At 66.1% G+C, this 110,579-nt stretch carries 103 protein-coding genes (1 of these 103 running past the window's edge); 49 read left to right on the top strand and 54 right to left on the bottom strand.

All coding sequences use genetic code 11. The features are described 5' to 3' along the window. The 6 genes in view from fliI to AC0ZJQ_RS00490 are tightly spaced (at most 20 nt apart) and all read right to left on the bottom strand, a layout consistent with a single transcriptional unit that may run on beyond the window. Positions 1-1,204, bottom strand: partial view of a flagellar protein export ATPase FliI gene (fliI, locus tag AC0ZJQ_RS00515; RefSeq protein ID WP_264591935.1) — the 5' portion only. It extends 131 nt beyond the left edge of the window; 1,204 of the gene's 1,335 nt are visible here — the first part of the coding sequence; its start codon is at positions 1,202-1,204; its stop codon lies beyond the left edge, outside the window. 1 nt (position 1,205) lies between these two features. Beyond that, the gene (fliH, locus tag AC0ZJQ_RS00510; RefSeq protein WP_008567503.1) at positions 1,206-1,904 is read right to left on the bottom strand and encodes a flagellar assembly protein FliH; all 699 of its coding nucleotides are present in this window, start codon (positions 1,902-1,904) and stop codon (positions 1,206-1,208) included. Between the two features lies 1 nt (position 1,905). Next, positions 1,906-2,973, bottom strand: coding sequence for a FliG C-terminal domain-containing protein (locus AC0ZJQ_RS00505; RefSeq protein WP_008567502.1), 1,068 nt, complete (start codon positions 2,971-2,973; stop codon positions 1,906-1,908). Next, the gene (fliF, locus tag AC0ZJQ_RS00500) at positions 2,945-4,624 is read right to left on the bottom strand and encodes a flagellar basal-body MS-ring/collar protein FliF (RefSeq protein ID WP_178091688.1); all 1,680 of its coding nucleotides are present in this window, start codon (positions 4,622-4,624) and stop codon (positions 2,945-2,947) included. Before fliF ends, AC0ZJQ_RS00505 begins: the two co-directional genes overlap by 29 nt. A 20-nt stretch (positions 4,625-4,644) precedes the next feature. After that, complete coding sequence (gene fliE / locus AC0ZJQ_RS00495) at positions 4,645-4,965, bottom strand: flagellar hook-basal body complex protein FliE (RefSeq protein ID WP_008567499.1); 321 nt, start codon at positions 4,963-4,965, stop codon at positions 4,645-4,647. Positions 4,966-4,984: 19 nt separating this feature from the next. After that, positions 4,985-6,370: a sigma 54-interacting transcriptional regulator gene (locus AC0ZJQ_RS00490; RefSeq protein WP_476477788.1), complete on the bottom strand. Its 1,386-nt coding sequence runs from the start codon at positions 6,368-6,370 to the stop codon at positions 4,985-4,987. A 433-nt stretch (positions 6,371-6,803) separates the two neighbouring features. Between AC0ZJQ_RS00490 and AC0ZJQ_RS00485 the strand changes: the two genes are divergently transcribed. From AC0ZJQ_RS00485 to AC0ZJQ_RS00455, 7 genes are all read left to right on the top strand, one after another. Further along, positions 6,804-7,643 (top strand): FliM/FliN family flagellar motor C-terminal domain-containing protein, encoded by an 840-nt coding sequence (locus AC0ZJQ_RS00485; protein ID WP_155551323.1) that lies wholly within the window; start codon positions 6,804-6,806, stop codon positions 7,641-7,643. Beyond that, positions 7,640-8,011 carry a flagellar motor switch protein FliN gene (fliN, locus tag AC0ZJQ_RS00480; RefSeq protein WP_476477180.1) on the top strand — a complete coding sequence of 124 codons (372 nt, stop codon included), beginning with the start codon at positions 7,640-7,642 and terminating at the stop codon, positions 8,009-8,011. The genes AC0ZJQ_RS00485 and fliN overlap by 4 nt, the downstream gene beginning before the upstream one ends. Continuing rightward, the gene (gene fliP, locus AC0ZJQ_RS00475) at positions 8,008-8,763 is read left to right on the top strand and encodes a flagellar type III secretion system pore protein FliP (protein WP_155551325.1); all 756 of its coding nucleotides are present in this window, start codon (positions 8,008-8,010) and stop codon (positions 8,761-8,763) included. Before fliN ends, fliP begins: the two co-directional genes overlap by 4 nt. 887 nt (positions 8,764-9,650) lie before the next feature. Further along, a complete protein-coding gene (locus AC0ZJQ_RS00470; protein ID WP_008567494.1) occupies positions 9,651-9,923 on the top strand; it encodes a flagellar biosynthetic protein FliQ in 273 nt (90 codons plus the stop codon). A gap of 2 nt (positions 9,924-9,925) precedes the next feature. Then, complete coding sequence (fliR, locus tag AC0ZJQ_RS00465) at positions 9,926-10,723, top strand: flagellar biosynthetic protein FliR (protein WP_476477179.1); 798 nt, start codon at positions 9,926-9,928, stop codon at positions 10,721-10,723. After that, the gene (gene flhB / locus AC0ZJQ_RS00460) at positions 10,716-11,858 is read left to right on the top strand and encodes a flagellar type III secretion system protein FlhB (RefSeq protein ID WP_476477178.1); all 1,143 of its coding nucleotides are present in this window, start codon (positions 10,716-10,718) and stop codon (positions 11,856-11,858) included. Before fliR ends, flhB begins: the two co-directional genes overlap by 8 nt. Then, a complete protein-coding gene (locus AC0ZJQ_RS00455; RefSeq protein WP_476477177.1) occupies positions 11,855-13,951 on the top strand; it encodes a flagellar biosynthesis protein FlhA in 2,097 nt (698 codons plus the stop codon). The genes flhB and AC0ZJQ_RS00455 overlap by 4 nt, the downstream gene beginning before the upstream one ends. A 12-nt stretch (positions 13,952-13,963) precedes the next feature. On the opposite strand, the gene AC0ZJQ_RS00450 is transcribed toward AC0ZJQ_RS00455, so the two are convergent. Both AC0ZJQ_RS00450 and AC0ZJQ_RS00445 read right to left on the bottom strand, forming a co-directional pair. Next, positions 13,964-14,296, bottom strand: coding sequence for a PilZ domain-containing protein (locus tag AC0ZJQ_RS00450; protein ID WP_476477176.1), 333 nt, complete (start codon positions 14,294-14,296; stop codon positions 13,964-13,966). 148 nt (positions 14,297-14,444) lie between these two features. Then, a complete protein-coding gene (locus AC0ZJQ_RS00445; protein WP_476477175.1) occupies positions 14,445-14,666 on the bottom strand; it encodes a hypothetical protein in 222 nt (73 codons plus the stop codon). Between the two features lie 170 nt (positions 14,667-14,836). Here AC0ZJQ_RS00445 and AC0ZJQ_RS00440 point away from each other — a divergent pair, with 170 nt between their 5' ends. Further along, on the top strand, positions 14,837-16,243 hold the full coding sequence (locus AC0ZJQ_RS00440) for an iron-containing redox enzyme family protein (protein ID WP_476477174.1): 1,407 nt from the start codon (positions 14,837-14,839) through the stop codon (positions 16,241-16,243). Between the two features lie 19 nt (positions 16,244-16,262). Beyond that, the gene (locus AC0ZJQ_RS00435) at positions 16,263-17,210 is read left to right on the top strand and encodes a methyltransferase (protein WP_476477173.1); all 948 of its coding nucleotides are present in this window, start codon (positions 16,263-16,265) and stop codon (positions 17,208-17,210) included. 131 nt (positions 17,211-17,341) lie between these two features. Here AC0ZJQ_RS00435 and AC0ZJQ_RS00430 read toward each other — a convergent pair whose 3' ends face one another. The 6 genes from AC0ZJQ_RS00430 to AC0ZJQ_RS00405 form a co-directional block, all read right to left on the bottom strand. Further along, complete coding sequence (locus AC0ZJQ_RS00430; protein ID WP_476477172.1) at positions 17,342-18,274, bottom strand: AEC family transporter; 933 nt, start codon at positions 18,272-18,274, stop codon at positions 17,342-17,344. Between the two features lie 192 nt (positions 18,275-18,466). Further along, a complete protein-coding gene (locus AC0ZJQ_RS00425) occupies positions 18,467-18,988 on the bottom strand; it encodes a transcriptional regulator (RefSeq protein ID WP_476477171.1) in 522 nt (173 codons plus the stop codon). Between the two features lie 58 nt (positions 18,989-19,046). Further along, positions 19,047-20,219, bottom strand: a complete 1,173-nt coding sequence (locus AC0ZJQ_RS00420) for a zinc-dependent alcohol dehydrogenase (RefSeq protein ID WP_165594191.1) — start codon at positions 20,217-20,219, stop codon at positions 19,047-19,049. A gap of 166 nt (positions 20,220-20,385) precedes the next feature. After that, positions 20,386-21,009: a LysE family translocator gene (locus tag AC0ZJQ_RS00415; protein WP_476477170.1), complete on the bottom strand. Its 624-nt coding sequence runs from the start codon at positions 21,007-21,009 to the stop codon at positions 20,386-20,388. Between the two features lie 65 nt (positions 21,010-21,074). Continuing rightward, positions 21,075-21,905, bottom strand: coding sequence for an AraC family transcriptional regulator (locus AC0ZJQ_RS00410; protein ID WP_476477169.1), 831 nt, complete (start codon positions 21,903-21,905; stop codon positions 21,075-21,077). After that, positions 21,871-22,731 (bottom strand): SDR family oxidoreductase, encoded by an 861-nt coding sequence (locus AC0ZJQ_RS00405; protein WP_476477168.1) that lies wholly within the window; start codon positions 22,729-22,731, stop codon positions 21,871-21,873. The genes AC0ZJQ_RS00410 and AC0ZJQ_RS00405 overlap by 35 nt, the downstream gene beginning before the upstream one ends. A 181-nt stretch (positions 22,732-22,912) precedes the next feature. Here AC0ZJQ_RS00405 and AC0ZJQ_RS00400 point away from each other — a divergent pair, with 181 nt between their 5' ends. From AC0ZJQ_RS00400 to AC0ZJQ_RS00390, 3 genes are all read left to right on the top strand, one after another. Next, on the top strand, positions 22,913-23,833 hold the full coding sequence (locus AC0ZJQ_RS00400) for a hydrogen peroxide-inducible genes activator (RefSeq protein WP_165594195.1): 921 nt from the start codon (positions 22,913-22,915) through the stop codon (positions 23,831-23,833). A gap of 4 nt (positions 23,834-23,837) precedes the next feature. Continuing rightward, entirely contained in the window at positions 23,838-25,910 is a 2,073-nt protein-coding gene (gene recG / locus AC0ZJQ_RS00395; protein ID WP_476477167.1) for an ATP-dependent DNA helicase RecG, read from the top strand. A 75-nt stretch (positions 25,911-25,985) separates the two neighbouring features. Then, complete coding sequence (locus AC0ZJQ_RS00390) at positions 25,986-27,386, top strand: HDOD domain-containing protein (protein ID WP_476477166.1); 1,401 nt, start codon at positions 25,986-25,988, stop codon at positions 27,384-27,386. 21 nt (positions 27,387-27,407) lie between these two features. Here AC0ZJQ_RS00390 and AC0ZJQ_RS00385 read toward each other — a convergent pair whose 3' ends face one another. Genes AC0ZJQ_RS00385 through gspE form a run of 9 tightly spaced genes read right to left on the bottom strand, consistent with a single transcriptional unit; the run spans position 27,408 to position 34,962 of the window. Continuing rightward, on the bottom strand, positions 27,408-27,920 hold the full coding sequence (locus AC0ZJQ_RS00385; RefSeq protein ID WP_476477165.1) for a type II secretion system protein M: 513 nt from the start codon (positions 27,918-27,920) through the stop codon (positions 27,408-27,410). 2 nt (positions 27,921-27,922) lie between these two features. Further along, entirely contained in the window at positions 27,923-29,059 is a 1,137-nt protein-coding gene (gspL, locus tag AC0ZJQ_RS00380; protein WP_476477164.1) for a type II secretion system protein GspL, read from the bottom strand. A 3-nt stretch (positions 29,060-29,062) separates the two neighbouring features. After that, the gene (gene gspK, locus AC0ZJQ_RS00375) at positions 29,063-30,028 is read right to left on the bottom strand and encodes a type II secretion system minor pseudopilin GspK (RefSeq protein ID WP_301619509.1); all 966 of its coding nucleotides are present in this window, start codon (positions 30,026-30,028) and stop codon (positions 29,063-29,065) included. Continuing rightward, complete coding sequence (gspJ, locus tag AC0ZJQ_RS00370; RefSeq protein ID WP_476477163.1) at positions 30,025-30,741, bottom strand: type II secretion system minor pseudopilin GspJ; 717 nt, start codon at positions 30,739-30,741, stop codon at positions 30,025-30,027. The genes gspK and gspJ overlap by 4 nt, the downstream gene beginning before the upstream one ends. Further along, complete coding sequence (gene gspI, locus AC0ZJQ_RS00365) at positions 30,738-31,172, bottom strand: type II secretion system minor pseudopilin GspI (RefSeq protein WP_155551342.1); 435 nt, start codon at positions 31,170-31,172, stop codon at positions 30,738-30,740. The genes gspJ and gspI overlap by 4 nt, the downstream gene beginning before the upstream one ends. Continuing rightward, a complete protein-coding gene (gene gspH, locus AC0ZJQ_RS00360; RefSeq protein ID WP_476477162.1) occupies positions 31,169-31,750 on the bottom strand; it encodes a type II secretion system minor pseudopilin GspH in 582 nt (193 codons plus the stop codon). The genes gspI and gspH overlap by 4 nt, the downstream gene beginning before the upstream one ends. A 3-nt stretch (positions 31,751-31,753) precedes the next feature. Further along, positions 31,754-32,188 carry a type II secretion system major pseudopilin GspG gene (gene gspG / locus AC0ZJQ_RS00355; RefSeq protein ID WP_008567466.1) on the bottom strand — a complete coding sequence of 145 codons (435 nt, stop codon included), beginning with the start codon at positions 32,186-32,188 and terminating at the stop codon, positions 31,754-31,756. Between the two features lie 5 nt (positions 32,189-32,193). After that, the gene (gene xcpS, locus AC0ZJQ_RS00350) at positions 32,194-33,408 is read right to left on the bottom strand and encodes a GspF family T2SS innner membrane protein variant XcpS (RefSeq protein ID WP_314019934.1); all 1,215 of its coding nucleotides are present in this window, start codon (positions 33,406-33,408) and stop codon (positions 32,194-32,196) included. 39 nt (positions 33,409-33,447) lie between these two features. Further along, positions 33,448-34,962, bottom strand: coding sequence for a type II secretion system ATPase GspE (gene gspE / locus AC0ZJQ_RS00345; RefSeq protein ID WP_476477161.1), 1,515 nt, complete (start codon positions 34,960-34,962; stop codon positions 33,448-33,450). Positions 34,963-35,480: 518 nt separating this feature from the next. Between gspE and AC0ZJQ_RS00340 the strand changes: the two genes are divergently transcribed. The 3 genes from AC0ZJQ_RS00340 to AC0ZJQ_RS00330 are packed head-to-tail and all read left to right on the top strand — an operon-like array spanning position 35,481 to position 38,373. Then, positions 35,481-36,602, top strand: a complete 1,122-nt coding sequence (locus tag AC0ZJQ_RS00340; protein WP_476477160.1) for a Re/Si-specific NAD(P)(+) transhydrogenase subunit alpha — start codon at positions 35,481-35,483, stop codon at positions 36,600-36,602. Positions 36,603-36,615: 13 nt separating this feature from the next. Next, positions 36,616-36,933 carry an NAD(P) transhydrogenase subunit alpha part 2 gene (locus tag AC0ZJQ_RS00335; RefSeq protein WP_003284152.1) on the top strand — a complete coding sequence of 106 codons (318 nt, stop codon included), beginning with the start codon at positions 36,616-36,618 and terminating at the stop codon, positions 36,931-36,933. Positions 36,934-36,936: 3 nt separating this feature from the next. Next, positions 36,937-38,373: an NAD(P)(+) transhydrogenase (Re/Si-specific) subunit beta gene (locus tag AC0ZJQ_RS00330; protein WP_476477159.1), complete on the top strand. Its 1,437-nt coding sequence runs from the start codon at positions 36,937-36,939 to the stop codon at positions 38,371-38,373. A 72-nt stretch (positions 38,374-38,445) separates the two neighbouring features. Here AC0ZJQ_RS00330 and mdaB read toward each other — a convergent pair whose 3' ends face one another. Together mdaB and AC0ZJQ_RS00320 are read right to left on the bottom strand one after the other, a co-directional pair. After that, positions 38,446-39,036 (bottom strand): NADPH:quinone oxidoreductase MdaB, encoded by a 591-nt coding sequence (gene mdaB / locus AC0ZJQ_RS00325; protein WP_476477158.1) that lies wholly within the window; start codon positions 39,034-39,036, stop codon positions 38,446-38,448. Positions 39,037-39,156: 120 nt separating this feature from the next. Further along, positions 39,157-40,146: a bile acid:sodium symporter family protein gene (locus tag AC0ZJQ_RS00320; RefSeq protein WP_476477157.1), complete on the bottom strand. Its 990-nt coding sequence runs from the start codon at positions 40,144-40,146 to the stop codon at positions 39,157-39,159. Between the two features lie 88 nt (positions 40,147-40,234). Here AC0ZJQ_RS00320 and AC0ZJQ_RS00315 point away from each other — a divergent pair, with 88 nt between their 5' ends. From AC0ZJQ_RS00315 to AC0ZJQ_RS00290, 6 genes are all read left to right on the top strand, one after another. Next, positions 40,235-41,035 carry an AraC family transcriptional regulator gene (locus AC0ZJQ_RS00315; protein ID WP_476477156.1) on the top strand — a complete coding sequence of 267 codons (801 nt, stop codon included), beginning with the start codon at positions 40,235-40,237 and terminating at the stop codon, positions 41,033-41,035. A 160-nt stretch (positions 41,036-41,195) separates the two neighbouring features. Further along, positions 41,196-41,396, top strand: coding sequence for a DUF1127 domain-containing protein (locus tag AC0ZJQ_RS00310; protein WP_138300766.1), 201 nt, complete (start codon positions 41,196-41,198; stop codon positions 41,394-41,396). Positions 41,397-41,524: 128 nt separating this feature from the next. Further along, complete coding sequence (locus tag AC0ZJQ_RS00305; RefSeq protein WP_008569038.1) at positions 41,525-41,842, top strand: DUF2388 domain-containing protein; 318 nt, start codon at positions 41,525-41,527, stop codon at positions 41,840-41,842. Positions 41,843-41,919: 77 nt separating this feature from the next. Further along, a complete protein-coding gene (locus AC0ZJQ_RS00300; RefSeq protein ID WP_008569039.1) occupies positions 41,920-42,216 on the top strand; it encodes a DUF2388 domain-containing protein in 297 nt (98 codons plus the stop codon). Positions 42,217-42,272: 56 nt separating this feature from the next. Next, a complete protein-coding gene (locus tag AC0ZJQ_RS00295) occupies positions 42,273-42,593 on the top strand; it encodes a DUF2388 domain-containing protein (RefSeq protein ID WP_008569041.1) in 321 nt (106 codons plus the stop codon). Further along, positions 42,590-44,536, top strand: coding sequence for a DUF7844 domain-containing protein (locus AC0ZJQ_RS00290; RefSeq protein ID WP_476477155.1), 1,947 nt, complete (start codon positions 42,590-42,592; stop codon positions 44,534-44,536). The genes AC0ZJQ_RS00295 and AC0ZJQ_RS00290 overlap by 4 nt, the downstream gene beginning before the upstream one ends. A gap of 51 nt (positions 44,537-44,587) precedes the next feature. Here the strand turns inward: AC0ZJQ_RS00290 and AC0ZJQ_RS00285 are convergent, their stop codons facing one another. The 6 genes from AC0ZJQ_RS00285 to polA all read right to left on the bottom strand — a co-directional run bounded on the left by AC0ZJQ_RS00285 (position 44,588) and on the right by polA (position 56,328). Then, entirely contained in the window at positions 44,588-45,220 is a 633-nt protein-coding gene (locus AC0ZJQ_RS00285; RefSeq protein ID WP_314020095.1) for a hypothetical protein, read from the bottom strand. Between the two features lie 582 nt (positions 45,221-45,802). Next, entirely contained in the window at positions 45,803-46,459 is a 657-nt protein-coding gene (locus AC0ZJQ_RS00280; RefSeq protein WP_314020094.1) for a hypothetical protein, read from the bottom strand. Positions 46,460-47,001: 542 nt separating this feature from the next. Further along, complete coding sequence (locus tag AC0ZJQ_RS00275; RefSeq protein ID WP_476477154.1) at positions 47,002-50,304, bottom strand: hypothetical protein; 3,303 nt, start codon at positions 50,302-50,304, stop codon at positions 47,002-47,004. Next, the gene (locus tag AC0ZJQ_RS00270; RefSeq protein ID WP_476477153.1) at positions 50,301-52,394 is read right to left on the bottom strand and encodes a type VI secretion system Vgr family protein; all 2,094 of its coding nucleotides are present in this window, start codon (positions 52,392-52,394) and stop codon (positions 50,301-50,303) included. The genes AC0ZJQ_RS00275 and AC0ZJQ_RS00270 overlap by 4 nt, the downstream gene beginning before the upstream one ends. A gap of 184 nt (positions 52,395-52,578) precedes the next feature. Beyond that, positions 52,579-53,097, bottom strand: coding sequence for an Hcp family type VI secretion system effector (locus AC0ZJQ_RS00265; protein ID WP_003286458.1), 519 nt, complete (start codon positions 53,095-53,097; stop codon positions 52,579-52,581). A gap of 486 nt (positions 53,098-53,583) precedes the next feature. Continuing rightward, positions 53,584-56,328, bottom strand: a complete 2,745-nt coding sequence (gene polA / locus AC0ZJQ_RS00260; protein ID WP_476477152.1) for a DNA polymerase I — start codon at positions 56,326-56,328, stop codon at positions 53,584-53,586. A gap of 75 nt (positions 56,329-56,403) precedes the next feature. Here polA and AC0ZJQ_RS00255 point away from each other — a divergent pair, with 75 nt between their 5' ends. The 3 genes from AC0ZJQ_RS00255 (at position 56,404) to ppnN (ending at position 59,230) form a co-directional block, all read left to right on the top strand. Continuing rightward, the gene (locus AC0ZJQ_RS00255; protein WP_476477151.1) at positions 56,404-56,688 is read left to right on the top strand and encodes a DUF2782 domain-containing protein; all 285 of its coding nucleotides are present in this window, start codon (positions 56,404-56,406) and stop codon (positions 56,686-56,688) included. Positions 56,689-56,706: 18 nt separating this feature from the next. Then, positions 56,707-57,660 carry a homoserine kinase gene (locus AC0ZJQ_RS00250; RefSeq protein WP_008567974.1) on the top strand — a complete coding sequence of 318 codons (954 nt, stop codon included), beginning with the start codon at positions 56,707-56,709 and terminating at the stop codon, positions 57,658-57,660. 196 nt (positions 57,661-57,856) lie between these two features. Further along, positions 57,857-59,230, top strand: a complete 1,374-nt coding sequence (ppnN, locus tag AC0ZJQ_RS00245; RefSeq protein WP_008567975.1) for a nucleotide 5'-monophosphate nucleosidase PpnN — start codon at positions 57,857-57,859, stop codon at positions 59,228-59,230. A gap of 74 nt (positions 59,231-59,304) precedes the next feature. Here ppnN and AC0ZJQ_RS00240 read toward each other — a convergent pair whose 3' ends face one another. The 3 genes from AC0ZJQ_RS00240 to AC0ZJQ_RS00230 form a co-directional block, all read right to left on the bottom strand. Continuing rightward, positions 59,305-60,012, bottom strand: a complete 708-nt coding sequence (locus AC0ZJQ_RS00240) for a TSCPD domain-containing protein (protein ID WP_008567976.1) — start codon at positions 60,010-60,012, stop codon at positions 59,305-59,307. Between the two features lie 63 nt (positions 60,013-60,075). Further along, a complete protein-coding gene (locus tag AC0ZJQ_RS00235; protein WP_476477150.1) occupies positions 60,076-62,226 on the bottom strand; it encodes an adenosylcobalamin-dependent ribonucleoside-diphosphate reductase in 2,151 nt (716 codons plus the stop codon). Between the two features lie 177 nt (positions 62,227-62,403). Then, positions 62,404-63,387, bottom strand: a complete 984-nt coding sequence (locus AC0ZJQ_RS00230; protein WP_008569047.1) for a zinc ABC transporter substrate-binding protein — start codon at positions 63,385-63,387, stop codon at positions 62,404-62,406. Between the two features lie 65 nt (positions 63,388-63,452). On the opposite strand from AC0ZJQ_RS00230, the gene zur reads away from it, so the two are divergent. The 4 genes from zur to AC0ZJQ_RS00210 are packed head-to-tail and all read left to right on the top strand — an operon-like array spanning position 63,453 to position 66,000. Next, on the top strand, positions 63,453-63,938 hold the full coding sequence (gene zur, locus AC0ZJQ_RS00225) for a zinc uptake transcriptional repressor Zur (RefSeq protein WP_008569048.1): 486 nt from the start codon (positions 63,453-63,455) through the stop codon (positions 63,936-63,938). After that, the gene (znuC, locus tag AC0ZJQ_RS00220) at positions 63,935-64,705 is read left to right on the top strand and encodes a zinc ABC transporter ATP-binding protein ZnuC (protein WP_008569049.1); all 771 of its coding nucleotides are present in this window, start codon (positions 63,935-63,937) and stop codon (positions 64,703-64,705) included. Before zur ends, znuC begins: the two co-directional genes overlap by 4 nt. A gap of 12 nt (positions 64,706-64,717) precedes the next feature. Continuing rightward, positions 64,718-65,503: a zinc ABC transporter permease subunit ZnuB gene (gene znuB, locus AC0ZJQ_RS00215; protein ID WP_102828193.1), complete on the top strand. Its 786-nt coding sequence runs from the start codon at positions 64,718-64,720 to the stop codon at positions 65,501-65,503. Then, a complete protein-coding gene (locus AC0ZJQ_RS00210) occupies positions 65,503-66,000 on the top strand; it encodes a YgjP-like metallopeptidase domain-containing protein (RefSeq protein WP_237265146.1) in 498 nt (165 codons plus the stop codon). Before znuB ends, AC0ZJQ_RS00210 begins: the two co-directional genes overlap by 1 nt. Before the next feature lie 180 nt (positions 66,001-66,180). On the opposite strand, the gene katE is transcribed toward AC0ZJQ_RS00210, so the two are convergent. Beyond that, on the bottom strand, positions 66,181-68,316 hold the full coding sequence (katE, locus tag AC0ZJQ_RS00205; RefSeq protein ID WP_476477149.1) for a catalase HPII: 2,136 nt from the start codon (positions 68,314-68,316) through the stop codon (positions 66,181-66,183). Between the two features lie 258 nt (positions 68,317-68,574). Between katE and AC0ZJQ_RS00200 the strand changes: the two genes are divergently transcribed. Genes AC0ZJQ_RS00200 through AC0ZJQ_RS00190 form a run of 3 tightly spaced genes read left to right on the top strand, consistent with a single transcriptional unit; the run spans position 68,575 to position 71,093 of the window. After that, positions 68,575-69,597: a methionine ABC transporter ATP-binding protein gene (locus AC0ZJQ_RS00200; protein WP_102828190.1), complete on the top strand. Its 1,023-nt coding sequence runs from the start codon at positions 68,575-68,577 to the stop codon at positions 69,595-69,597. Next, positions 69,597-70,262, top strand: a complete 666-nt coding sequence (locus tag AC0ZJQ_RS00195) for a methionine ABC transporter permease (RefSeq protein ID WP_476477148.1) — start codon at positions 69,597-69,599, stop codon at positions 70,260-70,262. Before AC0ZJQ_RS00200 ends, AC0ZJQ_RS00195 begins: the two co-directional genes overlap by 1 nt. A 57-nt stretch (positions 70,263-70,319) precedes the next feature. Beyond that, on the top strand, positions 70,320-71,093 hold the full coding sequence (locus tag AC0ZJQ_RS00190) for a MetQ/NlpA family ABC transporter substrate-binding protein (RefSeq protein WP_476477147.1): 774 nt from the start codon (positions 70,320-70,322) through the stop codon (positions 71,091-71,093). Positions 71,094-71,148: 55 nt separating this feature from the next. Here the strand turns inward: AC0ZJQ_RS00190 and AC0ZJQ_RS00185 are convergent, their stop codons facing one another. The 5 genes from AC0ZJQ_RS00185 to AC0ZJQ_RS00165 all read right to left on the bottom strand — a co-directional run bounded on the left by AC0ZJQ_RS00185 (position 71,149) and on the right by AC0ZJQ_RS00165 (position 78,073). Further along, a complete protein-coding gene (locus AC0ZJQ_RS00185; RefSeq protein ID WP_213662255.1) occupies positions 71,149-71,763 on the bottom strand; it encodes an eCIS core domain-containing protein in 615 nt (204 codons plus the stop codon). Positions 71,764-71,836: 73 nt separating this feature from the next. Then, positions 71,837-73,906, bottom strand: a complete 2,070-nt coding sequence (gene treS, locus AC0ZJQ_RS00180) for a maltose alpha-D-glucosyltransferase (RefSeq protein WP_476477146.1) — start codon at positions 73,904-73,906, stop codon at positions 71,837-71,839. Between the two features lie 78 nt (positions 73,907-73,984). After that, positions 73,985-75,505: a PepSY domain-containing protein gene (locus AC0ZJQ_RS00175; RefSeq protein ID WP_476477145.1), complete on the bottom strand. Its 1,521-nt coding sequence runs from the start codon at positions 75,503-75,505 to the stop codon at positions 73,985-73,987. 5 nt (positions 75,506-75,510) lie between these two features. Then, positions 75,511-77,556 (bottom strand): TonB-dependent receptor, encoded by a 2,046-nt coding sequence (locus tag AC0ZJQ_RS00170; protein WP_155551365.1) that lies wholly within the window; start codon positions 77,554-77,556, stop codon positions 75,511-75,513. A gap of 124 nt (positions 77,557-77,680) precedes the next feature. Continuing rightward, positions 77,681-78,073, bottom strand: a complete 393-nt coding sequence (locus AC0ZJQ_RS00165) for a DUF2946 domain-containing protein (protein ID WP_155551366.1) — start codon at positions 78,071-78,073, stop codon at positions 77,681-77,683. 230 nt (positions 78,074-78,303) lie between these two features. On the opposite strand from AC0ZJQ_RS00165, the gene AC0ZJQ_RS00160 reads away from it, so the two are divergent. Beyond that, entirely contained in the window at positions 78,304-78,630 is a 327-nt protein-coding gene (locus tag AC0ZJQ_RS00160; protein WP_077682391.1) for a hypothetical protein, read from the top strand. Positions 78,631-78,685: 55 nt separating this feature from the next. Here the strand turns inward: AC0ZJQ_RS00160 and pbpG are convergent, their stop codons facing one another. Continuing rightward, positions 78,686-79,597 (bottom strand): D-alanyl-D-alanine endopeptidase, encoded by a 912-nt coding sequence (gene pbpG, locus AC0ZJQ_RS00155; RefSeq protein ID WP_213662250.1) that lies wholly within the window; start codon positions 79,595-79,597, stop codon positions 78,686-78,688. A 255-nt stretch (positions 79,598-79,852) separates the two neighbouring features. Between pbpG and AC0ZJQ_RS00150 the strand changes: the two genes are divergently transcribed. Both AC0ZJQ_RS00150 and AC0ZJQ_RS00145 read left to right on the top strand, forming a co-directional pair. Further along, positions 79,853-80,164 (top strand): ElaB/YgaM/YqjD family protein, encoded by a 312-nt coding sequence (locus tag AC0ZJQ_RS00150; protein WP_043294896.1) that lies wholly within the window; start codon positions 79,853-79,855, stop codon positions 80,162-80,164. A 12-nt stretch (positions 80,165-80,176) separates the two neighbouring features. Beyond that, positions 80,177-80,788 (top strand): NAD(P)-dependent oxidoreductase, encoded by a 612-nt coding sequence (locus AC0ZJQ_RS00145; RefSeq protein WP_008569066.1) that lies wholly within the window; start codon positions 80,177-80,179, stop codon positions 80,786-80,788. A 7-nt stretch (positions 80,789-80,795) separates the two neighbouring features. Here AC0ZJQ_RS00145 and aroE read toward each other — a convergent pair whose 3' ends face one another. Both aroE and hemF read right to left on the bottom strand, forming a co-directional pair. Beyond that, the gene (aroE, locus tag AC0ZJQ_RS00140) at positions 80,796-81,611 is read right to left on the bottom strand and encodes a shikimate dehydrogenase (protein ID WP_476477144.1); all 816 of its coding nucleotides are present in this window, start codon (positions 81,609-81,611) and stop codon (positions 80,796-80,798) included. A gap of 58 nt (positions 81,612-81,669) precedes the next feature. Beyond that, entirely contained in the window at positions 81,670-82,587 is a 918-nt protein-coding gene (gene hemF / locus AC0ZJQ_RS00135) for an oxygen-dependent coproporphyrinogen oxidase (RefSeq protein WP_476477143.1), read from the bottom strand. Positions 82,588-82,742: 155 nt separating this feature from the next. Here hemF and AC0ZJQ_RS00130 point away from each other — a divergent pair, with 155 nt between their 5' ends. After that, the gene (locus tag AC0ZJQ_RS00130; RefSeq protein ID WP_476477142.1) at positions 82,743-83,720 is read left to right on the top strand and encodes a quinone oxidoreductase family protein; all 978 of its coding nucleotides are present in this window, start codon (positions 82,743-82,745) and stop codon (positions 83,718-83,720) included. A 47-nt stretch (positions 83,721-83,767) separates the two neighbouring features. Here AC0ZJQ_RS00130 and tsaC read toward each other — a convergent pair whose 3' ends face one another. The 3 genes from tsaC to AC0ZJQ_RS00115 form a co-directional block, all read right to left on the bottom strand. After that, positions 83,768-84,325: an L-threonylcarbamoyladenylate synthase type 1 TsaC gene (gene tsaC / locus AC0ZJQ_RS00125; protein ID WP_008569069.1), complete on the bottom strand. Its 558-nt coding sequence runs from the start codon at positions 84,323-84,325 to the stop codon at positions 83,768-83,770. 62 nt (positions 84,326-84,387) lie between these two features. After that, complete coding sequence (gene dprA / locus AC0ZJQ_RS00120; protein WP_213662244.1) at positions 84,388-85,479, bottom strand: DNA-processing protein DprA; 1,092 nt, start codon at positions 85,477-85,479, stop codon at positions 84,388-84,390. An 89-nt stretch (positions 85,480-85,568) separates the two neighbouring features. Beyond that, entirely contained in the window at positions 85,569-86,594 is a 1,026-nt protein-coding gene (locus tag AC0ZJQ_RS00115; RefSeq protein WP_008569071.1) for a LysM peptidoglycan-binding domain-containing protein, read from the bottom strand. Positions 86,595-86,742: 148 nt separating this feature from the next. On the opposite strand from AC0ZJQ_RS00115, the gene def reads away from it, so the two are divergent. The 9 genes from def (at position 86,743) to AC0ZJQ_RS00070 (ending at position 94,949) form a co-directional block, all read left to right on the top strand. Then, positions 86,743-87,249, top strand: coding sequence for a peptide deformylase (gene def, locus AC0ZJQ_RS00110; RefSeq protein WP_008569072.1), 507 nt, complete (start codon positions 86,743-86,745; stop codon positions 87,247-87,249). A 55-nt stretch (positions 87,250-87,304) separates the two neighbouring features. Continuing rightward, complete coding sequence (fmt, locus tag AC0ZJQ_RS00105) at positions 87,305-88,249, top strand: methionyl-tRNA formyltransferase (protein WP_476477141.1); 945 nt, start codon at positions 87,305-87,307, stop codon at positions 88,247-88,249. Then, positions 88,246-89,595 carry a 16S rRNA (cytosine(967)-C(5))-methyltransferase RsmB gene (gene rsmB / locus AC0ZJQ_RS00100; RefSeq protein ID WP_167133719.1) on the top strand — a complete coding sequence of 450 codons (1,350 nt, stop codon included), beginning with the start codon at positions 88,246-88,248 and terminating at the stop codon, positions 89,593-89,595. The genes fmt and rsmB overlap by 4 nt, the downstream gene beginning before the upstream one ends. Continuing rightward, complete coding sequence (gene trkA, locus AC0ZJQ_RS00095; protein ID WP_008569076.1) at positions 89,592-90,965, top strand: Trk system potassium transporter TrkA; 1,374 nt, start codon at positions 89,592-89,594, stop codon at positions 90,963-90,965. The genes rsmB and trkA overlap by 4 nt, the downstream gene beginning before the upstream one ends. Positions 90,966-91,348: 383 nt before the next feature. Continuing rightward, positions 91,349-92,206, top strand: a complete 858-nt coding sequence (gene ehuB, locus AC0ZJQ_RS00090; RefSeq protein ID WP_008569077.1) for an ectoine/hydroxyectoine ABC transporter substrate-binding protein EhuB — start codon at positions 91,349-91,351, stop codon at positions 92,204-92,206. 120 nt (positions 92,207-92,326) lie between these two features. Next, positions 92,327-92,986 carry an ectoine/hydroxyectoine ABC transporter permease subunit EhuC gene (gene ehuC, locus AC0ZJQ_RS00085; RefSeq protein ID WP_167133721.1) on the top strand — a complete coding sequence of 220 codons (660 nt, stop codon included), beginning with the start codon at positions 92,327-92,329 and terminating at the stop codon, positions 92,984-92,986. Further along, on the top strand, positions 92,983-93,642 hold the full coding sequence (ehuD, locus tag AC0ZJQ_RS00080) for an ectoine/hydroxyectoine ABC transporter permease subunit EhuD (protein ID WP_314019917.1): 660 nt from the start codon (positions 92,983-92,985) through the stop codon (positions 93,640-93,642). Before ehuC ends, ehuD begins: the two co-directional genes overlap by 4 nt. Next, positions 93,639-94,475, top strand: a complete 837-nt coding sequence (gene ehuA / locus AC0ZJQ_RS00075; RefSeq protein ID WP_302473969.1) for an ectoine/hydroxyectoine ABC transporter ATP-binding protein EhuA — start codon at positions 93,639-93,641, stop codon at positions 94,473-94,475. The genes ehuD and ehuA overlap by 4 nt, the downstream gene beginning before the upstream one ends. A gap of 156 nt (positions 94,476-94,631) precedes the next feature. Beyond that, positions 94,632-94,949 carry a tetratricopeptide repeat protein gene (locus AC0ZJQ_RS00070; RefSeq protein ID WP_155551375.1) on the top strand — a complete coding sequence of 106 codons (318 nt, stop codon included), beginning with the start codon at positions 94,632-94,634 and terminating at the stop codon, positions 94,947-94,949. Between the two features lie 9 nt (positions 94,950-94,958). Here the strand turns inward: AC0ZJQ_RS00070 and AC0ZJQ_RS00065 are convergent, their stop codons facing one another. The 3 genes from AC0ZJQ_RS00065 to AC0ZJQ_RS00055 form a co-directional block, all read right to left on the bottom strand. Further along, on the bottom strand, positions 94,959-95,225 hold the full coding sequence (locus AC0ZJQ_RS00065) for a PilZ domain-containing protein (protein ID WP_155551376.1): 267 nt from the start codon (positions 95,223-95,225) through the stop codon (positions 94,959-94,961). 37 nt (positions 95,226-95,262) lie between these two features. Further along, entirely contained in the window at positions 95,263-96,150 is an 888-nt protein-coding gene (locus tag AC0ZJQ_RS00060) for a lysophospholipid acyltransferase (RefSeq protein ID WP_237265133.1), read from the bottom strand. A gap of 84 nt (positions 96,151-96,234) precedes the next feature. Beyond that, positions 96,235-96,822: a DNA-3-methyladenine glycosylase I gene (locus tag AC0ZJQ_RS00055; RefSeq protein WP_237265132.1), complete on the bottom strand. Its 588-nt coding sequence runs from the start codon at positions 96,820-96,822 to the stop codon at positions 96,235-96,237. A 104-nt stretch (positions 96,823-96,926) separates the two neighbouring features. On the opposite strand from AC0ZJQ_RS00055, the gene glyQ reads away from it, so the two are divergent. The 5 genes from glyQ to AC0ZJQ_RS00030 are packed head-to-tail and all read left to right on the top strand — an operon-like array spanning position 96,927 to position 102,633. After that, positions 96,927-97,874, top strand: a complete 948-nt coding sequence (glyQ, locus tag AC0ZJQ_RS00050) for a glycine--tRNA ligase subunit alpha (RefSeq protein WP_155551378.1) — start codon at positions 96,927-96,929, stop codon at positions 97,872-97,874. Next, entirely contained in the window at positions 97,871-99,925 is a 2,055-nt protein-coding gene (gene glyS, locus AC0ZJQ_RS00045) for a glycine--tRNA ligase subunit beta (RefSeq protein WP_458989049.1), read from the top strand. The genes glyQ and glyS overlap by 4 nt, the downstream gene beginning before the upstream one ends. Positions 99,926-99,929: 4 nt before the next feature. After that, positions 99,930-100,472, top strand: coding sequence for a D-glycero-beta-D-manno-heptose 1,7-bisphosphate 7-phosphatase (gene gmhB / locus AC0ZJQ_RS00040; protein WP_008569088.1), 543 nt, complete (start codon positions 99,930-99,932; stop codon positions 100,470-100,472). Further along, a complete protein-coding gene (locus tag AC0ZJQ_RS00035) occupies positions 100,469-101,215 on the top strand; it encodes a lysophospholipid acyltransferase family protein (RefSeq protein ID WP_155551381.1) in 747 nt (248 codons plus the stop codon). The genes gmhB and AC0ZJQ_RS00035 overlap by 4 nt, the downstream gene beginning before the upstream one ends. 47 nt (positions 101,216-101,262) lie before the next feature. Then, complete coding sequence (locus AC0ZJQ_RS00030; protein WP_476477140.1) at positions 101,263-102,633, top strand: diguanylate cyclase; 1,371 nt, start codon at positions 101,263-101,265, stop codon at positions 102,631-102,633. Between the two features lie 71 nt (positions 102,634-102,704). Here AC0ZJQ_RS00030 and ahpF read toward each other — a convergent pair whose 3' ends face one another. The 5 genes from ahpF to dnaA form a co-directional block, all read right to left on the bottom strand. Further along, complete coding sequence (ahpF, locus tag AC0ZJQ_RS00025) at positions 102,705-104,267, bottom strand: alkyl hydroperoxide reductase subunit F (protein WP_476477139.1); 1,563 nt, start codon at positions 104,265-104,267, stop codon at positions 102,705-102,707. A gap of 188 nt (positions 104,268-104,455) precedes the next feature. Beyond that, positions 104,456-106,873 carry a DNA topoisomerase (ATP-hydrolyzing) subunit B gene (gyrB, locus tag AC0ZJQ_RS00020; protein WP_008569094.1) on the bottom strand — a complete coding sequence of 806 codons (2,418 nt, stop codon included), beginning with the start codon at positions 106,871-106,873 and terminating at the stop codon, positions 104,456-104,458. 4 nt (positions 106,874-106,877) lie between these two features. Next, positions 106,878-107,981, bottom strand: a complete 1,104-nt coding sequence (recF, locus tag AC0ZJQ_RS00015) for a DNA replication/repair protein RecF (protein WP_102828169.1) — start codon at positions 107,979-107,981, stop codon at positions 106,878-106,880. A gap of 11 nt (positions 107,982-107,992) precedes the next feature. Next, positions 107,993-109,096, bottom strand: a complete 1,104-nt coding sequence (dnaN, locus tag AC0ZJQ_RS00010; protein WP_102828168.1) for a DNA polymerase III subunit beta — start codon at positions 109,094-109,096, stop codon at positions 107,993-107,995. 34 nt (positions 109,097-109,130) lie between these two features. Further along, positions 109,131-110,579: a chromosomal replication initiator protein DnaA gene (gene dnaA, locus AC0ZJQ_RS00005; protein WP_167133735.1), complete on the bottom strand. Its 1,449-nt coding sequence runs from the start codon at positions 110,577-110,579 to the stop codon at positions 109,131-109,133.

Here is a 110,579-nt window from a genome sequence, read left to right as displayed (position 1 = left end):
CCATGCCCGGGGTGTAGCCACCCAGCGGAATCAGTTCGCGGATCTTCTCGAAGGTGCTGTAGAGCTCCTTGAGCTGACGCGCCGCGCCCAGATGCGCCGGTTGGCCAACCTGGCTCATGCAGCGGCTGACCGAGGCGCCGACGTCGATCGCCGGGTAGTGCCCGGCCTCGGCCAGGCGCCGCGACAGCACGATGTGGCCATCGAGAATCGCCCGCGCGCAGTCGACGATCGGGTCCTGCTGGTCGTCGCCCTCGGCGAGCACGGTGTAGATCGCGCTGAGGCTGCCGTTGTCGCTGGCGCCGTTGCCGGCGCTTTCCACCAGCTCCGGCAGCATGCCGAACACCGACGGCGGATAGCCCTTGGTCGCCGGCGGTTCGCCGAGGGCCAGGGCGATCTCGCGCTGGGCCATGGCGTAGCGGGTCAGCGAGTCGACCAGCAGCAGCACGTCATGCCCCTGGTCGCGGAAATAGGCGGCGATGCTGTGGCACAGCTCGGTGGCCTTGAGGCGCATCAGCGGCGATTCGTTGGCCGGCGCGACCACCACCACGGCCTTCTTCAGGCCTTCTTCGCCCAGTGAATGCAGGATGAACTCCTGCACCTCGCGGCCGCGCTCGCCGATCAGCCCGACCACCACCACATCGGCCTTGGTCTGCCGGGTGATCATGCCCAGCAGCACGCTCTTGCCGACGCCGGAGCCGGCGAACAGGCCGACGCGCTGGCCCTTGCCGAGTGTCAGCAGGGCATTGATCGCGCGCACGCCGACATCCAGCGGCGCCTCCACCGGGCGGCGCTTGAGCGGATTGACCGAGGGCAGCTCGGTCGGCAGCGGATCGCGCCCGCCGAGCTTGCCGAGCTCATCCAGCGGTTCGCCGAGGCCGTTGACCACGCGCCCGAGCCAGGATTCATCGATCTGCAGCATCGCCTCGTCCGGTGCTGGGAACACCCGCGAGCCGGCACTCAGGCCCATCGGTTTCTTGAACGGCATCAGGTAGGTGATATCGCGGTTGAAGCCCACCACCTGCGCTTCCAGCATGGCGCCGTCGGCCAGCTCGACATAGCAGCGCTGGCCGGTCATGCGCTGACAGCCGAGGCTTTCCAGCAGCATGCCGGAGACGCGCACCAGGCGTCCGCTGACCTTGGCCAGCTGCACCTTGTCCAGCGAGCGCAGCGCCTCGTCGAGCCGGAAGCTCTCGCGCAGGGACATCTCAGGCCGAGTCCCGCATGTGTTCGGCGAGGGTGTCCATGCATGAATCCAGGCGCTGCTGGCAGCCGATATCGGCTTCGGCCTGGGCGGTCAGCACGCGACACTCGCCAAGCGCCAGCTTCTCATCCGGCACCAGACGCCAGGCGGCGGCGCGCTCCGGCGCCAGCTCGCGGATGCGCGCGCACTCCTCCGGGTTGAGGTGAATGCGCACGTCGTCCTGATCGCCGGGCATGGCATTCAGCGCTTCGTCGGCGAGGGTCAGCAGCTGGGTGGGATGCAGGGTCAGCTCGCAGCGGATCACCTGCTTGGCGACCTTCTGCACCAACTCCAGCAGTTCCTCGCGCCGCGCCTGCTGGTACGCACGCTGGAAGTGCTCGAACGTCTCGATCAGCCGCTCCAGCGGCCGCGCGGCAGCCTCGAAGGCCTGACGCCCCTGCTGGCGCCCCTCTTCGCGGCCGATGCTGCGGCCATCCTCGACGCCGCGCTCGAAGCCCTCGCGGTGACCGGCCTCGCGGCCCTGCTCGAGGCCCTCGCGGTAGCCCTTGTCGATGCCTTCCTGAAAACCGTCGGCGACCGCCCGTTGCAGCGCCGCCGGATCGCCGGCCAGGCCTTCGGCGAGCTGCGCCGGGGTCTTGACCCGCGGCGGGAACCGGAACGGCCGCCAGCTGCGGCCTGCGCCCTTGACCACCTTGACCGTCATCTCATTCCACCGTTTGTTCGCGGAACAGCTGCACTTGCAGCTCGCCATCGGCGGACATCTCGCGGACCACCGCCATGATGTCCTTGCGCACCTGCTCGACGCGCGACAGCGGTACCGGGCCCTGGCGGCGGTTGATCGATTCCATCTGCTGCGCCTGGCGCTTGGGCATGGCACCCTGGATCGCCCGCACCAGCGCCGGCTCGGCACCCTTCAGCGCGACCACCCACTCGTCCAGCGGAATCACCTCGAGCAAGGTCTGCAGCACGTCCTGGTTCTGCCGCGAGAGGATGAAGAAGTCGTACATCTCATCCTCGATCTTGCTCACCAGCTCCTCGTTGTGCGCGCGCAGCAGCTCGAACATCTGGTCGCGGTTGCCCTTGAAGCGGTTCATGATGTCCGCCGCCTGCTTCACCCCGCGCACCTGCGAGCCCTGGGTGCTGAGCACCTTGAGGCTGCGGTCGATCAGCTGCTCCAGCTCGGCGATCACGTCGCTGTTGACCTCCGAGAGATTGGCGATGCGATAGAGCAGTTCGTCCTGGCGCTCGGCCGGCATGCACTCGAGCACCTCGGTGGCCATGCCCGGCGGCAGGAAGGCGAGGAACACCGCCTGCATCTGCGCGTGCTCCTTGGCGATCAGCGCGGCGAACTGCTTGGGATCGAGCCACTCCATCTTGGCCATCTTGGCGCGGATTTCCTCGCCATAGATCGAGTCGAGCAGCGAGCGGGTGATGTCGCCGCCGAGCGCCTTGCCGAGCATGCCGGCCAGGTAGCTGCGCGAGGCGCCCTTGATGCTGCTCTGCTCCTTGTAGTCGTCGAAGAAGCGGCTGATCACGTCGGACACCATCGGCTGCTTGACGTTGGACAGTCGCGCCATCGCCTGGCTGATGCTGATGATCTCCTCGCGGGAGAAGTTGCGCAGGATGCCCGCGGAAATCTCGTCACCCATGCTCAGCATGAGGATCGCCGCCTGCTCCAGCGAACTGACCGAACGCAGCTGCACCGGGCGCGCCTTGATCTCCTTGGCGGACGCGGTGTCCTGATCAGCCGGCTGGGTTGAGGTCTCTTTCATTGCGCCCTATCCAATGCTTGATGACTTCCGAGACGCGCTCGGGATCGTTCTTGGCCAGCATCTGCAGATGCTCGATCTGCAATTCCAGGCCCGAGCCCGGCGCCGGCAGACGGATTTCCGAGAGCGGGTTGAGTTCGCCGAAGATGTGCGGGCCGTCGGTTTGGCGCGGACTGACCAGCGCCGGCCGCGCCTCGCTTTCCAGTGCGGCGGCCACACCAGCCGGGGCCAGCGTGCCTTCCAGCGGTTCCGCCGCCGCCGGCAGCGCTGCGCCGCTGCGCTGGGTCAGGTTGCGCACCGCCGGGCGAACCACGATCAGCAGCAACAGCAGCGCGATCAGACCGGCTACGCCGAGCTTGGCCAGCGCATGCACCTGGCTGTTCTCCCACCAGGGCAGTGTTTCGGCAGGATTCTCCACCGCCGCGAAGGGCAGCACGCTGAGGGTCAGCAGGTCGCCACGCGCCTGCTGGAAGCCCACCGCGCTGCGCACCATGGCTTCCAGCTCGGCGCGCGCCGCCTCGTTCCAGCCGCCTTCCGGTGCGGCGGCGGCGTTGAGCACCACCGCCACGCTCTGCTGGCGCAGGGCGAAGCCGGCGTGCTTCACATGGATCACGCTCTGGTCATAGTCGAGCTGCCGGGTGGATTCCTCGCGCAGCGAAGTGGCGCCCTTGGTCTGCTTGTCCGGCGCCGGCGGCTCTTCGCCTTCTTGCGGCGGGCCGACCGGGCGGTTGCTCAGCGAACCGGGCACGCCGAGGGCCAATTGGTCCAGCGCGCTCTCGTTGCTCAGCACCTCACGGCGCAGACGCGGCGCATCGCCGAAAGTCTGGAGGGTTTCTTCCTTCTGGCTGAAGTCGATGTCCGCCGCCACGCTGATGCGGTAGTTGCCGCTGCCCAGCACGGGCGCCAGCACCTGCTCGATGTTGGCCACCGCCTGCTGCTGATAGTCCTCCACCGCGCGCCAGTTCTGCGCCGGGCCGCCGCCGACGTTGAGCCCGCGCGACAGCAGCGCGCCGTATTGGTCAACTACGCCGACATCTTCCGGCTCGAGGTTGGGCACGCTGTTGGCCACCAGGTTGACGATGGCGCCGACCTGATCGCTGGTGAGCTTGTAGCCGGCGTCCAGCTGCAGCATCACCGAGGCCTTGGTCGGCGCCCGCTTGCTGATCACGAAGGAGCTGTTCTCCTCCTGCGCCAGATGCACGCGCGCATGCTGCACGCCCTTGAGCGCCATCACCGTGCGCGCCAGCTCGCCTTCCAGGCTGCGCTTGAGGCGCACGTCCTGGACGAACTGGCTGGTGCCCAGCGGCTCTTCCTGATCGAACAGTTCGTAGCCGGCCGGCTGGCTGACCTTCACGCCCTTGGCCGACAGCAGCATGCGCGCCTGCGCCAGCTGGTCCTCGCGCACCAGAATCTGCCCGCTCTGCGGATGGATGCGGTATTGCAGTGCCTCGGCGTCGAGCACCTGCATCACCTCGGCGGCGGGGAACGACTCGCCGGCGCCGTGCAGCGCGCGGAACGAACCGTTGTCGCGCCAGAGGTAGAACACCACCGCCACGGCCAGCGCCGCGGCCACCACCGCCATGCCGGCGAGGGTGATGCGCGGATCGGGTCTCAGCCCGCCGGCGGGCAACTTGCTTTTGATTGTCTGCAGCACGTCTCAGCTCTCTGGGCCGCTTACAGCGGCATCCGCATGACGTCGTCGAACGCCGTGGTCAGTTTGTTGCGCACCTGCAGCAACGCGGAAAACGACACGCTGGCCTTCTGGCTGTCGATCATCGCGCCGACCAGATCGTCACTCTTGCCACTGTCGACCGCCGCCATCGCCGCGCTGGCCTGGTGCTGTTCGGCATCCACCGAACGCAGGGCGGCCTCGAACGAGCCGCCGATGCCATCGGCCGGCACGCTCGCCGGGCGGATCGGCTGGCCATTGGCGACTTCCGCCAGTTGCTGCATCCGGCCCAGCAGCTGCTGCTGGACCTGCATGATGGAACTCATCGCTGCTCTCCCCGATTGTTCAGAAATTCAGCTCGATGCCCTGCTCGCGCATGGCATTGAGGCGATAGCGCAAGGCGCGCGAAGTCATGCCCAGGCTCGCGGCGGCCTTGGCCTTGTGGCCGTCGAAACGGCGAATGGTGTCGATCACGTGCTGGTATTCGGCCCACTTGCCGCTGGCGCGCAGGGCGGCCTTGCCGTTCTCCACCGCCACGGCCAGTGGCTTTTCCAGCCGTGCTTCCAGCGGCGCCGGCGCGGCCAGGCCGAGGTCCTGCGGCTGGATGAACAGGCCGTTGCGCAGCACCAGGGCGCGCTGCACGGTGTTCTCCAGTTCCCGCGCATTGCCCGGCCAGTCGTGCTGCAGCAGGGCGCGGCAGGCATCCTCGGTGAGCAGGTCGGTGTCGGCGTCCTGCGGTGCGTACTTGCCGATGAAGCGCCGCGCCAGCGGCAGCACGTCTTCCTTTCGGTCGCGCAGCGGGCTGATGTGCAGCGGCAGTACGTCGAGGCGGAACATCAGGTCGGCACGGAAGCGACCCTCGGCGACTTCCTGCTGCAGGTCGCGGTTGGTGGCGGCGATGATGCGCACGTTCAGCTCGATCTCACGGCGCCCACCCAGGCGTTCGACGCGCTGCTCCTGCAGCACGCGCAGCAGCTTGGCCTGCAGCCCCAGCGGCAGCTCGCCAATCTCGTCGAGCAGCAGGGTGCCGCCGTTGGCCAGCTCGAACTTGCCCGGCTGGGCATTCACCGCGCCGGTGAAGGCACCTTTTTCGTGGCCGAAGAGAATGGATTCGAGCATCTGCTCGGGGATCGCCGCGCAGTTCACCGCCACGAACGGCGCCTCGGCGCTGGCCGAGAAGCGATGGATGTAGCGCGCCATCAGCTCCTTGCCGGTGCCGGTCTCGCCGGTGATCAGGATCGGCGCACGGGTCAGCGATACGCGCTGGGCCATGGCCAGCAGGCGGCGACCGGCCTGGGAGCAGGAGACGAAGCTTTCCTGCGCGGCATTGGCGTACTCCTGGCGACGCAGCAAGGCGGTCAGCTGGCTGTCGCTGAACGGCGACAGCAGGTAATCGACGCAGCCCAACTCCAGCAGGGCAGCGGCTTTTTCCTGATCGGCGTACTGCACCACCGGAATCACGCTGATGTGGTGCACCCGCTGCACCAGCGCGTGAACCTGTGCATATAAGGAGTGCGCCGGCAGCCCACCGATGACGACGAAGACCAGCGCAACATCCTTCAGCAGCGCCTGATCGAGGCGCTCGAAGTTCTCCTGCGCGACAACTTCGCAACCGTCTTTGCGCAGCCGTTCGCGCAATAACTGGCAACCCGCCTCGGCACTGTCGCCAATCACTACCACGTGCTTGCGCGCCGGCAATTCATCGAATAGCTCGTCGCATGAGTAATTCATCGCCTGACTGACACTTTTCAATGTAACCACCTTGCCGCCGAGGGCGCCTGCGAAAATAAGCCGCAGTCGCGCCGGATATCTTTTGCAGAAAAAAATTTAAAAAAGTTTAATCGAACTGAAACTTTCGTCGCCCTGACAGTCCAACTGCCAAACTTGCCTGGACACTTACCAAGACAACTGCGCGCACGCTAACAACCCCTCGCCGCCACTGACCAATCAGTTGCGCTTAAACGGAATCATTAGTTACCAGATGAGCTCAAAAAAGCTCATTTGATATCTATTGATTTAACCCCGCCTCGCGCCCATGCCTAGATTGGCGGCAGATTGGCGCCGTGCCCGCTGTTTTTTTAGCGCGCTCCGACCCGACTTCTGCAACCGCCGCCGGACTGGTAATGCCGGTCCACTTTTCAGCACCAGGAATACAGTTCACAACATGTCTGGCAATTCCAAAGTCCACCATGGCGTGCCCGCCCAAAGCCTGACCACACTGAAACCGCAGAAGTTGGGACGGCATCACCACAAGATCCCGCAGTTCATCAAGGAAACTACCAACAAGAACCCGCGCCTGATTGCCGATTACTTCGTGCGCAACTACCGCATCAGCCTTGAACTGAACAAGATCGAAGTTCAGGAACAGATCGAGCAGGCGCCCGATTGCATGTATCGCTCGGCGATGGGCAAAGTTGGTTTTTCCATTGATCGCGAATTACTCACCGAAGCGCTGGAGTGTTATTACGGCGGCACCATCGTGCCAACGCAGAACACCCCGCCGATCAGCACCTCCGAACAGCGCATGCGCAACCGGCTGGGCATGGACATCGCCGACATCTTTGCCCGCTCGATCCTCTCGGGTGAAACCTTCGGCAAGCTCGACAGCTACCGCAACGACTACGAGGAAACCAGCTGGGAGTACGTCGCCGAGTACCGCTACCTGAGCCACATCACCGGCAGCCTGTCGTCGATCTACATCTACCTGGACACCGACCTGGTCGACGAGCTGACCAGTCGCCTGGCCGGTCCGCCACCGGCGCGCCTGGCCGGCAATCCCATCGACCACATCAAGCACCTGCCGGTGCGCCTGGACTGCGTGGTCGCCTCGGCGCAGATGCCGCTGGCGCAGGTCCTCGACCTGCAGCTCAACGACATCCTCATGCTGCGCCCGCTGGATCGCTACGAAGTGCGCATCAACCAGCAGAAGCTCTATCGCGGCACCATTTTCGAAGAGGATGGCGCCCTGTTCCTCACTTCACTTGAAAGCGTGAACCCCCAATGAACGGCCAACTTTCCGACAATGATTTCGAGCAGCTCATCAACGACGGCGACCTCAACCTCGATGCCGTCGTCGAGCCGGTGGTCGAGCCGGCAGCAGCGCTGCCAGCCCCGCGCCAGGACCTGAGCTTCTTCGGCAAGATTCCAGTGAACGTCACCCTCGAGGTCGCCTCGGCGGAGATTTCGCTGAAGGAGCTGATGGAGTGCGACACCAGCAGCGTGATCGTGCTCGACAAGCTGGCCGGCGAGCCGTTGGACGTGAAGGTCAACGGCACGCTGTTCGCCAAGGCCGAGGTGGTGGTGATGAATGGCAGCTATGGCCTGCGTATCGTCGAACTGTCCGGCACCAGCCTGGATGCCTTCGCCCGATGAACCGGCGTCGCGGCCTGAGCCTGCTCGGCCTGCTGCTGCTCGGGCTGCTGCCGCTGGCCGCTCAGGCGGCCGGTGGCGAGATCACCCTGTTCAACCTGAACGATACCGAGAACGGCCAGGAATTCTCGGTGAAGCTGCAGATCCTCATCATCATGACCCTGCTCGGCTTCCTGCCGGCGATGCTGATGATGATGACCTGCTTCACCCGCTTCATCATCGTGCTGGCCATCCTGCGCCAGGCCATCGGCCTGCAGCAGAGCCCACCGAACCAGGTGCTGATCGGTATCGCGCTGATCATCACGCTGCTGGTGATGCGCCCGGTCTGGCAGGAGATTCACAGCCAGGCCTACCAGCCGTTCCAGAACGACGAGATCAGCCTGGAACAGGGCCTCGACGCGGCCAAGGGCAGCCTGTCGCGCTTCATGCTGGCGCAGACCAACCAGAACTCGCTGCAGACCATGGTCGCGCTGGCCGGCGAGGAACTGCCGGAAGACCTCGCCGAGCTGGATTTCTCGCTGCTGCTGCCGGCGTTCGTGCTGAGCGAGCTGAAGACGGCGTTCCAGCTGGGTTTCATGATCTTCGTACCGTTTCTGGTGATCGACCTGGTGGTGGCCAGCGTGCTGATGGCGATGGGCATGATGATGCTCTCGCCGATGATGATCTCGCTGCCGTTCAAGTTGATGGTGTTCGTGCTGGTGGATGGTTGGGTGCTGTTGATGGGCACGCTGACCACCAGTGTTCAGCCGTTTTAGGTGATGGCGATGGTCGCTCCCGCCTGGCCCGCGCTTGCTTGCGTAGGGTGGAAAACCGCAGAGCGTTTTCCACCACAGGTGGCGTGTAGGTTTGTGCCCGGCGTTGCGCTTTCCTCGGCGGGGACTTTCTGTTGCGCCTTGCACGGCGCCTCACTTTTCTTTGCACGCGCAAAGAAAAGTAAGCAAAAGAAAACGCGCCCCTTCATTCGGGTCCGGGAGCTTCGCCCCCGGACTTCCCTCCTTCCGCCAGCACTCCGGGGGTCGGCGTACAAGGGCCATCCCTGGCCCTTTACGCCTCTCGCGGCATCCATGCCGCTCGTCCCCCTGCGCGCTGGCTCCACTCGGCCGTCTGCAAGGGGAAGAGTGGTGTCGCCTATTGGGCCGTGCATGGAAAAGCAAAGCGAAGCCAGCCACTGCTCGTTCAGGCAACTCGGACCGAAATCCCCTTCAGGAGGCCGAACGCAGGCGTTGCGCAGGGGGACGCGAGGCATGGACGCCGAGCGAGGAACGAAGGGGCAGGAACGCCCCTTCGTGACGTGCCCCCGGAGTAATGCCGGAGTGAGGGAAGTCTGGTCGCATAGCGACCCGACCCGAATGCAGGGGGCGCCTTCTCTTTGGTTACTTTTGCTTGGCACGGGCGGCGTTCCGCAGACAAGAGAAAGTGACGCGCCGTGCGAGGCGCAACCGGTAGCCCCCGCCGGGGAAAGCGCAACGCCAGACACAAACCTACATGCCACCGGTGGTGGAAAACGCTGCGCGGTTTTCCACCCTACGGCTCTTGGCCAGACGAGCGCACATAAGGCGCCACCCGCACCAAGCACCACACCCGCATGCCGACTGCCGCGCCACCCCGGCCCGTACCAAACGCCCACCGCCAAGGTGCCCCAATGCTGACCCCCGACACCGCCGTCAACATCGTCTCCAACGCCATCCACATCATCGTGCTGGTGGTCTGCGTGCTGATCGTGCCGAGCCTGCTGGGCGGCCTGTTGATCAGCATTTTCCAGGCTGCCACGCAGATCAACGAACAGATGCTCAGCTTCCTCCCGCGCCTGCTGATCACCCTCGGCATGCTGGTGTTCGCCGGCCACTGGATCCTGCGCACGCTCTCCGATCTGTTCATCGAGACGTTCCAGCAGGCCGGGCGCCTGGTGGGCTGAGCATGAACCACGACGCCCTGCTGCACGCCGGCCAGTACCTGCAGTCGCTGCAGGCCTACTGGTGGCCGTTCTGCCGGATCATGGCGGTGTTCAGCCTGGCGCCGCTGTTCAGCCACAAGGCCATTTCGGTGCGCGTGCGGGTGCTGCTGGCGCTGGCGCTGACGCTGGTGCTGAGCGCCGCATTGCCGGCACCGCCGGTGCTCGATCCGCTGTCGCCGGCCGGCCTGCTCACAGCCATCGAGCAGGTGGCGATGGGGCTGTTGCTGGGGCTGGCGCTGCTGCTGGTGTTCACCGTGTTCACCCTGATCGGCGACATCGTCTCGACCCAGCTCGGGCTGTCGATGGCGGTGCTCAACGACCCCATGAACGGCATGTCCTCGGCCTCGATCGTCTATCAGCTGTATTTCATCATGCTGGCGCTGCTGTTCTTCAGCATCGATGGCCATCTGGTCACGGTGAGCATCCTCTACCAGAGCTTCGTGCACTGGCCGATCGGCAGCGGCATCCACTGGGACGGCCTGCAGACCATCGCCTGGTCGCTGGCCTGGGTGCTCTCGGCGGCGTTGCTGATCGCCCTGCCGATCGTCTTCTGCATGACCCTGGTGCAGTTCTGCTTCGGTCTGCTCAACCGCATCTCGCCGGCGATGAACCTGTTCTCGCTGGGCTTTCCGATGGCGATCCTCGCCGGGCTGACGCTGATCGCGCTGACCCTGCCGAACCTCGCCGAGGCCTACCTGCACCTGACCCGCGACCTGCTGGACAAGATCGGCGTGCTGCTCGGGAGCACTGCGCATGTCTGAGCAGAACAGCGCCCAGGACAAAACCGAAGAGGCCTCCGAGCAGAAACTGCACAAAAGCAAGCGCGACGGTCAGGTCGCACGCTCCAAGGATGTCGCCACCACCGTGTCGCTGCTGGTCACGCTGCTGGTGCTCAAGCTGAGCATCGGCCTGTTCTTCGACGGCATCCAGCAGAGCTTCAGTTACTCGTTCATCAACTTCGGCCACAGCGAGATCGGCCTCGACGACCTCAAGCTGGTGATGCTGCACAACCTGCTGGTGTTCATCTGGGTGCTGCTGCCGCTGTTGCTGACGCCGCTGCTGGTGATTGTCTTCGCCCTGGTGCCGGGCGGCTGGGTGTTCGCTTCGAAGAACTTCGCGCCCAACTTCGGCAAGCTCAATCCCATCACCGGCCTGGGCCGCATGTTCGGCGCACAGAACTGGAGCGAACTGGCCAAGTCGCTGCTGAAGATCGCCACGCTGCTCGGCATCGCCGTCTGGCAGCTGCTGCATGCCGCGCCGCAGCTGATCGCGCTGCAGCGCACCGATATCGGCAACGCCATCGGCAGCGCCTTTACCCTGACCTTCGACCTGGCGATCTCGCTGCTGCTGGTGTTCGTGTTGTTCTCGCTGATCGACATTCCACTGCAGCGCTTCTTCTTCCTGAAAAAAATGCGCATGACCAAGCAGGAGCGCAAGGAAGAGCACAAGAACCAGGAAGGCCGCCCCGAGGTGAAGGCGCGCATCAAGCAGCTGCAGCGCCAGCTGGCGCAGCGGCAGATCAGCAAGGTGATCAAGACCGCCGACGTGGTGATCGTCAACCCGACGCACTATGCGGTGGCGCTCAAGTACGACCCGAAGAAGGCCGAGACGCCGTTCGTCATCGCCCGCGGCGTCGATGAGATGGCGCTGTACATCCGCAAGATGGCGCAGGCCAATCACTGCGAGGTGATCGAGCTGCCGCCGCTGGCGCGGGCGATCTACTTCAGTACCCAGGTCAACCAGCAGATCCCGGCGCCGCTGTATACCGCGGTGGCCCACGTGCTGACCTACATCCTCCAGCTCAAGGCCTGGAAGCAGGGCCGCCGGCAGGCGCGCCCTGAACTCGCCAGGCACATTCCCATTCCCGAAGAACTGTTCAACCGAGCCCGCTCATGAGCCTGATGCAGAAACTCACGCCGACCTTGCGCAGTGGCCGGATCGGCATTCCCGTGCTGATCCTGTCGATCCTGGCGATGATCATCCTGCCGCTGCCGCCGCAGCTGCTGGATATCCTGTTCACCTTCAACATCGCCATGGCGATCCTGGTGCTGCTGGTCAGCGTGTCGTCGAAGAGTCCGCTGGACTTCTCGCTGTTCCCCACGGTGATCCTGGTCACCACGCTGCTGCGCCTGTGCCTGAACGTCGCCTCGACGCGGGTGGTGCTGCTCGAGGGCCACACCGGCACCGGCGCGGCGGGCAAGGTGATCGAAGCCTTCGGCGAGGTGGTGATCGGCGGCAACTTCATCGTCGGCCTGGTGGTGTTCGTGATCCTGATGATCATCAACTTCATCGTCATCACCAAGGGCGGCGAGCGCATCTCGGAAGTGACCGCGCGCTTCACCCTCGACGCCCTGCCGGGCAAACAGATGGCCATCGACGCCGACCTCAACGCCGGCACCCTGACCCAGGACGAAGCCAAGGCGCGGCGCCAGGAAGTGGCCAAGGAAGCCGACTTCTACGGCGCGATGGACGGCGCGTCGAAGTTCGTCCGCGGCGACGCCATTGCCGGCATCCTGATCCTGCTGATCAACCTGTTCGGCGGCTTCGCCATCGGCGTGTTCGTCTACGCGCTGGACGCCGGCGAGGCTTTCCGCCAGTACGCCCTGCTGACCATCGGTGACGGCCTGGTGGCGCAGATTCCGGCGCTGCTGCTGTCCACCGCGGCGGCGATCATCGTCACCCGCATCAACGAATCCAGCGACATCACCAGCCAGGTGCAGCGCCAGCTGCTGGCCAACCCGGCGACGCTGTACACCGTCGCCGGCATTCTCGCCGTGCTCGGCATGGTGCCGGGCATGCCGCACCTGGCCTTCCTCGGCTTTGCCGCGCTGGTCGGTTTCATCGGCTGGCGGGTGTCGCTGCAGGCGCCGCCGGCCGCCGGCGCCGATCTCAAGGAGATCCAGGCGCTCGGCCAGGCGATGGACAAGGAAAAGGCGCAGAGCCTGGCTTGGGAAGACATTCCGCTGGTCGAGCGGCTGTCGATTTCGCTCGGCTACAAGCTGGTCGGGCTGGTCAACGAGGCGTCCGGCGCACCGCTGCCGGCGCGGGTACGCGGCGTGCGGCAGACGCTCTCCGAACACCTGGGCTTCCTCCTGCCGGAGGTACAGATTCGCGACAGCCTGCGGCTCAAGGCCTCGCAGTACGACATCTACATCAACGGCGAGAAGATCGACGGCGCCGAGCTGCACGCCGACCGGCTGATGGCGATTCCCTCACCGGAGCTGTACGGCGAGATCGACGGCATCCTCGGCACCGATCCGGCCTACCGCATGCAGGTGGTGTGGATCCAGCCGGGCGACAAGCCGCGCGCGCTCAACCTCGGCTATCAGGTGATCGACTGCGCCAGCGTGATCGCCACCCACCTGAACAAGGTGGTCCGCGAGCACCTGCCCGAGCTGTTCAAGCACGACGACGTCGAGCACCTGATGCAGCGCCTGACCCTGCAGGCGCCCAAGCTCGCCGAAAGCCTCAAGGCCGCGCTGAGCTACACCCAGCAGATGCGCGTCTACCGCCAGCTGCTGCAGGAAGAGGTGCCGCTGCGCGACATCGAAACCATCGCCAGCACCCTGCTCGAATGCAGCGAAACCACCAAGGACCCGGTGCTGCTGGCCGCCGACGTGCGCTACGCGCTGCGCCGCAGCATCGTCTCGATGATCGCCGGCGACCGCCGCGAGCTGACCGTATTCGTGCTGGAGAACGCGCTGGAGAACACCCTGCTCAACGCCCTGGCCATCGCCCAGCAGGCCGGCCAGGTCAGCCTGGACAACATCCCGGTGGAGCCGAGCCTGCTCAACCAGCTGCAGAACAGCATGCCGGTGGTGAAGGAGAAACTGCGCAAGGACGGCCACCCGCCGATCCTCACCGTGATGCCGCAGCTGCGTCCGCTGCTGGCGCGTTATGCGCGGGTGTTCAGCCCGGGGCTGCACGTGCTGTCGCAGAACGAGATTCCCGACCGCGTCGGCGTGAACATCCTCGGCACGCTCGGTTGACCGGCGCGTGCCTCAGCGGCGCTTGGGCAGCAGCTGCGCGACCAGCTCGGTGAAGCCCGGCGCCGGGCGGTCGAGGGCGAAGCCCATCTCGAAGCTGTCGCGCCGCGAATCCTTGCGCGACCACTGGCAGATCACCACCACCGGCACCTCGCGCACGCGCTCGCCGTGCTCCGGCACGTGCAGCAGCATGTCGTAGCAACCGCCGACCGCCAGCGGCTGCCGCGCCACCAGGCGCAAGCCGCCCAGCGACAGGTCGGCGACATAGCCCATGGGTTCACCGTTCAGGCGATTGGTCACCTGGATGCGGCTGATATGGCGAAAGCTGAGGCGGCTGTGTTGGCGCATGTCCGTTGCTCCGGTCGCTGGACGCAGGGCGGCGCGCAGCGATGCATGCGCAACACGCGGCCGATGTATGACAGCCAACAGGCGACCGCCCGCAGCCGGGGTTTAAGACCCGCCATCGAAAACCGTGCACCAGTCGCCGTTTCGCCCGCTAGCGGGCGTCGTCCGGCCCCTGCTTGTCGTGCACGGCCTCTTCGTCGCTGAGCTCATCGGCCAGCTCCGGCGGCACGTTATAGGTACCGCCCGGCACGTCGGCCTCGTCACCGCCGGCGACTTCACCGTGGGTGATGGTGGTTTCCGGATTCTGTTCGTGGGCGTCGCCGCTCTGATCGATGGACTCGATGCTCTCGCGGCCGCTCTGCTCGCTGTTCATGCTGGTGCCTCCGGCTGTCCGCGCGGCGCCGACGGGCTGCCGCTCACCGCTTTAGTGATGACCCGCGCGCGGGAAGTTGCAAGCCGCACAGCCGCCGCTCGGCGGGCGGGCTGAACTAATGGTCGCGGCGGTCGGCCCAAATCTGCATACCACTGCCGCCGAACAAGACCATGCCGATGACTCTGCACAGCCTGCCCGCCGCGCCGCGCGCCGCCGATCCGCGACCGTCGCAGGAGACGCGCGAGCTGTATTTCAACCTGCTCGATGGCGCCAGCCGTGAGGAGGCCGCGCAATACCTGCAAGACCAGCTGCAACGTGCAGCCGCGCTGCCTTGCGACCTGCCGGACGATCCGGCGGCGCTGGACGCCTGGGTCAGGCAGCGCACCGAAGCCGTCGGCCGTCAGTACCAGACCTACCTGGAGCAGCGCCGCGCCGGCGGCGCGCGCCGCTACTTCTCCAGCAAGGCGCATGCGCTGCACTTTCTGCGCGGCGTGGCGCCGACCAAGCTGGTCGACGGCGCCTGGCTCTACGGCCTGCTGCAGCGCTGGGACGATGGCCGCTTCACCGCGCTGATCCAGACCTATCTGGAAGAGCTCGGCGAGGGCCTGCCGGAAAAGAACCATGTGGTGCTCTACCGCAAGCTGCTCGCCAGCCAGGGCTGCGACGACTGGCAGCAGCTGGACGACGAGCACTTCGTCCAGGGCGCCATCCAGCTGGCGCTGGCCGAGCACGCCGAGCGCTTTCTGCCGGAGGTGATCGGCTTCAATCTCGGCTACGAGCAGCTGCCGCTGCACCTGCTGATCACGTCCTATGAACTGACCGAGCTGGGCATCGATCCGTACTACTTCACCCTGCACGTCACCGTCGACAATGCCGACAACGGCCATGCGCACAAGGCCGTGCAGGGGCTGCGCGCGGCCTGGCCGCAGATGGGCGACGGCGCGGCGTTCTACCAGCGCGTGCGCAACGGCTATCGGCTCAACGACCTGGGTGCCAGCACCGTCTCGGTGATCGGCGACTTCGACCTGTCGACGGAGGTGCAGCGCATCTTCGAGAAGAAGGCCGCGGTCGGGCAGTTCGTGCATTCCGACTACTGCCGCTTCGAAGGCCGCACCGTCAATCAGTGGCTGGCCGAGGACGTCGAGCAATTCCTCGCCGTGCTGCAGGCGCGGGGCTGGATCAAGCGCGGCCACGACCCGCAGGAAAGCCGCTTCTGGCAGCTCATCGTCGGCGAACAGGCACCGATGTTCGGCGTGTTCAGCGCTTACGAGCAGCAGATGATCCACGACTGGATCGCCGGCGACTGGCACGCCGACGGCAAGCACAGCCCGCGCGGCGCGCTGCTCAAGGGTCAGGCGCGGTTCCACACGCGGCGCCCGGCGGCGGACTCGATTCCACCGCAGATGTCCGCCGGTAACGACTTCGACGCGGAGCTGCAGTTGCTGGAGCAGCAGCTCGCCCGCCAGCCGGACCGCGCCGCGCGCATGCGTCTGCTGCTGCCGCTGCTGGCACCGCAACGCCACCACAGCGCTGTCGGCCTGCTGGCCACGCGGCTGTTCAACGGACTGTTCAACTGAAGGCCTCAAGGGACGCATCATGACCATGGAAACCGCGCAGGACCGCGCGTTGCTGTATCTGGGCCAGGCCCTGCGCGAGCGCGGCTATCACTTCATCACGCCCACGCCGCTGACCCATGAACGGGTCAACCAGCGTCCGCAGAATGCACTGGCCGGCGACCTTCCCGGGGTATTCGGCTGGAGCCGGCCGTTCCAGCACGAGCTGCTGCCGCCGCCGCTGTTCAGCCTGATGGATCAGGCGCAGGTGCTCGAGCCGTGCGGCCCGCGCTGGCGCTCGCGGGTACGGCTGTCGAGCCTCGATGGCCAGCTGTTCGTGCATTCGGCGTATCCCACCGACTTGGCCGACGCGGTGTTCTTCGGCCCGGATACCTATCGCTTTGCCAGCGCCATCCGCTGCCACCTCGACCGCCACACCGGCGAGATCCGCCGCGTCGTCGACATCGGCTGCGGCTCCGGCGCCGGCGCGATTCTCACGGCGCTGGCGCGGCCGCAGGCCGAAGTGCTGGCGGTGGATATCAATCCGCAAGCGCTGCGCCTGACGCGCATCAACGCGGCGCTGGCCGGGGCCGACAATCTGCGCGCCGAGCACAGCGACCTGCTCAGCGCCGTCGACGGCGAGTTCGATCTGATCCTGGCCAACCCGCCCTATCTGGTCGATCCCGGCGAGCGCGCTTATCGCCACGGCGGCGGGCCGCTGGGCGCCGGGCTGTCGCTGGCGATCCTCGATGCAGCGCTCGGCCGGCTGGCGCCGGGCGGCACGCTGCTGCTATACACCGGCGTTGCGATGCAGGACAACCAGGACCCGTTCCTCGCCGAGGCCTGCCAGCGTCTGGCACTGACACCGCTGACCTGGCGCTACCGGGAAATCGACCCGGACGTGTTCGGCGAGGAACTGCTCGGCGGCGCCTACACCCGCTGCGACCGCATCGCCGCGGTGGTGCTGGAAGTGACGCGGCCGGTGAGCTGACCGTTAGCGTGTGATAGCGCGTGGAAAACGCTTCGCGGTTTTCCACGGGGTGGCCATCCACCCTACGGCAGCCCGGCGTAGGGTGGATAACGCCGCCAGGCTTATCCACGCGCCAAGTGAGCGCGCGCAGATCAGACCGGCAACAGCACCAGAATCAGCGACAGGCTGATCAGCGAGCCCAGCGTCGACAGCAGCACCACCCGCGACACGCGCGAGCCCTCACGGCCATAGAACTCGGCGAGCATGTACGGGCCGGTGCCGGTGGGCAGCGCGCTGAGCAGCAGCGCCGAATAGGCCCACAGGGTCGGCAGCTCGAACACCTGGAACGCCAGATACCAGGTGATCAGCGGCTGCACCACCAGCTTCAACCCCACCAGCGGCCACACCCCCCGCACCTTGCCGGCCGGCTGCGGCTGAGCGAGGAACAGCCCCAGCGAGACCAGCGCACAGGGCGCCGCCGCCGCACCCAGCAGCTTGAGCAGGGTGGCCAGCGGTACCGGCAATTGCAGGCCGCTCGCCGCCCATAGCGCACCGAGCAGTGGCGCGATCACCAGGGGATTACGCACCAGCGCCCAGCTCACCTTGCCCAGCGTGCGCAACAGGCCCTGCCCCGCGTGTAGCCCGGTCTCGACGCAGGCCAGGGCGATGGCGAACAGCACGCAGACCACCACGATCGAGGCAACCATCGCCGGCTGCAGCGCCTCGTCGCCGAGCACCAGCATGCACAGCGGAATCCCCACATAGCCGGTGTTGGCGTAGGACGCGCCCAGCGCATCCAGGCTGGCATCCACCAGCGGCTGCTTCTGCAGCAGGCGATAGCCGAGGGTGAAGGCGAATACGCCGAGGCAGCCGACGGAAAACGCGGCGATGAAGCCCGGCTGCCAGAGCTGCGCCCAGGTCGAGGTGGCGACCACGCTGAACAGCAGCGCCGGCAGGCCCAGCCAGACGACGAAACGATTGAGTTCGGAGGCCCCGGTCGGCCCCATGCGCCCGCTGCGGCGGCACACGAAGCCGAGCAGGATCAGCGCGAAGACCGGCAGGACGACATTGACGACCGACGACATGACTACTCACAGACAGGGCCGCACGCCACAGGCGCGCGACCGGAACGGCCGGCCACCTTAGCAAAAAATCGCGCCAGCGCCGCACGCCACCGTATGCCGCCGGACACTCGCTCGCGATACGTCGTGGCGGTAGGGTGGATAACGGCGCAGCCTTATCCACCACCCTGGGGCGCCGCGCAAGGGTGAGCGGAGTTAGTGCAGCTGCGCCGGCGGATAGCCGTTGGGCTCGGCACGCGCCGCAGCGAACTCGGCGTCCACCGAGCCGCGCGCCTGCGCCGTGCCGTTGGGGAAGCCGCTGCGGTCGCCGAAATCCCACTCGGTGGTCGGCAACCGCTCGGCATCCAGCGCTCGCGCGCAGCCCATGTCGAGCGCAGTGATGCCCGCCACTGCGCCGGCAGCGATGGCCGCATTGGCCGGCTCGCGGCCGTGCTCGATGCCCCAGCCGAGGCAGCCGAGGTCCAGCGCATCGCCGCCGATGCGCCCGTAGATCCAGGGCTTGGGATCGTCCGCCAGCAGGATGCCGACGCCGGTGACGACCTCACGCAGCCCGCAGGCACGGATCAGCCCGTCGCTGCCGGGCATGCCGATGAAACGCGCCACCTGCCGCGGCGCAACCAGCTGGACGACGCCCAAGCCAATGCTGAACCAGCCCAGCCCGCGCGCCAGCGAGCGCGCGGCGGGGTTGGGCCGGGTAACTTGCCGTGGAATGCTCATGAGGACTCCTCGCTCGATAAGTGGCTCGGCCAATCCCTACTTTAGGGATTGGCGACCATCAGGGTTTCAGCACCACCTTGATGCAGCCGTCATGCTTGTCGCGGAAGGTCTTGTACATCTCCGGGCCCTGCTCGAGGCTGACCGTGTGGGTGATGACGAAGCTCGGGTCGATCTGGCCTTCCTGGATGCGCCGCAACAGGTCGTCGGTCCAGCGGTTGACGTGGGTCTGGCCCATGCGGAAGGTCAGCCCCTTGTTCATCGCCGCACCGAACGGAATCTTGTCGATCAGCCCGCCGTAGACGCCGGGAATCGAGAGAATGCCGGCCGGCCGACAGACGTAGATCATCTCGCGCAGCACGTGCGGGCGGTCGCTTTCAAGCATCAGCGCCTGCTTGGCACGGTCGTACATCGAATCGATGGAACGCGCCGCATGCGCCTCCATGCCCACCGAGTCGATGCATTTCTCCGGGCCCTTGCCGCGGGTCAGCTCGGCGAGGCGCTCGACCACGCTTTCCTCGTCGAAGTTGATGGTGATGGCGCCGCCGGCACGCGCCATGGACAGCCGCTCCGGCACATTGTCGATGCAGATGACCTGCTCGGCGCCCATCATCACCGCGCTGCGGATGGCGAACTGACCGACCGGGCCGGCACCCCACACCGCCACCGTGTCGGTCGGCTGGATGTCGCACTGCGCGGCGGCCTGCCAGCCGGTGGGCAGGATGTCGCCGAGAAACAGCACCTGCTCGTCGGTCAGGCCGTCGGGGATCACCACCGGGCCGACGTCGGCATAGGGCACGCGCACGTACTCGGCCTGGCCGCCGGCATAGCCGCCGGTGAGGTGGGTGTATCCAAACAGCCCGGCGGTGGTGTGGCCGAAGACCTTGTCGGCGATGTCCTTGTTGCGGTTGCTGCGCTCGCACACCGAGAAGTTGCCGCGCCGGCACTGCTCGCATTCGCCGCAGACGATGGTGAAGGGCACCACCACGCGGTCGCCGACCTTGAGCTTCTTGTTGCCGGAGCCGACTTCCATCACCTCGCCCATGAACTCGTGGCCCATGATGTCGCCGAGTTTCATGCCCGGCATGAATCCGTCGTACAGGTGCAGGTCGGAGCCGCAGATGGCGCAGGAACTGACCTTGATGATGGCGTCGCGCGGGTCTTCGATGGTCGGGTCGGGCAGGTGGTCGTCGCAGCGGATATCGTGCTTGCCGTGCCAGCGTAGCGCTCTCATGGGCATCTCCTGATCGGGGGTCGGGGCGCCGCCTCGGTGATATCCCTGTGCCTCGCTGACTGCGCGGGGGTGCTGCCGCTCCTGCCGTGCGACGTGTCGTCTGAGTTTTAGTAAGTCCCGCCGCTGCAGAGTTGCCGCCGGGCCGACGGGCTGCATGCGCCGGCCGTCACCTCGCCGCAGCGGTGATCAGCAACCAGCCACCGAGCGCCAGCAGCAACGCACCGCACAGACGGTCGAGCGTGCGCACCCGCCGGCGCAGCCAGCCGCGCCAACGCGCATGGCCGAGCAGGCGCACCAGGGCCAGGTCCCAGCCGAGCACCACCGCCGACATCCAGATCATCGCCAGCGCCAGCCCCCAACCGGGCACCGCCGCTTCGCGCAGCACGCCGAACAGGCCGGCATAGAACAGCGGCAGCTTGGGATTCAGGCTGCTGGCCAGCAGGCCCTGGACGAAGCCGGTTCGCCAGCGCCCACCGGTCTCGCCGGCGCCGTCCGGTAGTTGCAGCTCGCGCCGAGCCAGCAGCGCCTGGCTGCCGAGCCAGCAGAAATAGCCGCCGCCGAGCAACTGCAAGCTGCGCCACAGCCAGCCGTTGGCGCCCGGCAGCGCTGCCAGGGCGAGCAGCACCAGCAGCATCGACAGCAAATTCGCCAGGGCGATGCCGGCCGCGCAGCCATCGGCCTGCCGCCGGCCATGCAGCAACGCCGCGCGGATCAGCAGGAAGAAGTCCGGCCCCGGCGACAGCAAGGCGGCGAAATGCGTACCGGCAACCAGCAGAAACAACCCGAGCATGACCGCCTCCTTCGACAGGGACGGCCAGACTGCCGGCAGCGACCGGCGGCGGTCTTGGAAAAAACTCAGGCCCGCGCGGTGGCGCGGAACTGCCCCGGCGTGACGCCGGTGAAGCGGCGGAAGGTGCCGCTGAAGTGCGCCTGATCGTAGAAGCCCAGGCCCAGCGCCAGTTCGGCCAGCGCCTCGCCGTCGAGCAGGCGGCGCTTGGCCTCGCGGATGCGCCGCTGCAGCAGCCAGGTGTGCGGCGGCACGCCGTAGGCGCGGCGGAAGGCTTCGATCAGATGACGCGGATGGCGCTGCAGCTGCTCGGCCAGCGCCTGCAGGCTGACCGCCTCGCTGTAATGCTGTTCGAGGTAATCGCGCAGGGCGGCGACCGTGCCGCCGTCGCGCCGCGCCGTCTGCATCGGCCGCAGGCCGCCGTGGCGGGTGAACACCAGCTCCAGCAGCTGCAGCAGGCGACTCTCCAGGCCCAGCACGTCGCCGTGCTGGAAGTCGACGGCCAGTTGCGCCAGCCCGGCGGCCACGGCGCCATCGTCGGCCGGATTGAGCTGGCGAAAGCCGCGCGGCAGCTGCTTGCGTCCCAGCAGCGCCGGCAGCCGCGCTTCCTCGATGTAGAGCATGCGGTAGATCAGCCGCGGTGACTCGGCGTGGCCGGTGTGCGGCTCCTGCGGATTCATCAGCGACAGCGTGCCGGCCGGCAGCGCATGGCGCGCGCCGCGGCACTGGTAGCCGCCGACGCCGTGGAGGATGGCGCCGATGGCGAACGCATCGTGGCTGTGGCGACCGAACGGCTGGCCGGAGAAGTCGGCATGGAACAGCTCCACGCCCGGCAACCAGGGCCGCGCCAGCAGGCGGTTACCGTCAGTCACGCCGCTCGCCGAGCGTGGCGTAGCCATCGCGATAGCTCGGATAGCGCGGCGCCCAACCCAGCGCGCGGGCGCGGGCGTTGCTGCAGCGCTTGCTGCCGGCGCGGCGGGTCATGCTCTGCTCGGCCCAGTGGGTGACGCCAAGGCGTGCGCGCAGCCAGTCGACCACCTCGTGCAGCGGCGCCGGATCGTCATCCACACCCAGGTAGCAGTCGTCCAGCAGTTCGCCACGCGCGTCGGCCTGCAGCAGGAACGCCATCAGCGCCGCGGCGTCGTCGCGGTGCAGGCGGTTGCTGTACTGCGGCGGATCGCGCTCGACGCGCAAGCCGGCGCGCACCTGATTCTGCATCCACGGCCGCGCCGGATCGTACAGCCCGCCCATGCGCACCACGGTCGCCGGCAGCCCGCAGCCGAGCACCTGGCGCTCGGCCTCCAGCATCACCCGGCCGGTGTAGCCGCTGGGTTCGGTGGCCGAGGTCTCGTCGATCCACTCGCCGTCGTGCTGGCCGTAGACGCCGGTGCTGGAGATGAACAGCAGCCGCCGCGGGCGCTGGCCGCGTTGTTCGAGCCAGTCGAGCACATGCCGCACGCCGTCGACATAGGCCTGGCGATAGCCCGCTTCGTCGTGCTGGCTGGCCGAGGCGGCGTAGACCAGATAGTCCAGCTCGCCATTCGGCCAGGTACGCGGACATTCCGCGCCGCTCAAGTCACCTTTGACCGGCAGGATCGGCACCGGCAGGCCGGCGGCTTCCCGGCGCATGCCGTACACCCGCCAGCCGTCCCGACTCAGCTGCAGCCCCAGGCGGCACCCCACATCGCCACAGCCGGCGATCAATACCGAACAACGCTTGCCCATCCTTCATCCTCCGGCAACCCACCGAGACCGCATCATCTTCCTGTTGCGCAGTGTAGCGCCGCCGCGCTGGCTCATGCCGAACACCGCACGCGCCATTTGCCGAACGCTTCGGCCTGCGCCCGCAGTTGGTTAGACGGCTACGCAAAGGCTATGCTTGCCGCCAATCTAATGGACGCTGACTATGACCCTGACCGAACTGCGCTACATCGTTACCCTCGCCCAGGAACAGCACTTCGGCCGCGCCGCCGAGCGCTGCCATGTCAGCCAGCCGACCCTCTCGGTCGGCGTGAAGAAGCTCGAGGACGAGCTCGGCGTGCTGATCTTCGAGCGGACCAAGAGCGCGGTGCGCCTGACGCCGGTCGGCGAAGGCATCGTCACCCAGGCGCAGAAGGTACTGGAGCAGGCGCAGAGCATCCGCGAGCTGGCCCAGGTCGGCAAGAATCAGCTGGCCGCACCGCTGAAGGTCGGCGCCATCTACACCGTCGGCCCGTACATGTTCCCGCACCTGATCCCGCAGCTGCACCGCGTGGCGCCGGACATGCCGCTGTACATCGAGGAAAACTTCACCCACGTCCTGCGCGACAAGCTGCGCACCGGCGAGCTGGACGCGATCATCATCGCGCTGCCGTTCCAGGAAGCCGACGTGCTGACCAAGCCGCTCTACGACGAGCCGTTCTACGTGCTGATGCCGGCCGGCCATCCGTGGTCCGCGAAGGAAACCATCGACGCCGAGATGCTCAACGACAAGAGCCTGCTGCTGCTCGGCGAAGGCCACTGTTTCCGCGATCAGGTGCTCGAAGCCTGCCCGACCACCCGCAAGGGCGAGGCACCGAGCCACACCACGGTGGAATCCAGCTCGCTGGAAACCATCCGCCACATGGTCGCCTCGGGCCTGGGCGTGTCGATCCTGCCGCTGTCCGCAGTGGAGAGCCACCACTACTCCCCCGGCGTGCTGGAAACCCGCCCGCTGACGCCGCCGGTGCCGTTCCGCACCGTGGCGATCGCCTGGCGCGCCAGCTTCCCGCGGCCCAAGGCGATCGAAATCCTCGCCGACTCGATCCGCCTGTGTTCGGTAGGCAAGCCGCCGTCGGCGAAAGCCTGAGGCCATGAGCGAACTGGCGACCATCCCGGTCACCGCACTCAAGGGCGTCGGCGCCGCGCTGGCCGAGAAGCTCGCCAAGGTCGGCCTGGAAACCCTGCAGGACGTGCTGTTCCACCTGCCGCTGCGCTACCAGGACCGCACCCGCGTGGTGCCGATTGGCGCGCTGCGGCCGGGGCAGGACGCGGTGATCGAAGGCGTGGTGTCCGGCGCCGACATCGTCATGGGCCGCCGCCGCAGCCTGCTGGTGCGCCTGCAGGACGGCAGCGGCACCCTCAGCCTGCGCTTCTACCATTTCAGCAACGCGCAAAAGGAAGCCATGAAGCGCGGCACCCAGCTGCGCTGCTACGGCGAGGCGCGTCCCGGTGCCTCGGGCCTGGAAATCTACCATCCGGAATACCGCGCGCTGACCGGCGAACCGGCGCCGGTCGAACAGACCCTGACGCCGATCTACCCGACCACCGAAGGCCTCACCCAGCAGCGTCTGCGCAATCTCAGCGAACAGGCGCTGGCGCGGCTCGGCCCGCACAGCCTGCCGGACTGGCTGCCCGCCGAACTGGCGCGCGACTACCAGCTCGGGCCGCTGGACGCAGCCATCCGCTACCTGCACCGGCCGCCGGCCGACGCCAATCTGGAAGAACTCGCCGAAGGCCGGCACTGGGCGCAGCATCGGCTGGCCTTCGAGGAACTGCTGACCCATCAGCTCTCGCTGCAGCGTCTGCGCGAACGGGTACGCGCCCAGCAGGCGCCGGCGCTGCCGCCGGCGAAAACCCTGCCGCAGCGCTTTCTCGCCAACCTCGGTTTCGCCCCCACCGGCGCGCAGCAGCGGGTCGGCGCCGAGATCGCCTATGACCTCGCCCAGCACGAGCCGATGCTGCGCCTGGTGCAGGGCGATGTGGGCGCCGGCAAGACGGTGGTCGCCGCCCTCGCCGCGCTGCAGGCGCTGGAAGCCGGCTATCAGGTGGCGCTGATGGCACCTACGGAAATCCTCGCCGAGCAGCACTTCCTCAACTTCAGCAAGTGGCTCGAACCGCTCGGCATCGAGGTCGCCTGGCTGGCCGGCAAGCTCAAGGGCAAGGCCCGCGCCGCGGCGCTGGAGCAGATTGCCAGCGGCTGCCCGATGGTGGTCGGCACCCACGCGCTGTTTCAGGATGAAGTGGTGTTCAAGCGCCTGGCGCTGGTGATCATCGACGAGCAGCACCGCTTCGGCGTGCAGCAACGTCTGGCGCTGCGGCAGAAGGGCATCGACGGCCGGCTTTGCCCGCACCAGTTGATCATGACCGCCACGCCAATCCCGCGGACCCTGGCGATGAGCGCCTACGCCGATCTCGACACCTCGATCCTCGACGAGCTGCCGCCCGGGCGCACGCCGGTAAACACCCTGGTGATCGCCGACAGCCGCCGCCTGGAAGTCATCGAGCGGGTGCGCATCGCCTGCAACGAAGGGCGCCAGGCCTACTGGGTGTGCACGCTGATCGAGGAATCCGAGGAGCTGACCTGCCAGGCCGCGGAAACCACCTACGAGGACCTCTCGGCGGCGCTGGTCGGCCTGCGCGTCGGGCTGATTCACGGGCGCATGAAGCCGGCCGAGAAGGCCGCGGTGATGGACGAGTTCAAGCAGGGGCGCCTGCAGCTGCTGGTCGCCACCACGGTGATCGAGGTGGGCGTCGACGTGCCCAACGCCAGCCTAATGATCATCGAGAACCCCGAGCGTCTGGGCCTGGCCCAGCTGCACCAGCTGCGCGGCCGGGTCGGCCGTGGCAGTGCGGCCAGCCACTGCGTGCTGCTCTACCACGCGCCGCTGTCGCAGCTCGGCCGCGAACGGCTGGCGATCATGCGCGAGACCTGCGACGGCTTCGTCATCGCTGAGAAGGACCTGGAGCTGCGCGGTCCCGGCGAAATGCTCGGCACGCGGCAGACCGGCCTCTTGCAGTTCAAGGTTGCCGACCTGATGCGCGACGCCGATCTGCTGCGGGCGGTGCGCGACGCCGCCCAGGAGCTGCTGGCGCGCTGGCCGCAGCATGTCAGCCCGCTGCTGGAGCGTTGGCTGCGTCATGGCCAGGAATACGGCCAGGTGTGACAACCACTCGTCACCGCAATTTCCCCGCCTGAGGGCTTCGCTATACTCGGGCAGGCCACCATCACGGGTCCGCTCATGAATTCTGCTGTCGATACCGAAAGCTGTTCCGAACTGCCGCTGCTGATCACCAAGCTGCTGAAAGACCTCGGCGTGCGCTACCAGATCCAGCGTGATCGCCCCAATTTCCCCGCTGCCCAGCGGGTCCAGGCGGTGCTGCTGGAAGACAGCGTCGGCGCCATGCTGGTGCTGTTTCCCCAGGATCATCTGCTCGATCTGCCGCGGCTGACCGAGCTCACCGGCCGCCAGCTGCTGGCGGTGAAACCGGAACGTCTGGCGCGCATGCTCGCCAAGCACGAGCTGAGCCGCCTGCCCGGCCTGCCGCCGCTGACCAGTTCGCCCTGCCTGTACGAGCGCTGCCTGCTGCAGCAACCGCGGCTGCTGGTCGAATCGGGCCAGCCGGGGCTGCTGGTGGAGCTGACGGCGGAGGATTTCCAGCGCCTGCTGAACAAGGCCAGCGCCGGCAGCTTCGCCGTGCCGCTGCGCGACATCCGGCCGAACCTCGACCGGCCGCATGACGACCGCGAGGAGATCAGCCAGGCGGTACAGAGCTTCACCGCACGGCGCATCCAGAAGCGCCTGGAGGAAACCATCGAGATTCCGCCGCTGCCGCATACCGCGCAGCGCATCATCAAACTGCGTGTGAGCCCCGAGGCCACCGTCGACGACATCACCGGCGTGGTGGAAACCGACCCGGCGCTGGCCGCGCAGGTGATCAGCTGGGCCGCCTCGCCGTACTACGCCGCCCCCGGGCGCATCCGCTCAGTGGAAGACGCCATCGTCCGCGTGCTGGGTTTCGATCTGGTGATCAACCTGGCGCTGGGTCTGGCGCTGGGCAAGACCCTCAGCCTGCCCAAGGACCGGCCGCAGGAGGCGACGCCGTACTGGCAGCAGGCGATCTACACCGCCGCGGTGATCGAGGGGCTGGCGCGCGCCATCCCGCGCGAAACGCGCCCGGAGATGGGCCTGAGCTATCTCGCCGGGCTGCTGCACAACTTCGGCTATCTGGTGCTGGCGCACATCTTTCCGCCGCACTTCTCGCTGATCTGCCGGCATCTGGAGGTCAACCCGCACCTGGGGCCGAACCATATCGAACAGCACCTGCTGGGCATCACCCGCGAGCAGATGGGCGCCTGGCTGATGCGTCTGTGGGGCATGCCGGACGAAGTGGCCAACGCCCTGCGCTTCCAGAACGACCCGGACTACGCCGGCGAACACGCCGCCTATCCGAACCTCGTCTGTCTGGCCGTGCGCCTGCTACGCCAGCGCGGCATTGGCGCTGGCGGCCCGCAGGACATCCCGCAGACGCTGCTCGACCGCCTCGGTCTCAGCCGCGACAAGGCCGACGAGGCGGTGACCCGCGTGCTCAACGCCGAAGCCGCGCTACGCGCGCTGGCCATGCCGTTTCCCCATCAGTGACCGCCATGCGCGGGCGGCGCCTCAGCCGCCCGCGCGCAGCCCCACCCGTGCGTCCACCTGCCCTTCGCCGGCGCGCTCCAGGCTGACCTCGCCGACGTTCACCCCCAGCGCCTGCAACTCCGCGAGCCAGCGCAGCAGCAGCGTGTAGGACGCGCCCGGCAGGCTGACCTGCAGGCCGCCGTCGGCGCCGCTGTCGAAGCTCTCGATGCGCAGGTTGCTCTGTTGTGCGCTCTGCGTGACCAGGCCCTGCAGCTCTTCCGGCGCCAGCGCCACTCGATCGCTGCGCCCCATCTGCCGCGCCAGTTCGCTGTTCTGCTGGAGATAGGCGTACAGCTCGCGCTGCGCCTGGTAATGCTCGCGCGCGGCGGCCGCGTGGCGCTGCGCCGGCAGCCATAGCCAGAGGTAGAACAGTAGGGCGACGAGGAACGCGGCGAGCAGGCCGAGCGCCAGCCGGTCGCGCGGAGGCAGACGCTGCCAGCGGCGCCACAGCGGTAAATCGGTCAGGCGCACGGCCAGTTGCTGTTTGAAATTCATCGTCAGCCTCCGATGACCACGCGGGCGCTGACGGCATCACCGTCGCGACTCGCCGAGCCCAGCTGCACGCTCTGGCCCTGCTCGTTCAAACGCTGGCGCAGCTGCTCCAGCGCGGCGAAATCGGCGGCGCGCACTTCCAGCGCCAGATCGCCGCGTGTCTCGTTGTAGTCCAGCCGCTGCACCGTCACCGGCGCGCCGTCGGCGACCGCCGTGGCGGCGTGTTCCAGCAGGCGGGTGAAGCCGGCCTGGGCGCCGCTGGCCTGGGCCAGGTGGTCGTCGAACTGCGCGCGCAGGTTGACGATGCGCGTGTCGGCCGGAAACAGCTCGCGGTACAGCGCCAGGCTGGCGTCGGCATGCAGGTCGCCCTGACGCTGGAAGTACCAGCCCTGCGCCAGGTTGAAGCCCAGCTGCACCAGCAGGATCAGCCCGAGCGTGGCGAACAGCGGTTTCCAGCGGCTCAGGCCACTGCCGCCGAGATCGATGGCGAACGCGCCCTGCGCCAGATTGACCGCTGCCGCGCGACCGCCGGCGAGCCAGGCATAGGGGTCGTCGAGACGCTGGTAGTCATCCACCCCAGACGGCGGCGTCTCGCCGTCACCGTGCGCCTGCCGCGGCGCCGGGCACTGTGCGGCCAGCGCCGGCCACTGCCCGGCAGCGAAGGCCAGCCGCGCCTCCACGCTGCCGCCGAGCAGCCCGCGCGCGCCGAGCAGCAGAATCTGACTGCCCGTACGCGGCAGCAGGTCGGCGTCGACATGGATGGCGACAATCGGCAGCCCCAGCCCGCGCAGCTGGTCGAGCCAGCCCTGCAGCAGGCTGCGGCGGATGGCGATGACCCGGTGGCGGCCGTCGTCCAGCACCTCGCCGAGGCTCAGGTGCAGCTCGTCGACGTTCTCCGCCAGCAGCTCCTCGGCGGCGTAGGCCAGCGCCTGCTGCAACCAGCGCGCCTTGCGCGTCGGCAGCGCCACGGCGAAGGCGCTGCAGTGCTCGGCCGGCAGCACCAGCGTCACCGCGCCCTGCGCGGCAGCCGCGCACTGCACCAGGCTCAGCCAGCCGCCAGCGCCCTCGCGCGGCAGCCAGTATCCAAGCGTCTCCGGCTGCAGGTGCGCGCCACAGTCGGCGGGCAGGAACAGGCAATCCATGATCTAGCGTTCTCCCTTTGCGGATGATTCGGGCAGCCGCGGCGGCTGCCCGAGGTTGCGCGCCAGCACGCGGACCGTGCCGTCCTGCTCGCGCTGCAGCAGGCTGACCAGCGCCAGCCGGCGGTCGCCCAGATGCACTTCGCTGGTGACCTGGAAGTATTGACTGCCGACCGCCAGCGCGGTGCCCTGCAGCGTGTTGCCGGCCATGGCCGGCTGCGCGAGGAACGCCGCGGTGTCGCGAAAGGGGCTGGCGCGGCGTACCTCCACCAGCGCTTCGGCGGCGCCGAGGCTGAGGTTGTCGCCCAGACTGGACAGCACCAGCGCGCTGGCGGTGTTGACGTTCAGCCCGTGATCGGCCGGCAGCGCAGCGACGTAGGGCGCCAGACGCTGGAAATCCTCGTCGCGCATGTCCAGCAGCAGGCGCAGTTCGGAGAGGTCGAACAGCCGCCGTCCGGCCGTGCGATACGGCGGCTCAAGTAGCAGATAGGCGTTGTCCTCGGCGCCCTGCTCGGCGCCGGGCTGCTGGTCGACGTCCAGCCAGTCGACCAGCCGTTCGGCATAGGGCGCGGCGATCTGCAGGCGCAACAGCAGCCGGCGGAACTGCGCCAGCGCGGCGGCGTCGGCCTGGCCGTTCTTCACCAGGCTGTTGAGGTTGAAGCGTCCGGCGAGGTCCTCGATGTGCACGCGGATCTCCCCTTCGTCGACGGCGAACGCCGGTCGCGGCAGCGCCCAGGCCTCACCGAGATGATCGACCGGCGCCTGCCCGCCTTCGCGCGCATCGCGCTGCAGGATCGACTGCGCCAGCGCCTCGCCGCCCAGCGCGTAATGCCACGCCTGGCGGGCCTGCAGCTGGTTGCTGCTGGCGCGGATCGCCAGCTGCTGGCGCGCCACCATTGCCGCGCTGACCACGGTGACAATCGCCACCACCAGCAGCACGGTGATTAGCGCGACGCCGCGCTGGCGCTTCATTGCGGCTGCTCCCCGTCGAACGGTTCCGGCACGCCCTCGGCGCCCGGCAGCTGCATCTGCGCCTGCTGCGGCGGGCCGTCCGGCAAGCGCAGCAGGCGGCTAATGCGGCCGTAACGCGGGTGTTCGAGGCTCAGCTCGACGGCGATCGGCAAGCGCTGCGCGGCCTCCTCGCTGCCGCCGCGGCCGTAGTCGAACGGCGGCCACTCCTCGTGCCAGACGTGGTCCTCGTCGAGGTAGCGCAGCTGCAGCGCGCGCACTGCGTCGAGCGCAACCTGCACGCGCGGCTGACTGTCGACATCGCGGTCGAGCACCACCCAGTAGGTACGCTCCAGCCGCTCGCCGACCAGCCGCCAGCGCACCCGCTGCAGGTTGGCGCGGCGCAGGCCGGTGGGGTTGCGCCAGCCGCTGCGGGTCAGCTCCAGCACGGGCGCGCCGTCGTCGCCTTCGAGCTGGCCAATCAGCGCGTTGCGCTCGTCGCCGTAGCCGTCACGCACCGGCCGGTCGATCACCTGCAGCAGGTCGCGCTCGAACAGCCACAGCGCCCGGCTCAGCTCGCGCAGGCGCTGCTCCTGCGCGGCAGTCGCCGCGTCGCTGCGCAGCACCGCTTCGAGCATGCGATAGGTGCCCAGGCCAAGCAGGGCGAACAGGGCGATGGCGATCAGCAGTTCGAGCAGGGTGAAGCCGACCATACGCCGCGGCAGCTGCGGATTCATTGACCCAGCCCCGGCTGGCCGCTGCCGGCCTGGCGCACCGCGACGAAGCCGCTGAGGCTGGTCACCGCGCGCTCGGCCAGCGGCCGGTTGCGCGCGCGACGCTCGTCCAGCGCGACCCAGACGGTGACGCGCAGCAGGCCGGGATCGCTGCTCGCCGCGATCTCGCTGAGGGTTTGCCACTGGCGGCCGGCGAACTCCAGCTCCAGCGTCTCGCGGCCGGGCGCCGGCGTGCTCGGCTGCAACTGCAGCTCGGTGAGGCGGTTGTCAGCGATCCAGCCGGCCAGGGTCAGTTCTTCCAGCCGCCCGGCATTGCTCAGGCTGCGCCCGGCGGCGGTGAGCACCACAGCGGCGACGGTGGCGAAGATCGCCAGCGCCACCAGCACTTCGAGCAGGGTGAAGCCGCGGCCGGCCCTGGCCATCGACGCACTCATCGCCTGTGCTCGAGCAGTTCGGCCTGCGGCAGGCGCAGGCCGTCGCTGGCGATCAGCCAGGTGCTGCCACCAGCCTTGCGCTCGGACAGGCGCAGGCCGAACGGCGACAGTTCGCCGCTGGAGAGGATCAGCAGCTGCGGTTCCAGCCGCGGACCACTCTTGCGCTCGCGACTGCGCTCGCGGCTGTCGGCATCGCTCAGGCCGGCGCGGTCGTCCGCCTGCTTGACCGGCGCCACCAGCTCCAGTGGCGTGCCATCCAGTTCCAGCTCCAGACGCATCCACTCCGGCAGCCGGTGCACCTTGCGCCGCTCGACCTCGCGCCAGCGCGCGTCAACTTCGTCATAACGCAGCACGCGGTAGCCCTCGTGGTTGACCAGCAGGCCGTATTCGCGGCTGTCGAGCACTGCCTCGTCGCTGAGCACGCCGATCAGCGCGGCGATCCGCCGGGCCTCGTCACGCAGCTCGCGCGAGGTGCTCGAACTGCCGGTGGTGAGCACCGCCAGGCTGACCAGGATGCCCAGCAGGACGATCACCACCAGCAGTTCGATGAGGGTGAAGGCGCGGGCGCGCCGGCGCATCGGTCAGAGGTCCCAGTTGCCGATGTCCGCGTTGAGGTCCGAGCCGCCGGGCTTGCCGTCGGCACCGAAGGAGTACAGGTCGAACTGGCCGCGGGTGCCCGGCGACAGGTACTGGTATTCATTGCCCCATGGGTCCTTGGGCAGGCGCTTGAGGTAGCCGTCGCGGTTCCAGTTCTTCGGCTGCGGATTGCCGGAAGGCTTGTTCACCAGCGCTTCCAGCCCCTGCTGGGTGCTCGGATAGGCGAAGTTGTCCAGCTTGTACATGTCCAGCGCGGCGGCGACGGCCTTGATGTCGCCCTTGGCGACGGTGACCTTGGCCTGCTCGGGTCGGCTCATCACCTGCGGCACCACCAGCGCGGCGAGGATGCCGAGGATGACCACCACCACCATGATCTCGATGAGGGTGAAGCCCCCTTGCGTGCGTCGTTGCAACTTCATTGTCGTTACCCCACCAGTTGGTTGAGAGAAAGGATCGGCATCAGGATCGCCAGCACGATGACCAGCACCACCGCGCCCATGAACACCAGCATGAACGGTTCGAACAGGCCGACCAGCAGAGACACCTGGGCGGCGAGGTCGTTCTCCTGATTGCGCGCGGTTCGCGCCAGCATCTGATCCAGTTCACCGGATTTCTCGCCGCTGGCGATCATGTGCAGCATCATCGGCGGGAACTCGCCGGTGGCCTCCAGCGCGCGGGTCAGGCTGCTGCCTTCGCGCACTTTCTGCGCCGCTTCGACCACCCGCTCGCGGATGCGCAGGTTGGCGATCACCGCGGCGGCGATGGACAGCGCCTCCACCAGCGGCACGCCGCTGCGCGTGAGGATCGCCAGGGTCGAGGCGAAGCGCGCGGTGTTGGTCGCCCGGCTCAGGCGGCCGATCAGCGGCAGGCGCAGGATGAAAGCGTGCCAGCGCAGGCGCAGCGCCGGATCGCGCAGCGCCGCGCGCATGGCCAGCACGAACGCGGCAATGCCGAGCACGATCAGCCAGCCCCAGTTCTTCACCACGTCGCTGGTGGCGATCAGCCCACGGGTCAGCGCCGGCAGCTCCTGGCCGGTGTTGACGAATACCTTGACCACGTCCGGCACCACGTAGCCGAGCAGCAGCACGACGATGGCCAGCGAGGCGACCATCAGGATCACCGGATAGAGCAGCGCCAGCTGGATCTTCTGCCGCGACTGCTGACGCTGGTCGGTGTAGTCGGCGAGCTGGTCGAGCACCAGCCCGAGATGGCCGGCGTGTTCGCCGGCCGCCACGGTGGCGCGATAGAGCTCGGGAAACGCCGACGGATACTCGCGCAGCGCCGCGGCCAGGCTGTGGCCTTCCATCACCCGCGCGCGCACGGCCAGCAGCATCGACTTGATCTTCGCCGAGGTGGACTGCGCCGCCGCCGCGCGCAGGGCTTCCTCGATCGGCAGTGCCGCCTGCACCAGCGTCGCCAGCTGGCGGGTGACCAGCGCCAGATCGCGCGCCGACAGGCCACGACCGAAGCTGAAACCGCCGCGACTGACATCCTCCTTGGACTTGGCCTGCTTCACCTCCAGCGGTGCCCATTGCTTGTCGCGCAGCAGCTGGCGCGCCTGACGCGGGCTGTCGGCTTCGATCAGGCCCTTCTGCTCGCGGCCACGCGCATCTAGCGCGAGATATTCAAAGGCGGCCATCAGCGCTGCTCTCCGCAGCGCGCCGGACGGCGCTGAACGTCATTCCTCACGGGTCACCCGCAGTACTTCTTCGATGGTGGTCACGCCTTCGCGCACCTTGCGCAGGCCGTCGTCACGGATGCTCGGGCCGAGTTCGCGGGCGTGGCGCAGCATGTCCTGCTCGCTGGCGCGGGTGTGCACCATGCTGCGCAGCGCGTCGTCGAACAGCACCAGTTCGTAGATGCCGGTACGGCCGCGATAGCCGATGCCGCGGCAATGCTCGCAGCCTTCGGCGTGGTACAGCGTCGGCGCCGCGTCCGGTGTCACGCCGAATAGCGCGCATTCGGCGGCATCGGCGACGTAGGGGCGCTTGCAGTCGTGGCACAGCACCCGCACCAGCCGCTGGGCCAGCACGCCGAGCAGCGACGAGGAGATCAGAAACGGCTCGACGCCCATGTCGACCAGGCGGGTGACCGCGCCGATGGCGCTGTTGGTGTGCAGCGTGGACAGCACCAGGTGGCCGGTCAGCGAGGCCTGCACGGCCATGTCGGCGGTTTCCTGATCGCGGATCTCGCCGACCATCACCACGTCCGGGTCCTGGCGCAGGATGGCGCGCAGGCCGCGGGCGAAGGTCATGTCGACCTTGGTGTTGACCTGCGTCTGGCCGATGCCCTCGAGGTGGTATTCGATCGGGTCTTCGACGGTGAGGATGTTGCGCGTGCGGTCGTTGAGGGTGGTCAGCGCGGCGTACAGCGTGGTGGTCTTGCCCGACCCGGTGGGCCCGGTGACGAGGATGATGCCGTGCGGCTTCTTCACCGCCTGCTCCAGCTGGCGGCGATCCTGCTCGTTCATGCCCAGGTGGCGCAGGGTCAGCCGCCCGGCCTGCTTGTCGAGCAGGCGCAGCACCACGCGCTCGCCATTGGCCGAGGGCAGCGTGGAGACGCGGATGTCGACCTCGCGGCCGCCGACGCGCAGGGAAATGCGCCCGTCCTGCGGGATGCGCTTCTCGGCGATATCCAGCTTGGCCATGACCTTGATCCGCGATACCAAGAGCGCCGCCAGCTCACGCTTGGGTTGCACCACTTCGCGGAGGATGCCGTCGACGCGAAAGCGGATCACCAGGCGCTTCTCGAAGGTTTCGATATGGATGTCCGAGGCGTTCTCGGCGATCGCCTCGCCGAGGATGGCGTTGATCAGGCGAATGATCGGCGCGTCGTCCTCCTGCTCCAGCAGGTCCTCGGTTTCCTGGATCTGGTCGGCCAGGCTGGCCAGATCCAGATCGTTGCCCAGGCCCTCGACCATCAGCATCGTCGCCGACGAATCGTGCTGATAGGCCGCGCCGAGCGCCTGCTCGAAGGCGTCCTGCGCCAGCCACTGCCACGCCAGGCGCGCACCGACCACCCGCTGCGCCTCCTGCACCGCCGTCAGCGCCGCGCCTTCGCGCAGGCACAGGCTGGCCGCGCCGTCGCGTTCGAGCAGGAATACGCCGTGGCGGCGGGCGAAAGCGAACGGTAGGCGGCGCTGCGGCGAGGGCTCGAGCAGCTCGGTCAGTTCGTCCACATCAGGTTCGGGCATCGTGCAACTCCAGCAGATTGCGCAGCGACAGTTTGTCGCTGCGCCGAAACACTCCAGACAACAAAAGCAGCCAGAGCGCTTTGACTACAAGAATCGAACGACATTTCAACCGCTGTATCGCTGCATCAACCCTAGACCACCGACACCAAGGTCGCAGTCAGCCGGCACCGCAGGGGAATACCGTGGCAATGGTGCGTCATTCATGATCCGCACGTTTTTTCCTTGGCGGCCGCACTTTTAACCGAAGCGGCCCCCTAAGCTGCGCTGGCTGGCGCGACTCTGTGCGAATCTAGAGTCGGCTTGCGACCGGTGCGTCAGATGCAATCGCCCGATTGAAACAGTTGTTTGATTTTTTCCGTGCTTGCAGAATGCCGCGCCGGACCGGCTGTTTAGCGCAGTCGCCGAGGCCCGCTCCACCGTTTCAAAACCCGACCGCCAGAGTAGTGGCCGGGTGAAAAAAGCTCGCCAGGGCAGCGGTCACCGCGCCCTGGTCAAGATCACGCAGGAGAACAACAACAATGCACATCGGTGTTCCTCTCGAAACCCATGTCGGGGAAACGCGCGTCGCCGCGACCCCGGAAACCGTCAAGAAACTGATCGGCCAAGGGCACCGGGTAACGCTGCAAAGCGGCGCCGGGTTGCTTTCCAGCGTGCCGGACAGCGCCTACGAGGCCGCTGGCGCGACCATCGGCGATGCCGCCGCGGCGTTCGCCGCCGAGCTGGTGCTGAAGGTCAATGCGCCGGACGATGCCGAACTGGCGCTGATGCAGTCGGGCAGCGTGCTGCTCGGCATGCTCAATCCTTTCGACAACGCCTGCATCGCGCGCATGGCCGCGCGCGGCATCACCGCGTTCGCCCTGGAAGCCGCGCCGCGCACCTCGCGCGCGCAGAGCCTGGACGTGCTGTCGTCGCAAGCCAACATCGCCGGCTACAAGGCGGTGCTGCTCGGCGCGCATCACTACCCGCGCTTCATGCCGATGCTGATGACCGCCGCCGGTACGGTGAAGGCCGCACGCGTGCTGATCCTCGGGGCCGGTGTCGCCGGCCTGCAGGCCATCGCCACGGCCAAGCGCCTGGGCGCGGTGGTCGAAGCCTCGGACGTGCGTCCGGCGGTGAAGGAGCAGATTGAATCGCTCGGCGCCAAGTTCGTCGACGTGCCGCTGGAGGCCGACGAGGAGCGCGAATGCGCCGAAGGCGTCGGTGGCTATGCGCGGCCGATGCCGGCCTCGTGGATGGCGCGTCAGGCGCAGGCGGTGCACGAGCGTGCGCTGCAGTCGGACATCGTCATCACCACCGCGCTGATTCCGGGCCGCAAAGCGCCGACGCTGCTGCAGGAAGCCACCGTCGAGCAGATGAAGCCCGGCTCGGTGATCATCGACCTGGCAGCCGGCCACGGCGGCAACTGCCCGCTGACCGAGATCGATCAGGTGGTGGTGCGCCACGGTGTGACCATCGTCGGCCATGCCAACCTGGCGACGCTGGTGCCGGCCGATGCCTCGGCGCTGTACGCGCGCAACCTGCTGGATTTCCTCAAGCTGGTCATCGACAAGGACGGCCAGTTCCAGCTCAACCTCGAAGACGACATCGTCGCCGCGTGCCTGATGTGCCGCGACGGCCAGGTCGTGCGGACCAACGGTTAAGGGAGACGCGAACATGGATCTGATTTCCGACGGCATCTACAACCTGATCATCTTCGTGCTGGCGATCTACGTCGGCTACCACGTGGTCTGGAACGTCACCCCGGCCCTGCACACCCCGCTGATGGCGGTCACCAACGCGATCTCGGCGATCGTCATCGTCGGCGCCATGCTGGCCGCCGCGCTCACCGTCACTCCGCTGGGCAAGGCGATGGGCACCCTGGCCGTGGCCCTGGCCGCGGTCAACGTCTTCGGTGGCTTCCTGGTCACCCGACGCATGCTGGAAATGTTCAAGAAGAAGGACCGCAGCGCGGCCAAGGCAGAGGGCAAGTAAGCCATGAGCATGAACCTCATCACCGTTCTCTACCTCATCGCCTCGGTGTGCTTCATCCAGGCACTGAAGGGCTTGTCCCACCCGACCACGTCACGCCGCGGCAACCTGTTCGGCATGATCGGCATGGGTCTGGCCGTGCTCACCACGGTCGGCCTGATCTTCAAGCTCGGCAGCGAGCTGGCCACCGCAGGCATCGGCTACGTGATCGTCGGCCTGCTGATCGGCGGTACCGCCGGTTCGATCATGGCCAAGCGCGTCGAGATGACCAAGATGCCCGAGCTGGTCGCCTTCATGCACAGCATGATCGGCCTGGCCGCGGTGTTCATCGCCATCGCTGCCGTCGTCGAGCCGCAGTCGCTGGGCATCGTCGCGCAGCTGGGCGACGCGATTCCGGCTGGTAACCGCCTGGAGCTGTTCCTCGGCGCAGCCATCGGTGCGATCACCTTCTCCGGTTCGGTGATCGCCTTCGGCAAGCTGTCGGGCAAGTACAAGTTCCGTCTGTTCCAGGGTGCCCCGGTGGTGTTCAAGGGCCAGCACATGGTCAACCTGGCCGTGGGCCTGGCGATCATCGGCCTCGGCCTGATCTTCACCTTCACCGGCAACCTGACCGCCTTCGCCATCCTGGTGGCACTGGCCTTCGTCATTGGCGTGCTGATCATCATCCCCATCGGCGGTGCGGACATGCCGGTGGTGGTGTCCATGCTCAACAGCTACTCGGGCTGGGCGGCGGCCGGTATCGGCTTCTCGCTGAACAACTCGATGCTGATCATTGCCGGCTCGCTGGTCGGTTCCTCCGGCGCGATCCTCTCGTACATCATGTGCAAGGCAATGAACCGCTCGTTCTTCAACGTGATCCTCGGCGGCTTCGGTGCCGATGCCGACGCCGGTCCGGCTGCCGGCAGCCAGGAGCAGCGGCCGGTGAAATCCGGTTCCAGCGATGACGCGGCGTTCCTGCTGACCAACGCCGACACGGTGATCATCGTCCCCGGCTACGGCCTGGCGGTGGCCCGCGCGCAGCACGCGCTGATGGAGCTGGCCGAGAAGCTGACCCACCGTGGCGTGACCGTGAAGTACGCGATCCACCCGGTCGCCGGCCGTATGCCCGGGCACATGAACGTGCTGCTGGCCGAGGCCGAGGTGCCGTACGAGCAGGTGTTCGAGATGGAGGACATCAACTCCGAGTTCGGCCAGGCCGACGTGGTGCTGGTGCTCGGCGCCAACGACGTGGTCAACCCGGCAGCCAAGACCGATCCGAAGTCGCCGATCGCCGGCATGCCGATCCTCGAGGCCTACAAGGCCAAGACGGTCATCGTCAACAAGCGCTCCATGGCCAGCGGCTACGCCGGCCTGGACAACGAGCTGTTCTACATGGACAAGACCATGATGGTCTTCGGCGACGCCAAGAAGGTGGTCGAGGACATGGTCAAGGCCGTGGAATGATCGCCTCGCGCTGAAACGAAAAAACCCCTCCCGGCCTGCGCCGCGAGGGGTTTTTCTTTGCCTCGGCGAAGCTCAGACGCTGAAGCCGAACACCTCGCCCAGGTGCCGGCGGTAGCGTTCGACATCCGCCTCGATCTGTGGCTGCTTCATCACATCGACGCAGAGGAAGGTCGGCAGACCTTGCAGGCCGAGAAACTCGTTGGCCTTGTGAAACGGCAGGTAGACCGCATCGACGCCCTTGCCGGCGAAGAAATCGCTGGGGTCGTCGAAAGCCTGCTGCGGCGCGTTCCAGGTGGCGGAAATCATGTAGCGCTTGCCCTGCAGCAGACCGCCGCTGCCGTACTTCTGCGAGGCATCGGAGCGGGTACGGCCGTCGTTGGCGTAGAGGCTGCCGTGGCCGGCGGTGAACACTTCGTCCAGGTACTTCTTCACCGTCCAGGGCGCGCCCATCCACCAGCCGGGCATCTGATAGATCAGTGCGTCGGCCCAGAGGATCTTCTCGACCTCCTGTTGCACGTCGTAGCCGGCGTCGATCTCGGTGGTACGCACCGCGAAGCCGGCCGCCGTCAGGGTGTCGATTGCGGCTTGGTGCAGCGTGGCGTTATAGCGGCCGGCCGAATGGGCGAACGCCTTGCCACCGTTGAGTAGCAGAATCTTCTTCATGGAGAGGTCTCGGATACGGATTGGCGCGCAGCTTACCCACGCCCGCGCACCGTACCCAGACCGTAACGGGCAAATATTTTTTGCGCCGCAGTCACTAATTTCCAAGACATTGCTGGTGAATCAAACAGCTTTCGCCACCGGCGCCGACTCCGGCCGCGCCGCATAGCGCTGCGCGAGTACCGCGCAGACCATCAGCTGGATCTGGTGAAACAGCATCAGCGGCAGGATCAGCGTGCCCAGCGCGCCGCCGGCGAACAGCACCTGCGCCATCGGAATGCCGGTGGCCAGGCTCTTCTTCGAGCCGGCGAAGAGGATGGTGATGCGGTCCTCCAGATCGAAACCCAGACCGCGCGCGATCAGCCAGGTGATCCCCAGTGCCAGCGCCAGCAGCAGACAGCAGGCCAGCACCAGACCAAGCAGCTGCGGCAGCGGCACCTCATGCCAGATGCCCTCTACCACCGCATGGCTGAACGCGGTATAGACCACCAGCAGGATCGAACTCTGGTCGACGTTCTTCAGCCAACCCTTGTTGCGCGCCACCCAATCGCCGATCCAACGCCGCGCGAACTGTCCGGCGATGAACGGCAGCAGCAGCTGCACGACGATCTTGCCGATGGCATCCAGCGTCGAGCCGCCATCGCCCTGGGCGCCCATCAGCAGCAGCACCAGCAGCGGCGTGAGGAAGATGCCGATCAGGCTCGAAGCCGCCGCGCTGCACACCGCCGCCGCGATGTTGCCGCGCGCCAGCGAGGTGAAGGCGATGGCCGACTGCACCGTGGCCGGCAGCGCACACAGGTAGAGCATGCCCAGATACAGCTCCGGGCCGATCAGCGGCGTCAGCAGCGGGCGCAGCGCCAGGCCGAGCAGCGGGAACAGCACGAAGGTGCAGCCGAACACCAGCAGGTGCAGGCGCCAGTGCCCCAGCCCCGCGAGGATCGCCGGCCCTGACAATTTGGCGCCGTGCATGAAGAACAGCAGGCCGATGGCCAGGTTGGTGATCCACTCGAACACCGCCACGCCCTGTCCGCGCGCCGGCAGCAACGTGGCGATGGCCACGGCGCCCAGCAGGGCGAGGGTGAAGTTGTCCGGTAACAGCCGAGGTCTGGCCATGTGCGCTCCTAATGACGGTGACTTGCGACGGATTGAACGCGAGTCTACTGTCGCCTCGAATATCCGACTAACGCCATCGAGCCAGCAAATGTCGACAAACGGACAGACCGCTCTGCCGCAACGCAGCATCCCGACGATGGCGGCCCTGCCGCGCCCGCTGTTCGCCCGTAGCGAATCGCTGCCCGAGCGCACCACCACGCCGCGCCACAGCCATCCGTGGGCCCAGCTGTCCTATGCCACCAGCGGCGTGTTGCGCGTACACACCGAGCAGCGCCGCTTTCTCGCCCCGCCGCAGCGCGCCATCCTGGTGCCGCCGGGGCTGCTGCACGAAGTGGTCAGTTCGCCGCGTACCGAGATGCGCAGCCTGTACATCGATTACCGCGCCGTGCCCTGGGCGCCACCGCATTGCCAGGTGCTGGCGGTCGGCCCGCTGCTGCGCGAGCTGATCCGCGCGTTCGGCGAACTGCCGGTGGAGTACGACGAACAGGGCGCCGACGGACGTCTGGCCGCGGTGCTGCTGGACCAGCTGCGCGCCGCGCCGGAGATCGGCTATTCGCTGCCGTGGCCCGGCGATGCGCGGCTGCGGCAGATCTGCGAGGCGCTCTACGCGCAGCCCGACCTAACGCTCGGCCTGGCGCAGTGGAGCGAGCGCCTGCAGGTGTCGGAGAAGACCCTGACGCGCCAGTTCCAGCGCGATACCGGCCTCAGTTTCCGCGCCTGGCGCCAGCGCCTGCGCCTGCTCAGCGCACTACCGCTGCTGGAGCAGGGCGAGGCGGTCACCGAGGTCGCGCTCGCCTGCGGCTACGATTCCACCTCGGCCTTCATCGCCGCCTTCCGCCTGCACTTCGGCGCCACCCCGGGCGCGCTGGCCCGGCCCCGGCGCGACTAGCATCCGGCGAACAGTTGTACCGCCGGGCAGCGGTACAGTTTGCGGTGTGCCTCGACTGCACCGGCACAATTGTCTTTCCCTGTGGCTGCCGCGCCGACGCGGCGCGCGCGATTCTGTCTCCCCAGACATCAGCCCCCGTCAGCCGGGAAGGAGAGGCCTCATGGACCGCGTCGCGCCTCGCACCCTCGTCATCACCCCCTCCATTGCCTGGCTTGCGCGCCTGCCGCACACGTTGCGGCTGTGGCAGCAACGCGCGCGTAGCCGCCGTCAGCTGGCACAGCTCGATGCCCGACTGCTGGCGGATGCCGGCATCAGCCCCAGCGAACGCCAGGAGGAGTTGCGCCGGCCGTTCTGGCGCTGACCGCCGGCCGCGGATCGCACGATCCGCTTTGCAGGCCGCAACCGGGCGCCTATGCTGCGCCCAGCCGGCCGCGGGGCGGAACATGCCGCAAGCGGTACGGTCTAGTGCGAACATCTGGAGACTTCGTCATGCACCGCTACCTGCTCCCCTTCTGCGCCGCCGGCCTGCTGCTGGCCGGCAACGCCTCGGCCGCCAGCTTCACCGGCACCACCGACATGGTGGTCGGCGGTCTGATCAACACCGTCGATGCGACCTCCGACCTGACTTCCTCGCTGCGCGACGACAAACTCGTGCTCGACGCCCGCGACGATGCGGCGCGCTTCGTCGCCAGCCAGGGTGAGCTGCGCGGTGCGCATCTGGAAGCCGCGCTGCTGCACATCCGCGCAGAGCAACCGCAACTGGGCGCCAGCGACCTGCAATTGGCCGAGGCGATTCTCGCGCTGTGAGGCGAACGCGGCGGACGCTGGCCCTGAGGCCGGCGTTTCGCTAGCCTTGGCGCCGTTTTTTTGCTGCCAGGTTTCCCATGCGTTCGTTGCACCTCGTATTCGCCATCGCGTGCTGCGCCGCCGGCCCCGCGCTGGCACTGGACACCACCATCGCCAGCGTCGCGAAAACCACCTTCGTCGCCAGCCAGCTGACCAGCGCACCGTTCGACAACAAGCTGGTCGCCGCCGCCCGCGACGATGCTGCCAGCTTCGTCGGCAGTGCCGGCCAGCTCCGCAGCGCGCGCCTGCAGGCGGCGCTGCGCTGGCTGCGCGAGCAGCACCCCGGCCTGACCGCCAGCGACCTGCAGCTGGCCGAGGCCATCCTCGTTCAATGACCCGGCGCCCGATGCCTTCATCGCGCATCGCCCGCCTCAGCCGTGAGATCCGCACCATGCACAGACTGTCGATTGCCCTCCCCCTCGCCTTGGCGCTGTGCGCCGGCGCCGCCCAGGCCCAGACGCTGGTGGCAACCAGCAACATCGTGGTGCGCGCACTGGATCGCAGCCTCGATTTCACCTCCGACACCACCACCTCGATCCGCGACATGAAGGTCGTGGTCGAAGCTCGCGACGAGGCCGCCAGCTTCGTCGCCAGCGACGGCGAAATCCGCGGCGCGCGCCTGGAGGCCGCGCTCGGCTCGCTGCGCAGCGAATTCCCGGCGGCCCGCGACGTCAGCGATCTGGCCCTGGCCGAAGCCATCCTCGCCCTGTGATTCGCACCTGGCTGCTGGCGGGCTGCCTGGGTCTGGCCGCCACCGCCCAGGCCGACCTGCGTCTGACACTGGCTACCGCCGACCTGCAGCCCGACGAGCGCCAGGCCAGCCAGGCGCTGCTGGACGAGGCGCTGGCCGCGCTGCCGCCGCGCCTGCTGCAGCGGCTGGATCGCGACGTGCAGGTGGTGTGGCACGACGGCCTGCCGGCACAGGCCTACGGCCGCGCCGGTGGTGATCGCCTCGAGCTCAATCGACGACTGCTGCCGGCCCTCGTCGACGGCTCCGCCGCCAGCCAGCGCACCGGGCGCACGCACGGCACCGTTCGCCGCGAACTGCTCGCCACCGTCATCCACGAAGTCGCCCACCTCTACGACCGCGCCCGGCTGTGGTCGCCCGAGCAGTTCCTTCTGCAGGCGCAGTGCCGCCAGCGCGCCGGCAGCCTCGGCGTGGTCGGCCTTCCGGACGCATGTCGTGGTCAGGAGCAGCGCCGCTTCACCCTCAGTGACGACCCGCGCCTGCTCGACCTCGCCGGCTGGCCGCAGCGAGTCGGCCGCCGCGGCGCGCGCGAACTGACCAACGCCCAGGTCACACGCAGCCCGGATCGCTACGAGCTGAGCAACCCGCGCGAGTTCGTCGCGGTCAATCTCGAATACTTTCTGCTCGACCCCAGCTACGCCTGCCGCCGTCCTTCGCTGCAGCGCCACTTCAGCGCGCACTTCGGCTGGACACCGGCCAGCGCTGCCGCGTGCGCAGCGGGCTATCCCTTCCTCAATGCCGGCCGTGACTTCGGCCGCACGCCGCTGCTGACGCTCGATCCGGCGCGCGTCTATGAGGTCGACTACCTGTTCGCCGAAGCCAACGATGCGTGGGTCAGCCGCTGGGGCCACAGCATGCTGCGCCTGGTGATCTGCGCTCCTGGCCGCACGCCCGGGCCGGATTGCCGGCTCGACCTGGAGCATCATCTGGTGCTGTCCTTCCGCGCCTTCGTCGATGATGTGCAGCTGTCCAGCTGGGATGGCCTGACCGGCGCCTACCCCTCGCGGCTGTTTATCCTGCCGCTGGGCCAGGTGATCGACGAATACACCAAGGTCGAGCTGCGCGGCCTCGCCTCGGTGCCGCTGAAGCTGCGCCGCGAGGAGATTCGCCAGCTGGTCGAACGCAGCGCCGAACTGCACTGGAGCTACGACGGCGACTACTACTTCCTCTCCAACAATTGCGCGGTGGAAACCCTCAAGTTGCTGCGCGGCGGCACGGCGCGCGACGAGCTGCGTGCACTGGACAGCATCATGCCCAACGGCCTGTTGGAGGTCCTGATCCACCGCGGCCTCGCCGACGCCAGCATGCTCGACGACCCTCGCGAAGCGCTGCGCCTGGGCTATCGCTTCGACTCCTACCGCGACCGCTATCAGGCGATGTTCGTCGTACTCAAGGAACGCCTCGGCCTGCCGCAGGACAGCGTCGAACAGTGGCTGGAGCTCGACGCCGCCAAGCGCCGGCCGTGGATCGAGCGCGCCGACCTGCGCGCCGCCGCCGCGCTGCTACTGGTCGAGCAGGCCGCCTTGCGCAAGCAGTTGCTGCTGGCCCAGGACGAACTGAAGAACCGCTACCTCGGCGGCCGCGGCCACGACGCTCAGCTCGACAAGGCCGACGGCGCACTGCAGGAAATCCTCGCCAGCAGCGGCTACCTCAGCCGCCCGGCCGAACTGCTCGACGGCGACGGCTACGGCCTGCCACAGGCCAGCGAGTGGCGCCGTCTGGAGCGCGAGAGCGAACAGCGCCAGCTGCGCCTGAATGAGCTAAGCGAAGAACTCGACCGCGAAGTGCGCGTACTGCTCGGAGACGAGCGGCGGAAGGAACTGGAAGCGATCGAAGCCAACCTGACGCAGATCGGGGAGCACCTGCGCAAGCTGCATAAGGCTGGGGGTGGGTTGGAGTTGCCGTGAGGCCCCTACAGCTGCTGTGATGAGCCCATGCCATCTAGGCGCTGCACCAAGCTAACCTTGGAGAGCCACAGCATCGTCGCCGCCCTTCCGGGCGGCATGGATGCCCCTGGCCTGCTGGCTACGGTAGTAGTCCTCAATGCTAAGGCTTGCGTCGATTCTGGCGCGCAGGGTGCAGGGGTGTTGCTGCCAAGGGTGGCTGGCCAGCTTCTCCCGCAACGTCCTGGAAGCGGAGTTGCGCTTCCAGCCTTCGAGTGTACGGTCGCGCCAGTAGCGCTCGGGGCGGCCGATGGCGGCATCATGGGCAGCAGTAACCGGGTCGAGGTGGCGGCTCTGTTCCAGTACGGGCAGGTCGGGCAGCGGCTGCTCGACGTCCATATAGCGCTGCAGAGTATCCCAGAAGGCGTAGAGGTTGGCTTTATCGAGACCCAAGCTGTGCATCTTCATGCCCAAGCAGACCTTGGTATCGGTGTAGCGGTGATGCAGCCAGAGCACGTAGTCATGCCCACCATGGGGCGTGACCTGCAGTTGCATGACCGGATCGAACTCGTAGAAGGGCGCGACGAAAGGAGAGCGGAAGCGCCTGCCGATACGCAGCATGCCGTCACGCCGGTTGAAGCCGCTGCCGTCGTGGGTGTAGATCAGGGAGTACAGGCCGATCAGCAGCTCGACGCCGATGACTGCCATAAAGAGTACGACTGCGCCAAACCAGAAAGCGGTTTGTTCGCTCCAATAGCCCCAGAGTGCGCCTTGATCCCAGGCTATCGTTCCGGCAGTTATTAATCCAAGTATCAGACCAGAGAGATAAGCCAGCCATGGCTTTGATGAACTGTACATCACAAGGCTGGCAAACATTGCCATAACGCCCTGCGCCGGAATCGTGAGGCCGCTGCCAAGTATTTTTTCTATCTTGACAGTCCATGGAAAAATAAAAAGCGTTATACAACAAAGCTTCAGCACTAATAAAAAGTGCAATAGCTTTCCGCTGTTTTCAAAGTTCCATCGTTCAGCATCGCAATAAGTCTGCTGTTTGCGTTTCTCCTTAGCCTGCCTCTCATAGGTCAGATGGTCTTCGCTTATAAGCTGGCCTTCGACTTCAGAGGCCGAATCCAGATTGGCGTAATGCCCCCATTTCATGGCGGTGTCGAATAGGCCGTGTCTGTCACAAACCGGGGGTGGGAGAGCAGGCAGTGCACTGCCGCGATAGGCCGCGGGGCCATAGGATTCTGCGGTCATACTTTGAATTCCAGAGGCCGGTAAGGGGCGGTGTCAGCCTTGGCGTTCAGCTCCTATTTCACGCCGATGGGCATTATCGAAGTCAGCGCTCCTGGGGATGGCCTGGATGCCCCCGGCCTCCTGGTTGCGGTAGTAGGTGTCGATGCTCAGGGCCGGGTCGATCCTGGCACGCAGGGTGCATGGTTGCTGCTGCCAGGGATGGCTGGCCAGCTTCTCCCGCAACGTCTTGGAAGCGGAGTTGCGCTTCCAGCCTTCGAGTGTACGGTCGCGCCAGTAGCGCTCGGGGCGGCCGATGGCGGCATCATGGGCAGCAGTAACCGGGTCGAGGTGGCGGCTCTGTTCCAGCACGGGCAGGTCGGGCAGCGGCTGCTCGACGTCCATATAGCGCTGCAGGGTATCCCAGAAGGCGTAGAGGTTGGCTTTATCGAGACCCAAGCTGTGCATCTTCATGCCCAGGCAGACCTTGGTGTCGGTGTAGCGGTGATGCAGCCAGAGCACGTAGTCATGCCCACCATGGGGCGTGACCTGCAGTTGCATGACCGGATCGAACTCGTAGAAGGGCGCAACGAAGGGAGAGCGGAAGCGCCTGCCGATGCGCAGCATGCCGTCACGCCGGTTGAAGCCGCTGCCGTCGTGGGTGTAGATCAGGGAGTACAGGCCGATCAGCAGATCGACGCCGATGACTGCCATAAAGAGTACGACTGCGCCAAACCAGAAAGCGGTTTGTTCGCTCCAATAGCCCCAGAGTGCGCCTTGATCCCAGGCAATGGCTCCGGCAGTGATTATGCCAAGCACTCCGCCCAATACATAAGCCAGCCAAGGTCTTGATGTGCCATAGAGCGATAGGCTGGTGAACATCGCTATAACCCCCACTATTGGAATGGTCATGGAATCATAAATAACAGCCAACTCAACGATCCAAGGCATGGAAAATAACGTCACACAACCAAGATGCAATATAAATAGAAAATGCAATAACTTGCCGCTATTTTCAAAGTTCCAGTGCTCAGCATCACAATAAATCTGCTGTTTGCGCTTCTCCCTGGTTTGCCTCTCATAGGCCAGATGGGCCTCGCCCATAAGCTGACCTTCGACTTCCGACACCGAGTCCAGATTGGCGTAATACCCCCATTTCAAGGCGGTGTCGAACAGACCCTGCTTGTCGTGAATCGGCGGCGGTAGCGTGGGCAGGGCACTGCCACGATAGGCGGCAGGGCCGTAGGTTTCAGTCGTCATACCTTGAATTCCAGAGTCTCGATCTGCCAGTACGGAGCCCCGCCAGTTTGGGTGTCCGGTGCTGGCGGTTGGGCAAAGAGCGGTTGATAAGGTTGCCAGGTTTTCGGACTGGGCTGTGGCAGCACCAGTTCGTCGGAGCGGTCGGCCTCCTTGGCGAGGCGGAACTGGCCGAAGACCTTGAGGCGTTGAGTGACCCGTTGAGCCTGGCGTTGCAGCGGGGTCAGCTCCATTACGGGGAACTGCTTCGGCAGGATATAGAGGATCGCTCCGTCCTCCAGCGGGTGTGCAGCCAGCTTGGCTTCGCCGATCGTACGGCGCTCGGAGCGTTCCACATTGAAGGCACCCGTGAATGGGAGGATTGCCACTTCTTCCCTGGCGTAGAACTGAAAATGCTGGGCATCGAACATGCCCAGCAGCGGCGAATGGATGCGTACCGCCCAGTCGTTGCGCTCGAAGGGTTGGGCCGCGGCGCGGCGGCACTCCGGGCTGGAGTTCATTGGGCGGCGCTGCTGGTTGATGCTGCCGATACCTGCGCGTACACCCGATGGCACCTGATCCAGCCAGTCGCCCAGGCGGCTGACCTGGATCATGGGCCTGCCGAGGATGCCGATCAGTTGCTGGTAGGCAACCAGCGGATCGCCGAGATGGGCAAAGCGTTGATCGTCACCCAATACCTTGTCGATCATGCTGGTCTGGCCATGATCCTTGCCAAAAGGCCCATTCTTTATCAGGGCCTCGATATCGCTGTCGACCAGCCAGCCGGCCAGGATGTTGCCGCCGATAAACAGCACCGCCCCCGCCACCAGCACCACCGGGTTGATGCACATGCCCAAGGCATAGGCCGTCCAGGCCGCCCCACCCGCTGCCGCTACCCCATAAACCAGGGCGGCATCGTGGTCGCCTTGGTGCCAGGCGCGTTTGGCATCCCAGGCGGTAACAACAGTCGTCACAAACATGGCCCACCCTGAGAAAGCACGCAGTATTGGCAGGCGAGAACTACCCGTCTGCTCGGCGAGATTCATAGCCCATCGGGTGGAGATTCTGGAGACATCGAAGCGAGGTTTATTCAGAGCCGTTACGAGCTGGTTTTCACCACCAAGAATGAATTTGGACAGGTTGCCTGACGCCACACCAAGATCAAACAGAGCAGATACATAACCTGCCATATAGCGGCGCTGGCCATCCCCCGCCTCCCTTTGCAAACTCTTCATCCCCTCAACCTGTGCACTCAAGTTGTACATGGCACAGGCCACTGCAACCAATGGCAGAGAGGGCGACTGAGCGGCAGTATCCAACTTGCTGGCGACTGCATGCCTCCAAGCGCTGTACTTGACCACCTCGGGATGGTCGGCAGGTGCGGCCAAGATAACGCCATGGCCATGATTCGGCAGTCCCTGCCCCACCTGGCGTGGACTGGTGGAGCCGACGACCCGCCCTTCAGGGCTGGTGACGTTCATATACAAGTAATTCTTGCGTGTGAGGGCCGCACGCTCCGTGGCGGTAAGACCATTTCTCAGCCCCTCGCCCTCGACGCCGATGATTCTCAGATTCGCTGCCTGAGCCTGTGACTCGGTGACCAGCTGTATACCGTGCCAGCTAGGGGAGAGCTTATCGAGCACCCCGAGCGTCGGCCCGAATAGGCGGTTGAACCGAATCGCTACCGTTACATCGGCCGCATTCAGACGCTGAATCTGGGTCAGCACGGCCATGGAGAAGGTGGTCGTGAAATCGTCGATCAGCGAGTGCAGATTCTTGTAGATCAATCCCTTGTCCGCATCCTGCGGATCGATGTTGGCAATATGCAGAAGGCTGCTCATGCCCAGGCGTTGCGGGTCGGGTTCACGCTTCTTCGCAGCCAGGGCGACAAGCCGGTTCACGGGCTCAGGTAGCGCGCCATCGGCTTTTGCCAAAAATGGCTGGGTAATGGGGTGACGTCCGCTCAGGAGTCGATCACTCAGTTGAGCGATGCGGCCTTGCAAGGCGTTGCTGCTGCCCGCTTGGGCTAAGGCATCTATGTGTTCCGGCAGTTTCCCCAGCGTGGTGAATATGTCGCTGAACAGTAGATAGGGTTCCAGCAGGCGCTCATCGTGCGTGTATTGCCAATCCCACAGACTTGCTGCCAGCGGCACATCCGATAACAGATCGGTGAGGCGTTGAAGTTGCGAGGCAAGATGGTTTCGGGCGTCCTTGCGCTCCCCCTCGAACACGGTGTCCTGAAGCTGTTCAAGATGAAGGTGTGTCTTGAGCTTACCCAGCGGGCTGTTCGGGCTCTGCATGACCGAACTGTATAGCGCATGGGCGTATTGGCCATTCGGACGATGCGGCACCAATGCATTGAGGGTAAGCAGGTAGGATTCCGCCAGGCGTGCTTGTGCACACGCGTGTCTGAGCGCGAACAGAGGGTCATCGAGCATGAGCCCGACCAGCCTGGGATAAGAACGCATATTGCGGTCTACAAGCACATCCTTGCCGGCTTCCAACGTTGGCAGCGGCTGCGGGGGTGGGCTCTGTGTCGCGGCAGCAAGCTCCTCCAGGCGCATCTGCATGCGGCTGCTCATTTCGTTCGATGGGAGCCTGCCAAGGCTGGGAGTGAAAAGGGAGGGGTCACCCAGCAAGCTTTCGATACTGAAATCCCGTGGCCTGTAGCCCTCTGTCTGGGCACTGATCACGACTGCCGGCATCGCTTGCGTCGGGCGCCATTGTCCTTGGCCGACGATAGCCGCTGACCAGGCGAAGCCCACATTCTGCGCGCGGCTCTTGACTCTATTCTGGTCAGCCTCCAGCCATTGGATGTATTCCCACGTCCAAGGCTTTTCGCTGTAGGCCATCAGGTAGTTATTGGCGACGGACTGGCCCTGGACCAGTGTCGGGATCAACAGAATCTGCTGTTGCTTGCCAACGGATCGACGATCATCGGCAGGAGCCTTGTTCTCGGCCTGCTTGCGCCAATGGGCAAGGTCGACATCCTTCATGTTGCCCTGGCCGTCGCATAGCACCTCGCGCCAGAGCTTTCCACTCTGAAATACGTAGATACGACCAGGGCGCGGCAACGCGCCCTTGGGGGTTTCGTTATAGGCGTTGTGACCCGGAAGTCTGGCCAGCGGCATTACCGCCAGAAGCGTGTTCTGCTGGATGTTCTCTTCTTCATCATGGCTGCGCATGTCCACGGCAATGGGCAAAGAAAGTTCACCACCGTCCTCCCGCTCGATGCTCAGTGCGAGTCTCTTGCGTTGCGAGTCGTCATACTGGGTTCGTTTGCGAACGCCCTGATCAATGGGGTGATCCGTCAACTCGCTCATGCGCAGTCCTCTGGGTCGAGCAACTTGACTTGCCCGCCTTGCTCCGGGTCACCCCATACGTCCACGATCAGTTGCTGCGACCCCTTGCCCCCCTTTTCTGAAAGTAGAGACGGTAGGTTGATGGTGGCAGTGCCGGTTTTCTCGCCCACCGGTGCGGTATCCGCTGGTTTGGGCAAGTCAGGTGGTATCGGCGCCGCGCCCACCCTGCTCCCCGGCGTACCGCCCGAATTCACCCTGACCACCGGCCCCAACAACGTCACGCCGCCTGCGTCGAGCTTTACGAAGCTGCCGCCTGCCTTGAAGGTCAGTTCGCTGCCAGCCTCCAGCACGACTTTCAGGCCGCTAGAGAGGTGGATTTCCTGGGCCGCTTCGACGAACTGCCCGCTGCCGATCTTCAGGTGCTGACTGTTGCCGACAGTCAGGTGATCGCTGGCGCGGACCTCGCTCTTGCGGTCAGCGTGAGTCGTGCGGTGTTCTTCGGCGCGGAATTCGCTGTAGCTGTTGGCTTCCACCGTGTCGTGACGTTCGTGACCGACGCGGATCTTCTGGTCGTGCTCGATGTTCTCGTCCCAGTCGCGCTGGGCGTGGAGGTAGATCTGCTCGGCACCTTGGCGGTCTTCGATACGCAGTTCGTTGTAACCGCCACCGCCGGGGGAACTGAGGGTCTTGAACACCGTACGGGTCTTGTTCGCCGGCAGGTCGTAGGGGACCTGATGCTCCTTGTGGTACAGGCAGCCGGTGACCAGCGGTTGGTCGGGATCGCCTTCGAGGAAGGTGACCAACACTTCCATGCCGACCCGCGGAATGGCGATACCGCCGTAGCGGTCGCCGGCCCAGCTGGAGCTGACACGCAGCCAGCAGCTGGTCTTGTCGTCGGCCTGGCCTTCACGGTCCCAGTGGAACTGAACGCGCACCCGTCCGTATTCGTCGCAGTGGATTTCCTCGCCGACGGGGCCGGTGACCATGGCGGTCTGGCTGCCGAGGATCTTGGGTTTCGGATGGCTCAGCGGCGGGCGGAAGGGCATGTCCCAGGGTGTGGCGGCGAACTGGTTGCGGTAGCCCTGGACGAAGCCGTCATGGCTATCGACATGACTGGTGATCGACTCTTCCAGCACCTGCGGCTGTTTGCCCTCATGCAGCACTTCGGTGAGCAGCCAGAGTTGGTTCCAGTCGGCGCGGGGGTGCTTGCCCAGATCAAGGAAATGCCCGCTCGCCAGTCGCGGCTGGTCGCTGGCGCCTTCGGCCAGCTGATAGTCGTGGCGATGGCGCTCCAGCGCACGCTGCGACTGGTGCTTGCCGCGGGCACGCTCGGTGAAACGGCCGGGGTAGTCGTAGTCCTCGAGATCCGGCTGGAAGTCGCTGTGGAACGCGGCCTCCATGGTCAGGCGCGGCTTTTCGAAGTCGTAGTCGCGGCGCGTGACGCGACTGGTGCGGGTTTCCAGGCGCAGGCCGAAGCGCTTGATCACCGGCTGGTCGGCGACCAGACCGCCGTCCTGCTGATAGGCAGTCGCGGCGAGCTTGGGAAAGACCGTCTGGTCGTCGCCGAAGACCAGCACATGGCCGTTCGTGCTGTGCTGGAAGTGATAGTGGATGCCCTCTTCCTCGCACAGGCGCTGGAGGAAGTGCAGGTCGGATTCGTCATACTGCACGCAGTACTCGCGCGGCGGGTAGATCACCGGGCCGAGCTGGAAGCGGTAGGCGTCGGCCTGGATACCATGCTCCTCGAGCACCTGGGCGACGATCTGCGGCACGCTCAGGTGCTGAAAGATGCGCTGGTTGCTGCGATGGGCGAGGTAGGCCAGCTGCGGCACGAGCGTGAGCCGATAACGGGTCAGGCGTTTGCCCGATTCACCCTGACCAGCCTGATGCACCAGCCCGTGGATGCTGCTACCGTCCGGGGCGAAGGTGAGGAAGGCCGGACGGTGCAGCAGGCTTTCCAGCTCCAGATCGGGTCGCTCGCTGACCAGTTCCAGGTCGAAGCGATAGGGCTGGCTGATGGCCTCGCGGCCTTTGAATTCGAGCACCTTGAAGTCGTGCTCGAAGCCGTCAAAAGTGAGGCTGAAATGGGCCTGGTTGGCTGGGGCGAACATCCATGTTCCTCCTGTTCAGTCCATGTATCGGCGCAGGGGCGCTGCGGAGCGTCGATGTAGCACAGACCGGCCGCTCTGCAACACGCGCTGTACGCATTCTGGAACGGCAACCTCGGATTCTGTTCGGTGCTTCGCAAAAAGACGTTCGGCCAGGCAAGCCTGGCCGAAGCGGGTCCGCAGCAAATCAGCCGGCGATAGGGGTGCGCCAGTCGTCGGAGCCGGAGGTGCCGGAGACTTCGTGGGTCCAGACGATCTTGCGGTAGGTGAAGTACACGTCTTCCAAATGGGTGAAGTGCGACATGTTCGGGTCCTGGCAGTTGGGCATGCGCGACTGCACGTCGACGATCACCGCGTCTTCCAGTTCGATGGTGAAGTAGTGTTCCTGGGTGCCGGTCGACGAGGTGCGGTACCACTCCAGACGGCACTTGTTCAGGCGCTCGCCGGACGTCAGGGCGTTGAAGATCAGCGGCGACGACTTGTCGAACACCTTGGTGATCATCAGCGGCTTATGCACGCGCTGGCCGGTCGGCTGGCCGGACTGCGGGTCGCGCGGGATGATGACCTGATGCTGGAAAGCCTGGACCAGGATCTGGTCTTCATGGCCTTCCTGGAAAATGTTACCCACCGAGTCCTCGGTGAAGGTGCCGGCAGTGATCAGGCCTTGCTTGGTGCCTTCCAGGGACAGGTACGCGGGTGTTGGCATGGGTGCTCTCCTTGCTGAATGAAATGCCGTAGTTGGCAGTCCCACTTGTTACAAGCGCCATGCCAAAACTATAAATTTGTTTAAATTCAAATAGTTACAGGTAATCCAGTGGAAAACCGCACGCCTCGGTGGAAGCGCATCACAGAAAGCTGCGCAAGATCTGGCACAGCCGGAAGAAAAGCTTGCGCAACGGCGCGCGCGCTGCATACCGCAAGCGCTACACAGACCTTTCCACAGAGTTATCCACAGGCAATTGCGCCACTTCTTGCGCAGATGAGTGACGACGCGAAGGTTTTCTCAAGACAAAAAAAACCTCGAACTTCATTGGGGGAGGGGGAAGTTCGAGGTCCAAATCCGGACCGCTAGGGCGGGGTCCAGAGATCTGCCAACACTTAACACAACAAGGAGCATCGAAGGGCTTTTACACCCTTCGCATGCATTGACCAGCGGGTTCCGCGATTAGTTCCGCCGGTCGCGAAAAAAAACTCAGTGCGCCTCGTCCCAATTGGCACCGACGCCCGCCTCGACCAGCAGCGGTACATCCAGATCGGCCGCCGCGCTCATCAGCGGGCCGATGCGCTCGCGCAGCATCTCGACCTGATCCTCGCGCACCTCCAGCACCAGTTCGTCGTGAACCTGCAGGATGATGCGCGCGTCCAGCCCCGACTCCTGCAGCCAGACGTCGACGGCGACCATCGCGCGCTTGATGATGTCCGCCGCGGTGCCCTGCATCGGTGCGTTGATCGCGGTGCGCTCGGCCGCCTTGCGCATGGCGCCGTTCTTGGAGTGGATCTCCGGCAGGTACAGGCGCCGGCCGAACAGCGTCTCGACGAAGCCCTGCTCAGCAGCCTGGGTGCGGGTGCGTTCCATGTAGGCGAGCACGCCCGGGTAGCGCGCGAAGTAGCGGTCGATGTACTCCTGCGCTTCCTTGCGGCCGACGCCGATCTGCTTGGCCAGGCCGAAGGCGCTCATGCCGTAGATCAGGCCGAAGTTGATCGCCTTGGCGCTGCGCCGCTGGTCGCTGCTGACCTGCTCCAGCGGCACGCCGAAGACCTCGGCGGCGGTGGCACGGTGCACGTCGAGGCCGTTGCGGAAAGCCTCCAGCAGGCCGGCGTCCTGCGCCAGGTGCGCCATGATGCGCAGTTCGATCTGCGAGTAGTCCGCCGCCAGCAGCTGGTAACCGGGCGCCGCGATGAAGGCCTGACGGATGCGCCGGCCCTCGGCGGTGCGGATCGGGATGTTCTGCAGGTTCGGGTCGGACGAGGACAGCCGGCCGGTCGCGGTGACGGCCTGGTGGTAGCTGGTATGGATGCGCCCGGTGCGCGGGTTGATCTGCTGCGGCAGCTTGTCGGTGTAGGTGCCCTTGAGCTTGCTCAAGCTGCGGTGCTGCATGATCACCTTGGGCAGCGGGTAGTCCTGCTCGGCCAGCTCGGCCAGCACGCTTTCGGCGGTAGACGGCTGGCCACCGGCGGTCTTGGAGAGCACCGGGCAGCCGAGCTTGTCATAGAGAATCACGCCGAGCTGCTTGGGCGAGCCGAGGTTGAACTCCTCGCCGGCGATGGCGAAGGCCTCGCGTTCCAGCTGCACCAGCTTGTCGCCCAGCTCAACGCTCTGCTGGCCAAGCAGCTGTGCATCGACCAGCGCGCCATTGCGCTCGATGCGCGCCAGCACCGGCACCAGCGGCATCTCGATCTCGGTGAGCACCTTCAGCAGCGACGGCGTCTGCTCCAGCTTGCCAAGCAAGGTCTGGTGCAGGCGCAGGGTGACGTCGGCATCCTCGGCGGCGTAGGGCCCGGCCTGCTCGATGGCGATCTGGTCGAAAGTCAGCTGCTTGGCGCCCTTGCCGGCGATGTCCTCGAAGCGGATGGTGCCGCGGCCGAGGTACTTGAGCGCCAGACTGTCCATGTCGTGGCGGGTGGCGGTGGCATCCAGCACGTAGGATTCGAGCATGGTGTCGAACGCCATGCCGCGCATCTCGATGCCGTAGTGCATCAGCACGTTCATGTCGTACTTGCCGTGCTGGCAGATTTTGCCCTTCGCCGGATCCTCCAGCAGCGGCTTGAGCGCAGCGAGCACGGTGTCACGCTCGAGCTGCTGCGGCACGCCCATGTAGCTGTGGCACAACGGCACGTAGGCTGCCTTGCCGGCCTCGATGGCGAACGACAGCCCGACCAGCTCGGCACGCTGGGCGTCGATGCTGGTGGTTTCGGTATCGAAGGCGAAGCAGCTGGCCGTTTGCAGGCGCGCCAGCCAGCGGTTGAAGTCGGCCTGTTCGAGCAGCGTCTCGTACTCGGCTTCAGCCTGGATCGAGCAGTTCTCCGGCGCCACCGCGCAGTTCTCGCCCGCGGCCTTGGCCTCGCGCAGCAGGTCGTCGAGCCAGTTCTTGAACTCCAGTTCGCGATACAGCGCGATCAGCGCCTCGCGATGCGGTTCGCCGGGCATCAGGTCGCCGACCTCGACGTCCAGCGCGACGTCGAGCTTGATCGTCGCCAGTTCGTAGGACATGAACGCCGCATCACGGTGCTCGGCGAGCTTGGCGCCGAGCGTCTTGGCACCGCGGATCGGCAGCGCCGCGACCTGATCGAGGTTGTCGTAGAGGCCCTTCAACCCGCCCTCGATACCGTTGAGCAGTCCGCAGGCGGTCTTCTCGCCCACACCCGGCACGCCGGGGATGTTGTCAACCTTGTCGCCCATCAGCGCGAGGAAATCGATGATCAGCTCCGGGCCGACGCCGAACTTGGTCTTCACGCCCTCGATGTCGTAGACGCTGCCGGTCATGGTGTTGACCAGGATGACGTGCGGGCAGACCAGCTGTGCCATGTCCTTGTCGCCGGTGGAGATCACCACGTCGCGTCCCAGCGCCGCGCATTGCCGGGCCAGGGTGCCGATCACGTCGTCGGCTTCCACGCCGTCGACGTTCAGCAACGGCAGACCCAGGGCGCGCACCGCCGCATGCAGCGGTTCGATCTGCACCCGCAAGTCATCCGGCATCGGCGGACGGTGGGATTTGTAGTGCTCGAACAGTTCGTCGCGGAAGGTCGGCCCCTTGGCGTCGAAGACCACGGCGAACGGGCTGTCCGGGTACTGCTTGCGCAGCGCCAGCAGCATGTTCAGCACACCTTTCACCGCACCGGTCGGCTTGCCGGTGGAGGTGGTCAGCGGCGGCAGCGCATGGAAGGCGCGGTAGAGGTAGGACGAACCGTCCACCAGGACGAGGGGCGCTTGGCTCATGAGCGGAATAACCTTTTCGGCGGGCCCGGCGCTAGAATGCACAGGACCACTTATCGACAAAGGGACAAGGTTATCATGCGCGCTCTCAAACCCCTGATGCTGGCCGCCCTGCTGGCGTGCGTGCCTCTGACCGGTTTTGCCCAGGAGTCGGTCGACGGCGAGCCGGACGTGACCATCCGCCAGGAAGGTGACCGCACCGTCGAGGAGTACCGCGTCAACGGCTTCCTCTATGCGGTCAAGGTGACGCCCAAGCATGGCAAGGCGTACTTCCTGGTGCGCGCCGACGGCAACGACGGCAATTTCGTGCGCGCCGACCAGCCGGACATGCTGATCCCCGCCTGGAAGATCTTCAGCTGGTAAGCCGTCGGGAGGCCTGTCATGTCGGTATTCACCCCCCTGCAGCGCGACGAGCTGGAAGCCTTTCTGGCGCCGTACCGGCTCGGCCGGCTGCGTGACTTCCAGGGGATCACCGCCGGCAGCGAGAACAGCAACTTCTTCGTCAGCCTCGAGCAGGGCGAATACGTGCTGACGCTGATCGAGCGCGGCCCGACGCAGGACCTGCCGTTTTTCATCGAGCTGCTCGAGCGCCTGCACCGCGCCGGCCTGCCGGTGCCCTACGCTCTGCACAGCGAAGACGGCAAAGCGCTGCGCGAACTGGCCGGCAAGCCCGCGCTGCTGCAGCCGCGCCTGGCCGGCAGGCATGTGATCGAGCCCAATCCGCATCACTGCGCCGAGGTCGGCCGCCTGCTGGCACGCCTGCATCTGGCGACCCGCGAGCAGATTCTCGAGCGCGCCAGCGACCGCGGGCTGGACTGGATGCAGGAGCAAGGCCCGAGCCTGGCGCTGAACCTGCCAGAGGACCAGCTGCCGCTGCTGCGCGACGGCCTGGCGGAAATCGCCGAGCTGCGCCCGAAGCTCGTCGCCCTGCCGCGCGCCAACCTGCATGCCGACCTGTTCCGCGACAACGTGCTGTTCGAAGGCACCCACCTGACCGGCGTGATCGACTTCTACAACGCCTGCTCCGGACCGATGCTCTACGACCTCGCCATCGCCGTGAACGACTGGTGTTCGCACCCCAATGGCGAGATCGATCCCGAGCGCAGCGAGCCGCTGCTGGCCGCCTATTCCGCGCTGCGCCGCTTCACCCCGGCCGAGGCCGAACTGTGGCAGCCGATGCTGCGTGTGGCCTGCGTGCGCTTCTGGCTGTCGCGCCTGATCGCCGCGCAACACTTCGAGGGCACGCCCGACGTGCAGGTGAAGGACCCGGGCGAATTTCATCGCCTGCTGGTCGCACGCCAGCAGCCGGCGAGTGTCCTACCTTTTGCCTTCTGACGACGCGACCGCACGGTCGAGTATCGGGCCACGCCCGGGTAAGATGGCGCACTTTTTCCAGCGGCAACGCTGATACCTGCGGTCCGGGCCGACGCTGAGCGTCACCGGCCGCCCGCTCTTTTGCGCCTAGCGGCGCCCCACTCTTGCGCTGCGGCCGAGCCTCGCCGTCCGGTGCAGCGCCTTCAGGGAACGACGAATGACCCAACGCCATGTAATCAATGCCTCGGTCAGCCCCAAGGGCAGCCTGGAAACCCTCTCGCAGCGCGAAGTCCAGCACCTGAGCGAAGTCGGCGCCGGGCGTGCGCACAAGCTGTTTCGCCAGTGCGCACTGGCCATCCTCAACACCGGCGCGCGCATCGACAACGCCAAGACCATCCTCGAGGCCTACGCCGACTTCGAGGTGGAAATCCGCCAGCAGGATCGCGGCGTGCGTCTGGAGCTGTTCAACGCCCCGGCCGATGCCTTCGTCGATGGCGAGATGATCGCCAGCACCCGTGAAATGCTGTTCAGCGCGCTGCGCGACATCGTCTACACCGAAAGCGAGCTGGGCAGCACCCGCATCGATCTGAGCAGCTCGCAAGGCATCACCGACTACGTGTTCCACCTGCTGCGCAACGCCCGCACGCTGCGCCCGGGCGTCGAGCCGAACATGGTGGTGTGCTGGGGCGGCCACTCGATCAGCCTGGAGGAATACAAGTACAGCAAGCGCGTCGGCCACGAGCTGGGCCTGCGCAGCCTGCACGTCTGCACCGGTTGCGGGCCGGGGGTGATGAAGGGCCCGATGAAGGGCGCGGCGATCGGCCATGCCAAGCAGCGCCTGACCGGCAGCCGCTTCGTCGGCCTCACCGAACCGGGCATCATCGCCGCCGAAGCGCCGAACCCGATCGTCAACGAGCTGGTGATCCTGCCGGACATCGAGAAGCGCCTGGAAGCCTTCGTGCGCGTCGGCCACGGCATCATCATCTTCCCCGGCGGCGTCGGCACCGCCGAGGAGTTTCTCTACCTGCTCGGCATCCTGCTGCATCCGGCCAACCACGAGCTGCCCTTCCCCGTCGTGCTCACCGGCCCGCGCGAGGCGGCGCCGTACCTGCAGCAGCTGCACGCATTTGTCGGCGCCACCCTCGGCGAGCAGGCGCAGCGCCGTTACCAGGTGGTCATCGACGATCCGAGCGAAGTGGCACGGTTGATGGTCGCCGGCATGCATGAGGTGCGCCGCTTCCGCCGTGAGCGCAACGATGCCTTCCATTTCAACTGGCTGCTGAAGATCGACGAGAGCTTCCAGCACCCGTTCGACCCCACCCACGAAGCGATGGCCAGCCTGCAGCTGCGCCGCGCGCTGCCGCCCCACGAGCTGGCCGCCAACCTGCGCCGCGCGTTCTCCGGCATCGTCGCCGGCAACGTCAAGGACAAGGGTATTCGCCGCATCGAACAGCACGGCCGTTACCAGATTCACGGCGACGCCTGCATCATGCAGCCGCTGGACGAGCTGCTGCAGGCCTTTGTCGAGCAGCACCGCATGAAGCTGCCGGGCAGCGCGGCCTACGAGCCGTGCTACAACGTGGTGAGCTGAGCACCGCACCAACAAAAAAGCCCGGGGCATCGACCCCGGGCTTTTTTTTCAGACGCAGCGTCCGGCCGGCGAGCTCAGCCGCACTTGGAGTTGCCGCAGTTCAGGCAGGTGGCGCAGCCGTCCATCTGCACCACGGCCTGGGTATTGCACTTGTTGCACAGCTGCGCGCCCGCCGGGAAACCCTCGCCCGGCTCGACCGCCACCGCGCCCTGGCTGGCTTCGTAGGCGGCGCGCTTCTCGGCCAGGTACTTGAGCTGGGTTTCGTCCAGCGCATGGCCTTCGAGCATGCCGATGGCGATCAGATGACGCTCCAGCACCGCACCGATCTCGGCGACGATGGACGGCATGTAGACGCCGCCCTTCTTCAGGTAGCCGCCGCGCGGATCGAACACCGCTTTCAGCTCCTCGACCAGGAAGGTGCAGTCGCCGCCCTTGCGGAACACCGCTGACATGATCCGGGTGAGCGCGACGATCCACTGGAAGTGGTCCATGTTCTTCGAGTTGATGAAGATCTCGAACGGCCGGCGCTGCTCGTGCGGCGTACCGGCGTTGAGCACGATGTCGTTCACGGTGACGTACAGCGCGTGCTCGAACAGCGGCGACTTGATCTTGTAGGTCATGCCGATCAGGGTTTCCGGACGCTGCAGGCTCTCGTCCATCTCCACTACCTTGACGGGCTTGGCCGCCTTGCTATCGGTGGCAGGCGCGGGCGTAGCGGGACGTTCGAGGGTCTCGTCGACGACCTTGAAGCCCTTGATGCGCTGGGTGATCTTTACGGTCATTGGTGCGGTTTCTCCTGCCGGGCGGCGCTGGCGGCCCGGCGACTATTCAGTTGGCGGCCCGGCTCAGTACTTGCCGTAATAGCCTTCCTTGAGGGCGTCGAACAGGTTGGCGGCGGTGTTCACCTCGCCGTCGTATTCCACTTCCTGGTTGCCTTTGAGTTCGACCACGCTGCCGTCCTCGAGGGTGAAGCGATACAGGGTCTTCTCCAGATCGGCGTCCTTGACCAGCACGCCCTGGAACGCCGCCGGGTTGAAGCGGAAGGTGGTGCAACCCTTCAGGCCCTGACGCCAGGCGTAGCGGTAGATGTCCTTGAACGACTCGAACGGGTAGTCGGTCGGCACGTTGGCGGTCTTGGAGATCGACGAGTCGACCCACTTCTGCGCCGCAGCCTGGATATCGACGTGCTGGGTCGGGGTGACATCGTCGGCCGTGATGAAGTAATCCGGCAGCTTCTCGCCCGGCTCGTCGGAGCCTGGCTTGGCGCGCTCGTTGATCAGCGTGCGATAGGCCAGCAGCTCGTAGCTGTATACCTCGATCTTTTCCTTGGCCTTGCGACCGGTGCGGATCAGGTTGCGCGAGTAGTGGTGCGCAAAGCTCGGCTCGATGCCGTTGGAGGCGTTGTTGGCCAGGCTCAGGCTGATGGTGCCGGTCGGCGCGATGGAGCTGTGGTGGGTGAAGCGCGCGCCTTCGGTGGCCAGCGCCTCGATCAGCTCGGGGGCGTACTCGGCGATTTTCTGCATGTAGCGCGAGTACTTGGCGTGCAGCACGCGGCCGGCAACCTGATCGCCGACCTTGTAGCCGTCTCGGACCATTTCCGGGCGCTTGCGCAGCATTTCCGCGGTGACCGTGAAGGTTTCGCTGAGCAGCGGCGCCGGGCCTTTCTCGCGGGACAGTTCGAGTGCCTGCTCCCAGCCGACCAGCGCCATCTCGCGCGCGACTTCTTCGGTGAACACGCAGGCTTCCGGGCTGCCGTAGCGCAGCTTGAGCAGCGTCAGTGTCGAGCCGAGGCCGAGGAAGCCCATGCCGTGGCGGCGCTTGGTCTCGATCTCGTAGCGCTGCTGTTCCAGCGGCAGGCCGTTGATTTCAACGACGTTATCCAGCATGCGCGTGAAGATGCGCACCACTTCGCGGTACTTGTCCCAGTCGAAGCGTGCTTCGGCGCCGAACGGGTCGACCACGAAGCTGGTCAGGTTGACCGAGCCGAGCAGGCAAGAGCCGTACGGCGGCAGCGGCTGCTCGCCACAGGGGTTGGTGGCGCGGATCGCTTCGCACCACCAGTTGTTGTTCAACTGGTTGACGCGGTCGATGAGGATGAAGCCCGGCTCGGCGTAGTCGTAGGTGGAGACCATGATCATGTCCCACAGATGCCGCGCCTTGACCCGTCCGTAGATCTTGCAGGCCACCAGACCGTCGTCGCGCACAATGTAATTGTCGTGCACCGGCCATTCTCGCCAGAGCACGTGCTCGGCGTCGCTCAGGTCCAGCTCGGCGGCTTCCTTGGCGTGCACCGGGAACACCAGCGGCCACTCGCCGTCGGCTTCCACCGCCTGCATGAATTCGTCGGTGATCAGCAGGCTGAGGTTGAACTGGCGCAGCCGGCCGTCTTCGCGCTTGGCACGGATGAACTCGCGCACGTCCGGATGACCGACCTCGAAGGTGCCCATCTGCGCGCCGCGGCGACCGCCGGCGGAGCTGACGGTGAAGCACATCTTGTCGAAGATATCCATGAACGACAGCGGGCCGCTGGTGTGCGCGCCGGCGCCGGAGACGAACGAGCCGCGCGGGCGCAGCGTGCTGAATTCGTAGCCGATACCGCAGCCGGCCTTGAGCGTCAGCCCGGCCTCGTGGACCTTGCCGAGGATGTCGTCCATCGAGTCGGTGATAGTGCCCGAGACGGTGCAGTTGATGGTCGAGGTCGCCGGCTTGTAGTCCTGCGCGCCGGCGTTGGAAATGATCCGCCCGGCCGGAATGGCGCCGTTGCGCAGCGCCCAGAGGAAGCGCTCGTGCCAGTGCTCGCGCTGCTCGGCCGGCTCGACGTCGGCCAGGGCGCGCGCAACGCGCTGCCAGGTGGCGTCGACGCTGTCGTCGATCGGCGTGCCGTCCTTGTTGGTCAGGCGATACTTCTGCGCCCAGATATCTTCGGAGGCCACCTGCAGGGGGATGCTGGAGGTGATTTTGCTCTCTGCCGCGACCGGCCCACCCGTCTTCGCCATGCGCTGCACGTCCTCGTGTCGTAGGGGAAAAATCGAAGCGCGAAGCTTATGTCATGAACGCCGCAAACGCACCTGATCGACATCAAGCATCATCGGCCGGTAGATGCCAACCGGGCGGATTCCGATCAGCGGCGGCGCAGCTTCCGCCAGTCGGAAGCTGCGCCTGTAAGCCGCGACTCAGAGCGCTTGCAGGCAGTCGGCCAGGGTATCGCCGAGGCCCTCGACGAGCTGTTCGTAGCCGCGTGCGCCGACCGTCAGATTGACGCCGAGCACATCCAGCTCGGCCATCCGCACCGGCAGCCCGCGGGTCAGCGTTTCGGCCAGGCGCGGGCGTGCCGGCGGCTCGCTGAACACGCAACTCGGCCCGGCTTGCTGCAAGCGCTCGCGCATCGCCGCGACATGGCGGGCACCCGGCTGCGCCTCGCCGCCAGCGCTGAAGACGCCGGCATGACGCAGGCCGTAGGCGGCTTCGAAGTAGTCGTAGGCTTCGTGGAAGACGAAGAATGGTTTGTCCCGCAGGCTGGCGAATCGCTGGCCGAGGCGGCCGTCGAGCGCCTCGAGGCGCTGAGCGAAGGCTGCGCGGTTGGCCTGATAGCGCGCCGCGTTGGCCGGGTCGGCGGCGGCGAAATCGCTGGCCATGCGCTCGGCGATTACCCGCGCATTGGCCGGCAGCAACCACAGGTGAGCGTCGAGGCTGCCGGGGCGGTGATCGTGGTCGTGCTCGTCTTCTTCGTGCGCCGCGGCGGCTTCATGCTCATGCGCGTCGTGCCCGTGTTCGTCGTGCTCGTCATGCTCCCCGGCCTCTGCGCCGGACGGCGCGTCGCCGAAGTGCCGCAGCGTCAGCCCCGGCAGCTGCTGCATCGCCAGAGTCGCGCCGCTGCGCCCTTTCAGCACCGGCGGCAGGAAGGTCTCCAGATCCGGGCCGATCCAATAGAACAGCTCGGCCTCGCGGATGCGCCGTACGTCGGACGGACGCAGCGCATAGTGATGCGCCGAGGCGCTGGCTGGCAGCAGCACGTCGGGCGTGCCGACGCCGTCCTGCACCGCCGCCGCGATCAGCTGCAGCGGCTTGATGCTGGTCAGCACGCGAATGTCGGCCTGGGCGCCGGCGCTGCCTGCAAGCAACGCGGCAAGCAGCGGGAGAGAGAAAAGACGCTTCACGGGTTATCACTCAGGAGGCTGGAAATGGTACATAATAACGTCTCTCCATCAGAACGTCGCCGCCCATGTCCAAGACTCCGCTGGCCTGCACGCCCCACGACCACGACCACTGCGTCAGCCATGCGCTGGCCGAAGCCGATGCGCTCTGCGCGCGCCTGGGCGTGCGCCTGACCGCCCTGCGCCGGCGCGTGCTGGAGCTGGTCTGGCAGAGCCACCGGCCGCTCGGCGCCTACGACATTCTCGCCGTGTTGAGCGAGCAGGATGGCCGCCGCGCCGCCCCGCCGACCGTGTACCGCGCGCTGGATTTCCTCCTGGAGAACGGCCTGGTGCACCGCATCGCCTCGCTCAACGCCTTCATCGGCTGCATCCATCCGGAGCATCCGCACCAGGGCCAGTTCCTCATCTGCCGCAGCTGCCACACCGCCATCGAGCTGGAGCAACCGTCCATCGCCGAGGCCATCGAGGCCGCCGCGCGCAACGTCGGTTTCGCCGTTGAAGGCCAGACCGTCGAAGTGGTCGGGCTGTGCACGCCGTGCCGGAGTGCGGCATGAGCGATACGCTGCTGCGGCTGGACGACATCCATGTGCGCTTCGCCGGCCAGGACGTGCTGCAAGGCGCGCATCTGCAGGTGCACCGCGGCGAGATCGTCACGCTGATCGGCCCCAACGGCGCCGGCAAGACCACCCTGGTGCGCGTGGTGCTCGGCCTGCTCAAGCCCGAGCGCGGCGAGGTCTGGCGCAAGCCGAAGCTGCGGGTCGGCTACATGCCGCAGAAGCTGCATGTCGATGCCACGCTGCCGCTGTCGGTGCTGCGCTTCCTGCGTCTGGTGCCGGGCGTAGATCGTGCCCGCGCGCTGACGGCGCTGAGCGAGGTGGGCGCCGAACAGGTAATCGACAGCCCGCTGCAAAAGATTTCCGGCGGCGAGCTGCAGCGCGTGCTGCTGGCCCGCGCCCTGCTGCGCGAACCGGAGCTGCTGGTTCTCGACGAGCCGGTGCAAGGCGTCGACGTCGCCGGCCAGGCCGAGCTGTACCGGCTGATCGGTCGTCTGCGCGAGCGCTACGGCTGTGGCGTGCTGATGGTCTCGCACGATCTGCATCTGGTGATGAGCGCGACCGATCAGGTGGTCTGCCTGAATCGCCATGTCTGCTGTTCCGGCCATCCGGAGCAGGTCAGCACCGACCCGGCGTTCGTCGAGCTGTTCGGCCAGGACGCCCGCAGCCTGGCGGTCTATCACCACCAGCACGATCACCGCCACGACCTGCACGGCAGTGTGGTGATCGGCAAACCCCACGTCCACGGCCCGAACTGCAAGCACTAGACAGAGCCCCAGATGCCCGATTTCCTGCTCAACGCCCTGCTCGCCGGCCTCGCCCTGGCGCTGGTCGCCGGCCCGCTCGGCTCCTTCGTCGTCTGGCGGCGCATGGCCTATTTCGGCGACACCCTGTCCCACGCCGCGCTGTTCGGCGTCGCCCTCGGGCTGATGCTCGACGTCAACCTGACCCTGGCGGTGACCGTCGGCTGCGTGCTGCTCGCCCTGCTGCTGGTGACCCTGCAGCAGCGCCAGCCACTGGCCTCGGACACGCTGCTCGGCATCCTCGCGCACAGCACGCTGTCGCTGGGGCTGGTGTCGCTGAGCTTCATGGATGACGTGCGCATCGACCTGATGGGTTACCTGTTCGGCGACCTGCTCGCCGTGGGGCCGAGCGATCTGGCCTGGATCATCGGCGGCAGCGCGTTGGTGCTGCTGATCCTGATTCCGCTGTGGCGGCCGCTGCTGGCGATCACCGTGCACGAGGAACTGGCCCGCGTCGAAGGCCTGCCGGTGGCGGCGATCCGCCTGGCGCTGATGCTGCTGATCGCGGTGGTGATCGCCGTGGCGATGAAGATCGTCGGCGTACTGCTGATCACCTCACTGCTGATCATTCCCGCCGCCGCCGCGCAGCGCCATGCGCGCACCCCGGAGCAGATGGCGCTGGGCGCAAGTCTGCTGGGTATCGTAGCGGTATGCCTGGGCCTGACGCTGTCCTGGTACGAGGACACCCCGGCCGGGCCGTCCATCGTGGTCAGCGCCGCCGCGCTGTTCCTGCTCAGCTTCGCCTGGCCGAAGCGCGCCTGATGAGCGATCTGAAGTACCTGCGCGGCTACCCCGAGCCGCTGCTGGCGCAGGTGCGCCAACTGATCGCCGAGCAGCGCCTGGGCGACTACCTTGCGCGGCGCTACCCCGACCGCCATCAGGTGCAGAGCGACAAAGCGCTGTACGGCTACGTGCAGCAGCTCAAGCAGGACCATCTGAAAAGCGCACCGCCGATCGACAAGGTGCTCTACGACAATCGACTGGACCTGACCCACCGCGCGCTGGGCCTGCATACCGCGGTTTCGCGGGTGCAGGGCGGCAAGCTCAAGGCGAAGAAGGAAATCCGCGTCGCCGCGCTGTTCCGCGAGGCGGCGCCGGAGTTTTTAAAGATGATCGTGGTGCACGAGCTTGCCCATCTGCGCGAGAGCGAGCACAACCGTGCCTTCTACAAGCTGTGCGAACACATGCTGCCGGGCTATGGGCAGATCGAATTCGACCTGCGGCTGTTCCTGCACTGGCGTGAGCTGCCGGGCAGCTGACGAGGCGCCCCGCGTGGATGGCTTCGGCCATCCACCCTACAGTCCTGTTCGCGCCAGAGCTTGCGTAGGGTGGAAAACTCGCGAAGCGATTTTCCACGCGTCAGTGCCTGGTTTCGCATCGTGCCGGACCAGCCGCCGTACCGCGTGGATGGCTACGGCCATCCACCCTACGCCCAGCCGTTAGGCCGGGATCGCCGCCGCCGCAGCCTCGCGCGCCCACACCCGGTGCTGGCCGAGCGCCTGGGCGAAGTTGCCGAATACCGCATCGACGGCATCGCCCTCCAGCAACCCGGCATCCGGAGTGAGGTTCAGCGCTGCCAGCAGCGGCCGTGCCGCACCGAGCACCACGATGGGTTTCAGGTGCTTGTAAGCCTCCAGCACGTAGTGCTTGGCCTCGCCGGACTTGGCCATGGCCGCGGCCGCATCGGCACCCCCGGGGACAAACACGGCGTCGAACATCACCGAGGGCATGCCGTCCATAGCCGCGTCGACCACCAGCATCTGGCCATCGGCGGTCTTCACCGGAGCCGGCGACGGGCCGATGATCTTGGCCAGCGCGCCCTGCTCGGCCAGCTTGGCCTTGAACGCATCGATCGCCGCGCCATCGACGCCGTTGGCCACCAGAATGGCCACCTTGCGCGACTTGATATTGCCCGGCACATGGTTCATCAGGCTCAGTGCCGGCGAACTCTGTGGCGTCGGCGTCTTCGGCGCTACGGTCGGCGCGCTCGGTGCCGGCAGGCCGAGGTTCTCGGCCACGCGACGGGCCAACTCCAGGTCGATATTGGCAAGAATCTCGTTGACCTGCCGTTCGCGGATGAACACCCGCTCGACCTTGCCCAGCTCGAAGGTATAGGCACCGATGATGTGCTCCTTCTCCGGCGCGCTCATGCTGTTCCAGAACAGCGTGGCCTGGGAGAAGTGGTCGCCGAAGGATTCGCTGCGGTTGCGGATCTTGTGCCCCTCGACGCGCTCTGGATAGCTCTCGAAGCCGCCACCCTGGGCCGCCGGCGGGGTTTCCTTGGGCCAGCCCCTGTCGATCGAGTTGGGCTCGTAGTTGGCGCGGCCCTTGTGAATGGTCTGCCGATGGAAGGCGTCGCGCTGGTTGTTGTGGAACGGGCACACCGGCCGGTTGATCGGGATCTCGTGGAAGTTCGGCCCACCAAGACGCAGCAGCTGGGTGTCGGTGTAGGAAAACAGCCGGCCCTGCAGCAGTGGGTCGTTGGTGAAGTCGATGCCCGGCACGATGTGGCCGATGTGGAAGGCAGCCTGCTCGGTCTCGGCGAAGAAATTGTCCGGGTTGCGGTTGAGGGTCATCTTGCCGAGCTTCTGCACCGGCACCAGCTCCTCGGGGATGATCTTGGTCGGGTCGAGCAGGTCGAAGTCGAACTTGTGCTCGTCGGCTTCCTCGACCACCTGCACGCCCAGCTCCCACTCGAAGTAGTCGCCCATCTCGATGGACTCCCACATGTCGCGGCGGTTGTAGTCCGGGTCCTTGCCGGCGATCTTCAGCGTCTCGTCCCAGACCATCGAGAACGCGCCGGCGACCGGCTTCCAGTGGAACTTGACGAAGCGGCTGACGCCCTCGGCATTGATCAGGCGGAAGGTGTGCACGCCGAAACCCTCCATCGCCCGGAAGCTGCGCGGAATACCGCGGTCGGACATGGTCCAGAGCACCATGTGCGCCGATTCCGGGGTCAGCGAGACGAAGTCCCAGAAACTGTCGTGCGCCGACTGCGCCTGCGGGATCTCATTGTGCGGCTCGGGTTTCACCGCATGCACGAAGTCCGGAAACTTGATCGCGTCCTGAATGAAGAACACCGGCATGTTGTTGCCGACCAGGTCGAAGTTGCCCTCGTCGGTGTAGAACTTGGTGGCGAAGCCGCGCGCATCGCGCACGGTATCGGCCGAGCCGCGCGAGCCCTGCACGGTAGAGAAGCGTACGAACACCGGGGTTTCCTTGCCTTCGCCGGCGAGGAACGAGGCCTTGGTCAGCCAGCTGTGGTCAGCGTAACTTTTGAACACGCCATGAGCTGCCGAGCCGCGCGCGTGGACGATGCGCTCGGGAATGCGCTCGTGGTCGAAGTGGGTGAGCTTCTCGCGCATGATGAAGTCTTCGAGCAGCGAGGGCCCACGGCCGCCGGCCTTGAGGGTGTTCTGATTGTCGGCGATCTTCACGCCCTGATTGGTGCGCAGCGCCTCGCCGGTGGCGTCGCTGCGGAACGCTTCCAGCTGGTCGAGCTTGGCGTTGTGATTGGCGCGGTCGACGGTGTCGGTGCCGGCCAGCTCGCTCTGTTGGGGGGTCTTGTCGGTCATGATGGGCCTCGGTTAGCGATGAGCTGAACCGCGAACGATCGGACCACAACCGCGGGCCGTCCGGGTGATCGATTCACGGCGTACCGGTTAGTGACCGCACCAACCGCCGCAAGGTTGCCACGCGGCGACGACCTGCCGACGCGCCGCCGCATCCGGGCGCACTCGGCACAGGCGAGCGACGTCGGCGCCGAACGGGTAGAATGCCCGCCTTTCGCCGCAAATCCCGGCCCCGAACGACCGCACCCACAAGGTTCGCCCGTGATCGAATTCCAGCAAGTCCACAAAACCTACCGGAGCACCGGCCGCCGAAGCGCCAGCCGCGATGTCGTCGCGCTGCGGCCGATCGATCTGCTGATCGAATCCGGCGAGGTATTCGGCCTGATCGGCCATTCCGGCGCCGGCAAGAGCACGCTGCTGCGCCTGATCAATCGCCTGGAAGAGCCTTCCGGCGGGCGCATTCTGGTCAACGGTGAAGATGTCACCGCGCTGGACGCCGACGGCCTGCGGCGTTTCCGCCAGCGCGTCGGCATGATCTTCCAGCACTTCAACCTGCTGATGTCCAAGACCGTGGCGGACAACGTCGCCATGCCGCTGCGCCTGGCCGGCATTCGCTCGCGCAGCGAGATCGACGCCCGCGTCGCCGCGCTGCTCGAGCGCGTCGGCCTCAAGGACCACGCACGCAAATATCCGGCGCAGCTCTCCGGTGGCCAGAAGCAGCGCGTCGGCATCGCCCGCGCGCTGGCTACCGAGCCGAGCATCCTGCTCTGCGACGAGGCCACCAGCGCGCTCGATCCGCAGACCACCGCGCAGGTATTGCAGCTGCTGGCCGAGATCAACCGCGAGCTGAAGCTGACCATCGTGCTGATCACCCACGAGATGGACGTGATCCGCCGCGTCTGCGACCGCGTGGCGGTGATGGACGGCGGCGCGATCGTCGAGCAGGGTCCGGTCACCGAGGTGTTCCTGCATCCCAAACACCCGACCACCCAACGCTTCGTGCTGGAAGACGAGGCGATGGACGAAGGCGAGCAGCACGACGACTTCGCCCATGTGCCGGGGCGCATCCTGCGCCTGACCTTCCAGGGCGATTCGACCTACAAGCCGCTGCTCGGCACGGTCGCCCGTGAAACCGGGGTCGACTACAGCATCCTTTCCGGGCGCATCGACCGCATCAAGGACACCCCCTACGGCCAGCTCACGCTGTCGCTGATCGGCGGAGACATGAACGCGGCGATGACCCGCCTGCAGGCCGCCGACGTGCATGTGGAGGTATTGCGCTGATGGATGCCCTGTTCACCAACGTAGATTGGTACGAAATCTGGCTGGCCACGCTGGACACCCTGCTGATGCTCGGTGGCTCGCTGCTGTTCACCATCCTGCTCGGCCTGCCGCTGGGCGTGCTGCTGTTCCTCAGCGGCCCGCGCCAGCTGTTCGAGAACGGCCCGCTGTACGCCGCGCTGTCGTTCGTGGTCAACGTGCTGCGCTCGCTGCCGTTCATCATCCTGCTGATCGTGATGATCCCCTTCACCGTGCTGCTCACCAGCACTTCGCTGGGTGTGGCCGGGGCGATTCCGCCGCTGGTAGTGGGCGCTGCGCCGTTCTTCGCGCGGCTGGTGGAAACCGCGCTGCGCGAGGTGGACCGCGGCATCATCGAGGCAACCCAGGCGATGGGCGCCACCACCCGGCAGATCATCTTCAGCGCATTGCTGCCGGAGGCGCGGCCGGGCATCATCGCGGCGATTACCGTCACCGCCATCACCCTGGTGTCCTACACCGCGATGGCCGGTGTGGTGGGCGCCGGCGGTCTCGGCGACCTGGCGATCCGCTTCGGCTACCAGCGCTTCCAGACCGACGTGATGGTGGTCACCGTGGTCCTGCTGCTGGTGCTGGTGCAGGTGCTGCAAAGCGTCGGCGACCGGCTGGTCACGCATTTTTCGCGCAAATAACCGCAACCAGGGCGAGCGAACCATCGCACCCCGCTCAACTCCTGAAGGAACCGAACGATGAAGAAACTGATTGCCGCCCTGGCTACCGTTGCCGCCTTCTCCGCTCAGGCGGCCGAAGAACTGAAAGTCGCCGCCACCGCGGTGCCGCACGCCGAGATCCTCGAGTTCGTCAAACCCAAGCTGGCCGAGCAGGGCGTGGAGCTGGAGATCAAGATCTTCACTGACTACGTGCAGCCGAACATCCAGGTCGCCGAGAAGCGCCTGGACGCCAACTTCTTCCAGCACCAGCCGTACCTGGACGAGTTCAACAAGGGCAAGGGCACCGATCTGGTCAGCGTCACCGGCGTGCACATCGAGCCGTTCGGCGCCTACTCCAGCAAGTACAAGTCGCTGGACGAGCTGCCTGACGGCGCCAACGTGGTGATTCCCAACGACGCCACCAACGGCGGCCGCGCGCTGCTGCTGCTGGCCAAGGCCGGGGTGATCATGCTGAAGGAAGGCGCCGGCATCACCGCCACGCCGAAGGACATCGCCGACAACCCCAAGCACATCAAGGTGCGTGAGCTGGAAGCGGCGACCCTGCCGCGCGTGCTGACCCAGGTCGACCTGGCGCTGATCAACACCAACTACGCGCTGGAAGCCAAGCTGAACCCGATCGAGGACGCCCTGGTGATCGAAGGCAGCGACTCGCCGTACGTGAACATCCTGGTCGCCCGGCCGGACAACAAGGACAGCGCCGCCATGCAGAAGCTGGTCGAGGTGCTGCATAGCCAAGACGTCCTGCAATTCATGGCCGAGAAGTACGCCGGTGCGGTGGTGCCGGTGTACTGAACGCTAGCGCTGTGACCGAAAACCCCGCCGCGGCGGGGTTTTTCATGTCCGCAGCTCAGGGTTGCGCCTCGGCCTGACGCAACGCCTGCTCGACCTCGCGCTCCAGCGCGTAAGCGGGGCTTTCCACGGCGCGGTGATCCAGCGTGTAGCGCCGCGCGAATTCGGCCACGCCCCAATCCAGATACTGTTCGACGTGCTTGAGCTCATGCGCCCACAGCGCGAGGTTGTCCTGCGCGTCCGCCGGCCGGCGGAACACGATGACGTCGATCAGGGTAACGGCGTTGACGTCCGGGTTGCGCAGCAGCGCGTTGCCGGCATCCAGCGCAACCTGGTCGCCAACGCGAAAGCGCGCCGTCTCCAGCACCGCCAGGTCGAAGTAAGGCTCCAGTTGCAGGCGCAGGTGCAGCGGAATGGGCTCGGCACCGGCGGCGATCAGCTGCTCGCGCGACTGCTGGATCCAACTCTGCAGCGCCAGCGCGCTCATCTGCTGCACGCGCTCGAGCACCACCTGGGCGTCGGTGGCCGCGCCGGGCACGCAGAAACAGTTGCCGCCCAGGCAGAGCGGCTGCTCGCCGTCCGGGCAGCTGGTCTGTGCCGCAACGGCGGCGCTGCCCAGCGCCAGCAGCACGAGCAGGCCCCGGGTCAGGCGAAGGAATGGCTTGAGCGGCACGGTGGTTCTCGCAGAGGGGAGGCGATCGGCGCCGCGCACTATAGCGGCGCGGCGCCGACGCGCGAAGGGCCGCTCACACGACCGGCGAGGCGGCGCTGACCACGCGCAGGGCGAGGCCTTCGTAAGGATCGAGGTTGAGCGTCAGCTCGCAGTTCTCGGTCAGATCGCCCTCGACCCGCTCGTGGATGATGTCGACCACCGGCCCCGGCGCGACGCCAGGCAGGCAGATCGTTTCGCTGATCGGCACGGCGCCGAAGTTCAGCGCGGTGAGCTGCACGCCCTTGCCGGCCGGCAGTTCGTGCACCATCACCAGCAGGCCAGGTGCCTGCACCTCGGGAATAAGGATCTGCCGACTCGCCGCGATGTCGTAGGCGCGCCGCACGCTGAGGATGCGCTTGAGCTGGCAGGCGAAGGAGCCAGGTTGCTGCAGCTGCTCGACGAGACTGCCGTACAGCGCACGGGCACGCGGCAGGCCCTCGGCGGAGGTTTGCGCCTCGGGCGCGAGATCGGCCAGGTCATAGGCGCCGCGGTTGATCCAGCGCGTATCGCCGTCGCCCATCAGGTGCGCGACCTGTTCGGCAGGCAGCGGCAGGGCGCCGACCAGGTCCCAGCCGGAGAGGGCGAACACGCCCGGCTGCATGGCGTTGAACATCACCAACAGAAGGTGCAGGCGCTGGATCTGCTCGACTTCGGCCGGGCCGATGGCGTCCAGATCGCGGATGCCCAGCGCGGCGGCGATCAGGCTGGCGCTGGTACAGGCCACGCCGTTGGTGACGAACTTGAGGTTGTAGGGCGCCTGCTCGCCGGTCAGGCGTTCGTACATTTCCTCGCGGATCAGCTCGCGCAGATGCCCGCCGGGCAGCGTCTGGCCGCGGAAGTGGTAGTGGTCGTAGGCGTGCAGCGTCCAGAAGTGCACCAGCTCCAGGGTCAGCTCGTCGTGGTTCTGCAGTGCGTGGATCAGCGACGCCGGGTCGATGCCGATGGTGTGCATCTCCCTGAGCATCAGCCGCAGGAATTCGCTGTCGCCGGTGAGCAGCGCGTGCTGGTAGGCGGGGCGGGTGATGAAGTCGTAGGACAGGTCGGCGCCGCCGTGGGACATGCCGGCGATGTCGTCCAGCGTCAGGTTGAGTTCCTGGAAGCTGAAACCGCCGGCCTTGCGAATCATGCCGGCGATCAGCTGGTTGCCGGTGACCGACAGCGGGTGGCTTTCCGACCAGGCGGTGCCCTCGGCGCGCCGCTCGACACCGAGGAAGCCGTTGGCGTCCAGGCGCAGCACGCGCGCGCCGCCGACGTCGATGGCGTGCAAGGCATCGCCGATGATCAGCTGCTGCGCGGCGAAGGTCGGGTCGAGCCAGTTCAGCGACGGCTGGCCTTCCTTGAAGTAGTGCAGGTAGACCCAGCGGCGCACCTTGCCGTCGACCCCGGTGATCTCGCCGGTGGCGCTCCAGTCGGTGTCCTTGATGCCAGGCTCGAAGAAGATCACCCGCTGCAGCTGGCCGACGATGTAGTGCTTTTCCTTCAGACGGTCGACCACTGCCGGCAGCAGGTTCACCGCGTCGCGCTCCGGCGGCACCTCGGGCAGCAGCGACCAGTCTTCCTCGCGGATTTCCACCATGTGGTAGAGGCCGGGATAGTCCTCGTGGGCCATTTCGGCGAGACGGAAGTCGGCGCCTTTGCCGGTGTGCGCCGGGACGATGTCGTCGATCACCACGGCGTTGTGCGCGGCGGCGACGCGGCTGAGCTGGAGCATCTGCTCCTCGCTGCCCAGCGCCGGATCGATATCGAAGCCGATGCGGTCAAAGTTGCCATCCACGGTGGGCGTGTACTCGCGGCCGCGCAGCCCGCCGGAGCGTTTCATCGGGCCGTTGTGGATGCCCTGCACGCCAAGCTCCGACAGCGCGCTCCACAGCCGCTCGTCACCCAGCGTCTGCAGCACCGAGGCGCCGTCGGCGGTGATGATTGCCGCCGGGTAGGCGGTGAACCACACCGAGGCAATCGCGCTGGCATCGCGCGGGCGCGCCTGTGCGTAGGGGCGCTGCCAGAGGCGCGACTGGCCGGCGTAGAGGCGCGCGCTCTGGCGCGCCGCGTGTAGCATGGACTGGTCGACCAGCCACTGGATGTAGGCGTTGTCCGGGTTGCTCATGCGTCGATCCGTTGCGGCAAGACAGGGGCGATGTAGAGGTTGGAGTCGAGCGCCTCGCCATCGTTGCATCCTGCCTGCCTAACGTGACGACGCCGCCGCCGCCTTGCTCCTGACCTCCGCCCGCCGCCGCGGCTTGCGCCGCAGTCGCCGCCAGCCGAGCAGCACACCGCTGGCGCCAAGCAGCAGCACTCCGGCGCTGCCCGCGAGCAGCAGGCCGTCGCGCAGCCACGGGCGCTGCAGCAGCGGCAGCCAGTCCCAGCTGTGCAGCAGCTTGAACACCCAGCGCACCGCACGCCGGCGCTCGTCGAGCTGCTCGATGACCATGCCGCTGTAGGGATCGATGTGCAGCCAGGTCGCCGCCGGATCGTCGAAGCGCACGCGCAGCACTGGCAGGCGCCGCGGCAGGTCGCTGTAGAGGCTGGGTTCGCTGCGCGCGTAGTAGTACCGGTCTGCCTGCTCGAGCCAGTCGCACTGTGGCGCCTGTTCCGGCCAGGCCTGCTGCACGGCGCGCTCCAGCTCGGCGCGCGGCAGGCGCAGGCGCGCCGCAGCGGCGTCGCCCAGCGCCAGTACGCGCGTTGCGCCGCGGGCATCGCGGCCGAGCAGATACGGCTCGCCGGCAGACATGTACCAGTCCAGCTCGACCGCCTCGATACCGGCCTCGCGCAGGCGCTGCAGGCTGGCGCGCAGCTCGCCGGGCAGGGCACCGGCCGCCAGCGGCGCGCCCGCCAGCGCCCCGGCATTGATGCCCGACCGGTTCTGGAACATCCCCCAGGGTTCCATCGACAGCATGCCGCTGAGCAGCCAGAACAGCAGCACGCCGCCGCCAAGCAGGCCGCCGAGGTGATGCACGCGGCCGGCGCCGCCGGGGTAGGGCGAGCGCGAACCGTTGCGATAGCGACCGTCGAAGCGCCAGCGCAACACGCCGATCAGCAAGCCGAGCAGCACCATCAGCCCCGCTAGCAGAGCGCCGTAGACCAGCGCCACAGCCCACGCCGCCTTGGGTAGCACCTCGCGCAGCGGATACAGCCAGTGCAGCCAGGCGCCCAGATAGTTCCAGGCACGTTCCTGCGCGGTCGCATCGCGTACCACCAGCCCGCTATGGCTGGAGACGTAGAGCAGGCGGCCTTCGGCATCCGCGCTCTGCACGCGGTACAGCGGTCGCTCCCGCGCCAGCGCGTGGTTGCGCGTCCAGGCGTCCTCCTCGATCAGGTCGATGAGACGAACCGCGGCGCCACCGGCGAACTGCCGCGCGCTGGCCAGCGCCTCGGCCGGACCGATCCGCTCGATACGCCGGCCGCTCCGTGCATCGACCGCGACCAGCGGACCCTCGCCATAGTCGAGCAGGTAACGCGGCGAACCACCGGCGCTGGTCAGGCGCAGACGGCTCGCTGGGCGTGCGCCGCCCGCGGCCGCCAGCGCCACCCCGGGTGCGACGCAGCAATCGCCGGCCAGCGGTGCCAGCCGCGCCAGGTGCTCGGCGCTGGTCAGCTTGGGATAGCCGACGTAGAGCATCACCATGCCGCTGACGATCCACAGCAGCACGAACACGCCGAGGACGATGCCGAGCCAGCGGTGCGCCAGGAACAGGTAGCGCTTCATGCCGCTCAGAAGTCCAGGGTCACGGCGGCGTACAGCGCGCGGCCGTCACCCGGCGCATGCAGTGACTGCACGCCGTCGTACCAGACGTACTCGTAGTAGCGGTCGGTGAGGTTCTTCAGCTGCAGGTCGACGGCCAGCTGCTCGGTCAGCTGATAGCTGGCGCCAAGGTTGAACAGCACATAGCCGCCGTAGGTGCCCTGGGTGTTCTCGCGCTCGAGGTAGTAGTCGGTCTGGCCGTTGAGCCAGGCGCTGAGCTGCAGGTCCGGCGTCGCCTGATAGGTGCTGCCGGCCGAATACAGGCGCTGCGGCACATGGTCGATCTCCTGGCCCTGGCTGGCCGGCAGGCTCGGGTCGGCCTTCTCGATTTCGGAGAACTGCCAGGAGTGCGCCAGCCACAGGCTCAGCTCCGCGCTCGGGTAGAGGTTGAGCTGCGCGTCGTAGCCCCAGCGCCGCGTCTGGCCGAGGTTTTCCGATTCGCCGCTGGGGTCGTTGAGCCGGCGGCGCACCTCGTCGGAGGCCACCTGCTCCCAGTAGGCGATGCGACCGTCGAGCCAGGGCGTCGGGTTGAACTTGAGGCCGGTTTCCCAGCCGTCGTTGATCGACGGCGACAGGTCGGCGGTGCGCGGCGGCACCTTGTAGGCCGCGGCGCCGGTGCCGATCTGGAAGGTGCGGCCCCAGTTGCCGTACAGGCTGAGCGCCTTCATCGGGGTGTAGACCAGGCTGATCTTCGGCTGCTCGATGGTGCCGTAGTCGTTGACCGCGTAGTCGTTGCCGGTCAGCTCGTCGGTGTAGTCACCCTCGATGCGATCGACGCGAAACGCCGGGATGATCTTCAGCGACTCCACCGGCTGAATCACCGCCTGCAGGTAGGCGCCGTAGCTGTCGTAGTCGAAGCGCTGGTCGCGGGTCTGCGCCACCGGCTCGCGTTCAACGCTGGTGTAGCGCTCGCTGCGGTTGCGCTGCTGCTCGGTGTCGAGCCCGCCTTCGAGGGAGAAGTCATACAGCCAGGCCACCTCCGGACGGTAGGTCAGCGAGCTGCGCGCGCCGTAGTGGCGTTCCTCGGTGGTGCGCTGCTGCTGCGGCGCCGATTGCGAGAAGCGTACCCAGCGGTCGTCGTCCAGGGTGTTGAGCCAGACCTTGGTGGCCCACGACAGATCGGCGGCCAGCTCGCTGTCCAGATGCAGGCTGAGCTGGTTCATCTCGCGCTCGCCCATGTCGGTCGCCGACAGCGCGTAGGACTCATGCGGCGAGTGGCGCGCATCCTCGCGTGACAGGTAACCCGGCTCGTTGGCGTCGGCCTCGTAGTGGCGGGCGATCAGGCCCAGACGCCAGGTGCCGGAGTCCGGCTGGTAGAACCACTTGCCGGACAGGCTGGTGCGCTCGGCGTCGGCGTGATCGCGATAGCCGCCGCTCTTCTGCTGGCCGATGAAGTAGTTCTGCGTCCAATTGCTGCCCTCGATGCCCTTGGCCACCTGCAGTTCCTGGGTGTCGTAGCTGCCGTAGCGCAGCCGCGCCTTGCCGTAATCGCCGCCGGTGCGCGAATGCACGGTGACGTTGCCGGCGATGTTGTACAGGCCATAGCGCGGGTCGTTGGTGCCGCGCACCACCTCGATGCCGTCGATTTCCAGCGGGAACAGCATGTCCAGGTAGGGCATGTTGCCGTCGTTGCTGTTGCTCGGAATGCCGTCGATCAGCAGCTTGACCGCGTTGACCTCGCCCTCGCCATTGAAGCCGCGGAACGACAGCTTGCCCGAAGTCGTGCCCTGGCCGAATTCGGTGAGCATCACCCCTGGCGCGCGGCGGAACAGCTCCCAGCTGTAGAGCACCGGCTGCTGTTCGAGGATGTCGCCGCCGAGCAGGTCGACCGAGCTGATGACGCTGCTGGTCTGCAGCGGGCCGCTGCTATCGGCGGTAACCGTGGTGGTGCCCAGGCTCAGGGCGGAATCGGCGCGGTTGTCGGCAATCGCCGTCGTACAGAGCGTCAGCAGGGCCGAGCCGGCCAGCACGCAGGGCAGGGTGGAGCGGCGCGGGGCGCGCAGGGAAAGTGGCATCGCTGTTTATCCTTGAAGCGGATTCGTTGCCCGACGGCACAGGCGCCGGGCGATCGGGCACCGGCGCGCGGTCGCTGCCGCGATGCCAGTACGGTTCGATATCGAAAGGGCCGAACGGCCCGCTTCAGGCGATGGGGGAGGCGCGGGGATTGAGCGCCGGCCATTGCTGGCGCGGCGCTGGCAGCAATGCGGGCTCGGCGGGCAGGCGCACCCGCACCAGAGCACGCGGATCGGGCAGCGGCGGCGTGGCGCTGGGCAGCGCGGCAAGCCCGGCGAAACCGGCACCGCAACAGCACTGCGGCATGCTCGCATGGTGCGCAGCCGGCGCGGAATTGTCCTGGTCGGCAGCCACTTGCGCATGGCCGGCATGTTCGAGCTGCTGCGCCAGCGGGCAGTAGCCGCCCCAGCCGAGCAGACGCTTGGTCTCGGCCGACAGGCTGCCGGCAAGCGGCATCGCCAGCACATGCAGGAGCATGGCCGCGAGGGCAATCCAGGCTGTCGTACGGCTACGGAGCATGAGCGATCCGCGAATGGAGGAGGCGAGTGATCTTAAGAATTAATATCAACTAATGAAATTGCGCAAACGCAAGAAATTCGCCCAGAAGCTTCCCAGGGTGCGGCATTGCGTCGCAGACGGGACAGGGCTAGAGTGAAATCGAGCGCGGCATTTCGCGAGCCGCCTTGTCAACGCCACCCGCAGTGTCCTGCGGATGACGGCCGAGCCCTTCTGGAATAAGGATCGCAGCCATGAAATCGTCATCCCCACTGGCTTCCCTGCTGATCAAACGCCCGCTGGGCGTGGTGTTCTGGCTCTATGGCGTGATCCCCAGCCAGATTCTCTGGGGCATGGCGCTGTTCGCCTACTTCAACGGCGCCTCGCTGGCGACCAACCTGCTGATGTTCGGGCTGATTCTCGGCTACACCGCCTGGATCATCATGGAAATCTGGCTGTGCGCGGACAACGTGCGCAACAAGCTGTACGGCGACATGGCGCGACTATTGACCGCCGCCTGGGCAATCAACAGCGTGCTGCTGGTGTTCTTCCTGGTGGTTCAGCGGCTCGGCTCGCTCTGAGCCGGCAACCATGAAAAAACGCCGCAATGCGGCGTTTTTTCATTTCTTCTTTCCGCTACTGCGCGGCCTGCAGCAATTGTTGGCGCTGGGCCATCTTCTGCTGCTTGTAGGCCAGCGCCGCCGCCGGAACCGGCGTAACGGCACCGGTCTCGACCCACTTCTTCAGCCGGTTGGCGTCGGCCATGTGGGTGTACTTGCCGAATGCATCCAGCACCACGAAGGCCACCGGGCGCCGGTTCATGGTGGTGCGCATCACCAGACAATGACCGGCGGCGTTGGTGAAGCCGGTCTTGGTCAGCTGAATGTCCCAGTTGGGTTTGCGCACCAGTGCGTTGGTGTTGCGAAAACCGAGGGTGTAGCTCGGCTTGCGGAACGCCACGGTCTTCTCGGTGGTGGTGCTGAACTGCTCGATCAGCGGGTATTGCTGGCTGGCACGGATCAGCTTGACCAGATCGTTGGCGCTGGAGACGTTGCGCTCGGACAGCCCGGTCGGCTCTACGTAACGCGTGCTGCGCATGCCCAGCGCCCGCGCCTTGGCGTTCATCGCCTGGATGAAGGCGCCGTAGCCGCCCGGGTAATGGTGCGCCAGGCTGGCCGCCGCGCGGTTCTCCGAGGACATCAGGGTCAGCAGCAGCATGTTGCGCCGGCTGATCTCGCTACCCAGACGCACGCGCGAATAGACGCCACGCATCTCGACCGCTTCGCGAATGGTGACCGGCAGCACCTGATCCAGCGGCAGCTTGGCATCGAGCACCACCATCGCCGTCATCAGCTTGGTCACCGAAGCGATCGGCACGACCAGATCGGGATTGCTCGAATAGAGCACTTCGCTGGTCCGCAGGTCGACCAGCAGGGCGCTGCCGGATGCCAGTTCCTGCTGGCCCTTGGGCGCGGCGCAGGCCAGCGTGGCCAGCACGATACCGCCGCATCCCAGCAGCAGCCCCAGGAACGATTGACGTAGCTTCACGGATTTCACCCACAGGAAAGTTCGGAAACGGGACGCGCCGCAACGACAGACGCGGCGCGCAGTATATGCGCGCCCCAGGCGGACCGCAGCTTTCGCGTGCGATGCACCGAGGCGCCACGCCGAGGCCGCAAGCATCGACTACGCTGAGCGTAGCGCGGCCAGCTCAATCGCGCCGCCCCGTCCCCGGGCGGAGTGGCACCTTTGGTAGGGCGCAGAGTCCAAATTGGCTCACATCGATTGCAGGGGAGGCCTCACATGTCGCGATTCAGCCACACACCCACCACGCGTGCCGAAGTCCAGCACGAGATCGATACCCTCATGCGCGCCCTGGACGAACTCAGGCACGACGCCACGCGCGGCTCCCGCCACGGTCTGCAGGATCTGCGCTCGCGTGCCGAAGCGCTCTGGCACGACGCTCACTGGGACGAACACTGCGCCGACCTGTCGCGGCGGACCCGCGATGCCGGCCGCATGGCCAAGGACTGCGCCCGCGCGCATCCGTGGACCACGGTGGCACTGGCCGCCGGTGCCTGCGCGTTGATCGGCTATCTGGTCACACGTCGCTAAAGGACGGCCGCCATGCTCAACGCCGAAACGCCGCGCCTGAAGTTCGCGCTCTACGGAGCGCATTCCAGCCTGGGCAGTGCCGTGCTCTGCGAACTGCTGAGCCGGCAGCATGAAGCCGTGGCCCTGCTCAACGACTGCAACTCGATCACCGCGCGTCCCGGGCTGCGCACCAAGCCCGGCGACCTGTTCGATGTCGCCAGCGTGGCGCGCAGCGTGGCCGGCATGGACGGCGTGATCTGCCTGTTCGACAGCCCGTCGGTGCCCAGCGCCCCGGACGCCGCCATCGTCGGCCAGCCGCAGGACCTCTACCAGGCGGTGTACACGCTGCTCAACGGCATGACCGAAGCCGGTGTCGAGCGGCTGATGCTGGTGGCCGACTTCGCGGCGCATGCAGAGGAATCGGAACTGGAAGCCGCGCTGAAACTGATCGCCTCACACCCGCTGAAATGGACGCTGGTGGATGCCGGCACGGCGGGCGAGGAGCTGTCCATCGATGATCTGAGCGACGTCGCCGGGCTGCCGCGCAACGATCCACGCGTGCAGCTGCGCCGCATCGCCGCCGGCATGCTCGACGAGCTGGAGCGCCCGCAACACCTGCACCAGCGGATTCAATTCCGTCTCTGAACGCTGCTCAGCCAGCGAGTTGGCGGCGTAGTTCGGCGAGCACCGGCGCGGTTTCGGGACGCACGCCGCGCCACAGCTCGAACGCCGCCGCGGCCTGCTCCACCAGCATGCCGAGGCCGTCACGCACCCGGGCGCCGCGCGCGCTCGCCCACTGGCAGAACGCCGTCGGCGCGGCCGCGTACATCATGTCGTAGCAGAAGGTCCGGTCGGGGACGATCAGCGCGTCGGCCAGTGGCGGTACGTCACCGCCCAGGCTGGCCGAAGTGCCGTTGATGATCAGGTCGACCGGGGCCGGCACGTCGGCGAAGGTGCAGGCCGAGATCGGCCCGAGTTCAGCGAATTCGGCGGCCAGCTGCTCGGCCTTGGTCGGCGTGCGGTTGGCGATCAGCAAGGCCGCGGGGCGCTGCGCCAGCAGCGGTTCGAGCACGCCACGCACGGCACCGCCGGCACCAAGCAGCAGGATGCGCTGGCCGGCCAGCTCGACACCGGCGTTGCGCAAATCATTGACCAGCCCGACACCATCGGTGTTGTCGCCAAGCAGGCGCCCATCGGCGAGCTTCTTCAAGGTATTGACCGCACCGGCACGGCGGGCGCGCTCGGTCAGCTGGTCGGCGAGGCGATAGGCCTGCTCCTTGAACGGCACGGTGACGTTGGCACCCTGGCCGCCCTCAAAGAACGCCCGAGCGAACGCCGGAAACTCCTCCAGCGGCGCCAGCAGCGGATCGTAGCGCAGCGCCTGGCCGGTCTGCGCGGCGAACAGGGCATGGATCTGCGGCGACTTGCTGTGGCCGATAGGATTGCCGAAGACGCCGTAGCGATCCATCCAGAATTCCTTCTACATCAACGAGTTATTTAGACGAGCGCGAAGCGCCGGGTTGTACTCAGGGGCGCTCTGCCAGCCAGTCGCGATCCTTGAGGAAGTATTCGGTCAGCCGCGCTTCGGCCGAACCCGCTTGCGGCTGCTTGTCATAGCCCCAGCTCACCCGCGGCGGCAGTGACATCAGGATCGATTCGGTGCGCCCACCCGATTGCAGGCCGAACAGCGTGCCGCGGTCATAGACCAGGTTGTACTCGACGTAGCGGCCGCGGCGCAGAGCCTGGAATTCGCGCTGACGCTCGCCGTAGGGCGTGTCCTTGCGCTTGCGGATGATCGGCAGGTACGCCTCCAGGTAAGCATCGCCGACCGCGCGCAGGAAGGCGAAGCAGGTATCGAAGTCCCACTGGTTGAGGTCGTCGAAGAACAACCCGCCGACCCCGCGCGGTTCGTTGCGGTGCTTGATGTGGAAATAGCGCTCGCACCATTCCTTGTAGCGCGGATAGACGTCGGCGCCGAACGGTGCGCAGGCATCGCGTGCGACCCGGTGCCAGAGCACGCAGTCTTCCTCGACGCCGTAGTAGGGCGTGAGGTCGAACCCGCCGCCGAACCACCAGACCGGTTCCTCGCCTTCCTTCTCGGCGATGAAGAAGCGCACGTTGGCATGCGAGGTCGGCACGTGAGGGTTTTCCGGGTGGATCACCAGCGAGACGCCGAGCGCCTGGAAGCCGCGCCCGGCGAGCTCCGGCCGATGGGCGCTGGCCGAGGGCGGCAGGCCGGTGCCGAACACGTGAGAGAAGTTGACCCCACCCTTTTCGATCAGCGCGCCGTTCTCGATCACGCGGGTGCGACCGCCGCCACCGCCGGGCCGCGTCCAGGCATCCTCGATGAAGCGCGCACGGCCATCTTCGGCCTCCAGGGCGGCGCAGATGCGGTCCTGCAACGAGAGCAGATAGGCTTTGACGGCTTCGGTTCGGACGTTCACGAATCACCTTGCGATTGAGGGCACCGCGCGCGGGCGGAGCGGGCGCAGGGGTGTCGGGGCGTGGGTCGGGCCGGCAAGCATAGCATCCGCTCGATTGACTAAAGCAGGCGCAGCAGGTTGGATAGGTCTCTTTGATCCCCAGCAGGAGCCCTGAGATGTCGCAGCGCATTCAATTCCGCCAGCACGGTGGCCCCGAGGTGCTCGAACTGATCGACGTGCCGGTGGCCGAGCCGGGTCCGGGCCAAGTTCGCGTACGCAATCACGCCATTGGTCTGAACTTCATCGACACCTATTTCCGCAGCGGCCTCTACGCACCGCCAAGCCTGCCCTCGGGGCTGGGCAACGAAGGCGCCGGGGTGGTCGAAGCAGTGGGCGAGGGCGTCAGTACCTTTCAGCCCGGCGACCGTGTCGCCTATGGCACCGGTCCACTGGGCGCTTACGCCGAGCATCACGTGCTGCCGGCGGGGAATCTGGTGAAACTGCCAGACTCGATCAGCTTCGAAGAGGCCGCCGCGGCGATGCTCAAGGGCCTGACCTGCCAGTACCTGCTGCGTCAGGCCCACCCGCTGCAGGCCGGCGATACCGTGCTGTTCCACGCCGCGGCCGGTGGCGTCGGCTCGATCGCCTGCCAGTGGGCCAAGGCACTGGGCGTACGGCTGATCGGCGTGGTCGGCTCCGCCGAGAAGGCCGAACGCGCGCGGGCGCTGGGCGCCTGGGCGACCATCGACCGCAGCCGGGAAGACGTCGTCCAGCGCGTGCTGGAGCTGACCGACGGGCGCAAGTGCCCGGTGGTCTACGACTCGGTGGGCAAGGACACCTGGGAGATCTCGCTGGACTGCGTCGCTCCGCGCGGGTTGCTGGTCAGCTTCGGCAACGCTTCCGGTGCCGTGACGGGGGTGAACCTCGGCGTGCTGGCGCAGAAGGGTTCGCTGTTCGTCACCCGGCCGACGGTCGCCGGTTATGCCGACACGCCCGAACACCTGCAGGCGATGGCCGATGAGCTGTTCGCGATGATCGAAAGCGGCCGGATCCACATCGAGATCGGCCAGCGCTATCCGTTGCGCGACGCCGCCGAAGCCCAGCGCCGCCTGGCCGCACGGGAAACCACCGGCTCGACGATCCTGCTGCCGTAACGGCACACCGCGCGGTGCTTCCGGCCCGGAGATGCCGTGGCCTGCCGCTAGCTCGCGCGGATCACCTCGCCGCTGCGCACGTCGCGGATCGTGCTCGGATTGCGTCGTCCGCCCAGCGGACCGTTGAGCACGGCGTCCAGCTGGCCGGGGAAGTACTGCTCGACCCGCAGCCGCGAACGCGCGGCCGGGCGACCGGCAGGGTTGGCGGAGGTCGACACCAGCGGTCCGGTCAGCGCGCAGAGCCTGGCCACCAGCGGATGATCGCTGACCCGCAGCGCCACGCTGTCGTGCTGGCCGGTGATCCACTCCGGCAGCCGTTCACGGTGTGGCACCAGCCAGGTATTCGGCCCCGGCCAGGTGCCGGCGAGACGATCGAGCCAGCGCTCGGGCAGATCATCGAGGAGGAAGTCGAACTGATCGATGTGCGCGGCGACCAGGATCAGGCCTTTCTCCATCGGGCGCATCTTCAGCTCCAGCAGCCGCTGGACGGCGGCCGCATCCCACGGATCGCAACCCAGCCCCCAGACTGCCTCGGTCGGATAGGCGATCACGCCACCGGCCCGCACTACCCGGGCGACCTGCTGTATACGCCAACTGCCGATCATGGCGACCTCCACGCGAAAGACCGCGGCAGTGTACCCAAGCCCACGGGAAAATCACCTGAAGCTCAGAGTTGGCGCGCGCACCAGAGACCGTTCTCGTTGGCGACCAGGCCGTCCAGCTCGAGGTCGGTGAGCTGTGCCAGCAACTGCGCCAACGGCAGCTGTACCTCTGCCGCCAGCGCCTCGCTGGTCATGGGCGCGGCAACCAGCGCGGCAAGCAGCGGATGCGATGCCGGCGCGGCTGCCGGCAGGTCGGCCGGTGCCAGCTGCCGCCAGCCACGCAGGCCCTCGAGCACGTCCTCGACGTTTTCCACCAGCGTCGCACCCTGGCGGATCAACTGGTGGCAACCGCGCGCGCCCGGATGATGGATCGAGCCCGGTATCGCGTAGACCTCGCGACCCTGCTCAGCCGCCAGGCGGGCGGTGATCAGCGAACCGCTCGACGGGCTTGCCTCGACTACCAGCACGCCGAGCGCCAAGCCACTGATGATCCTGTTGCGCCGCGGGAAGTTACCGGCCTGCGGCGGACAATCCAGCGGCAGCTCGGACACCAGCGCGCCACCGCCCTCGACGATGGCTTCGGCCAGATGCAGATGGCGCTGCGGATAAAGCCGCTGCAGGCCGGTGCCGAGCACGGCGATGGTCCTGCCCCCCGCATCCAGCGCCCCCTGATGCGCAGCACCGTCGATGCCCAGCGCAAGCCCGCTGGTGATCACGAAACCGCCACCGGCCAGGCTGCGCGCGAACGCTCGGGCATTGTCCAGCCCCGGCCGCGACGCGCGGCGACTGCCGACCATCGCCAGTTGCGGCTGTTCGAGCAGCGCGGAATCACCGGCGACGAACAGCAGCGGCGGCGCGTCGGCCAGTTCGCCGAGCAGCGCCGGGTAGTTCGGGTCGTCCCAGCACAGCAGGTGATGGCCCGGCTGCTCAAGCCAGGCCAGCGCGGCACTGGCGCGCTCGCGAACTGCATCGCTACGCCGCGCTTCGGCACAGCCGGCTGGTAACCCCAGCGAGCGCCAGGCACTGGCCGGCGCACTCAGCGCCGAAGCGGCATCGGCGAAGGCACCGAGCAGGCGCTGCCAGCGCCGCGGCCCCAGCTCGGGCAGCAGATGCAGGCGTAGACGGGCATCGAGTTCGGCAGGCGAGAGGGATGGCATGGGCGAGCACTCCTTGCTCAGCACACCGCATCCGTGCGGTGTTTTTGATGGCGGATAGAACAAGCCCCGCATCAGCGGGGCTTGTCGAGTCAGGGGTTGCGGACCTTGTCGCGCACCGCCAACGAGCGGGTGGCCTGCAGCACCAAGCCGTAGCTGAGCTTCTCGTAGGTGCGGAAGACCATCAGCAGGCCCGAGCGCTCGTCGGGAATCTTCACGTTCTCGCCGGTCACCCGGTCGCGCACGGTTTCGCCAGTCTTGAACACGGCCAGCACGTTGCCGTCCTGCAGGCCGTCACGGCGGCCTTTGTTCAGCGTAACCACATCGAACTGGCCGATCTGGGTCACGCCGCGCGGTACGTCGATGATCAGCCCATCGACTTCGCTGGCCGGCGCACTGGGCATGAAGGTGGAGTTCACCGAACGTTCTTCGCTGGCGAACAGTCGGTCGCCGAGGCGTACTTCCTGGCTGGTGCGGCTGAGCTGCAGGGTGGCGATGTCGCCTTCGCGCTCGACGATTTCCGCCGTGCCGACGTCGTCGGCGTTGATGCCGAGGAACTCGCCGCTGTCCGGATCGACGTAGCTCTTGCCCTGACGGAAGATGCCGTACACCGGGATGTCTTCGGCGAACGCGCCACGCCCGTAGACGCGGTCACCGGCACCGCTGACCACGCGCTCGGCGTTGCCGGCGACGATGTACGGTGCGCCCTTGAACTGTTCTTCGCTGTCGACGATGCGGTTGCTCAGCAGGAAGCTGTTGATGGCCTCCAGCGGAATGGTCGGGATGGCGTCGGCCATCGGTGTGGTGCGCACCGTCGGCGAGAGTTTGATGGTGCCGCGCGAGGCGCCGCGGTTGAGCACCAGCCGCGGCTGGCCGTCGATGTAGACCAGGCTCAGGCTGTCGCCGGGATAGATCAGATGCGGGTTCTCGATCTGCGGGTTGGCGTGCCAGAGTTCCGGCCATTTCCAGGGTTCCTTGAGGAAGCGCCCGGAGATGCCCCACAGGGTGTCGCCCTTCACCACGGTATAGCGCTGCGGATGGTCGTCCTTCAGCTGCACAGCGGCCTGGGCGATACCGCCCACCGCCACCAGCAGCAGGGCGAGTAGTGATTTCCTCATGTGGTGAATCCCTTTATGATGTGCCTTCGCCTGAAGCGCCCTAGCGCCGCGGAACCCTTGTGGAATGCGGCGTGAAGCCGGTTTCCGAGCTGCCGGGCATCTTAGCAGCGGCTTTTGACTTTATTCCATAAGTGCATCACAAACGCATATGGCCATTCTGAACATCCTTGAGTTTCCCGATCCGCGCCTGCGCACCATCGCCAAACCGGTGGAAGTGGTCGATGACGGCATCCGTCAGCTGATCGACGACATGTTCGAGACCATGTACGAGGCACCGGGAATCGGCCTGGCCGCGACGCAGGTCAACGTGCACAAGCGCGTGGTGGTGATGGACCTGTCCGAGGACAAGAGCGAACCGCGGGTGTTCATCAACCCCGAATTCGAAGCGCTGACCGAGGAGATGGACCAGTACCAGGAAGGTTGCCTGTCGGTACCCGGCTTCTACGAGAATGTCGATCGCCCACAGAAGGTCCGGGTGAAAGCGCTGGACCGCGACGGCCAGCCCTACGAGATCATCGCCGAGGGTCTGCTCGCGGTGTGCATCCAGCACGAATGCGATCACCTCAACGGCAAGCTGTTCGTCGATTACCTGTCCAGCCTCAAGCGCGACCGGATCAAGAAGAAGCTGGAAAAGCTGCACCGCCAGCAGGCTTGATCACCGTTCCCCGAAAGGCTTGCTGCGGCAGGCCTTTTTTCTTAGCGAGCCCCCCATGACCCAGTCCATGCGCATCGTTTTTGCCGGTACCCCGGAGTTCGCCGCCCAGCATCTGCAGGCACTGCTCGAGGCGGGCCGCGCCGTCGTTGCCGTCTACACCCAGCCGGATCGCCCCGCCGGGCGCGGGCAGAAGCTGGCGCCGAGTCCGGTCAAGCAGCTCGCCGTGCAGCACGGCATCCCGGTGTATCAACCGCAGACCCTGCGCGAACCCGCGGCGCAGGCCGAATTGGCGACACTGCAGGCCGACCTGATGGTGGTAGTCGCCTACGGCCTGATCCTGCCGCAGGCGGTGCTCGACCTGCCGCGCCTGGGCTGCATCAACAGCCATGCCTCCCTGCTGCCGCGCTGGCGCGGCGCGGCGCCGATCCAGCGTGCGATCGAAGCCGGCGATGACGAATCCGGCGTGACGGTAATGCAGATGGAAGCGGGGCTGGACACCGGACCAATGCTGCTCAAGGTCAGCACGCCAATCACGGCCGAGGATACCGGCGGCACGCTGCACGACCGCCTCGCCGCACTCGGCTCGCAGGCGGTGGTGCGGGCGGTCGAAGCGCTGGCCGCCGGTACGTTGCAACCCGAGCCCCAGGACGATGCCCTCGCCACCTATGCGCACAAGCTGAGCAAGGACGAGGCGCGCATCGACTGGCGCCGCCCGGCAGTCGAACTGGAGCGGCTGGTCCGCGCCTTTAACCCGTGGCCGATCTGTCACACCACGCTTGGCGGCGAGGCGCTGAAGGTTCACGCCGCGCGCCTCGGTGCCGGGCAGGGCGAGCCGGGACACATCCTCGAGGCGAGCAGGAACGGGCTGACCGTCGCCTGCGGCGAGGGCGCGCTGAGCCTGACCCGCCTGCAGTTGCCCGGCGGCAAGCCGCTGGACTTCGCTGATCTGTACAACAGCCGCCGCGAGCAGTTCGCCGCCGGCTTGGTCCTCGGCCAATGAATCCGCGCCTGGCGGCGGCCCGTGCGCTGAGCGTCGTGCTGTCGGGCAAGGCCTCGCTGGGCAGCAGCCTGCCTGAGGTGCTCGGCAAGGTCGATGCGCGCGATCGCGGCCTGACTCAGGAGCTGGCCTTCGGCACCGCACGCTGGCAACCGCGACTGGCCGGGCTGGCTGCCAAGCTGCTACAGAAACCGTTCAAGGCCGCCGATCGCGACGTCGAGGCGCTGCTGCTGGTGGGCCTCTACCAGTTGCTGCACACCCGCATCCCCGCGCACGCCGCCATCGGTGAGACGGTCGGCTGCGTCGATAAACTGAAGAAGCCCTGGGCCAAGGGCCTGCTCAATGCCGTGCTGCGCCGCGCCCAGCGCGAAGGCGAGGCGCTGCTGGCCGAACTCGAACACGACCCGGTGATCCGCGTCGCCCACCCGCGCTGGTTGCAGAAGGCGCTCAAGGCGCACTGGCCCGAACAGTGGGAAGCGATCTGCGCGGCCAACAACGCGCACCCGCCGATGATGCTGCGGGTCAACCGGCGCCAGGGCAGCCGCGACCAGTACCTCGCCGAGCTGCAGGCTGCCGGCGTCGAAGCCTTCGCCTGCGATTTCAGCGAAGACGGTATCCGCCTGGCCAGCCCCTGCGACGTGCAGCAGCTGCCGGGCTTCGCCGACGGGCGCGTCAGTGTGCAGGATGAAGCCGCGCAGCTGGCCGCCGGGCTGCTCGATCTCGGTCCCGGCCAGCGCGTGCTGGACGCCTGCTGCGCGCCGGGCGGCAAGACCTGCCACCTGCTCGAGCGCGAGCCGCAACTGGCCGAGGTGGTCGCTCTGGATCTGGAACCCAAGCGTCTGGCGCGGGTGCAGGAAAACCTCGACCGCTTGCAGCTCAGCGCCCACCTGCTGGCCGCCGACGCCCGCGCCACGGAGCAATGGTGGGACGGCAAGCCGTTTCAGCGCATCCTGCTCGACGCACCCTGTTCGGCCACCGGAGTGATCCGCCGGCACCCGGACATCAAGCTGACCCGGCAGGCCGACGACATCCCGCCGCTCGCCGCGCTGCAGGGCGAACTGCTCGATGCCTTGTGGCCGACGCTGGAGGTCGGCGGCGTGCTGCTCTACGCGACCTGCTCGGTGCTGCCGACCGAGAACCGCGAAGTGATCGCCGCTTTCCTCGCCCGCACCCCAGGCGCACGCGAGCTGGACCTGCCCGCCGGCTTCGGCGTGACGCAGCCGCACGGGCGCCAGCTGCTGCCGCAGAACGACGGCCACGACGGTTTCTACTACGCAAAGCTGATCAAGATCGCCGCGCAGCCACGCGGCGTATCCGGCGCTAACGCCGTTTCGGGAGTCCAGTCTTGAAGATCATCATCCTCGGCGCCGGCCAGGTCGGCGGCACCCTCGCCGAACATCTTGCCGGCGAAGCGAACGACATCACCGTGGTCGACACCGACGGCGACCGCCTGCGCGACCTTGGCGACCGCCTGGACATCCGCACCGTGCAGGGGCGTGCCTCGTTCCCCACCGTGCTGCGCCAGGCCGGTGCCGACGATGCCGACATGCTGGTGGCGGTGACCAACAGCGACGAGACCAACATGGTGGCCTGCCAGGTCGCCTACACGCTGTTTCACACCCCGACCAAGATCGCCCGTGTGCGCGAGCCGGCCTATCTGGTACGTACCGGCCTGTTCAACAACGAGGCGATTCCCGTCGACGTGCTGATCAGCCCCGAGCAGGTGGTCACCAACTACATCAAGCGGCTGATCGAACACCCCGGCTCGCTGCAGGTGATCGACTTCGCCGGCGGCAAGGCGCAGCTGGTGGCGGTGCGCGCCTACTACGGCGGCCCGCTGGTGGGTCAGGAGCTGCGCCAGATCCGCCGTCACATGCCCAACGTCGATACGCGGGTGGCGGCGATCTTCCGCCGCAATCACGCGATCCTGCCGCAGGGCGACACGGTGATCGAAGCCGACGACGAAGTGTTCTTCATTGCCGCCAAGGGCCATATCCGCGCGGTGATGAGCGAAATGCGCCGGCTCGACGAGAACTACAAGCGCATCGTCATCGCCGGCGGCGGGCACATCGGCGAGCGGCTGGCCGAGGCCATCGAAAGCCGCTATCAGGTGAAGATCATCGAGATGAATCCGGCGCGCTGCCGTTATCTGTCGGACGCGCTCGACAGCACGGTGATCCTGCAGGGCAGCGCCTCGGATCGCGATCTGCTGGTGGAAGAGAACATCAACGATGCCGACGTGTTCCTCGCGCTGACCAACGACGACGAGGCCAATATCATGTCCTCGCTGCTGGCCAAGCGCCTCGGCGCGCGCAAGGTGATGTGCATCATCAACAACCCGGCCTACGTCGACCTGGTGCAGGGCGGCGATATCGACATCGCCATCAGTCCGCAGCTGGCGACCATCGGCACGCTGCTCACCCACGTGCGGCGCGGCGACATCGTCAGCGCGCATTCGCTGCGGCGCGGTGCGGCCGAGGCCATCGAAGTGGTCGCCCACGGCGACGCGCGCTCGAGCAAGGTGGTCGGCCGCATGATCAGCCAGATCGCCCTGCCGCCCGGCGCCACCATCGGCGCGGTGATCCGCGACGAAGAAGTGCTGATCGCTCACAGCGACACGGTGATCGCTTCCGGCGACCACGTGATCCTGTTCCTCGTCGACAAGAAACACATCCGCGATGTGGAGCGCCTGTTCCAGGCCGGTCTGACCTTCTTCTAAGCGCCTGAGACCCACGCCACTGCCCGCATGTTACGACCCGCCTCTGGCGGGTCGTTTAGTTTTATCAATCGACAAGCGCTGCTTTCCCGCGGGAACTCCTGAATTGCTGTAGCTCTGCAGTTCGGCAGGATTCATCGCTATCGCATCAATTCACCTCAAATGACCACCGATTTCCCTTTTATGCCGAGCTTTTGTACCCTCCGTTTGGCATCGACAAGGATCAATCTCGTGCTGCACATCAATTACTAAAGACTATTGCCGCCGAACCTTTTGAACCTTGTCGTCGTCATAAAGCCCGTCAACCAACCAAGTGCGCGATATCCCTCCTAAAAAACACAACGATCCGATTCCTCGGGTCTCTACAAGGAACAGGAGAATCTCCCATGAGGAACACCACCATCCCGACACTCACTCGCCGGCTGCTGATCGGTTGTACCGCTCTGGCCAGCATCAGCTTCGGCAGCCTGACCCAGGCCGATACCCTGGAAGAGATCAAGGACAGCAGCAGCGTCCGCATTGGCTACGCCAACGAAACCCCCTTTGCCTACACCGCCCTCGACGGCAGCGTCACCGGCGAATCACCGGAGATCGTGCGCAAGGTCTTCGAGCGCATGCAGATCGACACCATCAAACCGGTGCTCACCGAGTGGGGCTCGCTGATCCCCGGCCTGCGCGCCGGGCGCTTCGACCTCATCGCCGCCGGCATGTACATCACCCCAGAGCGCTGCAAGCAGGTGCTGTTCACCGACCCGCACTACCGCCTGCTCGACACCCTGCTGGTGGCCGAAGGCAACCCGAAGAACCTGCGCAGCTACGAGGACATCGCCAACAACCCTGACGTGAAGATCGCCATCATGTCCGGCACGGTGAACCTCGGTTATGCGCGCAAGGCCGGCATCAAGGATTCGCAGATCCTGCAGGTCCCGGATACCACCTCGCAGCTGCAGGCCGTACGCAGCGGTCGCGCCGACGCCGCCATCGGCACCCAGCTGACCATGAAAGGGCTGGCAGACAAGGCCGGTGACGATGTCGAGGCCATCGCCGACTTCAAGGACGATCCGGCACGCGCGGGCTATGGCGCGCTGGCCTTCCGTCCGCAGGACAAGGCGCTGCGTGACGCGGTCAATGCCGAACTCAAGCAGTGGCTGGGCAGCGAGGAGCATCTGAAGACCATCGAGCCGTTCGGCTTCGATCGCTCCAACGTCACCGACAAGACTGCCGCCGAACTCTGCGGCGCCTGAAGCCCGTCGGGACGGCTGGTTGGCTCCGCCGACCCGCTGTCCCGCCTGCGAACGCTGACCAAGGCTTCGTGGCGCGCTGCGCAGCCTCGCTCAGCGCTCCGGAAACCGGATAGCGCCATCATGATCGAACTGCTTCCTCTGCTGCTGCAGGGTGCCTGGATCACCGTGAAGGTGACTTTCTTCGGCTCCCTGCTGGCCATCGCCTGTGCGCTGATCGCAGCGCTGGCGCGGCTTTCGCCGGTGGCGCCGTTGCGCTGGCTGGCCATCACCTATATCGAGGTCTTCCGCGGCTCGTCGCTGCTGGTGCAGCTGTTCTGGCTGTACTTCGTGCTGCCGCTGCCACCGTTCAATGTCGAAATGAGTGCCTTCGCCGTGGCCGTGGTCGGCCTGGGCCTGAACATCGGTGCCTACGGCGCCGAGGTGCTGCGCGGCGCGATCCGCTCGGTGCACCGGGGCCAGCACGAAGCCTGCCAGGCGCTGAACATGACGCCGCTGACGCGCATGCGCCGTATCATCCTGCCGCAGGCGTTGCTCGCAGCAATTCCGCCCGGCACCAACCTGCTGATCGAATTGCTGAAGAACACCTCGCTGGTGTCGCTGATCACCCTGTCGGATCTCGCCTTCCGTGCCCGCCAGCTGGATCAGGCGACGCTGATGACGCTGGAGATCTTCGGCCTGGCGCTGGTGATCTACTTCGTCCTGGCCCAGGCAATCAACTTCGGCATGCGCCAGCTGGAACGTCGGCTGGCTCGCGGACGGATGCGCGGAGGCCTGTCATGAACTTCTTCGACCGGGCCTTCGCCCGCGAGATCCTGCCGCGCCTGCTGGATGCCTCGCTGACCACCATCGGCATTGCCCTGGCCGGTTTCGCCATTGCCGTGGTGCTTGGCCTGTTCCTCGCCATCGGCCGGCGCAGCCGCCTGCGCTGGCTGTCCTGGCCGATCACCGGGCTGATCGAATTCATCCGCAGCACGCCGCTGCTGATCCAGGTGTACTTCCTGTTTTACGTGTTCCCCAACTACGGCCTCAACCTCAGCGCGATGCAGGCAGGCATCATCGGCATCGCCCTGCACTACGCCTGCTACACCGCCGAGGTCTACCGCGCCGGACTGGACGCGGTGCCGCGTTCGCAGTGGGAAGCCGTCACCGCGCTGAACATGAAGCCCTGGACCGCCTACCGCGATGTGATTCTGCCGCAAGCGCTGCGTCCGGTACTGCCGGCGTTGGGCAACTACCTGATCTCGATCCTCAAGGACACGCCGGTGCTGTCGGCAATCACCGTGGTGGAAATCATGCAGCGGGCCAAGAACATCGGCTCCGAGAGTTTTCGCTACCTGGAGCCGATCACCATGGTCGGCCTGTTCTTCCTCATTCTCAGCCTCGGCCTCGCCTGGTGCGTGCGCCGTCTGGAAAACCGCATGGAGCTGGCCCGATGAATACGCCTATGCAGTCCACGGACACCCTGAACCCGACAACGCAACAGCCGGCGCAGGCGACCCCCTTGGTGCGCTTCGCCGGCGTGACCAAGCGCTACGGTGAACTGACCGTGCTCGACGGGCTCGACCTGCAGATCGAGGAAGGCGAGAAGGTCGCGATCATCGGCCCCAGCGGCTCGGGGAAATCCACCCTGCTGCGGGTGCTGATGACCCTGGAAGGCATCGACGAGGGCGTGATCGAGGTCGACGGCGAGCCGCTGACACACATGCCCGACGCCAGCGGGCAGTTGGTCCCGGCCAACGCCCGTCACCTGCGCCGGGTGCGCGGCAAGGTCGGCATGGTGTTCCAGAGCTTCAACCTGTTCCCGCATATGAACGCCTTGCAGAACGTCATGGAAGCGCCGGTGCAGGTACTCGGGCTGAGCAAAGCCGAAGCTCGCGAGCGCGCCGAAGAACTGCTGGCCATGGTCGGTCTGGAAGACAAGCTGGAACACTTTCCGGCGCAGCTGTCCGGCGGTCAGCAACAGCGCGTGGCGATTGCCCGCGCACTGGCGATGCGGCCGAAGGTAATGCTGTTCGACGAAGTGACCTCGGCGCTGGACCCAGAGCTCTGCGGCGAAGTGCTCAACGTGATCCGCCGCCTCGGCGAGGCGCACAACCTGACGATGCTGATGGTGACCCATCAGATGGGCTTCGCCCGTGAGTTCGCCGATCGGGTGTGCTTCTTTCATGAGGGCCGGATCCACGAGCAGGGTAGCCCGGACGAGCTGTTCAACAACCCGCGCGAGGAACGCACCCGGGAGTTTCTCAGCGCGGTCAATGAGGCCCACTGAGTCCCCGGTGAGCCCGCTCGCGTGTCGTCGCGCGCCCGCAAGTGCCACGCGAGCGTTCCTTAAGACCAATGGCTTATGCTGCCGGCCTTGCCCGGCGGACGCTTTGCACTACAGTGCAGGACACCCCCCGGAGCGCCTGCCGAAAAAGGTCCGAAGATGCTCGAATCGCTGGAAAAAATGCTCTCGCAAGGCATGGACAATCCGATGCTGCGCTTCGGCCTCGGCAAGGGTTATCTGGACGCCGGCGAGCCGGGCCGGGCGGCCGAGCATCTGCGCCGCTGCGTAGAACTCGATCCGAAGTATTCGGCAGCCTGGAAGCTGCTCGGCAAGGCACTGCAGGCCGCCGACGACATCCCCGGTGCGCGTCATGCCTGGCAGCAGGGCATCGCCGCCGCCGTTGCGCGGGGCGACAAGCAGGCGGAAAAGGAAATGACGCTGTTCCTGCGCCGCCTCGACAAGCTCACGCCTGACTGAGCGCGCGCGTCAGTCGTCCTGCAGAAAGCGCAGGCCGGCGCCCTCGGCATCCACTCGCATCACTTCCAGCCGCAGCACCGGCGCCGGGATCGGCAGATCCTGCACCTGGCCGGTCACCACGCTGCCAGGTGCCAGCGCCGCCAGCTCGGGATGCCTGATGTAGACGCCGCCATCCGACAGATCGCGGGTGTGCGCGAAGACATCGCCGAAGGCCGGATGGCTGATGCGAATCCGGCACTTCATGCTGGTGCGCGGGTACTGGCGTTGGTTGTTCATGCTCGCTCGTCCTTGTTGTCGTTATCGTCTGGCCCGCTCAGTACCAGCGTTTCTCCCCCGGCGGGCGCTTCTTGAAGCGCTTCATCGTCCACATGTACTGGCTCGGATACGCGCGCACGTATTTCTCGATCGTCGCGCTCATGGCCGCCACGGCGGTTTCCACATCCTCGCTGTACATGCCTTCGGGCGCCGCTTCAAGGATCACCTTGAAGCCGGAACCATCCTCCAGGCGCAGCGCGTGCAGGAACACGCCGACCGCCTTGCCGCCGGCGAGCATGCCGGGGACGAACTTGCTGGTCAGCGCCTGGATGGCGAAGAACGGCACGAACAGGCCGCTGCCTTCGCTCGGCTCGGGGTCGGCCGGAATGCCCACCGAACCGCCGCGACGAACTTCCTTGATCACGCTGAGAATGCCTTCGCGGGTCGACGGCGCGACGCGGTTGCCCAGCTGCACGCGCTGCTGCTGCAGCAGATCGTCCACCGCTTTGAGCTTCGGCGGGCGATAGAAGATGATCGGCTTGCACTGCGCACAGTAGAAGTGATTCAGCACCTCCCAGTTGCCCAGGTGGCTGGTGATGCCGACCACACCCTTGCCGGACGCCAGCGCCTGTTCCAGCACCTCGAGGCCTTCGACCTGCTTGATCAGTCCGAGGGTCTTGTGCGCCGGCCAGATCCAGGCGCAGGCACTTTCGGTAAAGGTCTTGCCGATATCGCGCAGGGTGCGACCGAGGAGGGCGTCCAGCTGCCTGGCGTCGAGGTCGGGAAAGCACTTGTGCAGGTTGGTCCGTGCGACCTCGCGCGAGCGGTTGGGCAGTTTCCACATCAGCCAGCCGATTGCCGAGCCAAGCCCCTGCACCACCGGCCAGGGCAACGCGGCCACCAGGCGCAGCGCGCCGACCAACAGGGCACCTTTGAGTTTTTCCACGCCGCACTCCGGGTAGCAAAAACGCGAGTTTACCTGCTTGCGCCAGACAGGGTGGAGCGAGGGCGTCGCAGCGCCGTGCTGCGGCTAAACGGCATCCACGCGCCCCGCGCCGGGCGGGATCGACCCCGCCAGTGCGGCGTGCCGCTCGCAGTCGATCAGGTGGTCCATGACCAGCCCGCAGGCCTGCATGTAGGCGTAGCAGATGGTCGGGCCGACGAAGCTGAAACCGGCCTTCTTCAGCGCCTTGCTCATGGCCTCGGCTTCGGCGGAAACCGCCGGCACCTGATCGATGCGCGCGAAGCGGTTGATCTTCGGCACACCGCCGACGAACGACCAGACGAAGCCGGCCGGATCGTCCAGCCGCAGCCAGGCGCGCGCATTGCCACGCGCGGCTTCGAGCTTGCGGCGGTTGCGGATGATGCCGGGGTCCTGCATACGCTCGTCGATCTCGGCATCGCTCATGATCGCCAGACGCTCGGCGTCGAAGCCGAACAGCACCTGCCGGTAACGCTCGCGCTTGCGCAGCACAGTGATCCACGAGAGCCCGGCCTGGAACGCCTCGAGCAGCAGGAATTCGAACAGCACCTGCGGGTCGCGCGTCGGCACGCCCCATTCGTGATCGTGGTAGGCGATGTACAGCGGGTCGCTGCCGCACCAGTTGCACCGTGGCATAGCCATCCTCGCGCCGGCGTGCCGTGCCCGGAAACCGTCGCAAGCGCAGGGGCGCGGGAGGTATACTCCGAGGCTTTCTGTCGAAGCCCAGCACAGGTGAAATTTTGAGCCAGACTACGCCTGCCGTGCGCACCTTCCAAGACCTGATCCTCGCCCTGCAGAGCTACTGGGCCGAGCAGGGTTGCGTGGTTCTGCAGCCCTACGACATGGAAATGGGCGCCGGTACTTTTCACACCGCCACCTTCCTGCGCGCCATCGGTCCGGAGACCTGGAACGCCGCCTATGTTCAGCCCTCGCGCCGCCCGGCCGATGGCCGCTATGGCGAGAATCCCAACCGCCTGCAGCACTACTACCAGTTCCAGGTGGTGTTGAAGCCCAACCCGGACAACATCCAGGATCTGTACCTCGAGTCGCTGCGCCGCATCGGCGTCGACACCTCGGTGCACGACGTACGCTTCGTCGAGGACAACTGGGAATCGCCGACCCTCGGCGCCTGGGGCCTGGGCTGGGAAGTCTGGCTCAACGGCATGGAAGTCACCCAGTTCACCTACTTCCAGCAGGTCGGCGGCGTCGAGTGCTACCCGGTCACCGGCGAGATCACCTACGGTCTCGAGCGCCTGGCCATGTACCTGCAGGGCGTCGACTCGGTGTACGACCTGATCTGGGCCGACGGCCCGTTCGGCACCGTGACCTACGGCGACGTGTTCCACCAGAACGAGGTGGAGCAGTCGACCTACAACTTCGAGCACGCCAACGTCGACAAGCTGTTCGAGCTGTTCGATTTCTACGAGAGCGAAGCCAACCGGCTGATCGGTCTGGAACTGCCGCTGCCGGCCTACGAAATGGTGGTCAAGGCCTCGCACACCTTCAACCTGCTCGACGCGCGCCGCGCCATCTCGGTGACCGCGCGCCAGCAGTACATCCTGCGCGTGCGCAGCCTGGCGCGCTCGATCGCCCAGAGCTACCTGCTGGCCCGGGCGCGTCTCGGCTTCCCGATGGCGACCCCCGATCTGCGTGACGAAGTGCTGGCCAAGCTGGAGGCTCAAGAATGAGTGCATTGGATTTTCTGGTCGAACTGGGTACCGAAGAGCTGCCGCCCAAGGCGCTCAAAAGCCTGGGCGAGGCTTTTCTCGCCGGTATCGAGAAGGGCCTGAAGGACGCCGGCCTCGGCTATGCCGCAGCACGCTTCTTCGCCGCGCCGCGGCGCCTGGCGGTCGTGGTCGAGCAGCTGGCGACCCAGCAGCCCGATCGCAGCGTCAACCTCGACGGCCCGCCGATCCAGGCCGCCTTCAATGCCGAGGGTGAGCCGACCCAGGCCGCCCTGGGCTTCGCCCGCAAGTGCGGCGTAGACCTGGCGGAGATCGACCGCAGCGGGCCGAAGCTCAAGTTCAGCCGCACCATCGAGGGCCAGCCGGCCGCGCAGCTGCTGCCGGGCATCGTCGAGACCTCGCTCGCCGACCTGCCGATTCCCAAGCGCATGCGCTGGGCCGCGCGCAAGGAAGAGTTCGTGCGTCCGACCCAGTGGCTGGTGATGCTGTTCGGCGAGCAGGTGCTCGACTGCGAGATCCTCGCCCAACGCGCCGGTCGCGAATCGCGCGGCCACCGCTTCCACAGCCCGGGACAGGTGCATATCTCCAAGCCCGCGAGCTACCTGGAAGACCTGCGCGGCGCGCATGTGATCGCCGACTTCGCCGAGCGCCGCGAGCTGATCGCCAAGCGCGTCGAGCAGCTGGCCGCCGAACAGCAGGGCACGGCCATCGTGCCGCCGGCGCTGCTGGATGAAGTGACCGCGCTGGTGGAGTGGCCGGTGCCGCTGGTCTGCTCGTTCGAGGAACGCTTCCTCGACGTGCCGCAGGAGGCGCTGATCTCCACCATGCAGGACAACCAGAAGTACTTCTGCCTGCTGGATGCCGACGGCAAGCTGCTGCCGCGCTTCATCACCGTGGCCAACATCGAATCGAAAGACCCGGCGCAGATCGTCGCCGGTAACGAGAAGGTGGTGCGCCCGCGTCTGACCGACGCCGAGTTCTTCTTCAAGCAGGACAAGAAGCACGCCCTCGAAGACAACAACCAGCGCCTGGCCAACGTGGTGTTCCAGGCCCAGCTGGGCAGCGTGTTCGACAAGGCCGAGCGCGTCAGCAAGCTGGCCGCGTTCATCGCCGCGCGCATCGGCGGCGACGCCACCCGTGCCGCGCGCGCCGGCCTGCTGTCCAAGTGCGATCTGGCCAGCGAGATGGTCGGCGAGTTCCCGGAGATGCAGGGCATCGCCGGCTACTACTACGCACTGCACGACGGCGAAGCCGAGGACGTCGCCCTGGCGCTCAACGAGCAGTACATGCCGCGCGGCGCCGGCGCCGAGCTGCCGGGCACCCTGACCGGTGCCGCCGTGGCGGTGGCCGACAAGCTCGACACCCTGGTCGGCATCTTCGGCATCGGCATGCTTCCCACCGGCTCCAAGGACCCCTACGCGCTGCGCCGCGCTGCGCTGGGCGTGCTGCGCATCCTCATCGAAAAGCAGCTGGACCTCGATCTGGTGGAAGCGGTGAACTTCGCCATCGGCCAGTTCGGCGAGCGGGTCAAGCAGCAGGGCCTGGCCGATCAGGTGCTGGAATTCATCTTCGACCGCCTGCGCGCGCGCTACGAGGACGAGGGCGTCGACACCGCCGCCTACCTCTCGGTACGTGCCGTGCAGCCGGGTTCGGCGCTGGACTTCGACCAGCGCGTGCAGGCGGTGCAGGCCTTCCGTCGACTGCCGGAAGCCGAGGCGCTGGCAGCCGCCAACAAGCGCGTGTCCAACCTGCTGAGCAAGTTCGAGGCGAAGCTGCCGGAAGCGGTCGAACCGCGCTGGTTCGACAATGCCACCGAGTTCTCGCTGTACTCGGCGATCCAGCAGGCCGAGCAGGCCGTACAGCCGCTGGCCGCCGCGCGCCAGTACCGCGAGGCGCTGGAGCGCCTGGCGCACCTGCGTGGCCCGGTGGATGCCTTCTTCGAGGCGGTGCTGGTGAATGCCGAGGATGCCTCGGTGCGCGCCAACCGTTATGCCTTGCTGGCCCGGCTGAGAGGATTGTTCCTTGGTGTCGCCGATATTTCCGCACTTGGCTAAGCCGGTGAAGCTGATCGTGCTGGACCGCGACGGAGTGATCAACGAGGACTCCGACGAGTACGTCAAGTCGGTGGCGGAATGGATTCCGATCCCCGGCTCGCTGCAAGCCATCGCCCGGCTGTGCAAGGCCGGCTGGACGGTGGCGGTGGCCACCAACCAGTCCGGCGTGGCGCGCGGCAAGTTCGATGCAAGCACCCTCAGCGACATGCATTTCAAGATGCAGCAGCTGGTGATGGAGCAGGGCGGTCGCATCGAGCTGATCGTGCATTGCCCGCACGGCCCCGACGACGGCTGCGACTGCCGCAAGCCGAAACCGGGGATGTATCGCAGCATTGCCGAACATTTCGGTCTCGCCGACCTGAAAGGCGTGCCGGTGGTGGGCGACAGTCATCGCGATCTGCATGCCGGCATGCTGCTCGGCGGTGTGCCCTATCTGGTCAGGACCGGCAAGGGTCTGCGCACCCTGGAAGGCACGCTGCCGCCGGGTACCCAGGTCTTCGATGACCTGGCCGCCGTTGTCGATCATCTGCTCGAGAATCCTCGATGAGCCTGTTGCCCCTGCGCATCGCGCTGTTCTACTTCCTGCTGGCTTTCACCGCGTTCGCCTGGTGCCTGGTCAGCTTGGTCTTCGCGCCGTTCATGGCGTTCCGTCCGCGCTACCGCTTTGTAGTGCAGAACTGGTGCCGCTGCGCCGTCTGGCTGGCGAAAACGCTGGTCGGCCTGCGCTATGAGGTGCATGGCGCGGAGAACATCCCGGCGCGCCCCTGCGTGATCCTGGCCAAGCACCAGAGCACCTGGGAAACCTTCTTCCTTTCGGCCTATTTCGAGCCGCTGACCCAGGTACTCAAGCGCGAGCTGCTGCGGGTGCCGTTCTTCGGCTGGGCGATCATGCTGCTCAAGCCCATCGCCATCGATCGCGACAACCCCAAGGCGGCGCTGCGCCAGGTCGCCAAGCAGGGTCACGAACGCCTGGAGCAGGGCGCCTGGGTGCTGATCTTCCCCGAGGGCACCCGCGTACCGGTCGGCCAGCCGGCCAAGTTCTCGCGCAGCGGCGCCTCGCTGGCAGTCAATGCCGGCTTGCCGGTCCTACCGATCGCGCATAACGCCGGGATGTTCTGGCCCAAGGCCGGCTGGGGCAAGCGCCCCGGCACCATCCAGGTGGTCATCGGCCCGGCCATGTACGCCGAGAGCGAAGGCCCGCGTGCGGTCGCCGAACTCAACCAGCGTGCCGAAGACTGGGTCAACGCGCAGGTCAGCCAGCTCGAAACGCAGGGTCGTCCAACCCCCTGATCACGTCGGGGCCGGCAGGGACGCCCGCCCCTCCTAGCGAGTCCCCAATGCAGCAAATATCCAACCATCAATTGGTCGCCGAGTGGCTGCGCCTGCTGGACGGCTATCCGGCCGAAGCCGCCGCCGCGTTGCAGGCGGTGGCGAACGAGAAAAGCCAGGAACTGGCCGAGCACTTCTATTCACAGATGCTCGCCGAGCCCCATTCGGCCAGCTTTCTCTCTCATGAGCAGGTCAAGACCCGTCTCGGCAAGTCCATGCAGAAGTGGATCATCACGGTCTGTTCTTCGACGGCCCATGGCGACCTTGACGCAGTGGTCGACCTGCAGCGCAAGGTCGGCGACATCCATGCACGCATCGAGATTCCGGTCAGCCTGGTGCTGCGCGGCTCGCGGCTGCTCAAGGGCCGCCTGCGCCAACTGCTGGAACAGCGCGAGCTCGAAGAACCAGTACGGCGCAAGGCCGCACGGATGGGCGCCGATCTGATCGATCTGGCGGTGGAGATCATCTGCTTCGCCTACTCGCAGTCCCACGACCGCAACTCGCGCGCCGAGGAAGCGTATCGGCTGTTCTCCGTGTCGCAGAACATCGGTGTCGAAAAGGAGCGTCAGCGTGCGGCACTGCTGGACTGGGAGAACCAGCTGATGTTCGACCTGGCCATCGGCAACCTCACCGGCGCGCTGCCGCAGCTGGCCGGCTCCGAGTTCGGTCTGTGGTTCCGCCACAAGGCTTCGCATGCCTTCCAGGGCTCGCCGGAGAGCGCGAGCATCCTCGACTACATCACGCGGATCGATGACGAGCTGAAGGCTATCGCCACCCTGGGAGATCCCGCCGGTCGCCTGGCCAAGCTGCACCAGATCCGCGAGCAGACGCGCTCCATCAAGTTCCTGCTCGACAGTCTGTTCGAGCAGGCCAACGACCTGGAAGCCGGCCGTGACGTGCTGACGCGGCTGCTCAACCGCAAGTTCCTGCCGGTGGTGATGGCCAAGGAAGTGCTCTACGCGCGCCAGTCGAACAACACCTTCGGCGTACTGGCCATCGACGTCGATCATTTCAAGCGTATCAACGACACCCATGGGCACGACGCCGGCGACCAGATTCTGCAACAGGTCGGTGCGCTTCTGGCCAGCAACACCCGCGGTGGCGACTATGCGTTCCGCCTGGGTGGCGAAGAGTTCCTGCTGGTGCTGGTGGACATCAACCCCAATCAGGCGCTGGCGGCGGCGGAGAAGCTGCGCGAGCGCATCGCCCGCGAGCACTTTCGCCTGTCCAGCGGCGACGTGCTGCAGATGACAGTGAGCATCGGCATGGCCGTGCATGACGGTCATCCGGACTACGAACGCCTGCTGCAACAGGCCGATCAGGCGCTCTATCAGGCCAAGCACGACGGGCGCAATCGCTGCGTGCTGCACGCCGGCTGACAGCAGGTCCAGCGTAAAAGCAAAAAGGGGAGCAACCGCACGGCTGCTCCCCTTTATTTTTCGCGTCTCGATCAGGCCGGCGCGGAGGTGCGGATCAGGTGATCGAAGGCACTCAGCGAGGCCTTCGCGCCTTCACCGACGGCGATCACGATCTGCTTGTACGGCACCGTGGTCACGTCACCGGCGGCGAACACGCCGGGAATGCTGGTCTGGCCCTTGGCGTCGACGATGATCTCGCCGAAACGGCTCAGCTCCAGGGTGCCCTTGAGCCAATCGCTGTTGGGCAGCAGGCCGATCTGCACGAAGATGCCTTCCAGCTCGACGCTGTGCATTTCTTCGCTGGCACGGTCCTTGTAGACCAGGCCGGTGACCTTCTGGCCGTCGCCCTTGACCTCGGTGGTCTGCGCCATCTTCAGCACGGTGACGTTGGGCAGGCTGAACAGCTTGCGCTGCAGCACGGCGTCGGCGCGCAGCTCCTCGCCGAACTCCAGCAGGGTGACGTGGGCGACGATGCCGGCCAGGTCGATGGCCGCTTCCACACCGGAGTTGCCGCCGCCGATCACCGCCACGCGCTTGCCCTTGAACAGCGGGCCGTCACAGTGCGGGCAGTAGGCCACGCCGCGGCCACGGTAATCCTGCTCGCCGGGCACGTTCATTTCGCGCCAGCGGGCGCCGGTGGCGAGGATCAGGGTCTTGGCCTTGAGCTCACCGCCGTTCTCGAACTGCACGCGGTGCAGGCCGTCGGCGCCGGCCGGGATCAACTGGCTGGCGCGCTGCAGGTTCATGATGTCGACGTCGTACTCGCGCACGTGCTCTTCCAGCGCGCGGGCCAGTTTCGGGCCCTCGGTTTCCTTCACCGAGATGAAGTTCTCGATGGCCATGGTGTCCAGCACCTGGCCGCCGAAGCGCTCCGCCGCGACACCGGTACGGATGCCCTTGCGCGCGGCGTAGATGGCCGCTGCGGCACCAGCCGGGCCACCGCCGACCACCAGCACGTCGAAGGCGTCCTTGGCCTTGAGCTTCTCGGCGTCACGGGCGCTGGAGCCGGTATCGAGCTTGGCAAGAATCTCTTCCTCACTCATGCGGCCCTGGGTGAACAGCTCGCCGTTCAGGTAGATGCTCGGCACCGACATGATCTGCCGAGCTTCGACTTCGTCCTGGAACAGCGCGCCGTCGATGGCGACGTGCTTGATGTTCGGGTTGAGCACGGCCATCAGGTTCAGCGCCTGGACCACGTCCGGGCAGTTCTGGCAGGACAGCGAGAAGTAGGTTTCGAAGTGGTAGTCGCCGTCCAGCGCCTTGATCTGCTCGATCACTTCGGGCGCGGTCTTCGACGGGTGGCCGCCGACCTGCAGCAGGGCCAGCACCAGCGAGGTGAACTCGTGGCCCATGGGGATGCCGGCGAAGCGCAGGCTGATGTTGCCGCCGATGCGGTTGAGCGAGAACGACGGCTTGCGCGCATCGGCGCCGTCGGTCTTCAAGGTGATCTTGTCGCTGAGGCCGGCGATGTCCTGCAGCAGGCTCAGCAGTTCCTGGGATTTCTCGCCGTCATCGAGGGACGCGACGATCTCGAAGGGCTGCGTGACCTTCTCCAGGTAGGCTTTCAACTGGGTCTTGAGATTGGTGTCCAACATTCGGTTTACCCCGCTACAGAGTTGGCAAAAGGAAGATGACTGAACTTGATGTCTCTACCTTACGGTGCGCAGGGGCAATTTAGAAATTGATTAAACGTCTTTCGTCGATAAGCATTGACTATATATGCGGACAGAAAAAACCCGGCTTTACGCCGGGTTCTTCTTGGCTGGAATGCAGCAGCGAGCGATCAGAAATCGAGGTTGGATACGGCCAGCGCATTGGTCTCGATAAAGTCGCGACGGGGCTCTACCGCATCGCCCATGAGCGTATTGAAGATCTGGTCGGCTGCGATGGCATCCTCGATGGTTACCTTCAGCATGCGACGCACGGCAGGATCCATGGTGGTCTCCCAGAGCTGCTCGGGGTTCATCTCGCCCAGTCCCTTGTAGCGCTGCACGCTATGGCGACGGGTGCCTTCGGTCATCAGCCAGTCGAGGGCATCCTTGAACGAGGCCACGGCCTTCTTGCGCTCGCCACGCTGCACGTAGGCACCTTCCTCGAGCAGGCTGCTGAGCTTCTCGCCCAGCGCGGTGACGGTGCGATAGTCGTTGCTGGCGAAGAAATCGCGATTGAAGGTGACATAGCTGACCAGGCCATGCGAGGTGATCGCCACTTCCGGCAGCCACAGGTGGCGTTCCTTATCCTCGCGCAGGCTGACGCTGTAGCTCAGCCCCGAGCGCTCGACTCCCTTGAGCTTGTCGGCATATAGCTCCAGCCAGGCCTGCATGGCCGACTCATCGGCGAGCTGCTCGACACTGATCCGCGGCAGATAGATGAAGTGTTCGGTCAGCTCCTGCGGGTACAGGCGCGACAGGCGCTGCAGTGTCTTCATCACCGAACGGTACTCGTTGACCAGGCGCTCGAGGGCCTCGCCGGAAAGCCCCGGCGCGCTCTCGTTGACGTGCAGGCTGGCATCTTCCAGGGCGGACTGAGTCAGGTATTCCTCCATCGCCTCGTCGTCCTTGATGTACTGCTCCTGCTTGCCGCGCTTGACCTTGTACAGCGGCGGCTGGGCGATGTACACGTAGCCGCGCTCGATCAGTTCCGGCAGTTGACGGAAGAAGAAGGTCAGCAACAGCGTGCGGATGTGCGAGCCGTCAACGTCAGCATCGGTCATGATGATGATGTTGTGGTAGCGCAGCTTGTCGATGTTGTATTCCTCGCGGCCAATACCGCAGCCCAGCGCGGTGATCAGCGTGCCGACTTCCTGCGAGGAAAGCATCTTGTCGAAGCGCGCTTTCTCGACGTTGAGAATCTTGCCCTTGAGCGGCAGGATCGCCTGGGTCTTGCGGTTGCGGCCCTGCTTGGCCGAGCCACCCGCGGAATCACCCTCCACGATGTAGAGTTCGGAGAGGGCAGGGTCCTTCTCCTGGCAGTCGGCCAGCTTGCCCGGCAGGCCGGCGATATCCAGCGCGCCCTTGCGACGGGTCATTTCACGAGCCTTACGGGCTGCCTCGCGCGCGCGCGCGGCGTCGATCATCTTACCGACCACCGCCTTGGCTTCGTTGGGGTGCTCGAGCAGGAAGTCGCCGAAGTACTTGCCCATCTCCTGTTCCACCGCGGTTTTCACCTCGGAAGAAACCAGCTTGTCCTTGGTCTGCGAGCTGAATTTCGGGTCAGGCACCTTCACCGAAATGATCGCAGTGAGTCCTTCACGTGCATCGTCGCCCGTGGTTGAAATCTTGTGCTTCTTCGCCAGCCCTTCCTGCTCGATGTAGTTGTTCAGGTTACGGGTGAGCGCCGAACGGAAACCGGCGAGGTGGGTACCACCATCACGCTGCGGGATGTTGTTGGTGAAGCAAAGGATGTTCTCGTTGAAACTGTCGTTCCACTGCAGCGCCACTTCGACACCGACGCCATCGTCGCGCTGCACGTTGAAGTGGAATACCTGGTTGACCGGGGTCTTGTTAGTGTTCAGATAGGCGACGAATGCGCTCAGACCGCCTTCATACTTGAACAGCTCTTCCTTGGCGCTGCGTTCGTCACGCAGAACGATGCCGACGCCGGAGTTGAGGAACGACAGTTCGCGCAGGCGCTTGGCCAGGATGTCCCAGCTGAAATGGATGTTCTGGAAGGTCTCGGGTGAGGGACGGAAATGAATCTCCGTGCCGGAACCCTCGGTAACACCGACCGCGGTCAACGGCGCCTGCGGAACGCCGTGGCGATAGAGCTGTTCCCAGACCTTGCCTTCGCGGCGAATCGTCAGCAGCAGCTCCTCGGACAGCGCGTTGACCACCGATACGCCCACGCCATGCAGGCCGCCGGACACCTTGTAGGAGTTGTCGTCGAACTTACCGCCGGCGTGCAGCACGGTCATGATCACTTCCGCCGCGGAAACACCTTCTTCCTTGTGGATATCCACCGGAATACCGCGGCCGTTGTCGCGTACGGTGATCGACTCATCGGTATGGATGGTGATGGAAATGTCGCTGCAGTGGCCGGCGAGCGCTTCGTCGATGGAGTTGTCGACGACCTCGAAGACCATGTGGTGCAGGCCGGTACCATCATCGGTATCGCCGATGTACATGCCAGGGCGCTTACGTACGGCGTCGAGCCCCTTCAGCACCTTGATGCTGGACGAATCGTACGCGTGATTTTCGCTCATACTTTCACTCCGAAAGGGCCGTGGTCTGGGTAATGCGCCCATGTTCCACGTGAAACATTGAGACTGGCGTTTCTGCTTTCCAGCCTGCTTGCAAAACAGTCGAGTCGACGCAGGTGATAAAAACCTGGCAGTCGAGTTGTTCCAACAATTCACACAACGCCTGGCGGTGCTGGTCGTCCAGCTCCGACGGCAAGTCGTCGACCAGATAGATGCACTGGCCGCGCTTCGCCTCACTGACGAGATGTCCTTGCGCGATTTTAAGTGCGCAAACCACCAGCTTCTGCTGACCGCGTGACAGCACGTCAGCTGCGTTGTGACCACCGATACGCAACCGCAGATCGGCGCGTTGCGGCCCAGCCTGGGTATGGCCTAACGCTCGATCACGATCGATGGAGGCATCGAGTACGTCCTCAAGCGAACGCTCCTTGTCCCAACCGCGGTAGTAGCTCAGCTGCAGCTCTTCCAGCTGCAACAGCGCCGCTAGGGTACGCTCGAAAACCGGCTTGAAAACCTGGATGTAACGGCGTCGATAGCCGTCGATCTCGTCGCTCGCCTGCGCCAATTCGCGCGTCCAGGCGGCCTGCGAAACGGCGTCAAGTGTACCACGCCGCAGCCACGAGTTCCGTTGCCTCAGGGCCTGTTGCACGCGCTGCCATGCACCGAGGAAGCGGTGTTCCACGTGGAACACCCCCCAATCGAGGAACTGCCGCCGCAACTTCGGCGCACCTTCGAGCAGACGGAAACTATCTGGATTGATCAGCTGCAACGGCAACGTATCGGCAAGCTCTGACATGCTGCGCGCGTTCTGGCCATTGATGCGGATGCGCAAGTCGCCACCACGCTCGCGTGCCACGCCCAATGCGCAGAGCTGCCCACTGGCAAGCTGGGTTTCACCGAAAACCGTGCAGCTGGGGTGCTCGTACGCGATGACAGGATTGAGTCGGGTGCTGCGAAACGACCTGGCCAGCCCGAGCAGGTGAATGGCTTCGAGCAGACTGGTCTTGCCGCTGCCGTTATCGCCGTGGAGGATGTTGATGCGAGGGGAGGGAGCGAGCGTCACCGGTTGCAGATTACGCACCCCGGTGACGCTCAGGCGGGTCAGGGACATCGAAACGGAGGTTACAGACGCATCGGCATCACGACGTAAGCGGAATCGTCGTTGTCGAATTCCTGCAGCAGCGCGCTGCTATTGGCGTCGGACAGAATCAGGCGGATCCGCTCGGTCGTCATTACGCCCAGCACGTCGAGCAGATAGCTGACGTTGAAGCCGATCTCCAGCGAGCCACCGTTATAGTCGACCGCGACCTCTTCCTCGGCTTCCTCCTGCTCCGGGTTGTTAGCCTGGATCTTCAGCAGGCCGCTCTCCAGCTGCAGGCGGATGCCGCGATACTTCTCGTTGGACAGAATGGCCGTACGGCTGAATGCCTCGCGCAGCTGTTGGCGGTCACCGACGACCAGCTTGTCTCCACCGCGCGGCAGTACACGCTCGTAATCCGGAAACTTGCCGTCCACCAGCTTCGAAGTAAAAGTGAATTCGCCGGTAGTGGCCCGCACGTGATGCTGGCCGAGCATGATGCTGACCTCGGCATCCTGCTCGGTGAGCAGACGCGCCAGCTCGAGAATACCCTTGCGCGGAACGATGACCTGATGGCGGTCAGCCTGCTCGATACCGGCCAGCATGGAGCACATGGCCAGCCGATGACCATCGGTGGCGACGGTACGCAGCATGCCGTTGGAAACCTCGAGCAGCATACCGTTGAGGTAATAACGGACATCCTGCTGCGCCATGGCAAAACTGCTGCGCTCGATGAGGCGCCTCAGCTTGCCCTGCTCGACACTGAATCCAAGCGACCCGGGGCCTTCTTCCACGGTGGGAAAGTCGTTGGCCGGCAGCGTGGAAAGCGTGAAGCGACTACGTCCCGACTTGATCAGCACCTTCTGCTCGTCGAGGCGGATGTCGATCAGCGCATCGCTGGGCAAGCTCTTGCAGATGTCCATCAGCTTGCGCGCCGGGACGGTGATCTCACCGGGTTCAGCCGCGTCTTCGAGAGTCACGCGACCGACCAGTTCAACTTCCAGGTCGGTACCGGTCAGCGACAGCTGCTGTCCCTGCACGACCAGCAGGACGTTGGATAGCACTGGCAAGGTCTGCCGCCGTTCGACAACACCAGCAACCAGTTGCAGGGGTTTCAACAGGGCTTCGCGCTGAATGGTGAAATGCATGGTCTGGTCCCTTGCCTTATTGGATGGATCGCATTCAGGTTGTCAGAGTTCGCAGCAAATTCTTGTAATCTTCACGAATATCGGCGTCTATTTCGCGCAATTCGGCGATCTTACGGCAAGCATGGAGTACCGTGGTGTGATCGCGCCCACCGAACGCATCGCCGATCTCCGGCAAGCTGTGATTGGTGAGCTCCTTGGACAGCGCCATCGCCACCTGGCGCGGACGCGCGACGGAGCGCGAGCGTCGTTTCGACAACAGATCGGCAACCTTGATCTTGTAGTACTCGGCGACGGTGCGCTGGATATTGTCAACGCTGACCAGTTTGTCCTGCAACGCCAGCAGATCCTTGAGCGACTCGCGGATCAGCTCGATGGTGATCTCTCGCCCCATGAAATGCGCATGAGCGATAACCCGCTTGAGCGCACCCTCGAGCTCGCGCACGTTGGAGCGGATGCGCTGGGCAATGAAGAAGGCAGCATCATGCGGCAGATCGACCTTGGCCTGATCAGCCTTCTTCATCAGGATCGCCACCCGGGTTTCCAGCTCTGGCGGTTCGACCGCAACGGTCAGGCCCCAGCCGAAGCGCGACTTCAGGCGCTCTTCCAGGCCGTCGATCTCCTTCGGGTAACGGTCGCTGGTGAGAATGACCTGCTGGCCCCCTTCGAGCAACGCATTGAAGGTGTGGAAGAACTCCTCCTGCGAGCGCTCCTTCTTGGCGAAGAACTGGATATCGTCGATCAGCAGCGCATCGACCGAACGATAGAAACGCTTGAATTCATTGATCGCGTTGAGCTGCAGGGCCTTGACCATATCCGCGACGAAGCGCTCCGAATGCAGGTACACCACCTTGGCATTGGGGTTTTTCTTCAGCAGGTGATTGCCCACCGCATGCATCAGGTGAGTCTTGCCGAGGCCGACACCGCCGTAGAGAAAGAGCGGGTTGTAGCCATGCTTGGGATTGTCCGCCACCTGCCAGGCCGCCGCGCGAGCGAGCTGGTTGGACTTGCCTTCGACGAAATTTTCAAAGGTAAAGGTGCGATTCAGATAACTGGTGTGCTTGAGCCCGCCTTCGACCTGCACGTTACGCGTTGGGCGTGCCACTTCAGGCTCCGGCTCTGCGACAGTTGTCGCTGCCTGCTCCATCGAAGTGACAGAGGTAGCATCGGCGATGGTAACGGCAGGCACAGCCATCTGCTGCCGTGCAGCCGCCGCGGAAGGCAGCGCAGCAGGTGCGGTGCGCTTGCTACCAATGAGCAGCGACAGCGCCGGTGTCATGCCATCGGCACGCTCGGTCAATAGTTCAAGCAGGCGCGAAAGGTACTTTTCGTTGACCCAATCGAGGACGAAACGGTTGGGAGCATAGACGCGCAGCTCGTCGCCTTCGCTCTCCACCTGCAGTGGGCGAATCCATGTGTTGAATTGCTGAGTAGGCAGCTCATCGCGCAACAGGTCTACGCATTGCTGCCAAAGTTCCACCGACAC

It is taken from the genome of Stutzerimonas sp. 21-1, from assembly GCF_056336065.1.
The sequence above is the reverse complement of the archived record's forward strand: the minus strand, read 5'-3'. Positions and strand labels throughout refer to the sequence as shown.

Excerpts from the sequence above, each read along its gene's own strand:
- AC0ZJQ_RS00490 (WP_476477788.1), bottom strand. The coding sequence starts at position 6,370 with ATGAATTACTCATGCGACGAGCTATTCGATGAATTGCCGGCGCGCAAG.
- AC0ZJQ_RS00315 (WP_476477156.1), top strand. The coding sequence starts at position 40,235 with ATGTCGACAAACGGACAGACCGCTCTGCCGCAACGCAGCATCCCGACG.
- AC0ZJQ_RS00400 (WP_165594195.1), top strand. The coding sequence starts at position 22,913 with ATGACCCTGACCGAACTGCGCTACATCGTTACCCTCGCCCAGGAACAG.
- zur (WP_008569048.1), top strand. The coding sequence starts at position 63,453 with ATGTCCAAGACTCCGCTGGCCTGCACGCCCCACGACCACGACCACTGC.
- AC0ZJQ_RS00160 (WP_077682391.1), top strand. The coding sequence starts at position 78,304 with ATGAAATCGTCATCCCCACTGGCTTCCCTGCTGATCAAACGCCCGCTG.
- AC0ZJQ_RS00165 (WP_155551366.1), bottom strand. The coding sequence starts at position 78,073 with ATGCTCCGTAGCCGTACGACAGCCTGGATTGCCCTCGCGGCCATGCTC.
- AC0ZJQ_RS00435 (WP_476477173.1), top strand. The coding sequence starts at position 16,263 with ATGACCATGGAAACCGCGCAGGACCGCGCGTTGCTGTATCTGGGCCAG.
- fliE (WP_008567499.1), bottom strand. The coding sequence starts at position 4,965 with ATGAGTTCCATCATGCAGGTCCAGCAGCAGCTGCTGGGCCGGATGCAG.
- AC0ZJQ_RS00385 (WP_476477165.1), bottom strand. The coding sequence starts at position 27,920 with ATGAATTTCAAACAGCAACTGGCCGTGCGCCTGACCGATTTACCGCTG.
- znuC (WP_008569049.1), top strand. The coding sequence starts at position 63,935 with ATGAGCGATACGCTGCTGCGGCTGGACGACATCCATGTGCGCTTCGCC.
- AC0ZJQ_RS00035 (WP_155551381.1), top strand. The coding sequence starts at position 100,469 with ATGAGCCTGTTGCCCCTGCGCATCGCGCTGTTCTACTTCCTGCTGGCT.
- AC0ZJQ_RS00415 (WP_476477170.1), bottom strand. The coding sequence starts at position 21,009 with ATGCTCGGGTTGTTTCTGCTGGTTGCCGGTACGCATTTCGCCGCCTTG.
- fliN (WP_476477180.1), top strand. The coding sequence starts at position 7,640 with ATGAACGGCCAACTTTCCGACAATGATTTCGAGCAGCTCATCAACGAC.
- fmt (WP_476477141.1), top strand. The coding sequence starts at position 87,305 with ATGACCCAGTCCATGCGCATCGTTTTTGCCGGTACCCCGGAGTTCGCC.
- ppnN (WP_008567975.1), top strand. The coding sequence starts at position 57,857 with ATGACCCAACGCCATGTAATCAATGCCTCGGTCAGCCCCAAGGGCAGC.
- xcpS (WP_314019934.1), bottom strand. The coding sequence starts at position 33,408 with ATGGCCGCCTTTGAATATCTCGCGCTAGATGCGCGTGGCCGCGAGCAG.
- AC0ZJQ_RS00300 (WP_008569039.1), top strand. The coding sequence starts at position 41,920 with ATGCGTTCGTTGCACCTCGTATTCGCCATCGCGTGCTGCGCCGCCGGC.
- gspE (WP_476477161.1), bottom strand. The coding sequence starts at position 34,962 with ATGCCCGAACCTGATGTGGACGAACTGACCGAGCTGCTCGAGCCCTCG.
- dnaN (WP_102828168.1), bottom strand. The coding sequence starts at position 109,096 with ATGCATTTCACCATTCAGCGCGAAGCCCTGTTGAAACCCCTGCAACTG.
- flhB (WP_476477178.1), top strand. The coding sequence starts at position 10,716 with ATGTCTGAGCAGAACAGCGCCCAGGACAAAACCGAAGAGGCCTCCGAG.
- ehuA (WP_302473969.1), top strand. The coding sequence starts at position 93,639 with ATGAATACGCCTATGCAGTCCACGGACACCCTGAACCCGACAACGCAA.
- AC0ZJQ_RS00310 (WP_138300766.1), top strand. The coding sequence starts at position 41,196 with ATGGACCGCGTCGCGCCTCGCACCCTCGTCATCACCCCCTCCATTGCC.
- gyrB (WP_008569094.1), bottom strand. The coding sequence starts at position 106,873 with ATGAGCGAAAATCACGCGTACGATTCGTCCAGCATCAAGGTGCTGAAG.
- AC0ZJQ_RS00285 (WP_314020095.1), bottom strand. The coding sequence starts at position 45,220 with ATGGCAGTCATCGGCGTCGAGCTGCTGATCGGCCTGTACTCCCTGATC.
- znuB (WP_102828193.1), top strand. The coding sequence starts at position 64,718 with ATGCCCGATTTCCTGCTCAACGCCCTGCTCGCCGGCCTCGCCCTGGCG.
- AC0ZJQ_RS00295 (WP_008569041.1), top strand. The coding sequence starts at position 42,273 with ATGCACAGACTGTCGATTGCCCTCCCCCTCGCCTTGGCGCTGTGCGCC.
- AC0ZJQ_RS00240 (WP_008567976.1), bottom strand. The coding sequence starts at position 60,012 with ATGACCGTAAAGATCACCCAGCGCATCAAGGGCTTCAAGGTCGTCGAC.
- AC0ZJQ_RS00115 (WP_008569071.1), bottom strand. The coding sequence starts at position 86,594 with ATGAGGAAATCACTACTCGCCCTGCTGCTGGTGGCGGTGGGCGGTATC.
- AC0ZJQ_RS00455 (WP_476477177.1), top strand. The coding sequence starts at position 11,855 with ATGAGCCTGATGCAGAAACTCACGCCGACCTTGCGCAGTGGCCGGATC.
- tsaC (WP_008569069.1), bottom strand. The coding sequence starts at position 84,325 with ATGATCGGCAGTTGGCGTATACAGCAGGTCGCCCGGGTAGTGCGGGCC.
- fliH (WP_008567503.1), bottom strand. The coding sequence starts at position 1,904 with ATGACGGTCAAGGTGGTCAAGGGCGCAGGCCGCAGCTGGCGGCCGTTC.
- glyS (WP_458989049.1), top strand. The coding sequence starts at position 97,871 with ATGAGTGCATTGGATTTTCTGGTCGAACTGGGTACCGAAGAGCTGCCG.
- AC0ZJQ_RS00175 (WP_476477145.1), bottom strand. The coding sequence starts at position 75,505 with ATGAAGCGCTACCTGTTCCTGGCGCACCGCTGGCTCGGCATCGTCCTC.
- AC0ZJQ_RS00450 (WP_476477176.1), bottom strand. The coding sequence starts at position 14,296 with ATGCGCCAACACAGCCGCCTCAGCTTTCGCCATATCAGCCGCATCCAG.
- ehuB (WP_008569077.1), top strand. The coding sequence starts at position 91,349 with ATGAGGAACACCACCATCCCGACACTCACTCGCCGGCTGCTGATCGGT.
- treS (WP_476477146.1), bottom strand. The coding sequence starts at position 73,906 with ATGAGCAACCCGGACAACGCCTACATCCAGTGGCTGGTCGACCAGTCC.
- fliP (WP_155551325.1), top strand. The coding sequence starts at position 8,008 with ATGAACCGGCGTCGCGGCCTGAGCCTGCTCGGCCTGCTGCTGCTCGGG.
- AC0ZJQ_RS00235 (WP_476477150.1), bottom strand. The coding sequence starts at position 62,226 with ATGGCGAAGACGGGTGGGCCGGTCGCGGCAGAGAGCAAAATCACCTCC.
- gspL (WP_476477164.1), bottom strand. The coding sequence starts at position 29,059 with ATGGATTGCCTGTTCCTGCCCGCCGACTGTGGCGCGCACCTGCAGCCG.
- AC0ZJQ_RS00440 (WP_476477174.1), top strand. The coding sequence starts at position 14,837 with ATGCCGATGACTCTGCACAGCCTGCCCGCCGCGCCGCGCGCCGCCGAT.
- ahpF (WP_476477139.1), bottom strand. The coding sequence starts at position 104,267 with ATGTTGGACACCAATCTCAAGACCCAGTTGAAAGCCTACCTGGAGAAG.
- gspJ (WP_476477163.1), bottom strand. The coding sequence starts at position 30,741 with ATGAATCCGCAGCTGCCGCGGCGTATGGTCGGCTTCACCCTGCTCGAA.
- recG (WP_476477167.1), top strand. The coding sequence starts at position 23,838 with ATGAGCGAACTGGCGACCATCCCGGTCACCGCACTCAAGGGCGTCGGC.
- AC0ZJQ_RS00280 (WP_314020094.1), bottom strand. The coding sequence starts at position 46,459 with ATGGCAGTCATCGGCGTCGATCTGCTGATCGGCCTGTACTCCCTGATC.
- AC0ZJQ_RS00030 (WP_476477140.1), top strand. The coding sequence starts at position 101,263 with ATGCAGCAAATATCCAACCATCAATTGGTCGCCGAGTGGCTGCGCCTG.
- AC0ZJQ_RS00335 (WP_003284152.1), top strand. The coding sequence starts at position 36,616 with ATGGATCTGATTTCCGACGGCATCTACAACCTGATCATCTTCGTGCTG.
- gspG (WP_008567466.1), bottom strand. The coding sequence starts at position 32,188 with ATGAAGTTGCAACGACGCACGCAAGGGGGCTTCACCCTCATCGAGATC.
- AC0ZJQ_RS00190 (WP_476477147.1), top strand. The coding sequence starts at position 70,320 with ATGAAGAAACTGATTGCCGCCCTGGCTACCGTTGCCGCCTTCTCCGCT.
- aroE (WP_476477144.1), bottom strand. The coding sequence starts at position 81,611 with ATGGATCGCTACGGCGTCTTCGGCAATCCTATCGGCCACAGCAAGTCG.
- AC0ZJQ_RS00390 (WP_476477166.1), top strand. The coding sequence starts at position 25,986 with ATGAATTCTGCTGTCGATACCGAAAGCTGTTCCGAACTGCCGCTGCTG.
- AC0ZJQ_RS00145 (WP_008569066.1), top strand. The coding sequence starts at position 80,177 with ATGCTCAACGCCGAAACGCCGCGCCTGAAGTTCGCGCTCTACGGAGCG.
- mdaB (WP_476477158.1), bottom strand. The coding sequence starts at position 39,036 with ATGAAGAAGATTCTGCTACTCAACGGTGGCAAGGCGTTCGCCCATTCG.
- gspK (WP_301619509.1), bottom strand. The coding sequence starts at position 30,028 with ATGAAGCGCCAGCGCGGCGTCGCGCTAATCACCGTGCTGCTGGTGGTG.
- AC0ZJQ_RS00305 (WP_008569038.1), top strand. The coding sequence starts at position 41,525 with ATGCACCGCTACCTGCTCCCCTTCTGCGCCGCCGGCCTGCTGCTGGCC.
- AC0ZJQ_RS00210 (WP_237265146.1), top strand. The coding sequence starts at position 65,503 with ATGAGCGATCTGAAGTACCTGCGCGGCTACCCCGAGCCGCTGCTGGCG.
- def (WP_008569072.1), top strand. The coding sequence starts at position 86,743 with ATGGCCATTCTGAACATCCTTGAGTTTCCCGATCCGCGCCTGCGCACC.
- AC0ZJQ_RS00445 (WP_476477175.1), bottom strand. The coding sequence starts at position 14,666 with ATGAACAGCGAGCAGAGCGGCCGCGAGAGCATCGAGTCCATCGATCAG.
- gspI (WP_155551342.1), bottom strand. The coding sequence starts at position 31,172 with ATGAGTGCGTCGATGGCCAGGGCCGGCCGCGGCTTCACCCTGCTCGAA.
- AC0ZJQ_RS00255 (WP_476477151.1), top strand. The coding sequence starts at position 56,404 with ATGCGCGCTCTCAAACCCCTGATGCTGGCCGCCCTGCTGGCGTGCGTG.
- AC0ZJQ_RS00405 (WP_476477168.1), bottom strand. The coding sequence starts at position 22,731 with ATGGGCAAGCGTTGTTCGGTATTGATCGCCGGCTGTGGCGATGTGGGG.
- AC0ZJQ_RS00485 (WP_155551323.1), top strand. The coding sequence starts at position 6,804 with ATGTCTGGCAATTCCAAAGTCCACCATGGCGTGCCCGCCCAAAGCCTG.
- AC0ZJQ_RS00340 (WP_476477160.1), top strand. The coding sequence starts at position 35,481 with ATGCACATCGGTGTTCCTCTCGAAACCCATGTCGGGGAAACGCGCGTC.
- AC0ZJQ_RS00170 (WP_155551365.1), bottom strand. The coding sequence starts at position 77,556 with ATGCCACTTTCCCTGCGCGCCCCGCGCCGCTCCACCCTGCCCTGCGTG.
- AC0ZJQ_RS00410 (WP_476477169.1), bottom strand. The coding sequence starts at position 21,905 with ATGGCTACGCCACGCTCGGCGAGCGGCGTGACTGACGGTAACCGCCTG.
- katE (WP_476477149.1), bottom strand. The coding sequence starts at position 68,316 with ATGACCGACAAGACCCCCCAACAGAGCGAGCTGGCCGGCACCGACACC.
- AC0ZJQ_RS00420 (WP_165594191.1), bottom strand. The coding sequence starts at position 20,219 with ATGAGAGCGCTACGCTGGCACGGCAAGCACGATATCCGCTGCGACGAC.
- AC0ZJQ_RS00265 (WP_003286458.1), bottom strand. The coding sequence starts at position 53,097 with ATGCCAACACCCGCGTACCTGTCCCTGGAAGGCACCAAGCAAGGCCTG.
- rsmB (WP_167133719.1), top strand. The coding sequence starts at position 88,246 with ATGAATCCGCGCCTGGCGGCGGCCCGTGCGCTGAGCGTCGTGCTGTCG.
- AC0ZJQ_RS00195 (WP_476477148.1), top strand. The coding sequence starts at position 69,597 with ATGGATGCCCTGTTCACCAACGTAGATTGGTACGAAATCTGGCTGGCC.
- dprA (WP_213662244.1), bottom strand. The coding sequence starts at position 85,479 with ATGCCATCCCTCTCGCCTGCCGAACTCGATGCCCGTCTACGCCTGCAT.
- AC0ZJQ_RS00425 (WP_476477171.1), bottom strand. The coding sequence starts at position 18,988 with ATGAGCATTCCACGGCAAGTTACCCGGCCCAACCCCGCCGCGCGCTCG.
- AC0ZJQ_RS00275 (WP_476477154.1), bottom strand. The coding sequence starts at position 50,304 with ATGAGCGAGTTGACGGATCACCCCATTGATCAGGGCGTTCGCAAACGA.
- AC0ZJQ_RS00270 (WP_476477153.1), bottom strand. The coding sequence starts at position 52,394 with ATGTTCGCCCCAGCCAACCAGGCCCATTTCAGCCTCACTTTTGACGGC.
- ehuD (WP_314019917.1), top strand. The coding sequence starts at position 92,983 with ATGAACTTCTTCGACCGGGCCTTCGCCCGCGAGATCCTGCCGCGCCTG.
- AC0ZJQ_RS00130 (WP_476477142.1), top strand. The coding sequence starts at position 82,743 with ATGTCGCAGCGCATTCAATTCCGCCAGCACGGTGGCCCCGAGGTGCTC.
- AC0ZJQ_RS00055 (WP_237265132.1), bottom strand. The coding sequence starts at position 96,822 with ATGCCACGGTGCAACTGGTGCGGCAGCGACCCGCTGTACATCGCCTAC.
- gspH (WP_476477162.1), bottom strand. The coding sequence starts at position 31,750 with ATGCGCCGGCGCGCCCGCGCCTTCACCCTCATCGAACTGCTGGTGGTG.
- AC0ZJQ_RS00430 (WP_476477172.1), bottom strand. The coding sequence starts at position 18,274 with ATGTCGTCGGTCGTCAATGTCGTCCTGCCGGTCTTCGCGCTGATCCTG.
- AC0ZJQ_RS00070 (WP_155551375.1), top strand. The coding sequence starts at position 94,632 with ATGCTCGAATCGCTGGAAAAAATGCTCTCGCAAGGCATGGACAATCCG.
- AC0ZJQ_RS00250 (WP_008567974.1), top strand. The coding sequence starts at position 56,707 with ATGTCGGTATTCACCCCCCTGCAGCGCGACGAGCTGGAAGCCTTTCTG.
- ehuC (WP_167133721.1), top strand. The coding sequence starts at position 92,327 with ATGATCGAACTGCTTCCTCTGCTGCTGCAGGGTGCCTGGATCACCGTG.
- AC0ZJQ_RS00505 (WP_008567502.1), bottom strand. The coding sequence starts at position 2,973 with ATGAAAGAGACCTCAACCCAGCCGGCTGATCAGGACACCGCGTCCGCC.
- recF (WP_102828169.1), bottom strand. The coding sequence starts at position 107,981 with ATGTCCCTGACCCGCCTGAGCGTCACCGGGGTGCGTAATCTGCAACCG.
- AC0ZJQ_RS00065 (WP_155551376.1), bottom strand. The coding sequence starts at position 95,225 with ATGAACAACCAACGCCAGTACCCGCGCACCAGCATGAAGTGCCGGATT.
- AC0ZJQ_RS00320 (WP_476477157.1), bottom strand. The coding sequence starts at position 40,146 with ATGGCCAGACCTCGGCTGTTACCGGACAACTTCACCCTCGCCCTGCTG.
- AC0ZJQ_RS00330 (WP_476477159.1), top strand. The coding sequence starts at position 36,937 with ATGAGCATGAACCTCATCACCGTTCTCTACCTCATCGCCTCGGTGTGC.
- AC0ZJQ_RS00150 (WP_043294896.1), top strand. The coding sequence starts at position 79,853 with ATGTCGCGATTCAGCCACACACCCACCACGCGTGCCGAAGTCCAGCAC.
- AC0ZJQ_RS00470 (WP_008567494.1), top strand. The coding sequence starts at position 9,651 with ATGCTGACCCCCGACACCGCCGTCAACATCGTCTCCAACGCCATCCAC.
- fliR (WP_476477179.1), top strand. The coding sequence starts at position 9,926 with ATGAACCACGACGCCCTGCTGCACGCCGGCCAGTACCTGCAGTCGCTG.
- polA (WP_476477152.1), bottom strand. The coding sequence starts at position 56,328 with ATGAGCCAAGCGCCCCTCGTCCTGGTGGACGGTTCGTCCTACCTCTAC.